The 115343-nt window shown below is 33.1% G+C and carries 112 protein-coding genes and 2 riboswitches (1 of these 114 running past the window's edge); of the genes, 63 read left to right on the top strand and 49 right to left on the bottom strand.

The window, feature by feature from the left end:
- The first annotated feature begins 380 nt into the window (after positions 1 to 380).
- The gene (locus tag H277_RS0103000) at positions 381 to 1736 is read left to right on the top strand and encodes a hypothetical protein (RefSeq protein ID WP_019974094.1); all 1356 of its coding nucleotides are present in this window, start codon (positions 381 to 383) and stop codon (positions 1734 to 1736) included.
- 19 nt (positions 1737 to 1755) lie between these two features.
- Here the strand turns inward: H277_RS0103000 and H277_RS0102995 are convergent, their stop codons facing one another.
- Both H277_RS0102995 and H277_RS0102990 read right to left on the bottom strand, forming a co-directional pair.
- On the bottom strand, positions 1756 to 2232 hold the full coding sequence (locus tag H277_RS0102995) for a hypothetical protein (RefSeq protein ID WP_146810322.1): 477 nt from the start codon (positions 2230 to 2232) through the stop codon (positions 1756 to 1758).
- 39 nt (positions 2233 to 2271) lie between these two features.
- Positions 2272 to 3225, bottom strand: coding sequence for an IS1595 family transposase (locus tag H277_RS0102990; protein WP_019974092.1), 954 nt, complete (start codon positions 3223 to 3225; stop codon positions 2272 to 2274).
- A gap of 614 nt (positions 3226 to 3839) precedes the next feature.
- Here H277_RS0102990 and H277_RS0102980 point away from each other — a divergent pair.
- Positions 3840 to 5249: a KAP family P-loop NTPase fold protein gene (locus H277_RS0102980; protein WP_019974090.1), complete on the top strand. Its 1410-nt coding sequence runs from the start codon at positions 3840 to 3842 to the stop codon at positions 5247 to 5249.
- 113 nt (positions 5250 to 5362) lie between these two features.
- Positions 5363 to 5755, top strand: coding sequence for an HNH endonuclease (locus tag H277_RS18520; protein WP_019974089.1), 393 nt, complete (start codon positions 5363 to 5365; stop codon positions 5753 to 5755).
- A gap of 144 nt (positions 5756 to 5899) precedes the next feature.
- Here H277_RS18520 and metF read toward each other — a convergent pair whose 3' ends face one another.
- The 3 genes from metF to H277_RS0102960 form a co-directional block, all read right to left on the bottom strand.
- On the bottom strand, positions 5900 to 6856 hold the full coding sequence (gene metF / locus H277_RS0102970; RefSeq protein ID WP_019974088.1) for a methylenetetrahydrofolate reductase [NAD(P)H]: 957 nt from the start codon (positions 6854 to 6856) through the stop codon (positions 5900 to 5902).
- A 163-nt stretch (positions 6857 to 7019) separates the two neighbouring features.
- The gene (gene metH, locus H277_RS18515; RefSeq protein WP_019974087.1) at positions 7020 to 9683 is read right to left on the bottom strand and encodes a methionine synthase; all 2664 of its coding nucleotides are present in this window, start codon (positions 9681 to 9683) and stop codon (positions 7020 to 7022) included.
- A complete protein-coding gene (locus tag H277_RS0102960; RefSeq protein WP_033422499.1) occupies positions 9671 to 10669 on the bottom strand; it encodes a homocysteine S-methyltransferase family protein in 999 nt (332 codons plus the stop codon). Before H277_RS0102960 ends, metH begins: the two co-directional genes overlap by 13 nt.
- Before the next feature lie 43 nt (positions 10670 to 10712).
- Positions 10713 to 10812: riboswitch (SAM riboswitch) on the bottom strand.
- Between the two features lie 444 nt (positions 10813 to 11256).
- Positions 11257 to 11357, top strand: a riboswitch (SAM riboswitch).
- 132 nt (positions 11358 to 11489) lie between these two features.
- Here H277_RS0102960 and H277_RS0102955 point away from each other — a divergent pair.
- A complete protein-coding gene (locus tag H277_RS0102955) occupies positions 11490 to 12671 on the top strand; it encodes a homoserine dehydrogenase (RefSeq protein WP_019974085.1) in 1182 nt (393 codons plus the stop codon).
- 54 nt (positions 12672 to 12725) lie between these two features.
- Here the strand turns inward: H277_RS0102955 and H277_RS0102950 are convergent, their stop codons facing one another.
- Entirely contained in the window at positions 12726 to 13172 is a 447-nt protein-coding gene (locus H277_RS0102950) for a thioredoxin fold domain-containing protein (RefSeq protein WP_019974084.1), read from the bottom strand.
- Complete coding sequence (locus tag H277_RS0102945; protein WP_019974083.1) at positions 13172 to 15232, bottom strand: TonB-dependent receptor plug domain-containing protein; 2061 nt, start codon at positions 15230 to 15232, stop codon at positions 13172 to 13174. Before H277_RS0102945 ends, H277_RS0102950 begins: the two co-directional genes overlap by 1 nt.
- Before the next feature lie 104 nt (positions 15233 to 15336).
- Between H277_RS0102945 and H277_RS0102940 the strand changes: the two genes are divergently transcribed.
- Positions 15337 to 15993 (top strand): metal-dependent transcriptional regulator, encoded by a 657-nt coding sequence (locus H277_RS0102940; protein WP_019974082.1) that lies wholly within the window; start codon positions 15337 to 15339, stop codon positions 15991 to 15993.
- Between the two features lie 98 nt (positions 15994 to 16091).
- Here H277_RS0102940 and H277_RS0102935 read toward each other — a convergent pair whose 3' ends face one another.
- Positions 16092 to 16457, bottom strand: coding sequence for a DUF1573 domain-containing protein (locus H277_RS0102935; RefSeq protein WP_019974081.1), 366 nt, complete (start codon positions 16455 to 16457; stop codon positions 16092 to 16094).
- Positions 16458 to 16631: 174 nt separating this feature from the next.
- Here H277_RS0102935 and H277_RS0102930 point away from each other — a divergent pair, with 174 nt between their 5' ends.
- The 3 genes from H277_RS0102930 to H277_RS0102920 all read left to right on the top strand — a co-directional run bounded on the left by H277_RS0102930 (position 16632) and on the right by H277_RS0102920 (position 20808).
- Entirely contained in the window at positions 16632 to 19253 is a 2622-nt protein-coding gene (locus H277_RS0102930) for a valine--tRNA ligase (RefSeq protein WP_019974080.1), read from the top strand.
- A 98-nt stretch (positions 19254 to 19351) separates the two neighbouring features.
- Entirely contained in the window at positions 19352 to 20089 is a 738-nt protein-coding gene (locus H277_RS19590; protein WP_019974079.1) for an alpha/beta hydrolase, read from the top strand.
- Between the two features lie 77 nt (positions 20090 to 20166).
- Positions 20167 to 20808 (top strand): LysE family transporter, encoded by a 642-nt coding sequence (locus tag H277_RS0102920; protein WP_019974078.1) that lies wholly within the window; start codon positions 20167 to 20169, stop codon positions 20806 to 20808.
- A 4-nt stretch (positions 20809 to 20812) separates the two neighbouring features.
- Here the strand turns inward: H277_RS0102920 and H277_RS0102915 are convergent, their stop codons facing one another.
- Positions 20813 to 21247 (bottom strand): hypothetical protein, encoded by a 435-nt coding sequence (locus H277_RS0102915; RefSeq protein ID WP_019974077.1) that lies wholly within the window; start codon positions 21245 to 21247, stop codon positions 20813 to 20815.
- Positions 21248 to 21313: 66 nt separating this feature from the next.
- Between H277_RS0102915 and H277_RS0102910 the strand changes: the two genes are divergently transcribed.
- From H277_RS0102910 to H277_RS0102895, 4 genes are all read left to right on the top strand, one after another.
- Complete coding sequence (locus tag H277_RS0102910; protein ID WP_019974076.1) at positions 21314 to 22723, top strand: aldehyde dehydrogenase family protein; 1410 nt, start codon at positions 21314 to 21316, stop codon at positions 22721 to 22723.
- 78 nt (positions 22724 to 22801) lie between these two features.
- The gene (locus tag H277_RS0102905) at positions 22802 to 23209 is read left to right on the top strand and encodes an RrF2 family transcriptional regulator (protein ID WP_019974075.1); all 408 of its coding nucleotides are present in this window, start codon (positions 22802 to 22804) and stop codon (positions 23207 to 23209) included.
- A gap of 111 nt (positions 23210 to 23320) precedes the next feature.
- Positions 23321 to 24628 carry a tRNA lysidine(34) synthetase TilS gene (gene tilS / locus H277_RS0102900; protein WP_019974074.1) on the top strand — a complete coding sequence of 436 codons (1308 nt, stop codon included), beginning with the start codon at positions 23321 to 23323 and terminating at the stop codon, positions 24626 to 24628.
- On the top strand, positions 24622 to 26697 hold the full coding sequence (locus tag H277_RS0102895) for a protein-disulfide reductase DsbD family protein (RefSeq protein WP_019974073.1): 2076 nt from the start codon (positions 24622 to 24624) through the stop codon (positions 26695 to 26697). The genes tilS and H277_RS0102895 overlap by 7 nt, the downstream gene beginning before the upstream one ends.
- A gap of 79 nt (positions 26698 to 26776) precedes the next feature.
- Here H277_RS0102895 and H277_RS0102890 read toward each other — a convergent pair whose 3' ends face one another.
- The 6 genes from H277_RS0102890 to H277_RS0102865 all read right to left on the bottom strand — a co-directional run bounded on the left by H277_RS0102890 (position 26777) and on the right by H277_RS0102865 (position 32114).
- Positions 26777 to 27130, bottom strand: a complete 354-nt coding sequence (locus H277_RS0102890) for a hypothetical protein (RefSeq protein WP_019974072.1) — start codon at positions 27128 to 27130, stop codon at positions 26777 to 26779.
- Positions 27131 to 27151: 21 nt separating this feature from the next.
- Complete coding sequence (locus tag H277_RS0102885) at positions 27152 to 28834, bottom strand: RluA family pseudouridine synthase (protein WP_019974071.1); 1683 nt, start codon at positions 28832 to 28834, stop codon at positions 27152 to 27154.
- A gap of 182 nt (positions 28835 to 29016) precedes the next feature.
- Positions 29017 to 29847, bottom strand: coding sequence for a hypothetical protein (locus H277_RS0102880; protein WP_146810323.1), 831 nt, complete (start codon positions 29845 to 29847; stop codon positions 29017 to 29019).
- Positions 29848 to 29949: 102 nt separating this feature from the next.
- The gene (locus tag H277_RS0102875) at positions 29950 to 30714 is read right to left on the bottom strand and encodes a hypothetical protein (RefSeq protein ID WP_019974069.1); all 765 of its coding nucleotides are present in this window, start codon (positions 30712 to 30714) and stop codon (positions 29950 to 29952) included.
- Between the two features lie 7 nt (positions 30715 to 30721).
- A complete protein-coding gene (locus tag H277_RS0102870) occupies positions 30722 to 31609 on the bottom strand; it encodes a glycosyltransferase family 2 protein (RefSeq protein ID WP_019974068.1) in 888 nt (295 codons plus the stop codon).
- Positions 31569 to 32114 (bottom strand): class I SAM-dependent methyltransferase, encoded by a 546-nt coding sequence (locus H277_RS0102865; RefSeq protein ID WP_019974067.1) that lies wholly within the window; start codon positions 32112 to 32114, stop codon positions 31569 to 31571. Before H277_RS0102865 ends, H277_RS0102870 begins: the two co-directional genes overlap by 41 nt.
- A 77-nt stretch (positions 32115 to 32191) precedes the next feature.
- Here H277_RS0102865 and H277_RS0102860 point away from each other — a divergent pair, with 77 nt between their 5' ends.
- From H277_RS0102860 to H277_RS0102835, 6 genes are all read left to right on the top strand, one after another.
- Positions 32192 to 32590, top strand: a complete 399-nt coding sequence (locus H277_RS0102860) for a hypothetical protein (protein ID WP_019974066.1) — start codon at positions 32192 to 32194, stop codon at positions 32588 to 32590.
- 227 nt (positions 32591 to 32817) lie between these two features.
- On the top strand, positions 32818 to 34437 hold the full coding sequence (locus H277_RS0102855; protein WP_019974065.1) for a histidine kinase: 1620 nt from the start codon (positions 32818 to 32820) through the stop codon (positions 34435 to 34437).
- A 157-nt stretch (positions 34438 to 34594) separates the two neighbouring features.
- The gene (locus H277_RS0102850) at positions 34595 to 37117 is read left to right on the top strand and encodes a zinc-dependent metalloprotease (RefSeq protein ID WP_244874871.1); all 2523 of its coding nucleotides are present in this window, start codon (positions 34595 to 34597) and stop codon (positions 37115 to 37117) included.
- Positions 37118 to 37126: 9 nt separating this feature from the next.
- The gene (locus H277_RS0102845; protein ID WP_019974063.1) at positions 37127 to 40468 is read left to right on the top strand and encodes a SusC/RagA family TonB-linked outer membrane protein; all 3342 of its coding nucleotides are present in this window, start codon (positions 37127 to 37129) and stop codon (positions 40466 to 40468) included.
- A gap of 13 nt (positions 40469 to 40481) precedes the next feature.
- Entirely contained in the window at positions 40482 to 41801 is a 1320-nt protein-coding gene (locus tag H277_RS0102840) for a RagB/SusD family nutrient uptake outer membrane protein (RefSeq protein WP_019974062.1), read from the top strand.
- Positions 41802 to 41858: 57 nt separating this feature from the next.
- Entirely contained in the window at positions 41859 to 42620 is a 762-nt protein-coding gene (locus tag H277_RS0102835; RefSeq protein ID WP_019974061.1) for a LytR/AlgR family response regulator transcription factor, read from the top strand.
- A 31-nt stretch (positions 42621 to 42651) separates the two neighbouring features.
- On the opposite strand, the gene H277_RS0102830 is transcribed toward H277_RS0102835, so the two are convergent.
- The 3 genes from H277_RS0102830 to H277_RS0102820 all read right to left on the bottom strand — a co-directional run bounded on the left by H277_RS0102830 (position 42652) and on the right by H277_RS0102820 (position 44958).
- On the bottom strand, positions 42652 to 42915 hold the full coding sequence (locus H277_RS0102830; protein WP_019974060.1) for a hypothetical protein: 264 nt from the start codon (positions 42913 to 42915) through the stop codon (positions 42652 to 42654).
- Positions 42903 to 43997 carry a hypothetical protein gene (locus tag H277_RS0102825; RefSeq protein ID WP_019974059.1) on the bottom strand — a complete coding sequence of 365 codons (1095 nt, stop codon included), beginning with the start codon at positions 43995 to 43997 and terminating at the stop codon, positions 42903 to 42905. The genes H277_RS0102830 and H277_RS0102825 overlap by 13 nt, the downstream gene beginning before the upstream one ends.
- A 121-nt stretch (positions 43998 to 44118) precedes the next feature.
- Positions 44119 to 44958, bottom strand: a complete 840-nt coding sequence (locus H277_RS0102820) for an aldo/keto reductase (protein WP_019974058.1) — start codon at positions 44956 to 44958, stop codon at positions 44119 to 44121.
- A gap of 174 nt (positions 44959 to 45132) precedes the next feature.
- Here H277_RS0102820 and H277_RS0102815 point away from each other — a divergent pair, with 174 nt between their 5' ends.
- Positions 45133 to 45435, top strand: a complete 303-nt coding sequence (locus H277_RS0102815; protein ID WP_019974057.1) for a hypothetical protein — start codon at positions 45133 to 45135, stop codon at positions 45433 to 45435.
- 5 nt (positions 45436 to 45440) lie between these two features.
- Complete coding sequence (locus H277_RS0102810) at positions 45441 to 45926, top strand: hypothetical protein (protein ID WP_019974056.1); 486 nt, start codon at positions 45441 to 45443, stop codon at positions 45924 to 45926.
- On the opposite strand, the gene H277_RS0102805 is transcribed toward H277_RS0102810, so the two are convergent.
- Positions 45923 to 47074: an FAD-dependent monooxygenase gene (locus tag H277_RS0102805; protein ID WP_019974055.1), complete on the bottom strand. Its 1152-nt coding sequence runs from the start codon at positions 47072 to 47074 to the stop codon at positions 45923 to 45925. The genes H277_RS0102810 and H277_RS0102805 overlap by 4 nt on opposite strands.
- 96 nt (positions 47075 to 47170) lie before the next feature.
- Complete coding sequence (locus tag H277_RS0102800; protein ID WP_019974054.1) at positions 47171 to 48553, bottom strand: dipeptidase; 1383 nt, start codon at positions 48551 to 48553, stop codon at positions 47171 to 47173.
- Between the two features lie 110 nt (positions 48554 to 48663).
- On the opposite strand from H277_RS0102800, the gene H277_RS0102795 reads away from it, so the two are divergent.
- The 3 genes from H277_RS0102795 to H277_RS0102785 all read left to right on the top strand — a co-directional run bounded on the left by H277_RS0102795 (position 48664) and on the right by H277_RS0102785 (position 50140).
- Positions 48664 to 48978, top strand: a complete 315-nt coding sequence (locus tag H277_RS0102795) for a DUF4286 family protein (RefSeq protein WP_019974053.1) — start codon at positions 48664 to 48666, stop codon at positions 48976 to 48978.
- A 317-nt stretch (positions 48979 to 49295) separates the two neighbouring features.
- The gene (locus tag H277_RS0102790; RefSeq protein ID WP_019974052.1) at positions 49296 to 49733 is read left to right on the top strand and encodes a hypothetical protein; all 438 of its coding nucleotides are present in this window, start codon (positions 49296 to 49298) and stop codon (positions 49731 to 49733) included.
- The gene (locus H277_RS0102785; protein ID WP_019974051.1) at positions 49730 to 50140 is read left to right on the top strand and encodes a hypothetical protein; all 411 of its coding nucleotides are present in this window, start codon (positions 49730 to 49732) and stop codon (positions 50138 to 50140) included. Before H277_RS0102790 ends, H277_RS0102785 begins: the two co-directional genes overlap by 4 nt.
- Positions 50141 to 50180: 40 nt before the next feature.
- Here the strand turns inward: H277_RS0102785 and hemL are convergent, their stop codons facing one another.
- From hemL to H277_RS0102765, 4 genes are all read right to left on the bottom strand, one after another.
- Positions 50181 to 51464 (bottom strand): glutamate-1-semialdehyde 2,1-aminomutase, encoded by a 1284-nt coding sequence (gene hemL, locus H277_RS0102780; RefSeq protein ID WP_019974050.1) that lies wholly within the window; start codon positions 51462 to 51464, stop codon positions 50181 to 50183.
- Between the two features lie 64 nt (positions 51465 to 51528).
- Positions 51529 to 54975 carry an ATP-dependent helicase gene (locus tag H277_RS18505; RefSeq protein ID WP_019974049.1) on the bottom strand — a complete coding sequence of 1149 codons (3447 nt, stop codon included), beginning with the start codon at positions 54973 to 54975 and terminating at the stop codon, positions 51529 to 51531.
- Between the two features lie 51 nt (positions 54976 to 55026).
- The gene (locus H277_RS0102770; protein WP_221406890.1) at positions 55027 to 55743 is read right to left on the bottom strand and encodes a DUF4846 domain-containing protein; all 717 of its coding nucleotides are present in this window, start codon (positions 55741 to 55743) and stop codon (positions 55027 to 55029) included.
- 91 nt (positions 55744 to 55834) lie between these two features.
- Entirely contained in the window at positions 55835 to 56212 is a 378-nt protein-coding gene (locus tag H277_RS0102765) for a hypothetical protein (RefSeq protein ID WP_019974047.1), read from the bottom strand.
- Between the two features lie 329 nt (positions 56213 to 56541).
- Between H277_RS0102765 and H277_RS0102760 the strand changes: the two genes are divergently transcribed.
- Both H277_RS0102760 and H277_RS0102755 read left to right on the top strand, forming a co-directional pair.
- Positions 56542 to 57063, top strand: a complete 522-nt coding sequence (locus tag H277_RS0102760; protein ID WP_146810325.1) for a hypothetical protein — start codon at positions 56542 to 56544, stop codon at positions 57061 to 57063.
- A 35-nt stretch (positions 57064 to 57098) separates the two neighbouring features.
- Complete coding sequence (locus H277_RS0102755) at positions 57099 to 58064, top strand: D-2-hydroxyacid dehydrogenase family protein (RefSeq protein WP_019974045.1); 966 nt, start codon at positions 57099 to 57101, stop codon at positions 58062 to 58064.
- A 49-nt stretch (positions 58065 to 58113) separates the two neighbouring features.
- Here the strand turns inward: H277_RS0102755 and H277_RS0102750 are convergent, their stop codons facing one another.
- Positions 58114 to 58671 (bottom strand): hypothetical protein, encoded by a 558-nt coding sequence (locus tag H277_RS0102750; RefSeq protein ID WP_019974044.1) that lies wholly within the window; start codon positions 58669 to 58671, stop codon positions 58114 to 58116.
- Positions 58671 to 60665 (bottom strand): NAD-dependent DNA ligase LigA, encoded by a 1995-nt coding sequence (gene ligA, locus H277_RS0102745; protein ID WP_019974043.1) that lies wholly within the window; start codon positions 60663 to 60665, stop codon positions 58671 to 58673. Before ligA ends, H277_RS0102750 begins: the two co-directional genes overlap by 1 nt.
- 230 nt (positions 60666 to 60895) lie before the next feature.
- Between ligA and H277_RS0102740 the strand changes: the two genes are divergently transcribed.
- The 27 genes from H277_RS0102740 to H277_RS0102605 all read left to right on the top strand — a co-directional run bounded on the left by H277_RS0102740 (position 60896) and on the right by H277_RS0102605 (position 86248).
- The gene (locus H277_RS0102740; protein ID WP_146810327.1) at positions 60896 to 61150 is read left to right on the top strand and encodes a hypothetical protein; all 255 of its coding nucleotides are present in this window, start codon (positions 60896 to 60898) and stop codon (positions 61148 to 61150) included.
- 34 nt (positions 61151 to 61184) lie between these two features.
- The gene (locus H277_RS0102735; protein WP_019974041.1) at positions 61185 to 61550 is read left to right on the top strand and encodes a hypothetical protein; all 366 of its coding nucleotides are present in this window, start codon (positions 61185 to 61187) and stop codon (positions 61548 to 61550) included.
- Positions 61551 to 61922: 372 nt separating this feature from the next.
- Positions 61923 to 62627, top strand: coding sequence for a phosphoadenylyl-sulfate reductase (locus H277_RS0102730; protein WP_019974040.1), 705 nt, complete (start codon positions 61923 to 61925; stop codon positions 62625 to 62627).
- Positions 62628 to 62712: 85 nt separating this feature from the next.
- On the top strand, positions 62713 to 63273 hold the full coding sequence (locus H277_RS0102725; protein ID WP_019974039.1) for a Crp/Fnr family transcriptional regulator: 561 nt from the start codon (positions 62713 to 62715) through the stop codon (positions 63271 to 63273).
- 73 nt (positions 63274 to 63346) lie between these two features.
- Complete coding sequence (locus tag H277_RS0102720) at positions 63347 to 63673, top strand: DMT family transporter (RefSeq protein WP_019974038.1); 327 nt, start codon at positions 63347 to 63349, stop codon at positions 63671 to 63673.
- 111 nt (positions 63674 to 63784) lie between these two features.
- Positions 63785 to 64111: a DUF493 family protein gene (locus tag H277_RS0102715; RefSeq protein WP_019974037.1), complete on the top strand. Its 327-nt coding sequence runs from the start codon at positions 63785 to 63787 to the stop codon at positions 64109 to 64111.
- A 384-nt stretch (positions 64112 to 64495) separates the two neighbouring features.
- Positions 64496 to 65653, top strand: coding sequence for a homogentisate 1,2-dioxygenase (locus H277_RS0102705; RefSeq protein WP_019974035.1), 1158 nt, complete (start codon positions 64496 to 64498; stop codon positions 65651 to 65653).
- Positions 65654 to 65749: 96 nt separating this feature from the next.
- On the top strand, positions 65750 to 66880 hold the full coding sequence (gene hppD / locus H277_RS0102700; protein ID WP_026357374.1) for a 4-hydroxyphenylpyruvate dioxygenase: 1131 nt from the start codon (positions 65750 to 65752) through the stop codon (positions 66878 to 66880).
- A gap of 150 nt (positions 66881 to 67030) precedes the next feature.
- The gene (locus H277_RS0102695) at positions 67031 to 67834 is read left to right on the top strand and encodes a phosphatase PAP2 family protein (protein ID WP_146810329.1); all 804 of its coding nucleotides are present in this window, start codon (positions 67031 to 67033) and stop codon (positions 67832 to 67834) included.
- 134 nt (positions 67835 to 67968) lie between these two features.
- The gene (locus H277_RS0102690) at positions 67969 to 69228 is read left to right on the top strand and encodes a dihydrolipoamide acetyltransferase family protein (protein WP_019974032.1); all 1260 of its coding nucleotides are present in this window, start codon (positions 67969 to 67971) and stop codon (positions 69226 to 69228) included.
- Between the two features lie 5 nt (positions 69229 to 69233).
- Complete coding sequence (locus tag H277_RS0102685) at positions 69234 to 71288, top strand: alpha-ketoacid dehydrogenase subunit alpha/beta (RefSeq protein ID WP_019974031.1); 2055 nt, start codon at positions 69234 to 69236, stop codon at positions 71286 to 71288.
- 116 nt (positions 71289 to 71404) lie between these two features.
- A complete protein-coding gene (locus H277_RS0102680) occupies positions 71405 to 72742 on the top strand; it encodes a phenylacetate--CoA ligase family protein (protein ID WP_019974030.1) in 1338 nt (445 codons plus the stop codon).
- 6 nt (positions 72743 to 72748) lie between these two features.
- Positions 72749 to 73321, top strand: coding sequence for a TetR/AcrR family transcriptional regulator (locus H277_RS0102675; RefSeq protein ID WP_019974029.1), 573 nt, complete (start codon positions 72749 to 72751; stop codon positions 73319 to 73321).
- A 1-nt stretch (position 73322) separates the two neighbouring features.
- Positions 73323 to 74405, top strand: coding sequence for a 1,2-phenylacetyl-CoA epoxidase subunit PaaE (gene paaE / locus H277_RS0102670; RefSeq protein ID WP_019974028.1), 1083 nt, complete (start codon positions 73323 to 73325; stop codon positions 74403 to 74405).
- Positions 74406 to 74427: 22 nt separating this feature from the next.
- Positions 74428 to 75393 carry a 1,2-phenylacetyl-CoA epoxidase subunit PaaA gene (gene paaA / locus H277_RS0102665; RefSeq protein WP_019974027.1) on the top strand — a complete coding sequence of 322 codons (966 nt, stop codon included), beginning with the start codon at positions 74428 to 74430 and terminating at the stop codon, positions 75391 to 75393.
- 4 nt (positions 75394 to 75397) lie between these two features.
- Entirely contained in the window at positions 75398 to 75685 is a 288-nt protein-coding gene (gene paaB / locus H277_RS0102660) for a 1,2-phenylacetyl-CoA epoxidase subunit PaaB (RefSeq protein ID WP_019974026.1), read from the top strand.
- A gap of 3 nt (positions 75686 to 75688) precedes the next feature.
- Positions 75689 to 76465, top strand: a complete 777-nt coding sequence (gene paaC / locus H277_RS0102655) for a 1,2-phenylacetyl-CoA epoxidase subunit PaaC (RefSeq protein ID WP_019974025.1) — start codon at positions 75689 to 75691, stop codon at positions 76463 to 76465.
- Positions 76459 to 76947, top strand: a complete 489-nt coding sequence (gene paaD / locus H277_RS0102650; protein ID WP_019974024.1) for a 1,2-phenylacetyl-CoA epoxidase subunit PaaD — start codon at positions 76459 to 76461, stop codon at positions 76945 to 76947. The genes paaC and paaD overlap by 7 nt, the downstream gene beginning before the upstream one ends.
- Positions 76948 to 76953: 6 nt before the next feature.
- Entirely contained in the window at positions 76954 to 77739 is a 786-nt protein-coding gene (locus tag H277_RS0102645; RefSeq protein WP_019974023.1) for an enoyl-CoA hydratase-related protein, read from the top strand.
- A 3-nt stretch (positions 77740 to 77742) separates the two neighbouring features.
- Positions 77743 to 78900 carry a 3-hydroxyacyl-CoA dehydrogenase NAD-binding domain-containing protein gene (locus H277_RS0102640; protein ID WP_019974022.1) on the top strand — a complete coding sequence of 386 codons (1158 nt, stop codon included), beginning with the start codon at positions 77743 to 77745 and terminating at the stop codon, positions 78898 to 78900.
- Between the two features lie 15 nt (positions 78901 to 78915).
- Positions 78916 to 79332, top strand: coding sequence for a hydroxyphenylacetyl-CoA thioesterase PaaI (paaI, locus tag H277_RS0102635; RefSeq protein ID WP_019974021.1), 417 nt, complete (start codon positions 78916 to 78918; stop codon positions 79330 to 79332).
- Between the two features lie 63 nt (positions 79333 to 79395).
- Positions 79396 to 80601 carry a 3-oxoadipyl-CoA thiolase gene (pcaF, locus tag H277_RS0102630; protein WP_019974020.1) on the top strand — a complete coding sequence of 402 codons (1206 nt, stop codon included), beginning with the start codon at positions 79396 to 79398 and terminating at the stop codon, positions 80599 to 80601.
- An 81-nt stretch (positions 80602 to 80682) separates the two neighbouring features.
- Entirely contained in the window at positions 80683 to 81276 is a 594-nt protein-coding gene (locus H277_RS0102625; RefSeq protein WP_019974019.1) for an acyltransferase, read from the top strand.
- Positions 81277 to 81319: 43 nt separating this feature from the next.
- A complete protein-coding gene (paaZ, locus tag H277_RS0102620) occupies positions 81320 to 83374 on the top strand; it encodes a phenylacetic acid degradation bifunctional protein PaaZ (protein WP_026357371.1) in 2055 nt (684 codons plus the stop codon).
- Positions 83374 to 84129 (top strand): enoyl-CoA hydratase/isomerase family protein, encoded by a 756-nt coding sequence (locus H277_RS0102615; RefSeq protein ID WP_019974017.1) that lies wholly within the window; start codon positions 83374 to 83376, stop codon positions 84127 to 84129. The genes paaZ and H277_RS0102615 overlap by 1 nt, the downstream gene beginning before the upstream one ends.
- Positions 84130 to 84404: 275 nt before the next feature.
- On the top strand, positions 84405 to 85103 hold the full coding sequence (locus H277_RS0102610) for a DUF1826 domain-containing protein (protein WP_019974016.1): 699 nt from the start codon (positions 84405 to 84407) through the stop codon (positions 85101 to 85103).
- A gap of 146 nt (positions 85104 to 85249) precedes the next feature.
- On the top strand, positions 85250 to 86248 hold the full coding sequence (locus tag H277_RS0102605; protein ID WP_019974015.1) for an OmpA family protein: 999 nt from the start codon (positions 85250 to 85252) through the stop codon (positions 86246 to 86248).
- A 145-nt stretch (positions 86249 to 86393) separates the two neighbouring features.
- Here the strand turns inward: H277_RS0102605 and H277_RS0102600 are convergent, their stop codons facing one another.
- The 3 genes from H277_RS0102600 to H277_RS0102590 all read right to left on the bottom strand — a co-directional run bounded on the left by H277_RS0102600 (position 86394) and on the right by H277_RS0102590 (position 88898).
- Complete coding sequence (locus H277_RS0102600) at positions 86394 to 87362, bottom strand: hypothetical protein (RefSeq protein ID WP_019974014.1); 969 nt, start codon at positions 87360 to 87362, stop codon at positions 86394 to 86396.
- A gap of 60 nt (positions 87363 to 87422) precedes the next feature.
- Positions 87423 to 88250 carry a hypothetical protein gene (locus H277_RS0102595; protein ID WP_026357370.1) on the bottom strand — a complete coding sequence of 276 codons (828 nt, stop codon included), beginning with the start codon at positions 88248 to 88250 and terminating at the stop codon, positions 87423 to 87425.
- Positions 88251 to 88349: 99 nt separating this feature from the next.
- Positions 88350 to 88898, bottom strand: a complete 549-nt coding sequence (locus tag H277_RS0102590) for a GNAT family N-acetyltransferase (protein ID WP_019974012.1) — start codon at positions 88896 to 88898, stop codon at positions 88350 to 88352.
- 323 nt (positions 88899 to 89221) lie between these two features.
- Here H277_RS0102590 and H277_RS0102585 point away from each other — a divergent pair, with 323 nt between their 5' ends.
- Positions 89222 to 90628, top strand: a complete 1407-nt coding sequence (locus H277_RS0102585) for a gluzincin family metallopeptidase (protein WP_019974011.1) — start codon at positions 89222 to 89224, stop codon at positions 90626 to 90628.
- A 55-nt stretch (positions 90629 to 90683) separates the two neighbouring features.
- On the opposite strand, the gene H277_RS0102580 is transcribed toward H277_RS0102585, so the two are convergent.
- Positions 90684 to 91043 (bottom strand): winged helix-turn-helix transcriptional regulator, encoded by a 360-nt coding sequence (locus H277_RS0102580; RefSeq protein WP_019974010.1) that lies wholly within the window; start codon positions 91041 to 91043, stop codon positions 90684 to 90686.
- A 99-nt stretch (positions 91044 to 91142) separates the two neighbouring features.
- On the opposite strand from H277_RS0102580, the gene H277_RS0102575 reads away from it, so the two are divergent.
- The gene (locus H277_RS0102575) at positions 91143 to 92306 is read left to right on the top strand and encodes an MFS transporter (RefSeq protein WP_019974009.1); all 1164 of its coding nucleotides are present in this window, start codon (positions 91143 to 91145) and stop codon (positions 92304 to 92306) included.
- Positions 92307 to 92640: 334 nt separating this feature from the next.
- On the opposite strand, the gene msrB is transcribed toward H277_RS0102575, so the two are convergent.
- From msrB to H277_RS0102555, 4 genes are all read right to left on the bottom strand, one after another.
- Positions 92641 to 93675: a peptide-methionine (R)-S-oxide reductase MsrB gene (gene msrB / locus H277_RS0102570; RefSeq protein ID WP_019974008.1), complete on the bottom strand. Its 1035-nt coding sequence runs from the start codon at positions 93673 to 93675 to the stop codon at positions 92641 to 92643.
- A 97-nt stretch (positions 93676 to 93772) separates the two neighbouring features.
- The gene (locus H277_RS0102565) at positions 93773 to 94240 is read right to left on the bottom strand and encodes a DUF417 family protein (RefSeq protein WP_019974007.1); all 468 of its coding nucleotides are present in this window, start codon (positions 94238 to 94240) and stop codon (positions 93773 to 93775) included.
- A gap of 59 nt (positions 94241 to 94299) precedes the next feature.
- The gene (locus tag H277_RS18500; protein WP_019974006.1) at positions 94300 to 94593 is read right to left on the bottom strand and encodes a zf-HC2 domain-containing protein; all 294 of its coding nucleotides are present in this window, start codon (positions 94591 to 94593) and stop codon (positions 94300 to 94302) included.
- Positions 94590 to 95114 (bottom strand): RNA polymerase sigma factor, encoded by a 525-nt coding sequence (locus H277_RS0102555; protein WP_033422542.1) that lies wholly within the window; start codon positions 95112 to 95114, stop codon positions 94590 to 94592. Before H277_RS0102555 ends, H277_RS18500 begins: the two co-directional genes overlap by 4 nt.
- Positions 95115 to 95449: 335 nt before the next feature.
- Between H277_RS0102555 and H277_RS0102545 the strand changes: the two genes are divergently transcribed.
- Positions 95450 to 95761: a hypothetical protein gene (locus tag H277_RS0102545; protein WP_019974003.1), complete on the top strand. Its 312-nt coding sequence runs from the start codon at positions 95450 to 95452 to the stop codon at positions 95759 to 95761.
- Positions 95762 to 95995: 234 nt separating this feature from the next.
- A complete protein-coding gene (locus H277_RS0102540) occupies positions 95996 to 96385 on the top strand; it encodes a SpoIIAA family protein (RefSeq protein ID WP_026357368.1) in 390 nt (129 codons plus the stop codon).
- A 102-nt stretch (positions 96386 to 96487) separates the two neighbouring features.
- On the opposite strand, the gene H277_RS19455 is transcribed toward H277_RS0102540, so the two are convergent.
- From H277_RS19455 to H277_RS0102510, 7 genes are all read right to left on the bottom strand, one after another.
- Complete coding sequence (locus tag H277_RS19455; RefSeq protein ID WP_307723991.1) at positions 96488 to 96727, bottom strand: DUF4180 domain-containing protein; 240 nt, start codon at positions 96725 to 96727, stop codon at positions 96488 to 96490.
- Complete coding sequence (locus H277_RS20595) at positions 96678 to 96851, bottom strand: DUF4180 domain-containing protein (RefSeq protein WP_338107158.1); 174 nt, start codon at positions 96849 to 96851, stop codon at positions 96678 to 96680. The genes H277_RS19455 and H277_RS20595 overlap by 50 nt, the downstream gene beginning before the upstream one ends.
- Before the next feature lie 217 nt (positions 96852 to 97068).
- Positions 97069 to 97506 (bottom strand): hypothetical protein, encoded by a 438-nt coding sequence (locus tag H277_RS0102530; protein ID WP_019974000.1) that lies wholly within the window; start codon positions 97504 to 97506, stop codon positions 97069 to 97071.
- A 130-nt stretch (positions 97507 to 97636) separates the two neighbouring features.
- Complete coding sequence (locus tag H277_RS0102525) at positions 97637 to 98212, bottom strand: hypothetical protein (protein ID WP_033422497.1); 576 nt, start codon at positions 98210 to 98212, stop codon at positions 97637 to 97639.
- A gap of 1 nt (position 98213) precedes the next feature.
- A complete protein-coding gene (locus tag H277_RS0102520) occupies positions 98214 to 98798 on the bottom strand; it encodes a hypothetical protein (RefSeq protein ID WP_019973998.1) in 585 nt (194 codons plus the stop codon).
- Positions 98799 to 98954: 156 nt separating this feature from the next.
- The gene (locus tag H277_RS0102515; protein ID WP_019973997.1) at positions 98955 to 99446 is read right to left on the bottom strand and encodes a hypothetical protein; all 492 of its coding nucleotides are present in this window, start codon (positions 99444 to 99446) and stop codon (positions 98955 to 98957) included.
- Positions 99447 to 99576: 130 nt separating this feature from the next.
- Positions 99577 to 99999, bottom strand: coding sequence for a hypothetical protein (locus H277_RS0102510; RefSeq protein WP_019973996.1), 423 nt, complete (start codon positions 99997 to 99999; stop codon positions 99577 to 99579).
- Positions 100000 to 100453: 454 nt separating this feature from the next.
- On the opposite strand from H277_RS0102510, the gene H277_RS0102505 reads away from it, so the two are divergent.
- The 7 genes from H277_RS0102505 to H277_RS0102475 all read left to right on the top strand — a co-directional run bounded on the left by H277_RS0102505 (position 100454) and on the right by H277_RS0102475 (position 109181).
- Complete coding sequence (locus H277_RS0102505) at positions 100454 to 102826, top strand: outer membrane beta-barrel protein (RefSeq protein ID WP_019973995.1); 2373 nt, start codon at positions 100454 to 100456, stop codon at positions 102824 to 102826.
- A gap of 82 nt (positions 102827 to 102908) precedes the next feature.
- Positions 102909 to 103079 (top strand): hypothetical protein, encoded by a 171-nt coding sequence (locus tag H277_RS0102500; protein ID WP_154652437.1) that lies wholly within the window; start codon positions 102909 to 102911, stop codon positions 103077 to 103079.
- Between the two features lie 70 nt (positions 103080 to 103149).
- Complete coding sequence (locus tag H277_RS0102495; protein ID WP_019973993.1) at positions 103150 to 104451, top strand: radical SAM/SPASM domain-containing protein; 1302 nt, start codon at positions 103150 to 103152, stop codon at positions 104449 to 104451.
- Entirely contained in the window at positions 104452 to 106650 is a 2199-nt protein-coding gene (locus tag H277_RS0102490; protein WP_019973992.1) for a peptidase domain-containing ABC transporter, read from the top strand.
- A gap of 30 nt (positions 106651 to 106680) precedes the next feature.
- Positions 106681 to 107034: a hypothetical protein gene (locus H277_RS0102485; protein ID WP_019973991.1), complete on the top strand. Its 354-nt coding sequence runs from the start codon at positions 106681 to 106683 to the stop codon at positions 107032 to 107034.
- A gap of 165 nt (positions 107035 to 107199) precedes the next feature.
- The gene (locus tag H277_RS0102480; RefSeq protein ID WP_019973990.1) at positions 107200 to 108459 is read left to right on the top strand and encodes an aminotransferase class I/II-fold pyridoxal phosphate-dependent enzyme; all 1260 of its coding nucleotides are present in this window, start codon (positions 107200 to 107202) and stop codon (positions 108457 to 108459) included.
- 23 nt (positions 108460 to 108482) lie between these two features.
- Positions 108483 to 109181, top strand: a complete 699-nt coding sequence (locus H277_RS0102475; protein WP_019973989.1) for a TetR/AcrR family transcriptional regulator — start codon at positions 108483 to 108485, stop codon at positions 109179 to 109181.
- Between the two features lie 103 nt (positions 109182 to 109284).
- Here the strand turns inward: H277_RS0102475 and H277_RS0102470 are convergent, their stop codons facing one another.
- The 8 genes from H277_RS0102470 to H277_RS0102430 all read right to left on the bottom strand — a co-directional run.
- Positions 109285 to 109743: a hypothetical protein gene (locus H277_RS0102470; RefSeq protein WP_146810332.1), complete on the bottom strand. Its 459-nt coding sequence runs from the start codon at positions 109741 to 109743 to the stop codon at positions 109285 to 109287.
- Positions 109744 to 109909: 166 nt separating this feature from the next.
- Positions 109910 to 110443 carry a hypothetical protein gene (locus H277_RS0102465; RefSeq protein WP_019973987.1) on the bottom strand — a complete coding sequence of 178 codons (534 nt, stop codon included), beginning with the start codon at positions 110441 to 110443 and terminating at the stop codon, positions 109910 to 109912.
- A 222-nt stretch (positions 110444 to 110665) separates the two neighbouring features.
- On the bottom strand, positions 110666 to 111910 hold the full coding sequence (locus H277_RS0102460; RefSeq protein ID WP_019973986.1) for a hypothetical protein: 1245 nt from the start codon (positions 111908 to 111910) through the stop codon (positions 110666 to 110668).
- A 244-nt stretch (positions 111911 to 112154) separates the two neighbouring features.
- The gene (locus tag H277_RS0102450; protein WP_019973984.1) at positions 112155 to 112691 is read right to left on the bottom strand and encodes a hypothetical protein; all 537 of its coding nucleotides are present in this window, start codon (positions 112689 to 112691) and stop codon (positions 112155 to 112157) included.
- Positions 112692 to 112809: 118 nt separating this feature from the next.
- On the bottom strand, positions 112810 to 113595 hold the full coding sequence (locus H277_RS0102445) for an alpha/beta fold hydrolase (RefSeq protein ID WP_019973983.1): 786 nt from the start codon (positions 113593 to 113595) through the stop codon (positions 112810 to 112812).
- A 144-nt stretch (positions 113596 to 113739) separates the two neighbouring features.
- Positions 113740 to 114165 carry an SRPBCC domain-containing protein gene (locus tag H277_RS0102440; RefSeq protein ID WP_019973982.1) on the bottom strand — a complete coding sequence of 142 codons (426 nt, stop codon included), beginning with the start codon at positions 114163 to 114165 and terminating at the stop codon, positions 113740 to 113742.
- A 55-nt stretch (positions 114166 to 114220) separates the two neighbouring features.
- The gene (locus tag H277_RS0102435; RefSeq protein WP_019973981.1) at positions 114221 to 114799 is read right to left on the bottom strand and encodes a Crp/Fnr family transcriptional regulator; all 579 of its coding nucleotides are present in this window, start codon (positions 114797 to 114799) and stop codon (positions 114221 to 114223) included.
- 204 nt (positions 114800 to 115003) lie between these two features.
- Positions 115004 to 115343, bottom strand: the 3' portion of a protein-coding gene (locus H277_RS0102430; protein ID WP_019973980.1) for a hypothetical protein. 263 nt of this gene lie beyond the right edge of the window; only the last 340 of its 603 coding nucleotides appear in the window; the start codon falls outside the window, past its right edge — the gene reads right to left on this strand; its stop codon occupies positions 115004 to 115006.

Here is a 115343-nt window from a genome sequence, read left to right as displayed (position 1 = left end):
ATACAGTACATATATAAGAAGTTAAACTACGAGGTTATGCTTTGAAAAGTTTTGAGAAAACACTTTGTATCAACTTGTATGTCAAACCTTTAATTATTTTTATTCTTCAAAAATTTTTATTATATTTGTATTTATAAAATAGAGTTTATTGTTCATTTAAGAACATAAAATATTCGTGCTTAATAGCATTATTGTCAAACCCGAATTACCACACGGAGAATAATCTTCATCAGAAAAGGCAAATAATGTATATGAGGTATGCCGTTATTGGCGTGGCTTGTATCCATTGCTTTTTTAGGGTGTGGTAATCCTGAGGTTTGACGTGGTGCAATGTCCACGCTATTTTTATTTTTTAATAATCAAATTTCAAATTACCACACATGAAAATTAAATCATTTAGTATCATTTCTATAATGATTCTATGTCCTCGTATTTTTGCTCAAAATACAATTTCACTTCAATCCTCAGATTTTGAAAATCTTAATTTAGAAAGTTACACTATTTACAAAGTAGATAAAAAATCTATACACTTCTATCCATATGTAGAGGGACTTGTAAATACTAAATCTTATGAATTATTTTTGAATCAAAAAGAAGAAGCAAAAACTATTTATGATGCAGATTTATTAGAAAAGAAGAAAAAGTCAGATATTTTAGATAAAAAGAATTTAATAATATCAAACATTCAAACTTACAAGAAAACAAAAGATATTGCTCTTCTTGAAGAATCATCAAAGCTAGCAGGAGAATTAAATGTTTTATTTTTTGAAGTAGGTAATGATATTATATATCTTCGATACAATGGTAAATATGCTTCTAAACGAATGCTTGATAGGTATATTGAATTGTTAGAGTTGAATAAACAAGGTATTACTTATGTTAGCTCAAGATATCAAACTAAAGCTATAGAAGTGACTGATAGAAACCCTTATTTTAGACGTAAAAAAGGATATCTTGAATTAGTTGAAGAAGAAAAATCTTTTACTGATAAAGAAAAATTTGAAACAGGTTTAGTTCGTAGTAAATTTTTAGAATCAAGAACAGCATATATTGCCAATAAAGATTCTATAATAAAGGCTTTGAATGGTAATTTTCAAGAATTATCAAGTAAGGTAATGATTGCATATTCTGATTATCAAGACAAATTATTGAAAAATGAAGTATCAGAAGAAGTCAAGAAATATTCATCTTATGGAAATTCAAACTATTCATTTGTAAAAAATACAGATAATAATGAATTATATGTTTTCTCAGCAGGATTATTTAGGGAATTATCATCAAATAAAATTCAAGCAAAATTAAATCATCTACTTATAAAACTTAACTATAAACCATATCAATATGATGGCTATGACCAATGGTATGTTAACACTAAATACTATAAAATTGAAGTTTATCCATTCTTTTATGGCGAATTGAATGCTGATAATTCATATTTAAAGAAACTTGATGAAAAATATCTTAAAATTCAAGAATTAAGAAATAAAGGATTCAGCTATAATAAGTCACTTGATAATTATATAAGAATATATAGATTAAAAAGAAATAATATGTCGATGTCTGATATAAAAGCTTGGACTCAAATAACTAAAGAAGCTAATTTGATTCATAAAAAGATTTTTGATTTAGAAAATTCTATGCAAGTTAGTGTTATACCTCTTGATGATAAATACTATTCAAAATATCAGGAGTTTTTGAGCTATATAACTGCTTCTTCTAATGTTCTAGGGTTGTAGGAGATGTGAAACGAACTTACTATGTAAGTTCGTTTTTTGTACTTTTTACTAACCTCATATTTTCTGAAAATAAATCTTTCTCTGGAATATCATGAAGTTCATAGTATAAATCAAGAATTTCATCTTCTTTACTTTTGTCATTTAGTAAAAATGAAGTATTTTCAGACGATGACTTAATATACAATTCAAAATCAATAATTTTATGGTCTTTAGTTTCATATTCAATTAAGTAACAAATACTACATGATTTAGATTTGTAATCAAAATACTGAATTTGAGGTAAATGATGTTCTTTAATTTTAAAATCTTGATGTTGGTTAATAAAATGAATAATTATATTGCCAAATCTTTTCAAAATATCTTCTTCTGTATATTGCATATTTTTTATGTTAGGTATAAAGCTACCTAAAAAATTAATAATATAGTATTTAGCAACAATAAATTTTTTTATTAATGATATTTTTAATCTTGTAAGAAGTGATTTGATTTTCGACATATTGATTTTCTTTATAAGAAATATAACAACATCGAAACTCTAAGCTATCAGTTCATCGTAAGTTAGCCTATCAGTTGCATTAAGTAATGCAATATTAAATCTATCTCCATCACTAAGATTTCTCGTATTATATCTATATGAAAACTCATCACAATACTTTTGTAAATGTTTAGGACTTGTAGAATGATAAATACCTAAGATACCTCGTTTTAAAAGACTCCAGAAACCTTCAATTGCATTTGTATGAAATTCTCCTTCTACAAATTGACCTTTATTATGCGGAATTCTTTTATGTATATAATCTTTACTTAATCCAGAATAACCTACCCAACCATCTGATACAATTATTGAACCTTCTTTTACCATATCTTTAATAACAGCTTTCAAAGTTTTACCTTTTGTATTTGGAATAATTTCGGTAGTAACAATGCCATTACTTAATAAACCAAAAACAACGGTCTTTGTTTTGGTGCTTCTACCTTGAGTATTTTTAACTCTACGTTCCTTTGGCTTTTTCATGTTTTTACCTCCTATAAATGTTTCATCAACTTGTGTAACATCATTAAATTTCATCATAGTTTTTGCTCTAAATGAATATCTAATTCTACTTAACATGAACCATGCAGTTTTTTGAGTTACTCCTAAATCTCTATGTAATTGTGAACTACTTATACCTTTTTTATGAGCAGAAAATAGATAAATAGCCATAAACCACTTTTTTAATTTAATATGAGAGCCTTCAAACATAGTCCCAACAGTAACAGTGAATCGATTTCTACAATCTTTACATTTATACAACCCTTTATGAACACCTTTAAAATTTAATTTATAATGATTTTTGTTTACACTTCCACAATGTGGGCAAACAGGTTCATCATTCCATCGTAATTTTTCTAAATACTTTCTACATTTTTCTTCTGTATCAAGAACTTCTACCATTTGAATTAAAGAAGAAAACGCTTTATTATCTTTTGATTTTAAACTATTTAGCATTATTGTTTTATTAAATTTATTAAATAATGGTGAGGCTGAACAATGCAGCAAAATAAATTTTAAGCTTATTCAAAAAAATATTTTACTGCTTGAAATCAGCATGTTACAAACTTGAAGTTGGTTTAATTAATTACAATTTTCAATTAATACTAAATAGGATGAACATTAGTATTTTCTTTAAAGTTGAAATGATAGGTACATTGATAAGAAAAATAAAAAAAGCTATTACACCTTCAGATTTAGTCATGAAATCTATAGAATTGTTAAAAAAATTTCTAGCCTTTTCTTTAAGTGATAAACTTTCAATTTTAATGTTTTTTGAAGTTGATTCATTTTTGTAAGAAATTCTTCTTCTCGTAAAAGTTGAATTTCTGTTGTAACGAAAATTTGTTTCCATATTGTAAAATTTTCGAAATGAAACAACATTGCTCAACGTTAAGAGTCAACTTTATCAAGTTGCAAAAAAGCCAGCTAATTAGCTGGCTTTTGTTGTTTGTATATCAAGTTGTTATGTTTTTAATAGCGAAAACTGTAAATAGATTTTGGTCTTATAATAATTAAAAAGAATTAAATTTGTTTCAATAATAAACACTATTGTAATTAATATTATAGATATGAAAATCAGGAATGAAGAAGTAATTATTGATATAGATGAACCATTTAAGAATTGTAAATTAAAACGAGAAAAGTATGCTGATGTTTTAACTAGTTTAGTTGAAAACTATAAAGATGGATTTGTTTTAGCTATTAATAATAAATGGGGTGCAGGTAAAACGACATTTGTTAAAATGTGGGAACAGAAAATTAAAAATAAAAATTATAATACCATATATTTTAATGCTTGGGAAAATGATTTTGAAGATAATCCATTAACAGCTCTGATAGGTGAATTGAATATAATTAACAAATCAGATAAAACATTTAATAAAGTTGTAGAGAGTGCTTCCAAATTAGCTAAGAATATATTACCAGCAATCACTAAAGGTATACTTAATAAATATATTGATTCTCAACTTATAATTGATGTAATAGCTGAGTCAACAAAAACAGCAACAGAAATTTTTGAAGCAGATGTTAATGAATATGCTAAAAGGAAAGAATCTATCAAAGATTTTAGGAAAAATTTAGGAGAGTTTGTAGCAAATAATTTTAATGGTCAACCATTGATTTTTATTATTGATGAATTAGATAGATGTAGACCAAATTATTCTGTTTCTTTACTTGAACAAGTAAAGCATTTTTTTAATGTACCAAATATAATTTTTGTATTATCTATTGATAAAGAACAATTAAGACATGCAATTTGTGGAGTTTATGGATCTGAAAAAATCGATACTGAACAATATTTAAAAAGATTTATAGATATAGAATATACTATACCACAACCAGAAACTGAAAATTATTTTGAGTATTTGTATGACTATTATGATTTTGATTCTTTCTTAAATTCAAAGAAAAGGCAGGATTATTCTTTGTTTAATAATGACATTGAAAAATTTAAAAAGATTTTGAAAGGCTTAATTGGTAATTTGACACTAAGAGAGCAAGAAAAAATAATGTCATATACTAGAGTTATATTTAAAACATTGGAATGTAATAATCACATTGTACCTATATTTTTCTCTTTCCTAGTATATTGTAAATTTAAAGAAACTGAATATTATTATAAGTTATTAAATTTTGAAGCTTCTATAGAAGATGCTCAAGAAATGATGTACAATATCTTAAATAAACCTATTTTTCTAGATGTTTTTAAATTCGGTATTAGTATAGAAGCACAACTACTCTTATCATATAGCTTATATTTAAAAGCTAATCATATAGAATATTTAACAATTTTAAATTTTGATAACATGTCACGTGAATATTCCTTAAATTATAAATCAAAATTTAATGATGGTGACTTACTTAACTACTTAGTATCTATTCAGAATGATTATTATAATAATTATTTAAATGAATTGTCATTAAATTACTTTTTTGATATTTTAGAATTATCATCTAGAACTTTAAAAAGTAGTTGATTTATTTTTATTTGGTACATTCAAGTATATAGTTATCTAAAATTAAATTATAGGAGAAGCATTTTACGGGAAAACGTAAAATTAACTATTTGCTTAATGCTATATTGCAATCTATGGATATAGAAACGAAAGAACTATTAATAAGAATTTATAGATGGAGTTCTGAGCAAATTGACCTTGCTTTACGTGCAAAATGTAAATGCGAATATTGTGATAAAGATATGTTTGAATCAGCAGATAATTATAAATTATGGGAAGTAGATCATATTATTCCCAAATCTTCTCAAATTGAAGGGTTTGACTATAATAGTTTTGATAATTTAGCTATTGCATGTAAGCAATGTAATTCTTCTTTTAAGTCAAAATATAATCCGGTTGAATCCATTGGATCGAATAAAAGTAGAGAAGAATATATTCAAGATATTAGAAATTATATTCAAGAGTTTAGAAGTGATAAAGAAGAAGAATTATTGGAAATAAAACAACTGTTTAGTGAATATTTATAAGGTGTAGATATTTTATAAAAAACGCATCATTTGATGCGTTTTTTATATTTATTACCATATTTTTCAGAAAAACTATTTAATGTAAGACTTATCTATCATTTAAAATAGAAATTATGGCAAAGGAATAATAATTTCGTTTCTTTCTTAAAATATAGCTTCCGCTACAGTTTTGGTATTATTAGAATTGCTCATGGTATAAAAATGTAAACCGGGAACGCCAAATTCAATTAACTCTTTGCATTGATGAATGCTCCATTCAAGGCCGATTTGCTTCACAGCTTCCTTATCTTTTGCTTTCAAAACTTCCATCGACAAAGGCTCCGGCAAATCAATATAAAAATTCTGCGGAATCGAAGTCAAATGACTGAATGTTGTCAAAGGTTTTATTCCCGGAATAATCGGAATATGGATATCCATTTCGCGGCATTTATTCACAAAGTCAAAATATTTTTGATTGTCAAAAAACATTTGAGTCACAATATAATCTGCACCCAATTCAACTTTCTTTTTCAAATAATGCAGGTCCATCGCAAGATTTGGTGATTCGAAATGTTTCTCCGGATAGCCGGCTACACCAATGCAAAAATCCATCGGGTGCGATTCCTGCAGTTCATCATCCAAATAACTCCCGGTATTTAAACCAGTAATTTGTCCGATCAAGTCAGATGCATGTGCATGCCCGCCCATTTCAGGAACAAATGATTTCTCCGATTTAATTGGGTCTCCACGCAGAACCAACACATTATCTATTCCAAGGAAATTCAAATCGATCAACGCATCCTCTGTGTCTTCTTTTGTAAAACCACCACAAATCAAATGCGGAATCGCATCAACTTTATAATGATTCTGAATGGCTGCACAAATGGCAACTGTTCCGGGTCGCTTCCTCACTTGGTAACGTTTCAATAATCCATTTTCTTTCTGTTTATAAATGTACTCTTGACGATGATAGGTGACATCGATAAAAGCAGGATTTAATTCCACTAAAGGATCCAAAGTTTTGAACGTCGCATTTACATCTTGTCCTTTTAAAGGAGGTAAAATTTCAACAGAAAACAACGGTTTTCCATTTGCGCGTTCTATATGTTGTGTTACTTTCATTGTTTTTAATCGTGTTGCAAAATTCGTATGACGAATCTGTAATAATTTATGTTGTAAGTGTCTAAGTGCTAATGTTTCATTTGGGCGTTCCCTTCGGGCGGGCTTTTCGCTGCAATCTTTGCTATTCATCAAAGGATTTTCACTTCAATCCCTGACGCAGTTTTTACGCCAAGTTTGGACTCAACCAACGTTCAGCTTTTGCCAATTCGATATTCTTACGTTGAGCAAAGTCTTCTACCTGATCCATTTTAATTTTTCCTACACCAAAATATTTCGCTTCCGGACTCCCGAAATAATAACCGGAGACCGATGAAACAGGATACATCGCCAAAGAACTCGTTAACTCGATACCGGCATTTTTTTCAACATCTAAAATTTTGAAAATAGTTTCTTTTTCTAAATGATCAGGACAAGCCGGATAACCGGGAGCAGGGCGTATTCCTTTGTATTTTTCAGAAATTAATTCTTCATTCGATAACGTTTCATCTTTTGCATACCCCCAAACTTCTGTTCGGATGTATTTATGCAAATATTCCGCATACGCTTCTGCTAAACGATCTGCAAGTGCTTTTACCATAATCGAATTATAATCGTCTAAATTCGTTTCGTATTGTTTTGCTACTTCTTCAATTTCTTGTCCTGCCGTTACAGCAAATGCGCCGATATAATCTTCGATACCCGAATCTTTTGGTGCAATAAAATCTGAAATTGAAATATTCGGTTGTCCTTTCGATTTTTTAGCTTGCTGGCGAAGTGTATAGAATTCTTCAATTTTCTGATCATGTTCATCAAATAATTCTATTGTATCGTCATCTATTGTATTGGCTTTAAATAAGCCATAAACCGCTTTTGGCTTTGCTAGATTTTCTGCTTCAATTTTGTTTAACATCGCCAAGGCATCCACATACAATTCTTTTGCATTTGTTCCGACAATTTCATCATCCAAGATTGCGGGAAATTTTCCGTGCAAATCCCAGGTTTTAAAGAATGGTGTCCAATCGATAAAATCTTTCAAATCAGTAATACTCACTTGGTGTGTAAATACACCTAATTGAGCTGGCTTGAAAGGTTTGTGCTCGTTGAAGTTAACGCTTAATTTATTTTTACGCGCCTCTTCAATTGTCAAATATTCTTTTGCTACAGCACGGTTCAGAAAACCTTCTCTAATTTTAGTGTAATCTGTAACTGTTTCAGAAAATAACTCATCTTGTTGTGTACCTACCAATTTTGTACACACAGTTACTGAGCGGGAAGCATCTAAAACATGAATTGCTTTATCATATTCAGGAGCAATTTTCACTGCAGTGTGTGCTTTGGAAGTTGTAGCTCCGCCAATCATCAATGGAATATCAAGGTTAAGGCGTTTCATTTCTTTGGCAACATGAACCATTTCGTCCAATGATGGTGTAATTAATCCTGAAAGTCCGATAACATCCACATTATTTTTCTGAGCTTCCTCTAAAATAGTTTCTGAAGAAACCATCACACCTAAATCTATGATCTCAAAACCATTGCAGCTCAAAACAACTGACACAATATTTTTTCCAATGTCGTGAACATCACCTTTTACAGTAGCCATCAATATTTTTGAAGGTTCTTTGTCTGTTTTATTTCTAAGTTTTTCTTCTTCTAAAAAGGGAGTAAGGTAAGCGACAGATTTTTTCATGACGCGAGCCGACTTCACCACTTGCGGCAAAAACATTTTTCCACTTCCAAACAAATCACCGACAACATTCATTCCGTCCATTAATGGACCTTCGATCACACGAAGAGGTGAACCGATTTTATCTAACGCTTCAGCTGTATCTTGATCGATAAACTCTGTAATTCCTTTAACCAAGGCAATTTCTATGCGTTTTTCTAACGGTAATTCGCGCCAGGAATCATCTTTCTTTTTCTCTTTTGTAACACCTTTCAAGTGTTCAGCAAAATCGATTAATCGTTCTGTTGCATCATCTCGTCTATCCAATAAAACATCTTCAACATGTTCCAGTAAATCGGTTGGAATATCATCATAAATCTCAATCATTTCAGGATTTACAATTCCCATATCCATTCCATGTTTGATGGCGTGATACAGAAATGCAGTATGCATGGCTTCACGGACGGCATTATTTCCACGAAATGAAAACGAAACATTCGAAACACCGCCTGATACTAAGGCATGGGGAAGGTTTTCTTTGATCCATTTTGTTGCGTCGAAAAAATCAATCGCATTGCGTCGATGTTCTTCCATTCCTGTGGCAACAGGAAAAATATTGACATCGAAAATAATATCTCTTGGATTAAATTTAACTTGATTCACCAAAATATCATACGAACGTTTGACGATTTCGAGGCGACGTTCATAATTGTCTGCTTGTCCTTTTTCATCAAATGCCATGACAACTGTTGCCGCACCATAGCGTTTGATTTTCTTGGCATGTTCAATGAATAATTCTTCCCCTTCTTTTAACGAAATTGAGTTGACAATTGCTTTTCCTTGTACATTTTTTAACCCTGCTTCAATAATTTCCCATTTTGAAGAATCGATCATGATCGGAACTTTTGAAATATCAGGTTCAGAAGCAATCAATCGTAAATATTTTACCATAGAAGCCACGCCGTCAATCATTCCTTCGTCCATATTAATGTCGATGACCTGAGCACCTCCATCTACCTGATCACGTGCAACCTGCAATGCTTCTTCAAATTTTTCTTCTTTGATTAATCGCAAGAATTTTTTGGAACCTGTGACATTTGTTCGTTCGCCAACGTTTACAAAATTCGAATTTTCACGTACAATCAAAGGTTCTAATCCGGAAAGTTGAATTTTTATACCTGGCATTCTTCGCTGATTTTTCGAGGTTCGTAATCTTTTGCTAATTCTGCCATTAGTTTGATATGTTCCGGTGTAGTTCCGCAGCATCCTCCTAAAATATTAACCAATTTTTTCTCTAAGAATGGTTTCACAAAATCACGCATCATTTCCGGTGTTTCATCATAGCCTCCAAATGCATTTGGTAAACCGGCATTGGGATAAGCGCTTACATAAAATGGAGCTTTTTCTGCTAAAACTTCTAAATAAGGAATCAAATCTGTTGCGCCTAAAGCACAGTTTAATCCAACAGAAAGTAAATCAATGTGCTCTAATGATATAAGGAATGCCTCTGTTGTTTGTCCTGAGAGTGTACGCCCGGATTTATCTGTTATAGTTCCGGAAGCCATTAACGGAACATCAATTCCGGTTTTGTCAATTGCATCTTGAATTCCAAAAAATGCTGCTTTTGCATTAAGAGTATCAAAAATCGTTTCAACTAATAAAATGTCCGCGCCAGCTTCTAACATGGTTTTGGCTTGGCGGTAATAAACATTTGCCAGTGTATCAAAATCAATGTCGCGGTAACTCGGATCGTTTACCTGAGGAGAAATCGAAGCTGTTTTATTGGTAGGTCCTAATGAACCGACTACAAAACGAGGTTTATCGGGTGTAGAAAATTCTTCGCAAGCTTCTTTGGCTAAACGAACAGCTTCGGCATTTAATTCATCAACCAAATCAACCATATCATAATCAATCATCGAGATAATATTGGCATTGAATGTATTTGTTTCAATTAAATCTGCTCCTGCTGCCAAATATTCGCGGTGAATATCCTTGATAATATGAGGTTGAGTTAAAACTAATAAATCGTTATTTCCTTTTAAAGAAGTATGAAAATCTTTGAATCGTTCTCCGCGATAATGTTCTTCCTGTAAATTGTGCTTTTGGATCATTGTTCCCATTGCACCGTCTAAAATCACAATACGTTTTTTTAGTATATCGTTTAATTTCATTCTAATTTTTTTAAAAACCTTATGGGAAGAGTGGTGAAGTAATTCCTTATCTTTCTCTGTTTTGAGTAGGATGTAGCACCCAACTTTACTTTGGGTTGCCAAGATATCTACGGGCCTAATCCCTCCATCTTTCTTCATAAGGTACCTGCAAAATTATCTATTTCGCTTAAAATAAAAAAATGACAAGCATAAAAAAGATTGTTTGAGAAAGATGAAATAAAATAAGTTAATCATTGCGGATTCTTTAAAGATGATTTTATGTTTAAAATTTATTATTTTAGAAAATAATTCTATTAAAATAAATATTGTAGGAAATAATATTTTAAAACTATTTTTATGTATGGTATTTTAGAATATATTTTAGAATTATGATTTTTTTTTAGAAAAAGAATATGATTTGTTTTTTCTTTTATTTAAATTTTTAAGAATATTTTTTTTAAATATGCGAATAAATAGAATAATATTCTTAAAAAAACCTTTTATTTCGATTTGTATAGAAAATAATAAATGTTTCGATGTAAAAAATTTTGGAAAAGTAAAATAATTTCATCTAAATTTGCTGTCAGAAATAGTTCATTAAAGTTTAGATTTTATCAAGAAAAGTGGAGGGAAATGGCCCAAAGAAACTTTAGCAACCTGATTCATTGATCAAGGTGCTAAATCCATCCTGATTAAGGGAAGATGAATAAAAATTAGTTAAAACCAATCATTCAATAATATTCGTTATTAAAATTGGTTCAATTGTTTTTATTTGCAATTGAACCAATTTTTTTTCTTCACTTTTTCTAATAAAATCAATTCATAAAAAAGAAAGAAATACATGAAAAAAATAAATATCGGCTTATTCGGATTTGGAGTTGTTGGAGAAGGAATATATAAGGTTTTAGAAGAAAAACCTCAGCTGAATGCTACAATTAAGAGAATAGTCATCAAAGATTCTTCAAAAACCAGAAACGCTCCTTCTGCATTATTTTCGACGAATGCAGATGATATCTTAAATGATGATGAAATAAATGTGGTGTTAGAGTTAATCTCTGACGCGGATGCGGCTCATGATATTATTAAAAAGGCATTTAATAAGAGGAAACATGTTGTGAGTGCAAATAAAAAATTAATTGCAGCACATCACAAGGAGTTGTTGGATTTGCAAGAACAGAACAAGGTTTCTTTTTTATATGAAGCGTCTGTTTGTGGTTCGGTTCCAATTATACGAAATTTAGAAGAGTATTTTGATAATGATTTATTGAATTATGTTTCTGGAATTGTAAATGGAACGACAAATTACATTTTAACGAAGATGGCAAATGAAAACGAATCGTATCAAGATGCATTGAAGGCTGCACAAGAAAATGGTTTTGCAGAAGTTGATCCAACAGCAGATGTAGAAGGTTACGATGCGGCAAGTAAATTGGCAATTATTACATTACATGCTTTTGGGAAAAAGATTGAGGTACAAGATGTTATTCGAAAGGGAATTACGTCTTTAAAGATGGAGGATTTTAAATATGCAAAGGAGAAGGATTATACCATAAAACTTATTGCAAATTCTAAAATTAATCATCAAACAGGAGAAATAACTTCTACAGTTTTGCCGACTTTTGTAGAACTTAATAAAACAATTGCACTTGTGAACAATGAATATAACGGAGTTTTGATTGGCAGTTCACTTTCGGATGAACAATTTCTATATGGAAAAGGAGCAGGACGTTTCCCTACATCTTCAGCTGTTTTGAGTGATATTTCTGCGTTGAAATACGATTACAAGTATTCGATTAGAAAGTATGAAAACGAGAAAAAAGGCGTGTTCAACGAAACCGGAAAACGACGTGTTTACATTGGGTTTGAGAGCCAGGCTGATGATGTTTCATCTTTTTTTGAGGAAATTGAAGAACGTTACCAAAGTAAAAATTATAACCATATTGTTGGTGTGATTGACATAGAAAAACTGAAACAAAAAGAGATTATTGAGAATACAAATCTTTCAATAATTGCTTTTGAGTAATTTTTGTGATTAAAAAGCCTCAAGATTTCTTGAGGCTTTTCTTAAATCTAAAAATTAGGGCTTTTGAAAATACTTTTCCAATAGTAATTTAAGTGGTTTATTTTTAATCAGTCCGGAATAGGTCATTTCTATTTTAAGGTCTTTGGATAGTAAAACCCAATATGGATAACTTACCTGTTCTTCTGATGAAACAAATTCTTCTAGGAATGAGTTCCTTTTCTTTTTTGAATCAAAATGATATTGTTGATTTAAAAACATAATTTTTTCGATTGATTCGGCATTCAACTCCAAATAATAAATGTTTTCATTTAAAATGTGGAGTAAACTTTTATCTTTTTCGATTTGTTTTTTTTGAATCATGCAATAGCTGCACCATGAGGTAGAGAAATACAATAGAATGGGTTTAGGTTTTTCCTGAAAAACCGAATTGAATTTTTCTAACGAAATTTGTGCGTGAACGTTGAATGATAGTAAAAAGAATGCTAAATACCAGTTTTTCATTATCGTAAATTGTATCGAATACCAATAAAACCTCTTGTTCCCTGCATAGGCGTGTAACTGTAATCATTTGGTTCAAAAATAACATCGTTTCTTCCTTTGGGCGGAGTAACACCATTACCTGGTTCTCCAAAAGGATCCCACCAACGGGCAATGACATCTCCTTTTGGCAAGACATTGAAAATATTTTTAACTCCTCCGTATAACTCAATATTGTTTTTGAATGATTTAGTTAACTGAAGATTTGCAATAAAAGTAGGTTTTGAATAAGCCGGACGATAGTCGTTTTCTACTCTAGGTAACTTCATTTTGTCATTGTAATTTGCAGTCAAATCAACTGTGAAACCTTTCTTGAAAGTATAACTTGCCAAGAAATTACCAGACCATTTTGGAGCATGGTATTGGACTTCTTTTATGTCGTTTTCTTTTTTGTAAACATCCATATAAGTAGCTCCAAGCATAAATTTTAACGGAAAATCAAATGTAGCATCTATGTTTAATGAAACACCTTGTGAAATGGCATGTCCATCTAAATTATCGTAAAGTATTTTTGTTTCATCTGTGTCCGTATCAGCAATAATCTTGTTAGTGAAATAAGAGTAAAATGTTGTTAAATCAAAATTTAATGCAGCAAAAGAGGTGGGTAATTTGAAAACATAATTAATATTCCCGTTATAAGATTTTTCAGGTTTTAATTCATTTTCAAAAACAACTTGTCTTGCACCTGTTAATGCACGATGATCTTCAGTGAAAACATTTACAACACGAAAGCCTGTCCCAAAACTAGCTCTTAGAGTGTGATGAGCAGAAGGTGAGAATTTATAAGCAATTCTCGGAGAATGTATTCCTTTGTGTGTTTTGTCATAGTCGAAACGGTAACCAATTAAAAGTTTGTTAACTGCATTTAAAGACCATTCATCTTGGAGGAAAATACCGGGAATAGGCGTATTCATCGGGTTATTTTTAATGAGCTTTCCTGATCCGTCATATTCTCCGGTTCCTCTGGTGTCGTCATCATAATACGTGTATTTGAAAGAAGATCCTAAAAGTAAACTGTGTTTTCCTATTATCTTATCCCAATAAGCTTGTGCAAAGACAACCTGTTGTTTTCCCTGGTATGATTCTGGTCCGTAAAAAGAGTTTTGTTGATGGAAATTATACGAAAATTGAGTCATAATTTTTTCTTTAACAGGTAATTGATACATCCCTATTGCTTCGAAACGATTTGTCATAATGCTTTCTGCATAGATTTCTTCACTTCCTCTGTGTAATTTTCGTTTCCAGTTGGTTTCACCTCCCCAACGGTCTTCATATAAATACCGTAAAGCAAGAGAAGCCGTTCTGTTTTCTTTGCGTTCGAAAGCGAATTTATTAAAAAGAGTAATACGATCTTGCAATGTAACATCTGTGAAACCGTCTTTATTTTTATCTTTTTTATGGCTATAATTAAAATAATTGAAACCAAATAAACTGTTCACTTTTTGTCCTAATTTGTATTTATAGCCTCCATCAAGATTGGTTTCCAACCATGATGTTGTAAAAGCATCTAAAGCTAATTTTGGAGCAGATTTGGGAGATTTAGTAATGACATTGATTATTCCACCCATTGCTTCTGTACCATAAAGAGAAGATGCCGGACCTTTTACAACTTCTATGCGGTCGACTAAGGAATTAGGGATTCCGCTTAATCCATAAACTGTTGATAAGGAAGAAACAATTGGCATGCCGTCAATTAAAATCATCGTATAGGGTCCTTCCATTCCGTTAATGTGGATGTCTCCGGTATTGCAGACATTGCAATTTAATTGTGGCTGGACACCATTTATTAATTGGACAGCATCAAAAAGAGAAGGGGTTGGGTTTTTTTGGAAAAACTTTGGCGTATAGATTTCTATCGGAACCGGACTGTCTGATTTTTTTACTGCTTTCATTGTGCCCGTAACTACAATTTCATCTAAATCACTAATTGAATCTTTTTTGATATGTATACTATCTTTTTGCTCAATTTGCGCATATGAAATGAGCGGAGCTAAGGCGAGAATAAAGTAAATTTTCTTTTTCATATTATTTTCTTTTCTTTTTGAAATTTAAAAGTTAGACAAATCTAACAAAAATATTATAATAATAGTTTTTGTTTTGAAATAAATGTTTCAATTATATTTGTTAAATGAATTCATTGGTCGAAGAAAATTACCTCAAAGCACTGTTTCATCTTTCAGGAAATGGAGGAGGAGAAGTAAATGTGAAAGATTTGAGTAAGCATTTGGAAATAAAAATGCCTACTGTAAATAGCATGATGAAGAAATTAGCCGAAAAAGATTTGGTTATTTACGAATCGTATAAACCTCTTCGATTGTCTGAGAAAGGTATATTAAAAGCCTCTTTGATTGTAAGGAAACATCGTTTAACTGAAATGTTTTTGGTCGAAAAAATGGGATTTGGTTGGGAACAGGTTCATGAAATAGCAGAACAAATAGAGCACATTCAAAGTCCGCTTTTTTTTGATAAAATGGATGAACTGCTAAATTATCCAAAATTGGATCCGCATGGTTCTCCAATTCCGGATAAATATGGAAATGTAGAGATGATTAATTATAAAAAGCTGTCTGAATTTCAAGAAGGTGATGTGGTAGAAATTTGTGCTGTAACTGGATCTTCTGATGAATTTTTGAAATATCTGAATTCAAAAAACATCCAATTAAACGACAAAATAAAAATAATTACGATAGAAGATTTTGATGGAACAATGACTGTAGAATTTATTGAGAATAAGTATGTTGAAACATTTAGTAGTCATGTAACATCAAGGTTGCTAGGAAAATAATAGATTGTTCAATTTATGTTAATAAAACAGACGAAAAGAAATCCATTATTTTTTAATGAAAGAACAAAAAAAGCAAGTTATTTAACTTGCTTTTACTATTATTGAGCTTTTCCTTTTACTCTGAAAATTTTTCTTGAAGAAGCCGGGTCATTTGATGTAATGGTTACCGATTTATTAAAATCTCCTGCAACTGCACCACTTGAATACTTAATTGTAATATCAGCCGATGCTCCTGGAGCAATAGGTGTTTTAGGATACTCAGGAGCAGTACAGCCACAAGACCCAACAACACTTTTTAAAATTAAAGGTTTGTCACCTGTATTCGTTACTTTAATTTTAGAAGTTACATCCGTATTCAGTTTTATATTTCCAAATTGAATTTCTTCTTTTTCTAAACTAAGTGTTTGAGCAAATAAACTTGAAAAGCCTAACGCAAAAGCACCTACAAACATTAATTTTTTCATGACGTAATAATTAATTTATAATCAAATGTACAAAAAGTATTTTTACAAAATAATAATTGTAATAAGTTTTAATACAAATAGTATTCCAAAATTTGGAGATAATTTTTAATAAACTAGGCAATTTAAGGCAGATTGTTTAAATTTGCTCAAATTTGTTTTTAAGTTATAAAAAGAATGGAAATCGCATCAAAATATACACCTAAAGAGGTTGAAGGGAAATGGTATGAATACTGGATGGAGAAAAAATATTTTAAATCTACTCCAGATGAGAGAAAAGCTTATACAATTGTAATACCACCCCCAAACGTCACAGGAGTCTTACATATGGGACATATGTTGAACAATACAATTCAAGATGTATTGATTCGTCGTGCCCGTATGCGAGGATTTAATGCCTGTTGGGTTCCTGGAACAGACCATGCTTCAATTGCAACTGAAGCCAAAGTTGTTGCGAAATTGAAAGAAGAAGGTGTATCTAAATTTGATATCGGTCGCGAAAAATTCTTAGAACATGCTTGGGATTGGACACACAAACATGGTGGAATCATCTTAGACCAATTGAAAAAATTAGGTGCTTCTTGTGATTGGGATCGTACAAAGTTTACAATGGATGCCGATTTATCTGAGTCTGTTCAACGTGTTTTTATTGATTTATATAACAAAGGATTAATTTACCGTGGATACCGTATGGTAAACTGGGATCCGGAAGCAAAAACAAATATTTCGGACGAAGAAGTTATCTACAAAGAAAAAAACGGAAAATTATTCTATTTGAAATACCAAGTTGTTGGTTCAGATAAGTACATTGTTGTAGCGACAACTCGTCCGGAAACAATTTTTGGTGATACAGCAGTTTGTATTAATCCTAACGATGAACGTTACAAATGGTTGAAAGGGCAAAAAGTAATAGTTCCTATTGTTGGTCGCGAAGTAAATATTATCGAAGATGAATATGTCGATTTAGAATTCGGAACAGGATGTCTTAAAGTGACACCTGCTCACGATACGAATGATTACGAGTTAGGGAAAAAACATGACTTAGAGTTCATCGATATTTTTACAGATGAAGCAAAATTAAATGATTACGGAATGCATTATGCAGGAATGGATCGTTTTAAAGTTCGTAAAGAAATTGAGAAAGAATTAGAAGAAAAAGGTTTACTTGAAAAAGTAGAAGATTATAAAAATAATGTAGGGACATCTGAAAGAACGGGAGTTGTAATTGAACCAAAAATCTCAAATCAATGGTTCTTGAAAATGACAGATTTAGCAAAGCCTGCATTGGATAATGTCATGAACGATACGATTAAATTTCACCCGGCGAAATTTAAAAATACGTACCGTAATTGGATGGAAAATGTAACAGATTGGAACATTTCTCGTCAATTGTGGTGGGGACACCAAATTCCTGCATTTTTCTATGGAGATGGTAACGAAGATTTTGTAGTTGCATTAACAAAAGAAGAGGCTTTACCTTTAGCACAGGAAAAGACAGGAAATACAGCATTAACTCTTGAAAATTTACGTCAAGATGAAGATGCGTTAGACACTTGGTTTTCTTCTTGGTTATGGCCAATTTCAGTATTCAATGGAATTAATGAACCTGAAAATGAAGAAATTAATTATTATTATCCAACGCAAGATTTGGTAACGGGGCCAGATATTATTTTCTTCTGGGTGGCGCGTATGATTGTGGCCGGGTATGAATATCGTGACCAATTGCCTTTTGAAAATGTATATTTCACCGGTATTGTTCGTGATAAACAAGGCCGTAAAATGTCTAAATCTTTAGGAAACTCACCTGATCCAGTCGAATTGATGAATGAATATGGTGCTGATGCGACACGTATGGGAATGTTATTAACCGCTCCTGCGGGAAATGATTTACCTTTTGATGTTGAGCTATGTTTACAAGGTCGTAACTTTGCCAACAAAATTTGGAATGCTTTCCGTTTAATTAAAGGTTGGGAAATAAAGGAAGATGCGGAACAGTCTACAGCTCAAGCAAAAGCAGTAAATTGGTTCGAAAATAAATTTCAACAAACATTAGCAGATATTGAACACAATTATGATCAATACCGTTTGTCAGATTCGTTAATGGCCATCTATAAATTGATTTGGGACGATTTCTGTTCTTGGTATTTAGAAGCGATAAAACCAGTATTCGGTGAACCAATTGATCGTAAAACATACGATGCAACCATTGTTTATTTAGAAAATGTTTTAAAAGTTTTACATCCATTCATGCCTTTCTTAACAGAAGAAATTTGGCATTTAATTGCTGATAGAACAGAAGAGGAGGCTTTAATTATCGCAAAATATCCGGAAGTATCCTCTTTTGATGAAACGATTATTAAAAGCTTCGAAAATACAAAAGAAGCAACAACAGCAATTCGTGGTCTTCGTTCAGAAAAAGGAATGTCACCAAAAGAAGCATTAGAGGTGTTTGCAGATGGACAGGCTGCAAATGAAATTTATGTGGATGTTTTCTCTAAATTAGGAAATGTTTCTAATTTTAATACAGGAGATAAACCGGAAAAAGGTTTTGCTTTCCGCGTTGGTACATTAGAGTTTATGGTACCCATGTCAGACAATATTGATGTGGAAGCTGAACGCGAAAAATTACAGAAAGAATTGGAATACAATCAAGGCTTCTTAAATTCTGTTCGTAAAAAATTATCGAACGAAAAATTTGTTGCCGGAGCTCCGGAACAAGTTATTGCAAATGAACGAAAAAAAGAAGCGGATGCTTTAGAAAAAATTACTCAAATCGAGGAGCAATTAGCAGCATTGTAATAAAATAGATAGACTTTATATAAAAAAACCACTTCGTTTGAAGTGGTTTTTTTGATAAATTTTTACCTTAAATTTAAGGGAAACTTTAATACGATTGAATGTCAGAGGAATTAAACTATAAATTCGAGAAAGTATTTTCTAAACTTTTAAATCAAGAAAGAAATATTTTTATTTGGATTCCAGAAAATTATAATGATGCAGACCTACCTGTTTTGTATTTGTTAGATGGAGGAATGAATGAGCGATTTATGTATGTTATTCAATTGGTGGATGAGCTGATTAAATCAAATCGTATCAACCCTTTGATTGTTGTGGGAATTGAAAACATTAACCGTAATTTTGATTTTACAAGAAATACAAACGTAGCAAAAGATAAAAAATGGGTTACAGAATTTGGGAATGCAGAGAATTTTGAAAAATTTTTAGCACTAGAATTAATTTATTTTATTAAAAATTGCTACAATACAAATGGTATAAAAGCGATTGTAGGAGAATCTTTAGGCGGGTTGTTGGTCATGGATTTGTTATATTCCTTTCCGGGTTATTTTGATTACTATATTGCGATTGATCCTTCACTTTGGTGGAATAATCACGAGCTATTGGATTATTATTTGGTAGATTTTGATTATACTATCTTGCAAAATAAAAAATTATGGATATCAAGCTCTAAAACTGTCTCCATTTCAAAGTTTACAGATCAATTGGATGAAAAATTGAAACAAATGCATAATCTGAAAACGAATTGGAATTATATGCATGATGTTTCACAAAATCATTTTACAATTTTCAAATCTTCAATAGAAAATGCATTGATATGGACTTTCAAAAACGAATGATTGGGATGATTAATATTACTTCAATAGGTTTCTACCGCAAGTTTATTTAACTTTGCAGACCTTTTTACAAAGAATTAATGCAGTATTTAGAACTTATTTTTATCGGAATTTTTACAGCAATTATAGGATCTTCTATTCCTGGATTATTAAATATGACTGTTGTAAAAATTGGAAAACAAGAAGGAACTAAAAGTGCATATTCTTTTATGTCTGGTACTGCGGTAACTATTGCCATACAGGTTTTTTTGGCAATTTTTTTGGCAAAATTTATTGATTTTAATGAAGAAGTGACAAAGGTTTTTAGAGAAGTTGGATTAGCTGTTTTTATTATAATTACAATTTATTTTCTCTTTTTCGCAAAAAAACAAGATCAAAAAAAGAAAAAGAAGAAATTAAATCAAAACGGTAATGTGAAACAGAAAAACAAATTTATTTATGGTTTACTGTTGTCAGCAGTTAATATTTTTCCTATTCCATTCTATGTTTTTCTCAGTGCTACTTTAGTTTCGTATAATATTACTGTTTTCGGACAACCAAATAGTTCTGTTTTTGCCTTAGGAGTTGTGGTTGGCTCGATGATTATTTTTGGATTATACCTTAAATTTTTTAATTCAAAATCAGAAGAAAATTCTTTTATTCTTAAGAACATTAATTATGTAATTGGAGGTGTCACTAGTGTCGTTTCTCTTCTCACAGTTTATCAACTTTTTCAATCATAATTATTTAATTCAATTTTGATTTCGGATGAGCATATTTCACCAAATATTCCATCACTTCATCACATTCTTTTCCTTCTAAAATATAGCTTAAAATATCTTCTGTCAATTCATCAATAATTTGAGGATTAAATTCAAATTTTTTTGCTAAATCAATGCAAATAATCTTTTCATTTTGGTGAATCTTTAAGTCAACAACCATCAATAAAACGGTGTCGTAAAGTAGTGCGAGACGATCTGAAAAAGAAGAAGGAAGTGAAAATTCAAATTTTGTATTTTCATTCAAAATATAACTCACATCTTTGGCTGAGAGCTGGTGATGTTTTGCAACATCAGAAATAACCTGGATTTCTTTTTCATTCAAGTTTCCATCACTTTTGCCTAAAATAAATAAATTCTTGATGTGATTTAGCTTATCGATTAATGTCAAATTATTTTTCATGCGCTATTTTCTAGTTCTTAAAAGCTGAATAAAATTGATTAAATTAACTATTCTAAAATTTAAACCGTGTCAGATTTTAAAACGACAATAAATGAGATTTATGATTTACAATTTAAAAATAAATTGAACATTCGCAATCTCTCTGTTCATCAACGTAAAGAATATCTATTAAGATTAGAAAAATCAATTTTGAAGCATCGGAGTGAGATTGAACAAGCATTATTTCTAGATTTAAGAAAATCTAAGGTTGAGGCTGATTCCACTGAAATTTTTCCGGTTTTATCGGAGATTAGATTATTTCGAAGAAAACTAAATCGCTGGTCGAAAACAAAATCAGTTTCCAATAATTTGATCTTCTTTGGATCGAAGGCTCAAATTCAGCCGGAATCTTTAGGAAATTGCTTGATTATTTCACCATGGAATTATCCGTTTCAATTGTGTTTGTTGCATCTGGTAGCATGTATTTCTGCCGGAAATACAGCGATTTTAAAACCATCAGAATTTACTCCGGCTACTTCTGAAATTCTCAGTAAAATTATTGGGGAAGTTTTCGAGCGAGATCATGTGGCAATTGTGGAAGGAGAAGTGGAGCAAACGACTTATTTATTATCCAAAAAGTTTGACCATATTCATTTTACAGGCTCACCAAAAGTTGGAAAAATTGTGATGGAAGCAGGAGCAAAAAATTTATCTTCTGTTACATTAGAACTGGGAGGGAAATCTCCTTTGATAATTGATGAAACAATTCCAATACAGGAAGTAGTTGAAAAAGCGATTTGGGGCAAGTTGATTAATTTTGGACAAACATGTATTGCACCAGATTATATTTTAATCAAAGAAGAATTTAAAGATCAATTTGTAACAGCTTTTATCCAACACTTGGAAAAAATAGTTGGAAAAGATCCTTCCCAATCTAAGGATTTGGCTCGGATTGTTAACCTTCAAAACTATAAACGATTAAAAATTATAATAGAAGATGCCATAGAAAAAGGTGCAAAATGTCCATTTGGAAATGAATATAGGGAAGATGAATTGTATATAAAACCAACTTTATTGACTGATATTTCTAAGGATGCTGTCATTGAAAATGAAGAAATTTTCGGTCCGGTTTTTCCTATTTATACATTTAAAGAAGTAAATGAAGTAATTGAATTTATTAGATTAAAAGAGAAACCTTTAGCGATTTATATTTTTTCTTCAAACAAAAGTTTTAGAAATAAAATAGAACGGCAGACTTCCTCAGGTTCAGTTGTTGTGAATGAAACGTTGGTTCATATTTTACACCCGAATTTACCTTTCGGAGGCGTTAACTATTCAGGAATTGGAGCTTCAACCGGTTACGCAGGTTTTGTAGATTTTTCACACCTAAAACCAATTTTGAACGTTAATCGTATATTTTCTCCATCTAAGTTCCTCAATTATCCTTATAATTCTACTACTCAAAAGATAATTGATTATTTGATGAAATATTTTTAAACCCACTTCAAACGTTTTAGGATTATATTTGTTTTATACAATAATCAATATTATTTTTGTAGTTAAACTCTTATAAAATTGTTATCAAAAAAGACAAAATACGGATTGAAAGCCATGGCTCATTTAGCCAGACAAGAAAGTAATAAACCAGTTTTAATTGGACAAATTTCTGATACAGAGGTGATTCCAAAAAAATTCTTGGAGGCAATTTTGTTAGATTTAAAAAAACTAGGTTTTGTAAATTCTAAACAGGGTAAAGGAGGAGGATATTATTTGGCAAGAGAGCCTAAAGATATCAGCCTAGCTTCTCTAATTCGTGTATTAGAAGGCCCAATTGCACTTTTACCTTGTGTTAGTAAAAATTATTACGAGAAATGTGATGATTGTCCAAACGAAGGGATTTGCACTTTAAATAAAGTGATGGTTGAACTGAGAGACTCAACATTGGAAATTCTGGAAAATAAATCATTAGAAAGTTTAAAATAAATAAAAGCCTGAATTTATTCGGGCTTTTTTATTGGAAATTTTATAAAGAAACAGGTAAAAAGTATAATTTCTTCTCAAGGATTCTTTCTAATTTCGAACATTTATAATTTCATGAAAAATAAATCTATTCAACAAGAGTTTAAACAACTTCTAGCACTTCATTCATTTGCTACGCATCGTTATTTATTAGCGATAAGCGGAGGAATTGACAGTATGATTTTGTTGGATTTATTTCGTCAAACTTCTGCTAATTTTCAGGTTGCGCATTGCAATTTTCAATTACGTGGAGAAGAGTCAAATGGAGATGAGATGTTTGTAAGAGAATATTGCGGAAAATATAATATTCCATTTCACTCGGTTCGATTTGATGTTGCAGTTTATCAAAGAACAGGAAACTATTCGGTAGAAATGGCTTGCCGGAATTTACGCTATGATTGGTTTGAAGAAATTCAGCAACAAAATCAGTTGGATGTTTTGGTAACAGCTCATCATTTGGATGATAATATTGAAACATTTCTCATTAATTTATCGCGTGGAACAGGTTTGAAAGGGTTGATAGGAATGCAAATTTATAACGGGAAAATTTTTCGCCCACTTTTGAATTTTACAAAAAATGATTTGTTGGCATATGCACAATCTAATGAAATTAACTGGCGAGAAGATGCTACCAATGCAACGGATGATTACACCAGAAATAAGATTCGTCATCATATTACTCCTGTTCTAAAACAGCTTCATCCACAATTTGATGAAAACTTTCTGACGAGTTTAAATCATATCCATGGGAATTATCAAATAATACAACAACAAATTGAAGAAATCAGAACTAATTTGTTTTCAGGAGATAATCCCATTCAAATTGAAATTAGTCAACTGAAAAAACTTCAGCCTCTGGAAACTTATTTGCATTATTTGTTTGAAAAATACGGATTTTATTCAAGTAAAGAAATTTTGAAATTTTTGGATGCTGAAACGGGAAGTGAAATAAAATCAGCAACTTATCGGTTAATTAAAAATCGGGAGAATCTGTTGTTGCAAACAAGAGAAGAAGAAAATGAAGAGGAAATAACGATTTTTAATGATTTAATTGAAATCAATTCGTTAAATTTGAAGTTCGTGAAATCGATAAATCCACACGAAAACGCTACTGAAATAGTAGACTTTACGTCAATTTTGTTTCCGCTTAAACTTAGAAAAGTGAAAGAGGGAGATTATTTTTTTCCAATTGGAATGAAAGGTCAAAAAAAGTTGATGAGTAAGTTTATGAAAGATTTAAAACTTTCTAAATTAGAAAAAGAGAAGGTATGGTTGCTTTGTGACCAAAAAGATCAGATTATTTGGGTCGTCAATTATCGTTTGGATGAACGTTTCAAAACAACAAAAACAAGTAAAAACTTTTTAAACATTACAGTATGTTAAAGAAACTTTGGATACTTTTTTTGTTTCCAATTTTAGTCAACGCACAATTATTTAGTCCTGCAAAATGGTCGAGTTCGGTGAAGGAGGTTGGACAAAATGAGTTTGAAATCGAGGTAACAGGAAAAATTGATAAAGGTTGGCACCTTTATTCAATGAAACATCCTGATGGAGGAATTGGAATTCCCGCAAGTGCATCATTTAAACCAGCTTCAAATGCAAAATTAGTTGGTGGTGCCCGAGAAGTTGGAAAACGTATCGATAAATACAGCCAAATTTTTGAACAAGATGAAAAATATTACGAAAATCAAGTAAAATTTGTTCAAAAAGTAAAAGTTTCGGGTGATAAACCTGTAAATGTGTCGTACACAATTGAATTTCAGATGTGTGATGCCGAACGTTGTTTGCCTCCGGATGAAACAAGTGGAACTGTAAAATTGACTCCAACTGTAACAGACAAAGAAGAAGTAAAATTAGATGAGAAAGTAGAAGAAGACTCCAAAATTGCTGTAGATTCTGCTACAGTAACGACAATATCTCATGATACTATTTCGCATGACACTATTGGTACGTCTGTTTCTTCTACTCACGATACAATTAAGAAGGTTGATGATTCGTTATTAGCAGATAACGAAAAGAAAGACAATGGTTTATTAAAAATATTTTCTTTAGGATTTTTAGGCGGATTAGCAGCATTATTAATGCCTTGTATTTTCCCAATGATTCCATTAACAGTGAGTATGTTCACAAAACAAAGTAAATCGAAAGGAGAAGGAGTTGGAAAAGCTTTTATTTACGGTTTATCAATTATTGTAATTTATGTGGCTTTAGGTTTATTGGCGACAGTTATTTTTGGACCATCTGTTCTAAATGAAATGTCGACAAATCCGTGGGTCAATTTAGCTTTCTTTGCTATTTTTATCGTATTTGCAATTTCATTCTTCGGAGCTTTCGAATTGACTTTGCCTAGTAAATGGGTAAATGCAGCTGATAAAGGTGCTGATAAAGGCGGATTAATAGGAATCTTCTTTATGGCATTCACATTAGCATTAGTTTCATTCTCTTGTACAGGACCAATTATTGGTTCGTTACTAGTACAAGCAACACAAGGAGGTAACTATTATTCTTTAATTGTAGGAATGTTTGGTTTTTCATTGGCATTAGCCATTCCATTTACATTGTTTGCAATGTTCCCGGGTTGGTTAAATTCGATGCCAAAATCTGGAGGATGGTTAAATACAATTAAAGTTTCTTTAGGATTTATTGAATTGGCATTTGCCTTGAAATTCTTATCGAATGCTGATTTAGTTTGGCAAATGAATTGGTTACCAAGAGAAATTTTCTTAGCATTTTGGATTGCAATTTTCTTCTTCTTGGGATTGTACCTTTTAGGCAAATTTAGACTGGAACTAGATTCTCCAGTGCAAACAATTGGTGTTCCGAGAATGTTATTTGCATTAGTTTCAATAACATTTGCAGTTTATATGATTCCAGGTTTATGGGGCGGACCATTAAAACTATTAAGTGGCTTAACACCTCCAATGACTTATTCTGAAGCGCCACGTGGTTTCCACGAAGGTGTAGGAGGAGGGCAGGCTGCGGCAAAGTTTGATGATCCAAATATGGTTGCCGGGCCTCATGGAATTCCGGCATTCAAAGATTTTGATCAAGCTGTGGTTTATGCAACGAAAGTTGGAAAACCAATGTTGTTAGATTTTACGGGACATGCCTGTGCAAATTGCCGTAAAGTTGAAGAACGTGTATGGAGTGATGAACGTGTAAAGAAAGTTTTGGCTGAAGATGTTGTTTTAGTTTCATTGTATGTAGATGAAGCAAAAGAATTGCCAGAAGATCAAAAAGTATTTTCGAAAGCTTTAGATCGTAATTTAAAAACAGTTGGCAATAAGTGGACAGCATTCGAGATTGAACATTTTAATGCCAATGCACAACCGTATTATATTTTGGTTGACAAAGATTTAAATCGTTTTTCAAAACCATTGGAAGCTGAACTTGATGTAGAAGTTTATTTGAAATGGTTACAAGATGGAATCACAAAATATAAGACGAAATAATTATATTTTAACATAAAAAAACCTCAACATTGTTGAGGTTTTTTTATAATATTTATTAATGCATTTCTCTTTATTGAAATTATTCAGCTTTCAATATGGTTTCAAAAAATTCTTGAGAGTCGCTATCAAAAGTTGGTTTCTGAAGTAATAATTGAGAAATTTTTACAATTTTATCAAAATCCTCTTGTTTAAAATATTCTCCAAAATGGTCATTACAAAAATCACCAATATTACCCAATACGATATTTACTTCCTCTTCATTCAGTTCCCCTTTTTGTTTCCAACGTTCACGAAATAAACTTGCTGCTAAGTATGAAGAAATATCAATCAAATCATTCATAGAAATATTAGATCCATTGCGTAATTTTGCCATAATCAATGTATCCATGTCACGGTAAATTACATCTCGTATTGTCAATTCTTTATTTTCCATTCTGTATATTCTCCCGCAAAATTATAGATTAAAATTTGGATCTGCCTGAAATTTTATAATTTCTTTTGTTCTGGGATGTGTAAATTCCAATGATTCTGCATGTAAGTGCAAACGATGGGATTTTGTTCCGTATAAATCATCACCAATTATTGGAGTATTAAGTCCTAAGCGATGTGATGCATGCACTCTTAATTGATGTGTACGACCTGTTATTGGATAAAAGTAGATAAGTGTTTTCTCATCTTTTCGTTTGATGACTTCATATTTTGTTTGAGCAGTTTTACCATATTCGTAGCAAACCATTTGTCTTGGACGGTCTTCCAAATCCACTCGTAAAGGTAAATCTATAATTCCTTCGTTATCTTTCACATTCCCATCTAAAAGTGCAATGTATCGTTTTTTTACTTTTCGTTTAATGAATTGTTGTTGAAGGATTTTATGACTATCTTTATTCAAAGCTAAAACTAAGATGCCTGAAGTGGACATATCCAAACGATGGACAATAACCGGACCTGTAGCCATTGGAAATTGTTGTTTTATTCTCAAATAAACAGAATCCTTGATCTCAATTCCCGGAACAGAAAGAAATTCTTCCGGCTTATTGATGACAACGAGGTCTACATCCTGGTATAGAATTTCTAATTTTTCGACATTGGAATTTTGTTTTAAAAGAAGATTTTCATTTAGTTCAATACCTTCTAACATGTGTCCCAAAATAGGTTCGCATTTTCCGGTACAGGCAGGATAATAATGTTGATGTTTTCTTACTTCCGATTTCGGAGAGTCTCCCCACCAAAATTCAGCCATACAAATTGGTTCAAGTTCATTCAGGAAAGCGTGTTGAAGTAGTTTGGGTGCTGCACATTCTCCTGCAGCAGCAGGCGGTTGTTGAAAAGCTGTTTTTTCAAAAATGGCTAACAATCCCTTTTTTTGCTTAAACTTATTAATGAATTGGTACTGGTCAAATAATTGATTTTGAAGAGAATTAGATTTTATTTTCCGTTCTTCTTTCAAAGCGTTTATCTCATCTTCAAAATTATTTATTTTGGATAAGAATTGTTTTCTTTCTGCCTCAATTTCTTCGTTGAGTTTTCTAAATTCATACTTATCGCGCAAACTTTGTTTGATCAAATCTTCCTCAAAGGATGGTGCATCTTGTTGCGATAAAGTATGTAAAATTGTTTCTCGTTGTGTTTTACGATCCTTCTTATTTACTTTGAGAATCTGTTTGCTTTGTTCAATTTTTAGTTTCGAATCAATTTCAAATTGGTGAAAATTTGCTTTAAGTTGTATATAATTTTGATCAGTTTCTATCTTTTTCAGTATTCTATTGATTTCATTCAAGCGTTCTTCTTGTTCTAAGAAAAAACCGTTTTTATTTAGCATATCAAAAACAGGAGGAACAAAAACTTTGTGTTGATTTGTATTAGCTAACTTCCCTGAAACAGCTGCTAAATAGCCGATCTCTCCCATTTTATTCCGAACAACAAGCACACCGAACATTTTACCAATAGGTGTGGTGGAATAATCATCTTTTAAGCCAAAATTATGGTCGAAATCTGTTTGATTTTCTAAATATTCCTGCACTTCTTGACAAGCCAATTTAGCAATAGGACTTGGCTCATAATAAAAAGGATAATCAAACTTTAATGGAAGTTTATACGCTGCAATAGAGTGTTTAAAATATTGGAAATAGTTAGACATTTTAATTTTTAAAAATCGTAGCAAAGGTACATGATAACCGATGAATTTCGAAATTAAAAATTGGTCTTATCAAATTGTTTTACGAGATTTGATGTTATTATTCTGTTACAGAACTGACGAAAGATCTGGTAAAGCTAATTTTAAACATTAAAAAAGAGCTTGAAAATCAAGCTCTTTTCCATCTAGTTGTCAATGGTATCTTTATGTTGCTGAACTTTTGTATTATTGGGAATTACCCCGTATAGAAAATCCAGATATATTTTACTGTAAGAATTAAAAAGTTGTAATAATTTAAAGTAATTCACATCATTCAATTCGATTGTAGAACCTGTATTTGTTAATGCATTCTCAATAAAATCTCTAATTTTAAACTTTGGGATATTCAAATCTTTCGTAAAATAGTCTTCTCCGAAATAATTCTTAATTTTGGTTATTTTATCGTATTTATCTTCATAATCAAGTAATGCTTTTCGTTGTTTTGCTTTACCGGAAAAAACATCATACAAGCGGCCAACATCCAGACGTGTTAAAGTAATGTCACCACTAAATAAACCCGCTTTTAAAGAAGACGTATCTTTTATAGGTTTAATATCAGGATTTACACCAAGGCTTTTATACAACTTTGTTATAACATCCGTTTTTTTACCGTTTTTGACATCCTTCTCCAAAATACCAGTCAATTTTTGACCAATGAAAGCGGTGTTTAGCTGGATAGTTTGTACGGCTAAGTGAACCACAATTGTTTGCTTATTAAACAAATTTGGTCGTAAGATAATTAACCTGTTTTCGTACCAGTCTGATTGAATTTTCAATGTATCATTTACTTTTGCTTGAATTAAAAAAGTACCTGTAAAATTGGAAATTGTTGTATGATTTGTTCTCAAATTGGTTACATAAACGCCTTCTGCTGTATCATCAGAATCATCAATAATAATATTTCCCTGTACCCATTTTTCTTGTGCAAAAATGAACGATGAAAACAACAAAATTAGAATGGTAAATAGTGATTTCAATTGTTTATTATTACTTTTAATTATTGCACGAATATAAGTCTTAAAAAATTATAAGTTGTTTTGTTAACGTTTATTGGCTAAATTTTAAAACGCTGTTAAGAATTATTGATTTTTATTTTGATTTAATTCTTTTAAATAATCTTTTGCATAGGTCTCTAAATCAACCATAATTGTTCCGAATTGTCTGCTTAAAACTTTTTCTTGAAGCGGATAACGAGCATTCACATAATATAGGAATTCTTCTATTTTATATTCCGGAATTTCTAACTCTTTTGTATAAAATTCGGTTGGATAGTAATGTTTGACTTCCTGAATTAGAGAAAATTTTGTTTCATAATTACGCACTCGACGTTGTTCACGATAGAATCCATTCATATGACCAATCAACCGTACCGGATTTAGAACATCCAGAGGTTTAAACTTTGCAATGTCTCTTTTGGGCTCTAAATCACGCAAGCGTTGATCAAGCCCCATTTTATCATATAAATCGGTCTTGTTGTCACGGTGATATTTTGGTTGCAATGGTCCTTTTCCAATTGTAGCACCACTCAATTCAATTGTTTCGATATCCAAATGGGCTTGTAAAAAACCTTTGTTGTAAATGTTCTGATTAATCACTATTTTTCGAGGAATAAGAAAGTCAGCTTCGAACAAAATCGTATCTCCAACATTTGCTTGGATAGAATAATACCCGGAAGAACTAGTGTAGGTTTTACTTTCAGATTTCAAGTTCTCGACACGAGCTCCCGAAACGGTAGAAAAATATTCATTTCCTTCGTCTACAACCACAGAACCTGTAATCAGCTTGCTTTGCGCGAAACTGAAAAGAGGAAAAAAGATAAGAATATATGTTAACCAGTTATGCATTTTAAATTTAACCTTTTATTTTTTGTTTCATTTTCGACCATCGATAATTTCGTATAAATTTCTCTTGATCTCGGTTGACCATTTTTTTTGTGCCATTTTTTTGCGCTTCAAAAAAACCTTTCAAATAATATAAAATGTAAGAAGGTTTCTTTTTACGTAGAGCTAATTTTGTGCCAGCAATTAATGTAATCAAAAAACCGTAACCTAATGCATAATAAGCTGCACCTTGTTTATAAAGAGCAGATTTGTTGTAGCTTGCACCAGTGGGTTTTAAATGTTTGATGTGCAAAGATTCGTCTGTTATAACTTTCCAACCATAATATTTGCACAAAAGTTCGTCAACAGTATCCCAACCCATATGCGGACGAAGCCCGCCAATTTTTTCATAACACCTTTTTCGATAAGCTTTAAAAGCACCTCGTATATGATCTTTATCGGTCAGATTTTCTAATCGCCATTGTTTATCTTTTTCAATATACGCAAAACCTCCGACCATTGCAATTTCTTCATCTTGATTAAAATGATGTAAAATTGTTTCAAAATAATCAGAAGGAAGGTCTAAGTCTGCATCCAACTTTACAAGAACTTCATAAGTGGGATCAATTATTTCATAGCCTTTCAAAAAAGCTTGAATAACCTTACTTCCCGGTTGATGTTCGCTTTTAGAAAGTATATTTCTCAATTTAATAAAGGGATATTCAGCTGTAAATTCTTCTACAATTTGTTGCGTTTTATCTGTCGAGTGATCATTTACAACAATTACTTCGTGTGGTAAAACAGTTTGATTCACGACAGAATTTAATGTTATTGCAATAAAATCTTCTTCGTTATGAGCAGGTATAACAATTGAATATTTAGTAAGAAAAGTCTTTTTTTCGCTCTGCGTAGATAGCATAATATCTTGGTGTAATTCTTCTTAATAAGGGTCTTATACCCAATTTGTTTGATGGGTGAGTCCATTGATGACGATGTTTCACTTCCCATCCTGCTTTTTCCATTAGCATATCAAACTGCCAATCCTCGAATTCGTGATAATGTACATCTCTAGGATCATTTTGGTTGCGATAGGCTGGTGAAAACCAGAGGCGCATCGGGATAGTTGCTAATAATTTATCTCCCGGTAAATTTCTTAACACTTCCATCGGATTGACCAAATGTTCTAAAATTTCTAAAGCTGTGACAAAGTTAGCATCATAATTTTGTAAATCCTTATAATAGTAATCTAAATCATCACCATTCGTATTTTTTACATCAAAACCATTTTCCAACATTACATCTGTAAAAGGATTTTTTATTCCCAAATCGAGAATTTTATCTGTAGGCTTCGCAAATTGTTTTAGTAAAGCTAACGTTTCATTATATCTTTTTTGTGGATATACTTTGTACATTTTATCTGTCATTTTCAGACGATAAATTTAATCATCTATTTTAATATTGTTCGTTTCTATTTTAAAATTTTTTATTGCACATTTGCCTGATGGAAACGATAGGATATTATCGATTACGTAATCAAAATAAAATTGAAGGTTTTGCAAAAGAAATGGAGAATGTAACTTACTTTAAAGGTTACAACGAATTTTCCTGGCATACAACTCCTTTAGAATTTGATACCATAGATATTGGAATTGAAATATTAGATAAACGAAACCGAAGATTGTTTACCAATGATATTGTGTTGTATAAAGTCTCAACAAAACCATTTATACGCACAGGTTTTGTAGCGTATGAACCCATTAGAAGAGAATTCGGAATTATAGATCAGCACAGTTTTCATTTTACACCCTTTTTTATTGACGGATTAAGTTTATTTGAGAAAGATAAATTAGAAGTCGTTTCACACTTATTTACGAGGAAAGAAATTTCGAAGGATTTATAAAATGATTTTGAGATATCTACTTGTTATGATTTTTTAATCAGTATAAAACTGTATTCTCTATACAATTTTTCTTTATTACTTTTCGAGTAATTATTCGAATCAATGGATTTTCATTCATATCAGGTAATAAGTTTTGAATATTTAGCGACGTTGTGTCAACAGGTTGAGCATAATCTATTTATGATATATGTTTTCTTATTTTTTTGATTAAGTTACTTGACTTAATTTTGGAAAAAAATATTTTGTCCACTCGCTTTCTTGTAAGTTTATCCAACAAATCAATTTATGTTATCGCACTAATTGTTAGTATTATTGCTGTGATAGCACTTGTTGTATTGAGTTTTTTAATCAACAATGAAAGCCAGAAAAGTAATGATGATTTTGTTGTAAAAGGATTTCTAAGAAAATATGAAGCAATAGAATTTGAATTTAAAAATATAGAAGAATACCAAGAAGTACTTAAAAAAGTAGTTCAAAAAAGTAATGAAAAAAATTATGTTGATCATTTTATTGTTTTAAATGAATTAAACTCGAATCGTAAATTAATTCGCAACGATTGGTTTGCTATTCTTCAATCAGGAAAAGATAAACTAACAGATACCGAGACTCTTGCGAAGATCGTTAATCAACCAAATTTCAAACAATATAAAGCTGTTTATAGAACGAAAGACCAAGAGATTAATAATTTTTTGATGAATTATAAGGATTCATTGTATTGGGTGAATTATGATTCTATCAACTTATCTAAAGGAAAAACAATGTATTATGGTTCGACAATTAATTTGTACGATTTATATAACTTTTTTACAACTGTTGATGTTACTTCTACCAATTATGTATATGTTTTTAATAAAGCAGGGATTTGTATTACACATCCAAATGAAAAATTTATTGGGAAAAATATTTTTGATTTTACTGACATCAAAGCAAATGACACAATAACAAGTACAATCAAATCTAATTTTCCGCAGGATCGTTATACATTGAATGATGCTTCGTCAGAATTTATAAAGAATACCGAAATTAAACGGTTTATAAAACCATTGAATACAAAAAATTTTGAGGGTTATATTGTCGTGAATCATCTTAGCTATATGATAGATGAAAAAGTAGAACGTACAAAATTTTATGTGGGATTTATTTTTCTGGGGACAGTTTTTTTGATTATTGTTATCTTTTTGTTATTCAATAAAATAACGTCTAAAACCTATCAAGAAAAGGCCGCAATTATTGAAGAAAAGAATAGATTGCTGATTGAGAATGAAAAAATTAAAAATGCAAATACACTTACACAGTTACAACAGTTAAAAAATCAAATTAATCCACATTTTTTATTCAATTCCCTTAATTCATTGTATATGTTAATTGGACTGAATCAGGAAAATGCTCAAAAATTCACGATGAACCTTTCTAAAATTTACCGTTATTTGATTGTTCCTCCAAAAGAGAATGTTGTTGTCATAAAACAAGAGTTGGCTTTTATAGAACAGTATATGGATTTGCAAAAAAGCAGGTTTTCGGAAGAATTAATTTTTAACTTGAAAATTGAAGATTCTAAAAGCCTGGAGAAAAATATTCCGTATTTGGCATTACAGATTGTAGTGGAAAATGCAATTAAACATAATATCGCGACAATTGATCAGCCGTTAACGATTGAAATTTTAGTCAAATCAAATTTGATTATTGTTAAAAATACATTTCAAAAAAAAGAAATCGTTTTAGAAAATGAAAAATTTGGATTGAAATATTTGCAAAAAATATATAATTTTTATCGAATAAATAATTTCAAAACAATAGTAGAAGGCGGCGAATTCATTTGCTATTTGCCCTATATCAATCCAAATTAACCACTCACTCCCAAAAACAAACCATTCACTCCCAAAAACTATTATTATCCCAAAACTGCTATTAAGTTTATGCCATAATTAATGATAATTTAACGTTTGAATGAGCCAGAATAAGGAAAGAAAGAATTATAAATTAGCACTATACTTAGGTTTAGCAATGTCTTCGGCAGTTGTTTATGGACAAAAAAAAGAAGATAAAAAAACTGAAAAGGAGAAAACGGAGAAAAAAGATTCGATAGTAACGAAAGTTAAAAAAATCGATGAATTAGTAAAGAAAGGAACGTATAAAAAAGGTTTATTCAATACGATTCAAGTTAAAACAGATATCTACTTCGAAATTCCTGATAGTTTATTTGGACGTCAATTTTTAGTTGTCAATAAATTATCACAAGTTCCAATGCAAGTCAATGAAGCAGGCTTGAACAAAGGAATGAATTATGAAAATAAAGTAATTTCTTTCTATCATGATAAAGTAGCGAAGAAAGTGTGGGTGAAAACAGTCGTTCCACAAGTTTCTTCACCTAAAGATGATGCAATCACAGCTTCTGTAAAAGATAATTTTTCAGAGTCAATTATAGAAGTTTTTGATATAGAAGCTCAAAATAGCGATTCTACAGCAGTAGCTATTAAAGTGAATAAGATTTTTGATGGAAATCAAAAAAGTTTTAATGACGTATTAACAAATGTAGGTTTAGGAGGGTCGGTAAAGGCAAATCTATCGTATGTAGAAAACGTAAAAACTTTCCCGGAAAACATTGTCGTGAAGTCTCAATTGACAACAAGTGTAAATGAAGGAGGGGTAGATTTAGCCGTTACCTTAGGTGTTACAAGTAACATTGTTTTGTTATCAAAAACACCTATGCAACCTCGTTTTGCAGATAACCGAGTAGGATATTTCACAGAAAAACATTGGTTTTTTAATGATGCTCAACATAAAATGGAGGATCAACGCTTTATTACGAAATGGCGTTTAGAACCAAAAGAAGAGGACAAAGAAAAATATTTGAGAGGTGAATTAGTAGAACCTAAGAAGCCAATCATTTATTACATCGATCCATCGACTCCAAAACAATGGAGACAGAAGATTATTGCCGGAGTGCACGATTGGCAAATAGCTTTTGAACAGGCTGGTTTCAAAAATGCAATTATTGCAAAAGAACCAACTGAAAGCGATAAAGATTTTGATATTGACGATGTTCGCTACTCTGTCATTACGTATGCGGCATCTCCAAAATCAAATGCGATGGGGCCTTCTGTTGTGGATCCTCGTAGTGGAGAAATCTTGGAAGCTGATATTATTTGGTGGCATAATGTAATGACGTCCTTACATGATTGGATGCGTATTCAGACTGGGCCGATTGATCCAAAAGCAAGAGGTAATAAATTCAGTGACGAACATATGGGGGAAGCAATCCGATTTGTTTCATCACACGAAGTGGGACATACATTTGGATTGAAACATAATATGGGAGCTTCTTTTTCTTATCCTGTAGAATCTTTACGTTCGAAAGAGTTTACAGCTAAAATGGGAGGGACGGCACCTTCTATTATGGATTATGCTCGTTATAATTATGTTGCACAGCCGGAAGATGGCGTAACAGCTATCACACCAAAAATTGGTGTTTATGATAAATACGCAATTGAATGGGGATACCGCTGGTTTCCGGATCAAGCAACAGAAAAAACATCACTTCGTAAAATGATTGAAAAACACGAAGATGATCCAATGTATTTCTACGGAGAACAACAAAGTTATTTAAATACAATAGATCCTCGCTCTCAATCAGAAGATCTAGGAGATGATGCAGTTTTAGCAAGTGAATACGGAATGAAAAATCTGAAACGTGTTTCAGAGAATATTTTAAAATGGACGTATGAAGATGGTAAAAGTTATATCAATACCGGAAAACTATATTACCAAACAATAGGGCAATGGGATTTGTATTCAAATCATGTGTTAGCAAATGTTGGAGGAATCTATTTAAACAATACTTATTTTGGTATTGATAAAAAAGCGTATCAACCAGTTTCTGCTGAAATGCAGCGTAAAGCAGTAGATTATTTAAATGAAAATGTAATCAATTTGCCTAAATGGTTATTTTTTAATGACATTTTAGATAAAACTTATGCGATTAAAAATTCACCAATGGGACCATATGAGCAAACGCCATATACATTGGCAAGAGAAATGCAATATGGATTGATCTATAATTTATTTACAGATGATCGATTGTTGCGCATGCTAGAAAATGAATTAAATCACCAGGAATTAAAATCCAACGATAAAATCTATACAGTTGAAAATTTATTTGATCAAGTAAGAAAAGTAGCTTTCGATAAGAAATCAAGTTTAACGATTCTTGAACGAATGACTCAAAAAAATTATGTTGATGCTTTGATTGTTTCAACAAATAAATTGTTTGAGAAAACGACTGTAACAGGACTTACAATTAACCAAAATCTACAAGTACCAACTATCTGTAATTATTTAGACGAAGAAAAAATGGCACGTAATATCAACTATTCTTCGATGAAAAGGGTTTCAGAAGTGACAACCTATAAAAGAGCAGAGTTACAACGCGTGTTAGCTTTATTAAACAAGAAAAAGAATAACGGAGATGAGGCGACAAAAGCCCATTACGCAGATTTAATTATTCGTATTAAAGAAGCTTTAAAGTAAGATATAGACATGAAAAAGACACTCATTCTTTTGCCTCTTTTTGCGGCAAGTATAGCGTTTTCTCAAGAAAAGAGAGTGATTACAGGTTCGGTTCAAGATGAAAAATCACTGGTTGGAATTGCTGGTGCGTCTGTTAAAATTGAAGCACAATCGATTTCTACTAAGACAGATCAGAAAGGAATCATAGAAAGTGTAACTGTGGGTACTGTTACTGATGAAGATGGTTTTTTTTCATTGGAAGTTCCGGCAAATACAAAATCTGTTTTAATTAGTTATTTAGGTTACGATTCGAAATTGATTGAACTTTCAACTGATTTGACGACGTATCATGTAAGTTTAAAATTAACTTCAAGTCAGGCTATTCCAGAAAATAATGATTTGAAAGAAGTTATTGTAACAGGTTATCAAAAAATAGAAAAACGGAAGTTAACATCAGCAATATCAACTGTGAAAATGGATGATATTCAACAAGCCGGTGTAGCAAGTGTTGATCAATTATTAAGTGGACAAATTGCTGGTGTAGCTGTTGCAACAGAAACTGGTGCACCAGGTTCTCCAAGTAAAATTAGAATTCGTGGTACGGCTTCTCTTTCGGGGCCTCAAGATCCATTATGGGTAATTGATGGTTTACCTTTAGAAGGAAATGATGTGCCAAATTTTAGCGATAAAGATAATATTGATCAATTACAAAACTTTTCTATCGCTGGATTAAATCCAAACGATATCGAAGATATTACGATTCTTAAAGATGCAGCTGCAACTGCTATTTATGGTGCAAGAGCGGCGAATGGTGTAATTTCGATTACAACAAAACGTGGGAAAAAAGGTGCAATGACAGTGAATTTTTCTGCGAATACATTTGTAACTGCTCGTCCGGATTTTGATCGATTGAATTTACTGAATGCTTCTCAAAAAGTTGATCTTGAATTAATGCTTGCAGGTCGTTCAGATTTAACCTATCGTACAGATAAAGGTGAAGTGATGCGAATTTTGAAAAAGAATGGTCAAGTAGATGCTTTACGAAACGGAGGTTTTAGTTCTTTGGATCTTACAACACAAAATCAAATTAATTCTTTACGAAATCATACAACAGATTGGGGTAAATTATTGTATCGTAATGCAATTAACACACAATATGGTTTGAGTATTTCCGGAGGAAATGACCGTTCTGATTATTACTTCTCTTTAGGATACTATGATGAGCAAGGGACAACAATTGGAACAGGCTTTGAGCGTTACAATCTTACGTTAAAAAACAATTATAAATTAAACGATAAATTCGATGTAGGGATTTCTATTTTTGCAACTTCTAGTGACAAAGAATCTTTTGTTACTGATGCCGATGCGGCCATCAATCCGATTAATTATTCTAGAAATGCCAATCCGTATTTATCTCCATTTAATGCTGATGGTTCTTATCGATATGACCAAGATATTGATGGATATGAGGATCGCTCGATTCCGTTTAATTTTATTGAAGAGAGAGAGAACACAAATTATACATTAAAAAACCGTTCGATAAAAGGGATCATTGATCTTAATTATCAATTGGCAAAAGGTTTGAAATTAACATCGCAGCTAGGGATTCAGTACGATAACAATAAAACAGAAAAATTCGCTGAGAAGGAGACTTATTTTACGCGTAAAATGAAAGAAGGAACGCGTTATTATAAATCTGGTCAGTATTTGTACTTTTTACCTGATGGAGGAATAAAACAAAATTGGGATAACGAATATTTTCAATACAATTGGAAACTTCAGGGAACGTACAGTACAACCATCAATAACCGCCATGAGATTGATTTGATGGCCGGAACGGAAATTCGTCATACACAAAATGAAACAACATTAACACGTGCTTTTGGTTACAATAAAATAACAAAAACCGGAACACCAATCGTTTTTCCTAATTCGAATTTTGCTTCAGACAAACGTTACGAAACGTATAAAGATATGCCGACAGAAGAAAATGCGTATGTTTCTACGTTTGCGACAGCTTCGTATACATTAGACAAAAAGTATACGCTTTTTGGAAGTGTTCGCTACGATGGGACAAATTTATTTGGTGTAAATAAAAAATACAAATATTTACCAATTTGGGCGATTTCAGCATCTTGGTTGGTTTCGAGAGAAGCGTTTATGGAAAATGTAGATTTTATTTCTAACCTTCGTCTACGTGCTTCTTATGGTTTACAAGGAAACATTGATCGTAATACGTCGCCTTTCTTTATCGGTGAATACAGTGATGTGACGATTTTACCCGGAGGGAATGAAGATATTATCAATGCGATAAACTTGCCGAATGATTTGTTACGTTGGGAAAAAACAACAAATACAAATTTAGGTTTAGATTTAGGGCTTTTCAAAAACCGTATTAATCTTGCAGTAGATGTATATCACCGTAAAGGGACTGACATGATTAGTATGCGGGAAACTCCTTTAGAAGCAGGTTTTGAATATACAATGGTGAATTGGGGTGAATTGACAAACAAAGGTTTTGAGATTGCGCTTACAACCCGTAATATTGATACTCAAAATTTCAAATGGTCGACAACAATTAACTTCGCTCATAATAAAAGTAAAGTCTTAAAAGAACAACAGCGCGAGAATAGCTTGGTGCCATCGCGAGAAGGATTGCCTGTTAATGCAATCTTTGCATTAAAGACTGCCGGATTTGATGAATATGGAAATCCAATGTTTTGGAAAGGGGATGAAAAAGTTTCTGCAAAAGAGTTCTTTGCATTATTTGATTTATACGAAGACTTTTTACCGGGAGAGTTTGTTGATTCTAAATTGACAAGTGAAGAAAAACGTAATTTATTTACATACATCGGTGATCGTGATCCTAAATTTACCGGAGGAATCATCAATAATTTCAAAATTCACAATTTTGATTTAACAATTTCAGCTGCATTCAATCTTAAACAGACAGTGATGAGATCACCTTCTTATAGAGGAATGGAATTAGATCCCGGACGTAATTATACACAAGATATTTTTCAGGCAGGGACAACACTTCCGGGAATTACAAGTCCTATTATGGGAGATAATGACAGTTGGATGGCGAACAAATGGTTTGCAGGGAATAACGCAAATGCGTATAATTTGTTAGACATCTGGGCCAAAGAAATTAGCTATTTACGTATTAGTAGTATTCGTGTGGGGTATACATTGCCAAAGAAATATTCTGAAGTTATCGGATTTAAAAGTGCTCGTTTTAGCTTAGAAGGTCGTAATTTATTTGTATTCAGCAATGGATACGATGGATATTTTGATCCGGAAACATATGGGAATATCTATGCACAGCCAATTGCAAAATCAGTAACAGCAGGAGTGAACCTTTCTTTCTAAATTTTAAAATCAAATGAAAAAAATATTTTTTTTATTAAGCATAGTTGCAGTTAGTTTTACAGCGGTTAGTTGCGACAATTATTTGGATATTGAACCAGACGGAAAAATAATACCCAAAACAGTGGAAGATTACCGCATGGTATTAACGAATGCCTATTCAAAATATCCTACCCATAAGTCTTTAACGGCTTTGCGTACTGATGAGGTTACGTTAAATGAAAATACAAGTGATTTTATTTCGTACCGAGAAATTGCGATGTGGAAAGATACAAATCCAGATCAGATGTCAATTCAATTTCCTTGGGTTGGTTTTTATACCGTGATTTTTTATACCAATCAAATCATCAATGAGGGACAAAAAACAATGGAAAATTCTGTTGAAAAAGATCAATTACTGGCAGAAGCATATGCTTTGCGAGCTTATGCTTATTTTGATTTATTGAATTTATATGGTCAACCATACAACTTGTCTACAGCAAATACAGACAGAGGAGTTCCTTTAAATCTAAAAGTTGATCTGGAAGCAACGTTGAAACCTTCTTCGGTACAAGAAGTATACAATCATATTCAGTCAGATGTAGAAGAAGCTTCTAAATTGATGAAAATGAACCAACAACTTGCCGGATTAAATTACAGATTTTCAAAAGTAGCATTAGATGCTTTCGAAGCAAGAATAGCGCTGTACAAAAACGAATGGCAGAAAGCAATTGATTTCTCTGACCAAGCATTGAAAATCAAAGGTGAATTAGTGAATTTGAATACGACAAAATTAGTTCCAAATCATTATACATCTGCTGAATCTATTTTAGCTTTGGACAACACATTGAATAATGCTGTTCAGTATATGTCGTATGCTTCAACAGATTTGCTGGAGAGTTATGATATGGAAAATGATTTGCGTTTTCCTCTTTATTTTGAGAAAGATGATTCAAAATATAAAATCATCAAAGGAGGAAATTCAGAATTTAAAACATCTTTTCGTGTTGCAGAATTGTATTTTATCAAAGCTGAATCTTATTTGAAATTGAATAAACTAACTGAAGCAAAGGCGACTTTGAGCTCAGTTCTACAGAATAGATATACACCAGATGGATTTGCAAAAGTACAAACTGAACTTTCGAAAATGAATTCTGATCAATTCATGAAATTTATTTTAGAAGAACGTTTCAGAGAGTTTGCATTAGAAGGTCAGCGTTGGTATGATTTACGTCGTGCAGATCAAAAAGAAATTAAACATCAGGTTGCGGGTAAAGAATATATATTACAGCAAAATGATGTCCGTTATACAATAGAAATTCCACAAACAGCTAAGCTCAATAATCCTCATTTATAACATTTTTTAAACCGTCTTTATCTCCATTTAGACGGTTTTTTTATTACTTTTACATTCATGAAAGTGGCAATTGTAGAAGATGAATTATTAGCGGTAACCTATCTGAAAAATTTAGTAGAAGAACAGTCTATTATCCCTATTTCATCTATTACAATTTTACGCTCTACAAAACAAGCGATAGCTTTTTTTGAGGAAAATGTTGTAGATCTTATTTTTATGGATATCCACCTTGGAGATGGAAAAAGTTTTGAAATCTTTCAAAAAGTTGAAATTTTTACTCCAATTATTTTTATTACGGCTTATGATGAATATGCAATGAAGGTTTTTAAACATTTCACGATTGATTATATTTTAAAACCTTTTGAAATAGAGGAGCTAAATCTGGCTTTGCAAAAATTCAATTCAATTCGAACAAGTTTTGATATTGTTCCAACTTTAAAATCAATCACAGTTTTAGAGAATTCTTCTTCAGAAATAACGCATCGTTTTCTCGTAAACAATGGGAATAAACTGCGTTCAATAGAAGAACAAGAAATTGCTTATTTCTTTGCTTCCGGTAAACATCTTTTTATGAAAACAAAAGATGCTCAAACTTATATCTATGATGATACAATAAAGGATATTATTAATAAATTAGATTCAACAATATTCTTCAAAATCAATCGGAAATTTATTGTTCACATTGATTCAATATCAGAAATTATAAAACATTCTAGTCAAAAAATTGAAATTTACCTTCAACCAAAACCAGAGACAGAACAGCCAATATTTATTAGTAAAACGCAGATAAATAATTGGATAGACTGGATGAATAACTAAAAAAATCTCCCAAAAAGAGGAGATTTTAAGTTTATAAATTTTCTAACATCAAAATGATTTCACTTTCTATACGCTGCATCATTTCGGAAGAAATTTCGAGTTGTTGTTTTATATTTTCAATTGTATGATAGGTGAATTCTCCGGTTTTCAGGTTTAAATTGTATTCAATTTGTCCTTCCCATGAATTACTCGATTCGTAAAATGAAACCATTTCAAAAGGTAATCTTGGTAACAATTCATCAAAATGTTCTTCTAATTTGATTAGATTTTCTTGATTAAGGTTTAATTTTTCCATCCTTTTACAATCATTGCATTTGCAGAAGTTTCATAGAAAATAATTGCTAAAAGTTGTAAAAATTCGGCATGATTCAATTTTCCTTCAACTACTTCATCTAAATTTATTTCGTAATATTCTTCAATTGTTTTTGAAATCAAAGCTTTAAAATTATCCAGTGGAATATTCTGATCTTTTAATTCCTTCATCAAATAATTGTCCGAATTTAAGAAATCAGGACGGGTTGCAAAAATTGGAGATTTACGAATGTTCAATGCATTGTGTAATGTTTGAGAAATTAATACACCACGTTCCAATTCTTCAAATTCCCATCCGTTACGAACTCTTCTTGGATTGTTTTCGTAAAAAATATGGTTGTGAAATGCATGAATATGCTTCGCAATATCTGTGTTTGTATGTAAATAAAGAAATTGTAAAATTGAACTAAACAAATGATTTGCATTCAAATTTGCCGGATAATAAGTGTACAACAATGGATAATGAAACAACGTTGTATACAAAGGAGAAAAACTATCAATGATGTTTAAATTTAAAAGATTTATTCCTTCAAAATCGAACTGTTGATTCATTTGATAATAATTGATTCCAGCCAAATAAATATCCTGATAACTCAATTCGAATTGATTGAGATACGCACCAATTTGTTTAAAAAAAGAAGTATTTAATTGATGATTTGTAATTAATTTATATGGTCTTCCTTCAAATTCTTGAAGAAAATCTAACTTAAACTCTGACTTTAAATTTTCATCTATAACCTTCTCAAAATCAAATGATTTATGTCGTATTTTATTAACATAAATTTCATTATAAGTATACATCAGCTGTTTGATCGGTTCAGTGTTTAATTCTTCAAGAGGATTAAAACCTGAATTTGAAGAAGCATATAAAGTCAATAAGCGTTTGAATTCTTGTTGAAGTTTTTCTTCTTCTACAAACATATTCATCAATTGATTGGTGTTTGCAGCAATTATACTTTCACCTAAAAAAAATAAAATTCCAGTTTTTAAATCTTCATCAAAACCACATCTTTCAAGGGTTTGATCAAAATAAGTTTTGAATGGATTTTCAGGATTCTGGCTCATATAGAATAATTTTTCTTGAATTTTAAAAAGTAAAAGTATTGATTTTTTTATGATTTGATACGAAAAAACCTCTGTATAGCAGAGGTTTTGTACATTAAGTTTTTAAAATTGAGATAACTCATTAAAATTCAACAGTTGAAGGGTTCAATCCGGAAAAACCATCAGCAGGCATTTCATCAATTGCTTTTATATCTTCTGCGTTTAACTTAAAATCAGTTGAAGTTAAATTAGCTTCAATGTTTTTTTCTGAAGAAGAGCGGGGAAGTGGTACTACCTCTTTCGCTAAACAATAGTTAATACAGATTTGTCCAACCGAAACTTTGTATTTATGCGCTAATGACACAATTAGCTCATTTTCTAAAATTCTTCCCGATCCAAGTGGACTCCATGCTTGTACCAAGATATCGTGTTGCTTACAGAAATTGACCAGTTCAGGTTGAGAATGCCCCGGATGAAATTCTATTTGGTTGACCATGGGTTTTATTTCAGCAGTCTCAGCTAATGCTTCCAAATGATTGATATTAAAATTACTTACACCAATTGCTTTTGCTTTTCCTGATTTGTAAATTTCCTCAAAAGCACGCCAAGTAGCTGCGTTCAACTCTTTCCAAGTATCAGGAAATTGTGTTTCATTAGCAGGCCAGTGAATTAGGTACAAATCCAAATAATCTGTTTGCAAATCGGCTAAAGTTTGTTCAAAAGCAGCCAATGCTTTTTCGTAACCACGTTCTGAATTCCAGCATTTAGAAGTAATAAACAATTGACTACGGTCTACATTTTCTGATTTTAAAACTGCGCCAATCTCTTTTTCATTTTTGTAAACTGCTGCTGTATCAATATGTGTATACCCTTTTGCTAAAGCTATTTTTAAAGGTTCTGTTACTTTTTCGCCTTCTAATAACCATGTTCCAAATCCAATAGCAGGAATCTCAATTCCATTTGATATTTTAAAATTTTCCATTTTTCTATTTTAATTAGATGTACCTCAAATTTATTTTAATTCAACCGATTTCAATAAATAGATGACGTTAATTCTTATGTTAAAACTCATTGATAGAATTCTTAAATTTAATTGTTTCTATTCAAAATAGTTCTATATTTATTCTCTAAAATTGAGAGGAAAAAATAGATAAGAATGACACAATTTACAGGAACAATAGAGGATTTTATGAATACCCATGAAGCGTTTATTAATGTTTTAATCCTAAAAAAAATTAATCAACAAATTGTATTAGATAAGAAAGATGCAGAAGATATTCAGCAAAACGAATTTATTCAACAAAAATTAGAAGATTTGAAAGAATATTTAACTGATCTATTTGAAAACGAGTTTGGAGATTGGGAAATTACAATGGATTTGGAATCTTTTGAACAAGAATTTGACAAACATTTTCAAATTTCAAAGCAAGAATTAGAAGATAATGTGCTGTTGAAGTAGAAACTGTGGAAGAAAAACAGGTTTTGTATGTAGATTTTGCAAGTTTAAGAAAATCCCATACAGAAATCAAGCAATTTATAGAAAAATCATCTTATGAAAAGGTTGATAATTCTGATATCCTGATTGAACAAGATTTAGGATTTTGCGGTGATGATACTTATTTTATAATGGAAGAGTTTGTTGAAAAATATAATTTGGATTTTTCTAAATTTAATTTTTCAGAACATTTTCTAAATGATTTAGAATTATTTAACAGCTTTCAAGTTGTCTTAAATATAGTTTTTCTTCCATTATATTTTCTGTTGTGGTTGGTCAAAGAATTTACTTTTGATTTGATTAACCTAAATAAATATTTGATTAAGATTGTGAAATTATTTTCAACTAATCAAAGAGAAACTCTTGATATGAGTTTTGGAGATTTGTTAACTTCTTATACCAACAAGAAATATACGTTAAGAAGTTCTACAAAATTTGTATTGAGAAATTTCTAAACCTTCATAAAATCTTCCTCCAATAAATCGTCCAATGGGCTTTGAGAGAAGGATTGAGGTAAGTTTCTGAAAGCAAAATTTCGAAGACCCATCAAAAATCTATTTTCAACCTGTGCCACTTTCCCGGCTAAACGAGATGTATCGATGATATAATGAGTTCGTTTCAATCGACGTAAATTATAATGTTCAAAAGCCAATAAAATATCTGTCTCTTTTTTGATTAATTCATCATACAATACACAAACATCTTCCACTGCCATACAAGCTCCTTGTCCCATGTTTGGTGTTGTTGCATGAGCGGCATCTCCAATTAACAAAACACGGTTAAATGCATAGTTATTAATTGGTTTAATGTCCATAATAGGTGTAGTAATAATACTATCGGGGGTTGTTTTTTGTAAGGTATTTCGAATTTGTCCCGAATAATCTTTGAACTGATTTTTAATATCACTTAAAGTATAGTTGTAAACTTCAGAATTTAGTTTTGTATTGACACAAGCATACCAATAAATTTGATGATTGATAAGAGGTGTCAAACCAAAACGCCCATTTGGACCCCATGTTTCGATGCTCTTTTTTGAATTGTACGATTTATCCTCTACAATAGCACGCCAACAAATATAACCCGCGTAACGAGGAATTGATTTTCTCAGTAATTGTTGTCGGATTGTTGAATTTATTCCGTCAGCCGCAATTAGAAAGTCTCCTTCGGTAGTTGTGCCATCTTCGAAATGAAGTACAACTTTTTCAAAACTTTGCTCAAATAATTTGACTTTCTTTGATGTTTTAATTTTGGTTGAATCAATTTTCGAAACCAAAAAATGATGCAAATCGGCACGATGAATTGCAAAATTCTCGTTGTTATAATTTTTTCTTAATCGTTCTGTATCCGCTTTCAGAATCGTTTTTTCTTTCCAATCCTGAATTTCGAAATCCTCCAGCATGTGTCCCAAAGGCGCAACTTCTTCCGCTAAACCAAGAATTTCGAACGCTTTCATTGCATTTGACGCTAAACCAAAACCGGCACCAATTCCACGAACTTCAGGCGAAGCTTCGAAAACTTCATAATCATAATTTAAATCTTGCAAAACTTTGGCTAAAGTTAAACCTGCAATTCCTGCACCGGCGATTAAGAATTTTTTACTCATAGATAAAAATAAAGTTCAAAATTAATCATTCTACTATAAACCAAAAAGAAAAGCGAATCAATTTGATTCGCTTTTCAGAAGTTATTTTGTCGAAAATTATTGTTCGTTAAAATAGTGGTAGAAATATGGAATAGTTTCGATTCCTTTGTAGAAATTGAATAAACCATAATGTTCGTTAGGAGAGTGTATAACGTCAGAGTTTAATCCGAATCCCATTAAAACAGATTTTGTTCCTAATTCTTCTTCGAATAAAGCAACGATTGGAATAGATCCACCAGCTCTTTCAGCTAAAGCTTCTTTCTCAAAAGTTTCTGCTAATGCTTTTTTAGCTGCGATAAAACCTGGATGATTGGTTGGTAAAATATAAGGTTTACCTCCGTGATGCGGTTTTACTTTAACGTCAACTGATGATGGTGCTAAAGTTGGGAAATAATCAGCGAACTGTTGTGTCACCACTTCTGGATCTTGTCCCGGAACCAAACGCATTGAGATTTTCGCATACGCATGAGAAGGAATAACCGTTTTAGCTCCTTCACCGATGTATCCTCCCCAAATTCCGTTCACATCTAAAGTAGGACGAATAGATGCTCTCTCAATTGTAGAAAAACCTTCTTCTCCTTGAATATCAGCAATACCAATTGATTTTTTATATTCCTCAACATCAAATGGAATTCTTGCTAAATCAGCTCTTTCATCTTCTGTCAATTCTGTAATTGTATCGTAAAAACCAGGAATTGTAATATGTCCTTTTTCATCGATTAATTTACCAATCATTGTCGCTAAAACATTGATCGGATTTGGAACAGCTCCACCATAAACACCAGAGTGCATATCGCGGTTCGCACCTTTTACTTCAACTTCTACATACGATAATCCACGTAAACCAACAGAAATAGATGGTTGTTCATTAGAAATCATAGAAGTATCAGAAATTAAAATAACATCATTTTTTAATTTCTCTTTATTATTTTTAACGAAATTTACCAACGAAGGTGAGCCAACTTCTTCTTCTCCTTCAATCATAAATTTAACGTTACACGGTAGTTCGTTGGTTTTATTTAAAGCTTCAAAAGCTTTAACATGCATAAACATCTGTCCCTTATCATCAGCAGAACCACGAGCGAAGATTGCTCCATCCGGATGAATTTCTGTTTTTTTGATAACTGGTTCATACGGACCAGATTCCCATAATTCTAAAGGATCAGCTGGTTGAACATCATAATGTCCATATACTAAAACTGTTGGTTTAGACGCATCAATAATTTTTTCTCCGTAGACAACAGGAAAACCTTCTGTCTCGCATACTTCTACATTGTCTGCACCTGCTTCTCTTAAGTACTTTGCAACCATTTCAGCTGCATCATTTACATCTTGTGTGTAGGCTGGATCAGCACTAACTGAAGGAATTTTAAGCAATTCGATTAATTCATCAAGGAAACGTTGTTTGTTTTCTTGTATAAATTGTTGTGTATTGTTCATTTTTGTTTGTTATGAATAATAGGTAAATTTAACAATAAAATTCTAGAGTGAACTTCTTTTCATAAAAAATATAATGCTAAAACCTTTGTATATTTGCAAAAAAATAGAAGATGATACTATATAATACAACTTTTGTTGTGGAAGAAAAAATACATGATGAATGGTTTGAATGGTTGAAAGAAGAACATATCAATGATTATCTGAAATCTAATTGTTTTATTGGCGCACGATTAGGAAAGATCACTTCTCATATAGAACCGGGAGCTGTTTCATATTCGTTACAATTCTTTTCCAATAATGAATTGACATTAGATCAGTTTAAAAATAATTTTTTAGCAGAAATCCAGCAGAAAAGTTTACAAAAATACGGTACTCAAGTATTGGCTTTTACAAGTGAAATGGATCATATAGGTGATTTTAGTTGATAAAAAACTGTCTAAATTGACAGTTTTTTATCAATAATCATATTCTGCTTCTCTCTTTAACTTCTTTCTAAATTCAAGATACTTCTATCTGAACTCTCCTCTTTGTAAGAAATATTGAGCATATTCAATCTAAATATTTTTTCTGTAATTTTTTTTAAATGTTTAGAACAAATTTCTATTCTATCTTCATGGTACAATCAATAGAATAAGTTGATAAAACCAATGAGAAAAGATGAAAATACTACATTTGAGGTATTTTATTTCATTTGAAATTGAAAGAAATTTACTTCAAATAAACTGGTTATAAATATTTTGTTATGAAAAAAATAATTATACTATTTGTATTCGTTTTAGGAGTTGGAAGTGCGAAAGCACAGGAGTTAAGCTTAGAAGAGAAGATTAAAATTTTGACTGAAAATAATTGGCGGCTTATTCGGTTAGAAGATCAAAATGGTAAAATGTACAGTTTGCCTGATGATTTGAGAAATAAAACCCTGGTTTTAAACCCTCAGAATAAAACCGCTTTTTTTTATCTTCCAAATTCGAACGAAGAGGTCTATATCTATGATGGTTATAAAATTACAGATGATAAAATCTATATTGGAAAGGATTTTGTTTTGCAATATAAACTTGACAATTTGATCGGTGTTAAAATAAGAATTTGGGATCCGGACTATGAAGCTGATTGGGTTTGGATGGATATTCCGAAAGAAACAGATGCAGCATATTTAAAAAGTATAAATTATATCAAATGAAAAATTTATTGATATTAATTCTTCTGTTCTTCAATTTTGTATGGGTAAATGCTCAAACAGAGGAACAAACACTCGAATGGTTGAATACAAAAAAAGCGGAAGTTTATGATGTTAGTTCTATCACTGTTCAGGAAGGAGCAAGGAGATTAGAAATTAACGGTGATATACTTCATGCTTATTCCGACAATGGAGCATATACGAAAATTAATTGGAGTGGAATAAAAGATGTATCCAAAACGGATACAAAAAACCAAATTGTTATTATTTCAAATACAATGTATAACGGACTGAATACCTGTATATTTTTCAAAATAGATAATCCGGAATTAATAGAAAAATACATCAAAGCACTTCGTCATATGGCGACCTTAAAAGGAGCTAAAATGATCGATGATGATTTATTTTAATTAAAAATGCAGTAGAGAATCTACTGCATTTTTAATGTTTTTATGCCTCAAAGCTTTTTACCGCATCTAAAGTTTTATTTATTTCGGCATCTTTTATAGCATCGGAAATAAACCAGGTTTCGTATCCGGATGGAGCGATGTAAACCTCATTTGTCAATAAATGATGAAAGAATTTATTGAATCTTTCGTGGTTACATTTTGTAACAGCCGTAAAATTATTAATTTCAGTTTGTTCTGTAAAAAAGACAGACATCATTGAACCTAGACGATTAATATGAGCCGGAATTCCTTTTTCTTCAAATATTTTAGCGATTTCGATATCTAAAGTCTCTGTCACTTGATCGATTCTATTGAATAGTGCTCTATCGTTATTGATAATATTCAATGTTGTAAATCCGGCACGCATAGCAATAGGATTTCCTGATAATGTTCCTGCTTGGTAAACAGGACCAAGAGGAGCCAGGTGACTCATGATTTCTCGACGTGCAGCAAATGCACCTACAGGAAAACCACCACCAATTACTTTTCCAAAAGTTACAATATCCGCATTGATATTTAGACGTTCTTGTGTACCTCCCATAGCCTGGCGGAAACCAGTCATTACTTCATCAAAAATTAACAAAGCGCCATTTTCATTACAAATTTGTCTCAATCCTTCTAAGAAACCTTCTTGCGGAACAATACATCCCATATTACCGGCAATTGGTTCTACAATAATGGCTGCAATTTCATCTTTATTTTGTTCGAATAACGTTTTTACATCTTCCAAGTTATTGTATTCTGCTAACAAAGTATCTTTTGCTGTTCCTTGTGTAACACCCGGAGAATTTGGATTTCCAAAAGTAGCTGCACCCGAACCGGCTTTAATCAAAAATGAATCAGAATGCCCGTGGTAACAACCTTCAAACTTTATAATTTTGTCACGATTTGTATAACCTCTGGCCAAACGAATGGCAGACATACACGCTTCTGTACCGGAATTAACCATACGAACCATGTCAATATTCGGAACAACAGAAGTGATTAATTTTGCAATTTCAGTTTCTAATTCAGTAGGTGTACCAAAAGAAAAACCGTTTTTCATTTGTTCAACAGTTGCATTTAAAACTCTAGGATCTGTATGACCAATAATCATTGGTCCCCACGAGTTAATGTAATCTACATAAGCACGTCCGTCTTCATCATAAATATAAGCTCCTTCTGCTTTTTGAATGAAAATAGGTGTTCCGCCTACAGATTTGAATGCTCGAACAGGAGAATTTACACCTCCCGGAATATATTCTTGTGCGTCTTTAAATAATGCGCTACTTCTTTGATACAACATAATATTTTACAAAAATAGTTGCACAAATTTACAGAATCTTAAATGAATTAAGAAGTGATTTTGATTAGATTATTGTTTGATAAGGGGATTTCTTTTCCAGGTAATCGATTAATATGTTGATGAGTTGATTCTCTTTCAAAATCGTTTGATTCCCAATTAAAAATAATTGTTCTTTGGCACGCGTTAAAGCGACATTAAGCTTTCTATCTACATTTCCCTGGTCATTCATATTGACCAAGGCATTCAATTGCGAATGATACGTCACCGCAAAACTGTACAAAATAATATCCCGCTGACTTCCTTGATAACGTTCTACCGTATCGACTGTAATTTGTTCGTGATTAGGAATATTGGCTAATTCTAATTTTTGTTTAATCAATGCAATTTGATTTCGAAATGGAGCAATAATTCCAATGGTTTTTTTCGCATCAAAAGGTTTTTGATTGATGTTATATAAATGAATTATTTCTTCAACCAACTCAACAATTAAATCGGCTTCCTGAATATTTGTAGAAGGCAAATAAGGATTTTCATCAACATTGATAAATGCAAAACGGTGATTGGCAATAAAATGTTGTAAATGATTGGATTCATCACAATTTTCAAAATCTAAATCAGCGCGTTGACGATTTAAACTTTGTTTGATTTCTTTGTTCAAATTCGGAATATCATACGCAACATTTAATTTTCCGTCATAAAAATAATTGTTCGGAAAATCAGCAATTTCAGCATGCATTCTTCCTTGATAAGTCAATTGATCAAATGAATAATCAAGTTGGTTTTGTTCACAAAACTGATACAATCGTTCAAAAATTGAATTTTTACGGTTGATCAAACCAATATTTTCCAATAACTCATTATTTGTTTTGGCTAATTCAGGATTTTGTAAAACAATAGCAGGTAATTGTTTGTGATCACCTATCATAATAAAACGTTCGGCTTTTGGTAAAATTCCAACAATTTGAGGTTCTAAAATCTGAGAAGCTTCATCGATAATAATTGTGTCAAATTTCTTTAATTTAAGAATATCGTTTTTACTTGAAATTGAAGCAACGGTGGAAACAAAAATTCGTTGTTTTCGAATAATATCTTGAATGGTTTTTCTTGAAAACTTTTGCCCTTTTTGTTCTAAATCAGCATCACTTTGCTCAATTATCTTGTTCAATAAATTTTGATGAAATTCCGGTGAAGTGGATAATTCATTTCCAATTCGGATGAATTTTTGTTCAATTTGATCGGAAATAGCTGAATTGATCGATTCGCATAATTCATCAACTGCACGATTCGTATATGCTAAAAGCAAAATATTACAGTCTTGCTTTTCATACATTTCTTTCACCAATTCTTTGATAATGATAGATGTTTTTCCCGTTCCAGGAGGTCCGTTCAATAAAAAATAGTCTTTCGTAGAAAGTGCTTTTTTCAAAATGCGATTTTGTTCATCGGAGAGGTTTGGATTGAAATAGGCATAATCCATCTGATTTTTGGGAAGTGATTGTGTCAAAATCAATTCTTTTTTCATTTTTGATGAATGAATGAATCCATACAGATTCCGGTACATGGACACAAAAGAAGAATCCATGAAATCCCGTTCTAAAGCCCATTTTCCTGATTGATCAAACGAATCAAAAAAACGAGTGTTGGGTTGTTGGTAACGAAAACGTAAAACGATAAATTCTCTCGAAATACTTTTGATGGTACACTTAAAAACCTGGTTCGTTAAAACCGAATCTTTAAAATTGTTTCTAGGATATAAAATACAAATGTCTCCTTCCCGAATCGAAATAAAATCGTTAGCAGGGTTGGTTCTTTTTAATTTGATTTCACGTTGTTGTTCAGAGATTTTATTGTCAACAATTTCCAAATCATAAATAATTTCAAAATTATTGTTTTTTTCTTCGAAAGTATTCAGCCACAAACTTGCCAAACCATTGTTAGAAGTTGATTGTCCCAAACCAAGTTTCGCCATATATTGCTCTTTCGCAATAAAGTTTGTAAATGAATAAAAGTATGCTTTTTCTAAGGGGGAACTGTTTTTTATCGGATAGATAAATTTATCCAATTGCTCTTCCAAGATTTCTTTGAAACGAGGATTAACTTTTCGCTTGATGAAATTTGCAGGTTTAATTGAATAGAGAATCGATTCTATTTCTGTTAACGAATGATTTGCTAGACGATTTTCGTTGATGATAATTCGGTTTCGTAAATCAAAAATTCGTTGAACTCGAGCCAATGAAGGAAGATCAAAACGTAAATTTCCTTGGTAAACTTTTGAATAGAAAATAAACCCTTCTGTATTTTTAGTGACATCTTTAAATTCTAAATCATACAAAACACCAATAATTTGATAATATAAAAATAACTGTGTGGCATGATTTGGTTTGACACTTTTTCCGTCATCAGGAAAAGGAGCTCCACCGGATTTTAGTTCAATGATTTTATTTTTACCTTCAGGATTGATATCCAATAAATCAAGACGCCCTTGAATACCATATTGTTCACATAAAAAAGACGGTTCTAATAAAGCTCGATCCAAAGAAATATCATAAGTTGGAAAATCTTTGGTCAGCACTTTTTGAATTCGATCAAAATGACCTTTTGCTTCCTGGTAATAATCTTTCAAATCTTGCGGATTTGTCAAATCTTTACAAGCGGTATATTCTAAAGGATAATTTTTGAAATCATTTTTGAAGATTTCATTAAAATCCGTGTTTTCAATATTTTCAGTAGAAAAATGGTCAACAACAGCATTGGCAAAATTTCCTAAACGAATGTGTTTGCTGTTTGGTGCTTCTTCAAACTTTTTTTGCACATAATGTAATTCAGAAGTTCCATAATCTTGAAAACATTCCGCAATCGCAGAAATATCAACCAGATAATCGGGTTCAAGAATAATAAAGCGTGGATGATAAATTCCTTCCTCATCAATGGTCGAATTGACCAAATTTAATTGTGCACCAATCCAAAAATCTTCAACTGAAGTAAAATTCTCATTAACTCCATCTTCATCAATTTGAACCGTAATATACTCATCTGTCTCGTTTTCTTCGTGATCACAGATTAAACAATCGCGCTTAATTTCAATAATTTGGACACGTAGTTTTTTGATTCTGTTTCGTGTAAGAATTTTGTTGGTATAGAATTCTTTTTCAGGAAAGTAATAAATGATTTCTGCCGGAATCATGACTTCATAAATCGAAGAAATGAATTTTGCAACATATTTGTAATGGGTAAAAAATTCGTGATCCGAAGGTGCGTACTTTTCGCTTAAAATTCGCTGTGCAGTTTTACGAAACGAATGAATTTTAGTTGAAACCTGGTATTGATTACAAATGAAAGAGAGTTTCGAGAAAAAGTTAGAAAACTGTAAAGCTTCATTTTTTGTCAATTCAAAAGCAATATTCTCAACCAAACGTTTTAAATCTAAATATTTAGAATTGATTGGTTTATTCGCAAGTTGAATTTGTAAAATTTCGTTTAACAGTTGATTTCCGGTTTCTTCTCGGTTCATGGCGATTAGTTTTTACAAAATTAAGGCATATTCTTCATTTAATAAAGAACCTTAATCCCAGGTTTTCCACTCCTCACTTGTAAATAACCATTCCGGTGTTTTTATTTTTCCTTGTTCTACTTTATACCAAGGATTTAGTTTCTGATCTGTTGGATTATTTAAAATCTGGATTTCTTGTGCAGGCATATAGCTTTGTGCAAGAAGAACTATTTTTTCACCTTTTTCATTTTCTGCTAAATCAACAACCATTACTGCATGTCCATAAGGATTACCTTGTTGAAGAAGAATATCTCCAATTTTGATAGTGTGATAGTCAATACTCCTTAATTGATTTTTTAAAGAAGCCGTGTTGGCAGAACTAAAAACATATTCCAAATACTTCCAATAGTTTTCTTGAGAGAAGTCACCTTTTGCAAAAGCTGTAAAAGAACGCGGTTTACCATCAGATAAAAAATGGAACGAAATTTTATCATAACGTTTGTGCTGGTAGAGATAATCTGCTCTTAATCGCATGGGCAAATCTTTATTTCCAATGGGCAAGTCTATTACAGCATTATAAATGTTATTTACAGGTTTTTGTTTTCCATTGTAGTAGCTGACGAGAGTTCCGTAATATTTCAATTTTAAATGTTGGAGAAAATAGCCAAAATCTGATTCGGTATAATGCATTCTATGATAATTATTTGGAACTGAAAACCGATTCAAGATTAAAGTTTCTTTTTGATTGATATGGTTTTCTGTTGCTTCTTCGGACAGTGTGTTAAGCACAGAGTTTTCTATTTTCTCAGTAGAATCAGGTTCTACTTTTTTGCAGTTAAAAATCAGAAATAGGAGGAAAAGACAGGTGTAATTTCTCAACTTATTTTATTCTCAAAGATGAAACAATTACAACAAAACCATCAGGATCAAGAAAAGAAATTCCGTTTATATTCCAATACGGATTTTTAGCTTGTATTGGTTCAATCCGGTAAAATTCTAGATTTTTTATAACGGCCTCATATTCTTCTTGTGTTTCAGGATAGAATACAAGACAATCATCCTCATCAAATTGATGGTTGACGTCATCTGATGAGGTGGTAAATTCTAAATGCCAATCGGTATTTGCTTTTCCAATGAAAAGACCACCGTAACCATTATGATTTTTAAAATCGCCAAGAATGTCTAAGTTCAAAATCTTCGTATAAAAAGTTTCGATTTCTTTTATTCGATTTGTATGACGTGCACTTCTAAATTGCATAAAATTCACTATTCTTATTGATTGTAAATTACTATATTTTATTGAATTTTATTGAAAATATTTAATGATGCTCAAACAAAATCGCTATACAAAACTTTTCATCTGTTCACTATGTTTTTTTATTTTAGGAATATTTTCATTTGGATATGGATACAATTTAGACTACTATAAAAATGATAATGGAATATATTTCTTACTTACAGGAATATTTTTACTTATTGTAGGTTTTTCAGTGGGTATATTTAGTTTAGTAAAAGGATTTATAAAAATATATAAAAAATAATTATCCTTCTTTTATGATAGCGGTTTTACATGAAATATTGATTTAAATGAAAAAAATATTGTTCCTATTTATGCTGATTATGCTTGCTCCAATGATTTCTTTTGCACAGAAAAATGAAAGAATTATAACGGAAGAGATTAAAAATAAAATTAACCCAATAAAAACGAATTTTGAACGAATCAATTCCATTGATAAATGGACTAAAATTAAAACGATTGAAACAGATGATTCTGCAGAAGGCGGGTATGTCAATTACTATTATTTAAATGAAAAATTAGAAAAAGTTGTGGTGCAAAAGTTTGGAGAATCTGGTAAGTTTTTGGCTGAATATTACGTGTTGAATAGTACATTATCTTTCGTTTTTGAGAGGAATATAACATATAACGTACCGCTGTATTGGGGAGAATTTGATCATAAAAAATCAAAAATAAAAGAGAAGCGCTATTATTTTGAGAAGAAGCAATTGATACATTTTGTTGGTAAATCGATGAATTTGAATGAAGAAAGCAAGGGAGTGATAGATGATTTTGAAGCATTAATTAAAGCTGAGAAAAACACTGAAAATTAAATCAAAAAGAGGTACATTTAGTAAAAATAAAAATCATGAATATCGCAATTTTAGACGATTATCAGCATGCTGTACCTCAATTGAATTGTTTTGAATTATTGAAAGATTTCAATGTTAAAATATTAGATAAAACCTATCAAAATCCGAAAGATTTGGCAAAAGAAATACAAGATACCGAAATTTTAGTACTAATCAGAGAACGCACCAAAATTGATGATGAGTTATTGTCTCTTTTACCTAATTTGAAATTAATTAGTCAAACAGGAAAAATTTCCAATCATTTAGATTTAGCTGCTTGTACAAAGTATGGTGTTGCCGTAGCAGAAGGAATCGGTTCTCCAATTGCACCTGCTGAATTGACTTGGGCATTGATTATGAATGCAACGCGCAAGATTCCGCAAGCGATAGAAGCGATGAAAAAAGGAGAATGGCAAACAAATATTGGTTCTGCTATTCATGGAAAAACAATTGGGATTTGGGGGTATGGAAAAATAGGGCAGAAGATTGCACAATACGCAAAGGTGTTTGGAGCGGAGGTTCTGGTTTGGGGAAGTGAAAATTCCCGTCAAAAAGCAAAGGAAGATGGTTATCAAGCAGCTAATTCCCGTGAAGAATTTTTCTCAATAAGTGATGTTATTTCACTTCATATTCGATTGAATGAACAAACAAAAGGAAGTGTGAAATTTGAAGATTTAAAGTTAATGAAACGAGAGGCGGTTATTGTGAATACTTCTCGTGCTGAATTGATTGAAGAAAATGCTTTAAGTAAAGCTTTAAGTCAAAATACACCGACTTATGCTGCTTTAGATGTTTATGAAATCGAGCCTATTTATGATCAGACGAATGAATTTCTAAAAAACCCGAATGTCATTTGTACACCTCATCTGGGGTATGTGGAAGAAAATAGTTACGAATTGTATTTTTCAAAAGCTTTTGAAAATGCGATCAATTTTATTGCAGCTAATCCTACCAATATTGCGAATTCCGAAGTCTTAAAATAAGCTAATTTAAGAACAAAAAAATCCGCCAATTTTGACGGATTTTTTTGTTTTAATAAATTTCTTCTTTTTTAAAGAAAACGGTATCATTGTCTTTTCTGAATTTTAATTCCGAGTAATGAACGGTATAATTATCAATCATTCCATAGGTTTCGAGAATAAAATTAGTTTTGAAACGATAATTTCTATTCATTTTATTTCTAGCATTTGCTCCTAGCTCATCTTTTAGATTCAACAATTTTGGAGAAACCTCGAAACGCGAATCTGATTCTATTCGTTTGATAATTTTATTGATATCTACAGTATCCATTATCAAAACTGTTTCTTGTTTTAAATGTTTAATACCCGAAATTTCAGTCGAAACCATTTTTATTGGTCCTTTGTAACCAATTCCTGCCTGGTGTAAATCTGTTTTTAAATCTTCGCTCGAATACATTTGACTTCTATACCCATATTTGACCATGGGAATAAGAACGATAAAAAAGATAGCAGCAGAAATAATCATGGCAGCTTTATGATAGCCGGCCATTCTCAATCCATAATAAATAAACGGAACCAAAATAATTAAAACGATTCCGAATATGACGACAGCAATTAATCCTGATTCCATTAGCCGTTTATCATAATTAAAAATTCGTCTTCCGTAAGAATAGAGACAGTTCCTATTTCTTCTGCTTTTTTCAATTTACTACCCGCTTTATCACCCGCAACTAAGAAATTGAGATTTTTGGAAACTGCCGAAATATTTTTCCCACCATGGTCTTCCACCATTTTTTGCGCTTCATTACGGGTAAATTTTGTCAATGTTCCGGTAAACAGAAAGGTTTTCCCTTCTAAAGAATCCGAGATAGGTTTGGCTTCTTCACCAATTTCAAAGTTTAAACCATAATCACGTAAACGTTGAATGATGATTTGATGTTGTTCCTCCTTAAAATATTCTTTAATAGAAATGGCAATTTTTTCTCCAACATCTGTTACAGAAACCAATTCTTCCATTGTAGCATGCATCAAACGGTCGATGTGTTGAAAATGTTTCACCAATTTCTTTGCAACTGTTTCACCAACATGTCTAATTCCGATGGCATACAAGACTCTTTCGAAAGGTTGTTCTTTTGATTTTTCGACTGAATTAATGATATTTTGAGCGGACTTTTCAGCCATTCTTTCCAAAGGCAGAATATCTTCTTTTTGTAAAGTATAAAAATCTGCAATGTTATTCAACAAATTTGCTTTGTGTAATAAGACAGCAGTTTCCCCACCAATACTTTCAATATCCATTGCTTTTCTAGAAACAAAGTGTTCTAATCTTCCAATAATCTGAGGTTCACAACCATTTTCATTTGGACAATAATGCTGTGCCTCTCCTTCTTTTCGAATTAAGGCTGTTCCACATGAAGGACAATTTTTAATAAATTCAATTTCGGCTGTTTCGGGTTGGCGAACATCTGTATTAACACCTACGATCTTCGGAATAATTTCTCCTCCTTTTTCTACATAAACGATATCGCCAATTCGAATATCTAATTTTTTGATGATATCTTCATTGTGAACAGATGCACGTTTCACAATTGTTCCGGCTAATGAAACCGGAGCAAGATTCGCAACGGGTGTAATTGCTCCTGTACGTCCAACTTGATAATCGATACTCAACAATTCTGTTTCAGCAGCTTCAGCTTTAAATTTATACGCCATTGCCCAACGAGGAGATTTTGCAGTATATCCCAATTCATCTTGTTGCGAAAATGAATTCACTTTGATGACAATTCCGTCCGTTTCATAAGGCAAGTTTTTACGTTCATTATCCCAATAATCTACAAAGGCTAAAACTTCTTCTAAAGAAGTACATAATTTTGAAGTGTGCGGAATTTTGAAACCTAGCTCATCCGCAGCTTGTAACATTTCCCATTGTGTTGTATAAGGTAAATTATTTCCAATAAAATAATAAGGAAAACATTGTAAACCACGTTTTGCCACTTCGGTATTGTCTTGTAATTTTAGAGAGCCCGAAGCTGTATTTCGAGGGTTTGCATACAATTCTAAACCATTATTGGCGCGTTCTTTATTAATAGAAGCAAATGTATTCAACGGAATTGTAATTTCGCCGCGCATGTAAAATCGTTCAGGATAATTTCCTTTTAATTTTAATGGAATAGATTGAATGGTTCTGATATTATTTGTAATCTCGTCTCCCTGAGTGCCATCTCCGCGTGTAACGGCTTGGGTCAGCTGCCCATTTTCATAAAGAATAGAGATTGAAGCGCCGTCGTATTTTAGTTCGCAAACAAATTCTACTTTTTCACCTAATGCTTTTTCGATGCGTTTTTCCCACTCTTGTAAATCTTCGACAGAATATGAGTTGTCCAGTGAATACATTCTAAATTCGTGCACAATTGTTGGGAAGTTTTTAGTAACCATTCCTCCAACACGTTGAGTAGGAGAATTTACATCGAAGAAAATAGGATTTTCGTCTTCCAGACGTTTCAATTCTTTCAATTTCAAATCAAATTCGAAATCAGAAATTGTCGGATTATCTAAAACGTAATAATTGTAATTATGTTGGGTAAGCTCTTCTCTTAAAGCTAAAATCTTATCTTGAATTTCCATTGTTTAAAATCTTATAAAAAAGACGGCAGGTCATAATTAAATTTGTTTCAACACCTCATCAAATCAAAGATGAAAAACTGAACTAAATTTAGTTTGACCATGTTGATACTATAAGAATAGTAATGAGCAAAGATAAAGACTTGAATTTATTCGAACAATTTTTAAAATAAATAGGATTGATTTATATTTAGGAATATTTATTGCAAGGTTTATTGAAAAAAGAATCAACTATGAATAATTTATTGGAAGTTTTAGATACAAAATCAAAAGGATTTGAAAATACAGTTTCTATTGTTACAACAGGTGCCGCTGCGGGAATTGCGATTTCAAAAGCGATTAATAAAAACGAAAAGGTTGGAGCTGTTGTCGGAATTGGAGTGGGGTTGTTGGTTTATGCGATGTTTAGTCCTGAGAACAAATTGAAAAAAGAGAATAAAAAGCTTGAGAAACAAATTGAACAAATTGAAGCTAAATTTGAAAAATAAGTTGTTTTTATGCCTAAGTATTCTAGCTTTTTTGATGAGTTTACTATTGCCTGTACATATAGTAGAAGGGGATAATTATAAAATTTTTGAACTTTATGGTTATGTATATGCATATGTGGGTTGGATGACATTTCCATATTTAGATTTCTTTTGTTGGTTGGGAAATTTCACATTGCTATTTGCTTGGATTTTTTACCGAAAAAAAATAAGTTTTTATTTCAGTATATTAACTGCAATTTTAATGTCTTTGTATGGACTAAATCATCTAACAAGATTGAATATTTTAGGAGTCCATGAATATAATCTACCTCTTTTTGGATATTGGATTTGGTTACTTTCACCAATTTTTATGATTATTCATCATTTCAAACAAAATAGATTAAAAAGTCAAGCTATATAAGGTTTGACTTTTTTTGTTTTATGAATATGATAATTTTTTCTCGGGCACTATTAGATACAATTTAATAACCTGTCTATCTATTTTTTATTTATGCAATATTGATATTGTTTTTTGAGTATTTTTGATAAATAAACTGATAAGAATGTCTTTATTTGAACATATTTTACTCGATTTTCAATCAATATTATGAATGTGATAATTTTGTTTCGAAAATAGTTAGACGATTCATAATTTTTTCTAAAATAATATATTGAATTAATACGTAAATAGCAAGACAAATAAGTGGAGAATAGTTTTGTTGTGAATTTAAGAATGAATACATTTGCTAGAATTAATTCTCTATAACAACTATAGGGATTGTGTATTATAAAAATGAATCATCTTAAACATATATTAGATCAAGTTTTAGAGCAACCGAGTTTAGAAGAAAAATTAAAATTCTTGAATAATTATGTTCAGGTTAAACTTGTTTTTTCAACGAGTTTTGGATTTGAAGATCAAGTTATTTCTCATGCTATTTTAAGTCAAAAATTGAAAAATATTGAAGTTTTTACTTTAGACACAGGACGTGTTTTTCAAGAAACGTATAATACTTGGAACAAAACAGAATTGAAGTACCAATCGAAGATAAAACCTTATTATCCGCCAACAGAAGAGTTAGAATCTTTTGTAGCTGAAAATGGGATTAATCCTTTTTATGATTCTGTAGAATTGAGAAAACAATGTTGTTATATCAGAAAAGTTATTCCCCTTAATCGAGCTTTAAAAGAAGCTTCTGTTTGGATTACAGGTTTGCGTGCTGAGCAATCGAATAATCGTCATGATATGCATGAAATAGAATTTGATGAAGAAAGGCAATTATTTAAATTCAATCCATTAATTGATTTTACAACAGAAGATTGTTTTAATTATTTAAAAGAAAATGGTGTTCCGTACAATTCATTACATGAGCAAGGTTTTATAAGCATTGGTTGTGCACCTTGTACACGTGCTATAAGAGAAGGAGAAGATTTCCGTGCCGGACGTTGGTGGTGGGAAGACAATAGTAAAAAAGAATGTGGCCTGCACACAAAGTAGGTTTCATGTGTTAATTTAATTTCAAGAACTCAATCTGAATTTTTAGATTGAGTTTTTTGTTTATTTTTACTTGACAAGTTTACATATGGAAATAAAGCAGATTTTAAACCAAATTTCCTTCCTTTCTTTTTCTTCTATGCAGCAAATGATTGATAAAATAGAATTAATTGAGTTAGTAAAAGGTACTGCTGTTCTGAGTACAGATAAAGTCGAGAAGAAGATTTATTTTATCAAGAAAGGAATGGTTCGAGCCTATACAGTTGATGACGGAAAAGAAATTACGTTTTGGTTTGGAAAAGAAGGTGATTTGATTGTATCGATGAGAAGTTACGTTGAAAATAAAACAGGTTATGAAACAATTGAACTGATGGAGGATTGTGAATTGTATGAGATTAAAATGTCTGATTTACATGAATTATATTCAACTAATTTAGAAATTGCAAACTGGGGAAGGAAATTAGCTGAAATCGAACTGATAAAAACAGAAGAGCGTTTTATTTCGAGACAATTGGGAACCGCTATTGACAGGTATAAGAAATTGTTGAATGAAGACCCTGGTTTGATTAACCGGGTACAATTAAGTTACATCGCTTCTTATTTAGGAATTTCTCAAGTTACATTGAGTAGAATTCGCGCCGAAATATAAATGAATAATTTTTTAACATTTGTAAAAAAATAGTTTTTTTTTCTACTTCATCTTTGTAAAAAATATAACAAAAATGAATTGGATTTTATTGATTTTAGGCGGTTTATTCGAAGTTGGATTTACCTCTTCATTAGGAAAAGCCAAAGAAACTACAGGAACAGAAATGTATATGTGGTATGGAACTTTCGCTGTTTGCCTGGTTGTAAGTATGGTGTTATTAATTAAGGCGACACAAACTTTACCATTGGGAACAGCATATGCAATTTGGACAGGAATTGGCGCAGTTGGAACAGTATTAATCGGAATATTTGTTTTCAAAGAACCAGCTAACTTTTGGAGAGTATTTTTTATTTTTACGTTGATAAGTTCAATTGTGGGATTAAAATTTGTTTCAAATTAAATATAGCCTACTGTCTATAAAAGTTGATATGACAAAATGTCTTAATAATTGAAGTGTTTTTCAATAATGTGATGTGGTACTATTTTTGACATAATACAACTAAAATATAGTATGAACAATAACAGAGATTACACATTCGAAGAAATTCCAGATAGCTCTCATAATGAGCAGGATTTTTATGCAAAATTTAGAGAAAGATTGGATGATGTTCAAAAGTTTCCTGCAGATTATTTATTCAAGTTCATTTATCCTTCAAGTGAAGAGACAATGAAAAAGATTAAAGAGGTATTTGCTGATACAAATGCTGAGTATGAATACAAAGCATCAAAAAATAGAAAATACACTTCGATTTCTATAAAATTATACGTAATAGATGCGGATACCGTAATCAACTATTATAAAGAAGTATCCAAGATAGAAGGAGTTATTATGTTATAAAAAGGTTGCTACAGCAACCTTTTTTTATTTGAAAAAAGTAGGTATATTTTATACTTTCTATTTAAGAAGTTACCTAATAATCGGATATTTATTAAATAAGACCAATTTCCTTTTTCTTATTTTTGAGGAGTAACATTAATGCCAAATAAAATAATGGTGTATTTGTTACAATCAAAAAAAGTTTCTATCTTTGGTATAACCACAGAAAAGAAATGCAAGCAATTAAAGAAAATATAAAACCTTTATTTGTTGGAATGAATAAGCAAACTTCTGCTTTACTTTCCAAAATTGTATTTGCTCAATATTCACATTAGAATATTGTAGACTCCTTGTTGACGAATTTCGTCATCTACCTTTTCATCAAAACAACAAACAAAATACGATATGCCACTTTATCATCATTTGGGAGAATTCCCACAAAAGCGACATACGGTATTCCGAAAACCAAATGGAGAATTATATGCAGAAGAGCTGGTTTCTACGCATGGATTTTCGAGTACGTATTCTAATGTTTATCATTGTTATCCACCAACTTTGGTAAAAGAAATTAATGAACCTTATTCGGTTGAACCTAAAATAGCTCGCGCAAAGCATTTGAAGCACACGTCTTTAAAAGGGTTTAAAGTAAAACCAACAAAAGATTATTTAGAATCACGTGTTCCTGTTTTAGTGAATAATGATTTGCACATCTCGTTGGCTGCTCCTCAACAGTCGATGACCGATTATTTTTACAAAAATTCTCAAGCGGATGAAGTGATTTTTATTCATGAAGGTTCTGGGGTTTTGAAAACAGGTTATGGACAAATCGAGTTTGAATATGGAGATTATTTAGTCATTCCACGTGGAATAATTTATCAACTTCATTTCAATGACGAGAATAATCGTTTGTTCATCACAGAGTCATTTAGTCCGGTAGAAACACCTCGTCGTTACCGTAATCATTTTGGTCAATTAATGGAACATTCTCCATTTTGTGAACGAGATATAAAGCGTCCGCAAAATCTTGAAACCCATGATGAACATGGAGATTTTAAGATTATGATTAAAAAAGAAGGCTTAATATATCCCTATGTCTACGGGACTCATCCTTTCGATTTTGTTGGATGGGATGGTTATCATTATCCTTGGGCCTTTTCAATTCATAATTTCGAGCCGATAACAGGGCGTATTCATCAACCACCACCGGTTCATCAGACATTTGAAGGTGCAGGATTTGTTATTTGTAGTTTCGTTCCTCGTTTGTTCGACTATCATCCAAATGCTATTCCGGCTCCTTATAATCATAGTAATGTAGATTCTGACGAAATTTTATATTATGTCGATGGCGATTTTATGTCAAGAAAATCAGTTGAAAAAGGTCAAATTACATTACATCCGGCGGGTATTCCGCATGGTCCGCATCCGGGAACGGTAGAAAAGTCGATTGGAGCAAAAGAAACACATGAGTTGGCTGTGATGATTGATCCTTTCAGACCTTTAATGTTAACAGAACAAGCTTTAGAAATAGAAGATCCGGATTATTATAAATCTTGGCTTTATTAATGATCATCGTCAGATGATCAAACTAGATGACAGGGATAAAAAATAAATTTCGAATATCAAATCGAAATAATGATACATAAAAATAAACACAAGAAAATGAGTACACAAACATTTGCAGAGAAAATAGCTTTAGCGCAAGACTTTCTTCCAATTAATGGAACAGATTATATCGAGTTTTATGTAGGAAATGCAAAACAATCTGCACATTATTACAAAACAGCATTCGGTTTTCAAGAAGTTGCCTATGCAGGTCCAGAAACCGGAGTAAGAGATAGAGCATCTTATGTTTTACAACAAGGTAAAATTCGTTTAGTTTTAACATCAGGGTTAAAATCAGATTCACCAATATGTCAGCATGCGATGAAGCATGGAGACGGAGTGAAGATTTTGGCGCTTTGGGTTGATGATGCGTACGATGCTTTTGAGCAAACAACAAAACGTGGTGGAAAACCTTATATGGAGCCAACTACAATTACAGATGAATTTGGAGAAGTAAAAATGTCTGGAATTTATACGTATGGAGAAACAATTCATATGTTTATTGAACGTAAAAATTACAATGGACCTTTTATGCCGGGGTATGTGAAATCAGAATCAGCTTATCAACCTACTGATTGTGGTTTGTTATATGTTGATCATTGTGTAGGAAATGTTGGTTGGAATCGTATGAATGATTGCGTACAATGGTACCAGGATGTGATGGGGTTTGTAAATATTTTGTCCTTTGATGATAAACAAATCAATACAGAATATTCAGCATTAATGTCAAAAGTAATGAGTAATGGAAATGGTTATTCGAAATTTCCAATTAATGAACCTGCAGAAGGAAAGAAAAAATCGCAAGTAGAAGAATACTTAGATTTTTATGAAGGAGAAGGGGTTCAGCATATTGCAGTGGCCACAAAAGATATTGTTAAAACTGTTACTGAGCTTAAATCTCGTGGAGTCGAATTTTTATCTGCACCGCCGGAAGCTTATTATGACATGATTCCGGAGCGTGTAGGAGAAATTGATGAAGATATTAAAAAGCTGCAAAGTCTTGGTATTTTAGTGGATTGTGATGAAGAAGGTTATTTATTGCAAATCTTTACAAAACCTGTTGAAGACAGACCAACATTATTTTACGAAATTATTGAACGTCACGGAGCTCAATCGTTTGGAGCAGGAAACTTCAAAGCTTTATTCGAAGCTTTGGAAAGAGAACAAGAACGTAGAGGGAATTTATAATTTTTTTGAACTTTTCTTAATAAATTGACAATAACTAAATCATATTTAAAGCCGAATAAATAAAGTATTTCTTCGGCTTTTTCTTAATCAAATCTTAAGTTTGGAATAATGAGGTTTCAAATACATTTGTTTAACAAAATGTATAATGAAATGAACCAAACAAAATCGAAAATGACATTAATTAATTGTGTCCTACTTACCATTTTTTCGATGACAGTAAATACACAAGATACAATTCAAAAAGCAGAAGTTGATCCTATTCCACAACAAACATTCAATTCAGAAGATAAAGTTTATCATTTTAATGCAAAAAAACTGATTGTTCCTGCGAGTTTAATTACTTACGGAAGTCTTAGTTTAGCAATTCCTGCTTTAGATAATTTGAATAAATCAACTCAAAACGAACTATTAGAAGACAATACAAAAGGAAATCGATTTGATAATTATACACAATACTTACCTGCAGTTGCAGTTTATGGATTGAATCTAGCTGGTATTCAAGGAAAACATAATTTTAAAGATCGAACAATTATTTTCGCCACTTCACAAATTATCAATACAGGTTTGGTTATGGGATTGAAACATACGGTGAATGAAGAAAGACCGGATGGAACGAATCATCTTTCTTTTCCTTCCGGACATACAGCAAATGCTTTTTCTACAGCACAATTTATGTTTCGTGAATATCAGGATACTAATATCTGGTTGAGTTTGGCAGGATATCCTTTAGCAGCTTTTACAGGTGTTTATCGTGTCATAAATAATCGCCATTGGGTAGGAGATGTAGTTGCAGGAGCAGGAATTGGGATTTTGTCTACAGAGTTAGCTTACTGGTTGTTTCCAACAATTAACAATTGGTTTTCTCCTAAAAATAAAGAATCTAAGGTATCAACTATAATTTTTCCTGCATTTCAAAATAATCAGGCAGGAATTGGTTTAGTGATGAGGTTTTAGAGTATAAATCGATTGAAATTTAAATGTACCATATACACTATAAAAAGGGGAAAGTTTCAATTAAATTTAACTAACATTCATTAGTTTTTATAAAAAATCATTATCTTCAACGCATAAAACTGCAAAAAAATAAAATGAAGAATATAGAACTAACGATCCCGAAACTGGGAGAGAGTGTAGAGTCTGTACAGCTTGTTCGTTTCACAAAGAATATTGGTGATTTCATTCAAGAGGATGAGGTAATAGCCGAAGTTTCTACGGATAAAGTAGATTCTGATGTGCCTTCAACAAAAGCTGGGAAAATTATAGAGTTTAGATTTAATGAAGGAGATGAGATTAAAATAGGGGAAGTTTTTGCAATTATTGAAACTTCAGAAGACCAGAATCAATCATTACAAAAAAACGAAAGAATAGAAGAGAAAACGATTGAAACTATTTCCACTTCGCAAACCATACATTCAAATGATACGAATCAATTTTTATCGCCTTTGGTAAAAAGTATTATTCAGAAAGAGAATCTTCAAACAAATGATGTTTTGCAAATAAAAGGCTCTGGGCGTGATGGAAGAATTTCAAAAAATGATGTTTTGAATTATATTCAAAATAAACCTTTTAAAGCTAATAATTCAAGTGATACTTTAAGTGAAAACAATGTGATTTTAAGTTCTTCTTTTGGTGCTAAAGATGAAATTATTGAGATGGATAAAATGCGTCAGATGATTTCGAAGCACATGAAGAAAAGTAAACAAACTTCACCTCATGTGACAGCTTATGTAGAACCTGATGTGACAAATTTTGTAAAATGGCGCGAAGAAAATAAAGTTGCTTTTGAAGCAAAGTACAAACAGAAATTAACGTTTACACCTTTGATTGTAGACTGTGTTGTTCGTGCAATCAAAGATTTTCCGATGATGAATGTTTCAGTAGACGAAACAGAAACAAAAATTATAAAACACAACGAAATCAATATTGGAATTGCAACAGCTTTACCTAACAATAATTTGATTGTTCCTGTGATCCATCAAGCAAATGAATTGAATTTGGAAGGATTAGCGAAAAATGTTAATTCAATTGTAGACAAAGCTCGTAGAAATAAGCTTTTACCTGACGATGTGAAAGGAGGAACATTTACAATAAGTAATGTTGGAACTTTTGGAAACCTGATGGGAACACCAATTATCAATCAGCCTGAAGTTGCAATTCTTGCGACTGGTGTAATCAAGAAAAAACCGGCTGTTTTAGAGACTGAATTTGGAGATATTATTGTTGCAAGACAATTTATGTATTTATCGCTTTCGTTTGATCATCGCGTGATAGATGGGTCGTTGGGAGGAGTATTCTTGAAACGAATTTCAGATTATATGGAGAATTGGGATGTTAATACACAAATTTAATCAGAATGGAAACTATTATATCAACTACAACTTTACTTAAACAAGCATATAAATTACTGGTTACAGCAAAGGCTTTGACCGAATTATACGAAGAAAACAAAGCGATAACAAACAAATATGTTCACGCAACTTCACGCGGACATGAAGCAATCCAAATAGCGACAGGTTTACAATTATTGCCTCAGGATTATTTGAGTGCTTATTATCGGGATGATGCCATGTTATTATCAATTGGTGTGACGCCTTATGAATTGATGTTACAATTATTAGCGAAACGCGATGATATTTTTTCAGGAGGAAGAACCTATTATTCTCATCCGAGTTTACGTCGTGAAAATATGCCTAAAATTCCACATCAAAGTAGTGCAACAGGAATGCAGGCTATTCCGACAACAGGAATTGCGATGGGAATGCAGTACAAAGAATTAGAGGGATTGTGTCAAGAAGAAATTAAACCAATAGCGGTTTGTTCTTTGGGAGATGCGTCTTGTACAGAAGGAGAAGTGGCAGAAGCTTTTCAGATGGCAGCTTTGAAACAATTGCCAATTTTATATCTGGTTCAAGATAATGAATGGGATATTTCTGCTTCGGCTGATGAAATACGTGCACAGGATATTGCACATTATGCTAAAGGTTTCAATGGTTTAGAGGTATTTCAGGTAGATGGTACAGACTTCTTAGCTTCTTATGAAACAATTCAGCAAGCAATAGAAATTATTAGAACAGAGCGTCGCCCAATTTTAGTGCATGCCAAAGTTCCTTTATTAAACCATCATACATCTGGAGTTCGTAAAGAATGGTACCGTGATGATTTGGAAGAGGCGCAAACAAGAGATCCTTACGATAAATTAAAACTTACATTGTTACATGAAGGATTCAATGAAAATGAGTTGATCGAAATTGAAAATAATATAAAAGAACAAGTTCAGACTGAATATCAAGAAGCGTTAAAAGCTGAAGACCCTCGACCGGAAGATTTGTATACGCATGTTTTTGCTCCAACACCAATTACAGAGGAAAGAGGTAATCGCTCGCCGGAAGGTAAAGAAAAAACGGTAATGGTAGATTCAGCGCTTTTCGCTATTCGCGAACTGATGGCAGAACATCCGGAAGCTTTATTGTATGGGCAAGATGTTGGATTGCGTTTAGGAGGCGTTTTTAGAGAAGCAGCAACTTTAGCCAAACAGTATGGAAAAAACCGTGTATTCAATACACCAATTCAAGAAGCTTTTATCATTGGTTCTACGGTTGGGATGTCAGCTGTTGGTTTAAAGCCTATTGTTGAGGTACAGTTTGCTGATTATATTTGGCCTGGTCTTAACCAGCTTTTTACTGAAGTTGCACGTTCCAATTATTTATCAAATGGTAAATGGCCGGTTTCAATGATTTTGCGTGTGCCAATTGGTGCGTATGGAAGCGGAGGTCCTTATCATTCGAGTTCGGTAGAAAGTGTTTTAACTAATATCAAAGGTATTAAAATTGCTTATCCATCTACAGGAGCAGATTTGAAAGGGTTGATGAAAGCGGCTTATTATGATCCCAATCCAGTGGTCATGTTAGAACACAAAGGGTTGTATTGGAGTAAAATAAAAGGAACAGAAGAAGCGGCAACAGTAGAGCCGGATGAAGATTATGTATTACCTTTTGGGAAAGCACGTGAAGTTTTAATGACTGAATCCTCTCAAAGTCATAATACTGTAACGATAATTACCTATGGCATGGGTGTTTATTGGGCCAAACAAGCAGCAAAAGACTTTCCGAATCAAGTCGAAATTATTGATTTGAGAACATTGGTGCCATTAGATGAAGAAACTATTTTTAATAGTGTAAAAAAACACAATCGATGTATTGTATTGACTGAAGAAGCAAAGCAAAACTCTTTTGCACAAAGTGTTGCAGGTTTAATTAATGAAGAGTGTTTTGAATTTTTAGATGCTCCGGTTCGTGTATTGGGTGCACAAGATATGCCGGCAATACCATTAAATTCAATTTTAGAAACAGAAATGTTACCTAATCCAAAAAAGTTAAGCACTTTGATTAATAGTATTTTAAGTTATTAAATGTTATGTTGTTATAAACAATTGTACTTTTTACACTAAAAAAACTAACAAACGTTAGTTTTTTTAGTTTTTTTGATTAAATTTGTTAGTATCAAAAATCAAAATCTGCAAAAATTATGATATTTAATCCTGATATAGAACAAATGCCAATTGAAAAATTGCGTGTTCTTCAGAATGAGAGACTTCAAAAGATGTTAAAAAAAGTGTACGAAAAAGTACCTTTTTATAAAGAAGCTTTTGATAAAGCTGGTGTAAAACTAGAAGATATTAAAGGTGTTGAAGATTTACACAAACTACCCTTTACGAAGAAAAACCATTTAAGAGAAAATTATCCTTTTGGATTATTTGCTGAACCTAAGACGAATGTTATACGATTACATTGTTCAAGCGGAACAACAGGAAAACCAACTGTAGTAGGGTACACGAATAATGATATCGAGTTGTTCTCGGAAGTGGTTGCCAGGTCTTTAGCCGCATCAGGATGTAAGCCGGGAATGACATTACAAAATGCCTATGGCTATGGTTTATTTACGGGAGGTTTGGGACTGCATTATGGTGCTGAAAAATTAGGGATGACTGTGGTTCCTATTTCCGGAGGTAATACAGAAAAACAGATTATGTTACTAAAAGATTTTCAGGCCGATGCAATTTGTGCAACGCCTTCGTATGCTTTGACAGTTGCTGAAGAAATTAAAAAAAGAGGCGAATCCTTAGAAAATTTTAATCTGAAGTTTGCTATTTTAGGTTCTGAACCATGGTCAGAAGCCCTTCGTCAAGAAGTAGAAGGTAGTTTACATATCAAAGCATCTAACATTTACGGGTTAAGTGAGATTATAGGTCCTGGAGTCTCAAATGAAGATTATGAAGAACAAGGAACGGGTTCTTATATTTGGGAAGATCATTTTTTTCCTGAAATCGTTGATGAGAAAACAGGTGAACCTGTTCCATATGGTCAACCGGGAGTGTTGGTGATTACAACTCTTACAAAAGAAGCACTACCTTTGGTACGTTATTGGACAGGGGATATTACAACATTGACATATGAACATTCTAAGAAAAGAACCCATATTAAAATGGGACCAATTATTGGTCGCGCAGATGATATGATGATAATTCGTGGAGTTAATTTCTTTCACACTCAAATCGCTGATTTTATTCCTGATTTTCCACAATTATCTCCAAATTATCAAGTGGTTTTAACGAAACCAAAAAATATGGATGTTGTAGAAGTTGGATTTGAAGTAAATCCTGACTATTTTGCAACAAATGGTTTAGCTTGCGAAAATTTGAACGAAGAATCTAATGCTGAATGTTACAAATTAATCTCGAATATTCATAAAAAAATAAGAGATAATATCGGATTAGGAATGAATGTCAAATTATTTCAAGCGAATGAACTTCCAAAAAGTGAAGGAGGAAAATTAAACCGCATTATCGATAATAGACATTTATAAATACATATGCCTAAACAAAGTAAAAGAGAACTGATTATTCAAGAAGCTGCATTAATCTTCAAACAAAAAGGTTATTCAGCAACATCGATGCGAGAATTAGCAGAGAAAGTAGGGATGGAAGCGGCAAGTTTGTACAATCACATCCGTTCGAAAGATGAAATCTTGGAAGAAATTTGTTTTAAAGTTGCCAATCAATATGTGTCGCACATTAGTTCGATTGAAGATACAAGCGAATCAAATGTTCAAAAGCTAAGAGATCTCATTCAACTTCATGTTAGAATGATTATTGACGAACCAAATGAAGTTTCTGTTGCGAATAACGATTGGAAAAATTTATCGGAAACCAAAAAAGAATTGTACAAAACAATACGAAAAGGTTATGAAAAACGAATCGCAAATTTAATCAAAGCAGGAATTGCATCAGGAGAATTTAAAAATCTTAATGTATCAGTCGCTCTATTTACTTTATTATCATCATTGCGTTGGATAGAGTTATGGTACAAACCAGGGCGGGACATCACGCCAGAACAATTAGAAAACGATTTGATGACATTATTAATTAACGGATTTCAAAAATAATATGGCAATAAATTTTCATAAACTACGCGTTAAAAAAGTAAAAAAGGAAACACCAACTTGTGTTTCGGTTACTTTTGAAGTGCCGGAAGATTTAAATCAAGAATTTAAATATAAACATGGGCAATATTTAACGTTCAAGAATCTTTATAATAATGAAGAAATCAGACGTTCATATTCAATTTGCTCTAGTCCATTGGACAATGAATTGAGAGTTGCTGTAAAGAAAATTGAAGATGGTATTTTTTCAACTTTTATGAACGAGCACGTCAAAGTTGGCGATGTTCTTGATGTGATGATACCACAAGGAAATTTCTTTACAGAATTACACGAGGATAATAAAAAATTATATGTCGGAATTGTTGCAGGATCTGGAATTACACCAGTACTTTCAATCATCAAAACAGTTCTAAGAACAGAACCTAATAGCCAATTTGTGCTATTGTACGGAAACAGAAACAAAGGGTCTATCATTTTTAAAGAAGAAATTGAAGCATTAAAAAATAAATACATGGAACGCATGAGCGTTTACAATATTTTAAGCCGTGAAACGGCTGATGCGGAAATTCTGAGTGGGCGAATTGATAAAGAAAAGATAGAATATTTCTTACAACATATTATCAATCCCAAAGATGTAAGCGAAGTCTTCCTTTGTGGTCCTGAAGAAATGATTTTAAGTGGGCGCGATGCATTTGTAGAAGCTGGTGTAGATGCTAAACATTTGCATTTTGAATTATTTTATAGTGCCTCTGCGGAAGCTAAAAAGATTGAGCGTCAAAAAGCGGTAAAACAGTCAGACGATACCATGAGTAAAGTAACCATCAAATTAGATGCGACAGCTTTACAAATAGATTTGGGGTACAATGGCGATACAATCTTAGATGCGGCTTTACAAAATGGTGCCGATTTACCTTACGCTTGTAAAGGAGGTGTTTGTGCCACTTGTAAATGTAAAGTAGAGAAGGGTGAGGTAGAAATGGACATCAACTACTCACTTGAGCCAGATGAATTAGAAAGAGGTTTTGTATTAGCTTGTCAAGCTCATCCTCGTTCTGCTGAAGTCGTGGTAGATTTTGATGCCAAATAATCAACTTTAAAAACATTTAAAAATGAGTGCAAAAGAAATTGATTTTCAAGAAATCTTTGACAATAAGATTGAAAATGAAGTTCGTATCGAACCAAAAGATTGGATGCCAGATGCATACCGCAAAACATTAATTAGACAAATCTCTCAACATGCTCATTCAGAAATTGTTGGAATGTTACCGGAAGCAAACTGGATTACGAGAGCTCCTTCGTTAAACAGAAAGAAAATTTTGTTAGCGAAAGTACAAGATGAGGCTGGACATGGGCTATATTTATATTGTGCAGCAGAAACACTTGGCACAACCCGTATTCAAACATTAAATGATTTACATTCAGGTAAAGCGAAATATTCGTCAATTTTCAATTATCCAACACTTACGTGGGCAGATATAGGAATGATTGGTTGGCTGGTTGACGGAGCAGCAATTCTAAACCAAGTCCCGTTATGTAGAACTTCTTACGGTCCCTATGCTCGTGCAATGGTGCGAGTATGTAAGGAAGAATCTTTCCATCAAAGACAAGGTTACGAAGCATTAGTTGTGTTATCAAAAGGAACACTGGAACAAAAAGCAATGTTGCAAGATGCAATGAATCGTTGGTGGTGGCCTACATTAATGATGTTTGGACCAAAAGATGAAGAATCTTCTAATTCAGAATTGTCAATGAAATGGAGAATTAAACGTTTCTCGAATGATGAATTACGTCAACGTTTTGTCGATATTTCTGTTCCACAGGCAGAATATTTGGGGTTAACGATTCCAGATCCGGATCTTAGATTTAATGAAGAAACCGGGCATTACGAGTTCGGAGAAATCGATTGGGAAGAATTTTGGAATGTGGTAAAAGGGAATGGAAAGTGTAACAAACAACGTTTAGATGCACGCCGAAATGCTCATAATGAAGGAGCTTGGGTGCGTGATGCCGCTACTGCTTACCACGAAAAAAGAAAACAAAGAGAATTAGAACAAGAACAACGCAAAAACGCATAAAAAGATGGAAAATAGAGATTGGCCTTTATGGGAAGTATTTATTAGAAGTAAACAAGGATTAGATCACAAACACGTAGGTAGTTTACACGCAGCAGACGCAACAATGGCGTTAGAAAATGCACGAGATGTTTACACACGTCGTTTGGAAGGTGTAAGTATTTGGGTTGTCGAATCGGTTAATATCCATGCATCGAATCCTGATGAAGCAGAACAATTTTTCGATCCGGCTGAGGATAAAGTTTACCGTCACCCAACTTTTTATGATGTTCCGGAAGAAATCAAAAACATGTAATTTATGACAAGTACAGTTTATCAAAACAATCAAAATTACATTGATTTTATTTTACATTTAGCAGATACGAATCTTATTTTGGCTCAGCGGCTTTGCGAATGGTGTGGTCACGGACCTATTTTGGAACAAGATATTGCAATGTCTAATATGGCATTGGATTTATTAGGACAAACATCAAACTATTACAATTATGCAGCAGAAATGATTGGGAATGGAGCTACAGAAGATACATTAGCGATGTTACGTGAAGAACGTGATTATAAAAACTTATTGTTAGTCGAATTACCAAACGGACATTTCGGAAACACAGTTGCACGTCAATTTTTTTATGATAGCTACCATGTGTTGTTATTAGAGCAATTCTTGAAAGTAAAAGATCTTAAATTACAATCTATCGCTGAGAAATCGTTGAAAGAAGTGAAGTATCATTTAAAATGGTCATCGGAATGGATGATTCGTTTGGGAGATGGAACACAAGAATCTCACGATAAAATTCAACAAGCTGTTAATGATATTTTACCTTATGTAAAAGAAGCATTCATTTTATCTGATTATCAAAAAGCTTTAATAAAAGAAGGATTGATTGATAATCCGGAAGATTTTAAAGCTGTTTGGTTAGCAAAAGTAAATGAAATTTTAACTGAAGCGACAATTGTTGCCGATGTAGAAAATGCGTTTGTTCAAAAAGGAGGTAAAGAAGGTGTTCATACTGAACATTTAGGATTTATCTTAACAGATTTGCAATATTTACAACGAACTTATCCAAATTCGCAATGGTAACAGAAAAAGAAATTTGGCAATGGTTGGAGGAAGTTCCAGATCCTGAAATACCGGTTATCAGTGTTTTAGATTTGGGAGTAGTGCGTAAAGTAGAAATTACAAAAGATGGAAAAGTCAATGTAACAATTACGCCAACATACTCAGGATGTCCTGCAATGAGTGCAATTTCTATTTCTATCCGATTAAAGTTAATCGAAAAAGGATTAAAAAATATCAATGTCATCAATCAGTTAAGTCCATCTTGGACGACTGATTGGATGACAGAAGAAGGAAAACAAAAAATGAAAGCGTATGGAATTGCGCCGCCAACAAAAAATCCTTCGAGCGATGAGCTCTTTTCTGATGAGCAAAATATCGAATGTCCGCAATGTGGATCCCACGATACGCGTCTTATCAGCCAATTTGGTTCTACGGCCTGCAAAGCTATGTATCAATGTAATAGTTGTCACGAACCATTTGATTATTTCAAATGTCATCACTAAAAAATTATGGAAAATTCAACATCAATCCTATACACACAAGAGGGAGGAATTGCTACGATTACGTTGAATCGTCCTTCTGTATTTAACAGTTTTAATCAAGAAATGATTAAAACTCTTCAACATCATTTAGATGTAGCAGCACAAGACGTTTCTGTTCGTGCAGTTGTTTTAACAGCTACAGGAAAAGCATTTTGTGCTGGCCAAGATTTAGGCGAAGTATTAGAAGAAAAAGAAATCGATTTCAATAAAATCGTAACAGAAAATTACAATCCATTGGTTCTAAAAATTAGAAACATGGACAAGCCGGTTGTTGCTGCTGTAAATGGTGTTGCAGCCGGTGCAGGAGCAAATTTAGCTTTAGCATGTGATATTGTTGTCGCAAAAGAATCTGCAAATTTTATTCAAGCTTTTTCTAAAATTGGTTTAATCCCGGATTGTGGTGGAACTTATTTTTTACCTCGTTTAATTGGACTTCAAAAGGCAACTGCTTTAATGATGCTTGCTGATAAAGTTTCTGCTACTCAAGCAAAAGAAATCGGAATGATTTACGATTATTTTGCAGACGATGCATTTGAATCTGAAGTTGCTAAACTAGCAAATAAACTAGCAAGTTTACCAACGAAAGGTTTGGCTTATACAAAGAAGTTATTAAATCAAACGTTTCAAAATTCAATGGAAGATCAATTAAAACAAGAAGGATTCTTTCAAGATAAAGCAGGTAATACAGCCGATTATAAAGAAGGTGTAGATGCTTTTTTAGAGAAAAGAAATCCAATCTTTAAAGGGGAGTAAGAGATGAAAAAAATAGGAATTATTGGTGGTGGAGCAATGGGATCTGGTATTGCGCAAGTTTTTGCTCAAACCGGAAACACTGTTGTTTTATATGACACAAATCAAGAGGCATTAGACCGCTCAAAACAAAATTTAGCAAAGACTTTTGAAAAATTAGTTGCGAAAGAAAAATATACTGCTGAAAAAGCACAAGAAATTCAAAATTCAATCGAGTATGTAGGAAGTTTAGAAGCTTTTGCAGATATCGATTTGATGATTGAAGCTATTATCGAAAATTTAGAAATTAAAAAATCTGTTTTCAAACAAGTAGAAGAAATCGTTTCTGAAACATGTATCTTAGCTTCAAACACTTCTTCATTATCAATCGCTTCAATTGCCTCGGCTTGTTCAAAACCCGAACGAGTAATTGGAATTCATTTCTTCAATCCTGCACCATTAATGGCTTTGGTAGAAGTTATTCCTGCTGTACAAACGCGTGATGGTTTAGCTGAAGAAATAAGAACATTGATCCAATCGGTTGGTAAATTACCGGTTATTACAAAAGATACACCCGGATTTATTGTAAATCGAGTAGCACGTCCATTTTATGGTGAAGCAATCCGTATTTTGGAAGAGGGTATGGCTAATGTTGAAACAATTGATTTTGCAATGACTTCTTTGGGTGGATTTCGAATGGGACCTTTCGAGTTGATGGATTTTATCGGACATGATGTCAATTATCGTGTGACAGAATCAGTTTTTGAATCATTTTTTTATGATCCAAAATTTAAACCTTCATTCTCTCAAAAACGTTTATTCGAAGCAGGATTCTACGGAAGAAAATCCGGCCGTGGATTTTACAATTATGCAGAAGGAGCTGAGAGAAAATCGCCGTCGCAAAACCAAGTTTTATTAGAGAAAATCTACAAACGTATTTTAGTTATGTTGATTAATGAAGCTGCAGACGCTTTATTCCTGAATATTGCTAATCGCGAAGATTTGGATACAGCGATGACGAAAGGTGTAAATTATCCTAAAGGATTATTGAAATGGGCAGATGAATATGGAATCGAGAATGTGAAGAATGATTTGGATGAATTGTATCATTATTATCACGAAGATCGTTACCGTTTGAGTCCAATTATCCGTAACATGATCAAAGAAAATAAAACATTTTACTAACATTTATCAAAGAAGATGGAACCACAAAAGTTATTGAATAGAATGCTTGACCACGATAAATTTAGTGAATGGTTAGGTTTAGAAGTAATTGAAGCGAAAGAAGGTTATGCAAAATTACAAGCAAGAATTCGTTCGGAAATGATGAATGGAGTAGGTTCTGTTCATGGTGGTGTGACGTTTGCAATGGCAGATTCTGCATTCGCTTTTTCATGTAATATGTACAATAATATTTCGGTTGCTTTGGATGTTCATATTTCGTTTACGAAAGCTGGGAGAGATGGAGATATTTTTACAATTGAATCTCGAGAGATTTCTTCAACCAAAAGAACGGGTATTTACGATATTAAAGTAACGAATCAAAATAATGAGTTAATTGCTTTATTTAAAGGAACTTGTTTTAGAACAGGTAAACCTTTAATTCAAGAAGATTAATGATTTACGGTTTTCGCTTAACGTGTTGTTTAGCTTTAACCGCTAACCTTTAAATGATAAAAAATGAACCAAACATATATTATAGATGGAGTTAGAACTCCAATTGGTAAATTAAAAGGTGGATTATCTGCTGTTCGTCCGGATGATATGGGCGCAATGGTAATTGCCGAATTATTAAAAAGAAATCCATCAATTGATCCCGCTGCATTTTACGATGTGATTTTAGGAAATGCAAACCAAGCAGGAGAAGATAACCGTAACATTGCTCGTATGTCGGCTTTATTATCAGGTTTGCCTTATACAGTTCCGGGAGAAACGGTTAACCGTTTATGTGCTTCGGGATTATCGGCAGCAATTTCTGCTTCAAGAGCAATTCAAGTTGGTGATGCACAACTAATGATTTCTGGTGGAGTAGAATCGATGACACGTGCGCCTTTAGTGGTTTCTAAATCAGCTTCTCCATTTGGAGGAGATGCACAAATTTATGATTCTACTTTTGGATGGCGTTTCATTAATCCTAAAATGAAAGAAATGTGGGGTGTTGATGGAATGGGAAATACAGCGGAAAACTTAGCCGAACGTGATAATATTTCTCGTGAAGATCAAGATAAATTCGCTGTTTGGTCACAACAAAAAACGGCAGAAGCTCAAGCAAATGGCCGTTTAGCAAAAGAAATTATGCCGGTTCTAATTCCTCAACGTAAAGGGGAGTCGGTTATTTTTAATACAGATGAATTTCCAAAGAATAATACAACAATGGAAATTCTTTCTAAATTACGTCCTGCTTTTAAAGCAGATGGAACAGTAACTGCGGGTAATGCTTCCGGTTTAAACGATGGTGCAGCCGCAAATATTTTAGCTTCTGAACAAGCAATCAAAGATTTTGGTTTGACGCCAATGGCGCGTATTGTAAGTTCAGGTGTGGCTGGTGTTGAACCTCGCATCATGGGAATCGGACCTGTTAATGCTTCTAAAATAGCGCTAAAAAATGCCGGATTAACAATTGATGATATTGACATTATCGAATTAAATGAAGCGTTTGCTGCACAATCTTTGGCATGTACACGTGAGTTTGGATTATCTGATAATGATTCTCGTATCAACCCAAATGGAGGGGCTATTGCTTTAGGACATCCGCTTGGAATGTCAGGAGCTCGTATCTTAAATTCTGCTGCTTATGAATTGCAGGCAACAAGTAAACGTTATGCATTAGTGACAATGTGTATTGGATTGGGGCAAGGTTTTGCAGTGGTGATTGAAAGAGCATAAAATAGTTATTAGAAATTCGAAGTTAGCTTTTCAACTAATACTAACTTCAAATTTCGTTAAACGAAAAACTATATTAGAATAATGATTTACGAATTCAAAGGATATAAACCGGTTGTTCACCCAACAGCTTTTATTCATCCACAAGCTGTGGTTACGGGAAATGTAATTATTGGGAAAGATGTTTACATTGGTCCTGGTTGTGCATTACGTGGAGATTGGGGACAAATTATTATTGAAGATAATTGCAATGTGCAAGAAAATTGTACCATTCATATGTTTCCGGGAACAACGGTTCGGTTAAAAGAAAAAGCTCATATTGGTCACGGTGCAATTATTCATGGTGCAACCATTGGAAAAAATTGCATGGTAGGTATGAACGCAGTGGTAATGGATCATGTCATTGTTGAAGATGAGTGTATTATTGGTGCTTTAACTTTTATAAAAGCAGATACACATATTCCGACAAGAAGTGTAGTGGTAGGAAACCCGGCAAAAATTGTAAAACAGGTTTCGGATCAAATGATTGAATGGAAAGATCAAGGAACGCAACAATATATGCAGTTGCCAAAGGATTGTCATGAAAGTTTAAAACCTTGTGAACCATTGACAGAAGTTCCTGATTATTACTATGATTCGATGGCTTCGAATTATAAAACATGGAACGAGACAAAGTAAGATTTTACTTCAAATCATTAATCAAATCAAACAAAATATAAAAATGGCTAATCAATTAGAAAATTATGCTTTAGGACAATGGACAAAAGGTTCGTCTGAAGGGCAAATGTTATATAATGCAATTACAGGAGATGAGATTGCTACGGCGTCATCGGCTGGATTAGATTTCGGAGCGATGATGGATTATGCACGTAAGGTAGGCGCTCCTAAATTACGTAAAATGACTTTCCAGGAAAGAGGTTTAATGCTGAAAAAATTAGCATTATACCTAATGGAAAGAAAAGAAGAATTCTACACTGTTTCTTGGGCAACCGGAGCAACTCGTGCAGACAGTTGGGTTGATATAGAAGGAGGAATTGGAAATTTATTTGCAAATGCTTCTTTACGTCGTCAATTTGGGGATCAACCTTTTTATGTAGAAGGAGAAACACATAAATTATCAAAGAATGGGACTTTTGTGGGAACTCATATTTTAACGCCTAAACGAGGGGTTGCCATTCATATCAATGCATTCAATTTCCCGGTTTGGGGAATGCTAGAAAAAATTGCAGTTAACTTTTTAGCAGGGGTTCCTGCAATTGTTAAACCTGCAACAATCACCTCTTTCTTAACAGAAACGGTTGTTCGTGCCATTATTGAATCAAATATTTTACCAGAAGGAGCTTTACAATTAATCACAGGTTCGGCAAATGGAATTTTAGACTTCGTAGAATCAGAAGATGTGGTTACGTTTACAGGTTCAGCTTCAACAGGACAAATGTTAAAAGCACATCCAAGAATTACGTCAGAAGGAGTTCCTTTTAACTTGGAAGCAGATTCTCTAAATGCTTGTGTATTGGGAGAAGATGTAAAACCGGGTTCTCCTGAATTTGATATTTTCATCAAAGAAGTTACACGGGAGATGACGACGAAAGCCGGACAAAAATGTACAGCAGTTCGCCGCGCATTGGTTCCGACACATTTAGTAGAAGATGTTCAAATAGCCTTAGGTAAACGTTTGGCGACTACTACTATTGGCGATCCAAATGTAGAGGGAGTTCGCATGGGAGCTTTAGCCGGTGCTGCACAAGTGAAAGAAGTTCGTGAGAAAGTAGAAGAATTAGCAAAATCACAAGAAATTGTTTTTGGTAATTTAGATAACTTTGAAGTGAAAGGAGCAGACAAAAGCAAAGGATCTTTTATCTCTCCAATCTTATTCTTAAACAATGATCCATTCAACAAAACAGATGTTCATAATATTGAAGCTTTCGGACCGGTTTCTACAATTATTCCTTACAACGGAATTGAAGAAGCGATAGAATTGGTTCGTATGGGGAAAGGGTCATTAGTTTGTTCTATTGTGACTGCTGATAATGATATCGCTACTGAATTTGTTTTAAATGCAGGTTCTTTACATGGACGTATTGTGATTTTAGATGCTGAATGTATCAAAGAATCTACCGGACACGGTTCACCACTTCCATTGTTAGTTCATGGAGGACCGGGACGTGCAGGAGGTGGAGAAGAAATGGGAGGAAAACGAGGAGTTCTACATTATATGCAACGTACTGCAATTCAAGGATCACCGAACAAATTGACAGCTGTCACACAACAATATCAGTACGGTGCAGATTATATCGAAGAAGATAAACATCCTTTCGCAAAATATTTTGAAGAAGTAGAAGTTGGCGATACATTAATCACAGCCAAACATACGATTCAACAATCAGATATCAATGCATTTGCAGCGTTATCAGGTGATAACTTTTATGCTCATGTTGATGCAACATCATTAGAAGGTACTATATTTGAACAAAATGTTGCCCACGGATATTATATTTTATCGAAAGCGGCTGGTTTATTCGTTTTAGCGAAAAAAGGACCGGTTTTATTAAATTATGGTTTAGATGAGTGTCGTTTCGTAAAACCGGTTTACCCAGGTTCTACCATTGGCGTTCGCTTCACTTGTAAAGAGAAAATTTCGCAAGAGAAAAAAGATGAAAATGATGTGGCAAAAGGAATTGTTCGCTGGTTAGTAGACGTTTATGATGAAACAGGAGAAACGGTGGCAATTGCAACAATTTTAACAATGGTTAAAAAAATAAATCAAGAAGATTAATGGAAGCATACGTAAAATCAGAAATACAAAACGGAATTGGTACAATTGAATTCTTTCACCCGCAAAGTAATTCGATGCCAGGAAGTCAGTTAAGAAATTTAGCAGCTGAAATTGAAAAATTAGGAAACGATACAGAAGTAAAAGTAATTGTTCTGAAAAGTGCCGGAGACAGAACTTTCTGTGCCGGAGCTTCTTTTGATGAATTAATTTCAATCAAAGATCGCGAAACTGGTTTAGAATTCTTTTCAGGATTTGCACATGTCATCAATGCAATTCGTAAAGCACCAAAATTTGTTTTAGCACGTATTCAGGGGAAAGCTGTTGGAGGTGGAGTAGGTATTGCTTCGGCTGCCGATTATACATTTGCAACAGAGTTTGCTTCGGTTAAATTATCAGAATTAGCAGTAGGTATCGGACCATTTGTTGTTGGACCAGCTGTAGAACGTAAAGTAGGAAATTCAGCTTTTACGCAAATGGCAATTAATGCAACAGAATTTCAATCAGCTGAATGGGCAAAAGAGAAAGGATTATATGCAGAAGTTTATGCAAGTGCTGCTGAAATGGATGAAGGAATTCAGATTTTAGCTAAAAGATTAGCTAATTCTAATCCGGATGCGATGAGACACCTAAAGCGTGTTTCGTGGGAAGGAACAGAAAATTGGAATAAATTATTGATTGAACGTGCTAAGATTTCAGGTGAATTAGTGCTTTCTGAATTTACGATTAATGCGATTAATCAATTCAAATCGAAATAATACCTTTAAAAAATTAAACAAAAAAAGTATTTTATACTACCCCAAAAAATTGTGATTCATTTTTTGGGGTATTTTTATGGAAAGCAAAGTAAATGTGATGTACTATTTAAACTAAATCATTTAAAACGATCCTATTGATTGAAAATAATTTTTAATCTATTTCTGTTTTATGAATTCTTTTATTTAAAATAAGGATAAGAAAATAGGATACCATAAATCACATAAATTATTTATTTTTAGAGCATCCTATTATAATTAAAAAACTTCTTCAAAATATGGACAATAGATTTTCTAAGCATCAACAAGTTAGAACCGTTTCAACTTTTTCTGAGCTTGTTAAAACTAATTTCTATGGGAAAGTGAATGCGATTTGCTGGCAAAGAGAGTTGGAAGGAAATTTTGAAGAAATTGTTTCACAACTTCAGCTAAAAGAAAATATCACAGAAATTACAATTGATGATCTTAAGGCTTTAAATTTATCAGAAGAAGGAAATAATGCGAGGGAAATTATTCTAAATGATATGAAGAATTTAATAGATTTTGGAGCATTACCTTCGTTAAATTTATTAAAGTCATACGAACGTGATAATGAGTTTGATTTTATCTCTACTGATGTTTATTCTTTTCATATAGATCGTTCACCAATAGGCACAGATACTTATTTATGTACCTATTATGGAGCTTCGAGTGATATTATTCCAAATGATAAAGTTGAACAAAAAATCTTGGTTCCGGCAATTAGAGAAAAACTGAGAGAGCTTCACGACGGAGCAGAAGATGAATTTGAAACTTTTCTTCAAGAAAACTATTTTGATTTACATTATCAACCAAAACCAAATGCAAAATCCATTAATTTGGGTGTAGGAAATCTTTGGCGATTGGCTGTAGATCATCCGGAACAGCAAGTCTTACCTTGTGTACACAGAGCCCCCAAAGAAAATGATAATGAATATCGATTACTTTTGATTTGTTAAAATTTATATTTACTAAATATCATTTAAATGATTATATAAGATGTTTAATCAATAAAGATATAGTGGAATAATTATCAATCAATTATAATTGTTTTATCTAGTTTTTTATTCGATCTTTAAAGTAGATTTTCTAAAATTAATTTTCAATGAAAAAAATTACACTTTTATTCATTACAGGACTTGTAATGTTTGCATGTAAACAACCAATGAATGAAAATAAAGATTCAGTTGGAGCAACAGAAGCCAATTCCAGTAACGATTCGGTGAAAAGTAGCTCTACAATTGATTTTAACATCGAAAATGTTCCTTATTCTGAAGCAGATCTAGGAGACTTTCCATATTTTACTTTACCAAAAGGACTGAAACCATTAAATAAACCTTTGCAAAAAAATTTCGATGTGTGTTTTTTTCCTGTTAATGGGAAAATGACCCCTTTTGAAGGAAAGTTGTATAAAATAAATGTAACAGCAGAAGAAGGAGAGCAATTCTCGAAACGTTATTTTGAGAAAAGTTTGGAAGATTACCTGAACTCTATAGGGGCTGTAAAAGTGTTTGATGGATCAATAGATAGAGAAGAGTATGAACGTTACAGTAAGCAGGACCCGAATAAAGGAGATGAAGGCGATATGGGATATGCCGATGAAAATATTAATTTTTATGTTATCCGAAGTAAAGAAGAAGGTACCATTTATGTGCAGTTTTCAGCTGGAAATGCAGGAGGAAAGCTAAATATATTGCAAGAAAAAGCGATGGAACAAACGATTAAAAAAGTAACTGCAGATGACATTGTAAAAGATCTTTCGGAAAAAGGAAAGTCTATTGTATACATCAATTTTGATGTTGATCAATCGACTATAAAACCGGAAGGAAATGAGGTCATTAAACAAATTTCGGAAGCGTTAAAGAAAGATACAGGTTTAAAAATTTCCATTGAAGGTCACACTGATAATTCGGGAGAGGCTCTCCATAACAAGAAACTTTCTTCAGAACGAGCAAATGCTGTTATGATTACGTTGATTAATCAAAATATAGATAAAACTCGTTTAGAAGCTAAAGGATATGGTGCAGATCGACCATTGGTAGCAAATGATTCGGAAGAAAACAAAGCCAAAAACCGCCGGGTTGAATTAGTAAAAACCAATTAGTATACAAAACTCTTCTTTAAAGAAGAGTTTTTTTATAAGGTATGAGATGTTGATCTGAATGTTTAATCGAAAAATCCAGAAACGCTGTTATATTCTTATTCATCGACTATTTTAAGCATTTCTAAGAAAGTTATTTTACAGATTTTTATAGGACATTTGAGTATTGACCCTCATTCTCAAGTGTAATTTTTAGAGCGTTTAGTAAACGTTCCTCAAAATCTTGTATAATATTCTTAGCCCAAAAATGTGCATAAAAATTCATTTTAGATTCAATCTTATAGTCGCAATTCAACGTGACTTTCGTTTTATTTTCGGAAAGCTCTACTAAGGTGTAATTTATATTTTCAAAATTGAAATAATTACTTTTTAGCAAATGTTTATCTGTCGGAGTATTTCGTAATTGCGATTTTGAAAGGTCTATTTTGAAGTTTACAAATTCATCAGTTTTCATTTCGGAAACATATTCGTATAGTTTCAAATGGTCTGTAAAATTTCCGATGCGATACAATTGATTTTCATGTGTAAACATTTCAGAACTTATTGGTCGGGGAATTCCGATTTTCTGATAAAAACCATTTGTATAATCGCTTTCTGAAATTGCCGGAACGTCTAACAAGTTTGGAAATATGTCTTCTTTACTTTTGTTGATAATGATTTCAGATGAAACATGATAACTTTCGATTTTATTTGGGACTAAATTTTCAACCGGATTTAGCAACAGAGGAATTAAAAGGATTGAATATAGTTTCTTGTTTTTTACTTTATTTTTCACAAAAGCACCGAGTAAAAGCCCAATAATTCCGGCGATAATTAAAAAAGGTAAACCAATAATTAAAAGACAAACCAAATCTTCCATTCTGGTAATTAAGGCAATTATGAAAAAAAGAATGACGGTAATGATAGGATAAAAGAATAGTTTAATTTTCGATTTGTATATTTCGTTTGATGAAAATAAAATAGGAAACAACCCAATTATAATTGGTGTTATCCACAAAAAACTAATACTGTAAATATTGTAAAAATCTTCAAGGTTTTCCTGATCGCCTAAAATTCGGATTAGCAATCCATAAATTGCTCCAAGAGCAATTCCTAAATATTGTGTTTTTTGTTTCATGTACAACTCGGGCTAAAATTACTATTTCTGTTTTATGCGTCAACTCTTAACTGTCATTCTCTAATCATAATATTCCTGAAGTTGTATTTGCTTTTCAAGAAAGTGCTTGATTAAAGACCGGTGTTTGAATCCGACCAACAAAAGTATCTTTTTGTCTGGATGCTGTTTACGGTACTTTAAAACATTTTTTGCAATGCCTTCATTTCGTATTTTACCTTCAAAGTGTGCCCATTTCGTGTAATAGTCTTTGTAGGACAGGCTGTCTCCATTGCTGCCTTTGATTTTTTTATGGGTAAATTCGCTGTGCTGATTGATAATAGTGCCTACTTTGTGGTATTGAAACTGCATTAAATGACTGATGATACTATCTGATTTTGTAGCATTAATACTTTTTAAATCTTGTTTACTTACGTGCGTTGCTGAATCCCAATAGTTGTCAAAATCGGTACTAATGGCCTTTTCGGCATCAGATAATTTTCCTTCTTCTTTAATTCTGTCCACTTCTGAAAAAACAAACCCGGCTTCGGCATAAATTCCCAGTTGTTCCCGTATTTTATTTCGGTTTTCCAACTCAGCGGGTTTAATTTCAACAGCAGGATTTTCTTTTTGATATTTTATAATACCTTGAAATTCATTGCTGTCCATTCCGTCAAATGTGCTTTTAAAGGTGTTTTCTTTTTCAAAAATAGTCGCTTCGGCTTCCACAAGAATGATATCCGGTTTAAAACGGTTAAGAATCGTATAGATTGAATCGGCATTTATTTTAGCTGTGGGTACATGAATGGTTCCTACTATAACGGTAGGGGCATTTGTATTTTTAATTTCCTTTTGTGATGTGACGCAAGACAGGAACATGCAAAGTGCAAGGTATAAAAATGGTTTTTTCATAAACTCTTTTTAGTTAAAGACAACGTATTTGACAGTTGGTTACATTTGGTTGTCAGGTTTTTACAGAAAACAACAACTTATAAAAAAAACTATAAAGTGTTAGCGGTTCAGCTTTTTAGTTTCCCAGGTTGCTTTTTTTAATTCAAACCAGTCGGTCGGGTCGCCTTCATAATCAAACGTTTCCTGAAAGTCAAACCCCAGTTTTGTCAGCACTTTTTTCGAGTTTATATTTTCAGGGTCGGTTATGGCATATATTTTATCTGTATCCAGGTTTTTAAAGCCGTAATCCAATACGGCTGCTGAAGATTCGGTAGCAAAACCTTTTCCCCAGTGTTTTTTCTTAAACCTGTATCCAAGTTCATAAAAATGGTGGTGATTATTTAACGGCTGGTTAAAATATTTTAGTCCGCACCAGCCTACACATTCGTTTGTTGTTTTGTCAACTACTGCCCAGCGTGCAATGCCATTTTCCTTGTATTGTTTTTTAAGCATTTCAATGGCTTTTGTTATTTCGCCGATTGATTTTACCGGGTTGTTTTCGATATACAAATGAACTTCCGGATCAGCGTCCATTTCAAACAAGTCGTTTTGGTCTGTGTAGTCTACTTCTCTTAAAATAAGCCGTTCTGTTTCTGCCCATATTTTCATGCTTAAAAGTGTTTTGGTTATGGTTTCGTAAAGTAAAGCGTTTTACGAATATACTTTATTTTTCTTATACCACATACGTAACCCACGGTTTAAACGGTGGATTAAAGGGGAAAGGTGCGTGAGGGATAGCAGCGGCATCCTTTTGCGCAACGCAGCGAAGCAAAAGATATAGCATATAGCCCGACCCGTAGGGGCACGCCCAAAAATTTAAAATTCATTATAAAAATGGTCGTCAGGGGGATACATTTCAATTAAAATAATTACATTTAAACGTAATCTTAAGCGATGGTTTTAAGGTTGCTGACACGATAATAAACACTGATATGAAAAACACTTTTTTAGTACTGGCGGCAATGCTGGTATCGCTGTCGCTTTATGCTCAGGAAAAACAGCCGCTTCTTACGGGAACGGTTACTATTTCGATAAAAAACGGGACGTTTGACAGTGATCTGACGTTGCATGATATTCCGCCTTTGAAAAATTATTTTATCCGGCTGAATTCCGGAATGAATCTGCTTTATTTCAAAAGTAAGAAACCGGGTGATTTCCTGATTAATTATGACAAATCGCTGGAAGATTCGACGTCAACGGGGGAATCGTCGGCTTATTATTTTGCTGATAATACCCGGAAAGGGACGTTTTTGCCAGAATCGCTACAGCTAAAGTATGTGGGCAAATTTCCGGTTGTGAAGGATACGATTGCGGATTACAGTGCGCAGGACTGGAAAGGAAATATTGCGTTTAATCATAATTCGGTACGGGCAGACGGTGCGCAGTCGGCCTGGTATCCTGTGTTGTACGATAGGGATAAAGATAAGGCGTTTGAAAAGGTGAGGTACGATATTGAGGTTATTTGTGCGGATTGCAGTACGTTGTATGTTAACGGGAATTTACCGGTAAAAGGGAAATCGGCGCGTTTTAAAAGCGAGGTGCCGCAGGAACTGGCTATTTTTTGCGGGAATTACGACTATTCGAATACGGGGGGTACATATATTTTAAATCCTGATTTAGACAAAAAGCAGGTGGAGGAGTTTAGTGCGTTGATAAATACGTTTAAAAAATACTATGAAGCTCAGCTTCGTATTCCGTTTGAGCAGGCTACTGTATTTATCAGCACTACGCCGACTTCGAGGAAAAACGGCTGGCTTTTTGTGTCTTATCCGTCTATTTTTAGTATTGGCTGGGGCGACAACGGTTTAAAGAGTTTGTTTAACCCTAAGATACAAAACTGGTACCGTCCGTTTATTGCGCATGAACTGGGGCATTATTATTTCGGAAATTACAAGGTGTTTAATGCGGAACTGGGCGATATGATGAGTGAGGGTTTTGCAGAGTATTTGGCACTTCAACTGACGAAAAATGTGATTGGAAAAGAGGTGTATACGAAAAAAATACAGGAGAAAATTGACGATTTACAAGAGTTTAAACCACATGTTGTGCCGTTTGGCCACATAAAATCGGCAACAGAATATGCAGACCGCGAGTTGTATGTGTATTATTATGCACCTGTTATTTTTTCTGCCATAGAAAAAGAGATTGGTGAAAAACTGATGTGGCAGTGGCTGGCTAAAATTCTGAAAACGGAAACGACGTATACCAATTATGCTTTTTTATGTTCGACGCTGCAGGAAACGCTTCAAAACGAGCCGTTATTTGAGAAGATTAAAAAAACATATTTTGAAAGCGAGGCTTCTGTTGACAATGCAGCAGCACGTCTTTTGCACAACTAAAAACTGTTATTCATACATATAAAAGTAGGGCGGAGCGGCGGATGGAAACATACTGTTATTCCGCCACACTTTTTTTGTGTTTTACCGCCCAGTCTTCAAGCTGGCGCCATACCGGAATCAGCTCTTTTGAAATATCCGTTAATTCATAATCGACCCGTGGTGGGACTTCTGCGTATACGGTACGTTTTACCAAACCGTCTTTTTCCAGTTCGCGCAATTGCAGGGCAAGCATGCGCTCGGTAATCTGCGGGATAATCCGTTTTATTTCGCTGAAACGCAATTTTCCGTTTTCCAGTTTGCATAAAATCAGTAGTTTCCAGCGTCCGCCGATTTTACAAACGGCATAGAGTAACTCGCATTCCATTAATGTCTTTTCATTCAGCATATTGGTTGAATTTTCCTTTCTTTTTCCCATGGCTTACAAATTTGTTAGTACCTCACATTTGGCTGTATACCCTACAAAAATAGTGATTGCACACTAATTTTGACGCTCATTTTAAACGAATTTATAACAATGAAAAAATATGCGTATATCGGCAGCCTCGGCTTTGTCGGGGTTATTACCACAGAATTTGGTGTCATCGGAATTTTACCGCAAATAGCGGCACATTACGGCATTAGTATTGACAAAGCAGGTTATTTATTAAGTGCTTTTGCATTGGTTATTGCATTGACGGGTCCGTTTATGACGCTTTTGGTTTCGGGGTTCGACCGTAAAAAAATAATGTTTGCGGCCCTTTCTGTTTTTGTGGTCACCGGTGTGGTTTCTTTCTTTTCGCCGCCGTTCTGGCTCTTGCTTCTGGTGCGGATCCTGCCTGCTTTTTTGCAGCCGGTTTATATTGCAACAGCCTTATCCGTAGCGGTTTCTCAGGCTGATAAACAGAATGAAAATGAATTGATGAGTATTGTATTTGGCGGTGTGGCAGTGGCTATGGTGACCACGGTTCCGTTTGCCACCTGGCTGGCGAGTATGTGGTCGTGGGAATATTCGTTTATGGTACAGGCGATTGTGAGTGTGGCGGCGCTGGCGGGTATTTATTTTGTACTGCCGCCGATGCCTATAAATGAAAAGAAATCATACGGCAGTCAGCTGAAAATCCTGGCAAAACCTGTTTTTATTGTGAGTACGGCTATGAATTTCTTTATGATTGCTGCCTGGTTTTCGACGTATAGTTATTTTACCGAATACCTGAACAGAGCTAAAGCAATGGAGACTACCATGGTGAGTTATATGATGCTGGTATTTGGTGTTATCGGTGTTTTTTCGATGAAAGTGGCCGGGAAAATGCTGAACCGGAATATTACTGTAACTACAGCTTTTTTTCTTTCGGGAACTATCCTTGTGCCAATACTGCTGCATTTTTCGGGAGGAAATACCCAGGCAACGGTTGTTGTTATTGGTATTTGGGGGTTCCTGTATTCTCCCAGCTTTCTGAATGCTTCTACCTATATGATTTCGTCCGTTCCGGACAGTCTCGAATTTGCCAATAGTTTATCGACATCGTTCGGAAATTTAGGTATTACTTTAGGCACAACCGCAGGCGGATGGATAATCGTGACAAAAGGTGTGGCGTATACGCCCTGGATGGGTTTTGTATTTGGTATGTTAGCTTTTGTGATGATAGCACTTCGGCTGTTTCTCGAAAGGAGGGAAGTGCCTGTAAAGTGTACCGCATAAAAAATTAAAGCCGGAAATTCCGGCTTTATTTTCAATGTAGTTTTATGGATATCTTTAAGTTTATAAAAGATTAGTTAAAAAAATAGTAGAGATAACAAAAAGTTAAGTAGCTTTGAAAAGTTGGCAATTTAGATTTAAGGAGTTTTAATTGCTACGAGACGTTCGCAAGGGAATAATTCATATTAGTTGTTAATTTATGTTTCTAATTCCCTTGCTTTTTTATTGTTGCTATAGCCTTGTTCGTTGCGAGGTTATAAATAGATCACATAAAAAATCACGACTTAACTGCCGTGATTTTTTATTATATCTAAAATGGAACGTTTACTGTCGCTTTTTATTTAGCGTTTTTTTTCGGCGTAAGCAACGAAATGTATTTGCCGTACCCTTGTTTTTCCATTTCCTCTTTCGGAATAAATTTCAACGATGCACTGTTAATGCAATAACGGAGTCCGCCTTTGTCTTTAGGACCGTCGTTAAAAACGTGGCCAAGATGCGCATCTCCCGTTTTACTGCGGACTTCTGTGCGCTGCATGCCGTAAGAACGGTCGTTTTTCTCTTCTATCAGCGAGGTATCAATCGGTTTCGAAAAGCTCGGCCAGCCACAGCCCGATTCAAATTTATCGGTCGATATAAAAAGCGGTTCGCCTGTGGTAATGTCCACATAAATGCCCTCACGGAACTCGTCCCAGTACACATTGTCAAACGCCCGTTCCGTTGCGTTGTGCTGCGTTACGTCATATTGCTCTTTTGTCAGCTCGGCACGCAGTGTTTTGTCGTCTTTTTTGGTATAGGTTGTCGGGGCATTTGCTTCTTTTGCAAGGTCAAACAAGGCAGGGTTAATATGGCAGTAACCGCCCGGATTTTTATCCAGGTAATCCTGGTGATAATCCTCTGCCGCATAAAAGTTTTGCAACGGTTCTATCTCAATCACAACAGGTTTATTATATGCTTTCGATAACCGGTCAACCGCCTTTTGAATAACAGGCAGTGCGCTTTTATCCGTAAAATAAATGCCGGTGCGATAACGTGTACCGCGGTCGTTTCCCTGTTGGTTCAGGCTCGTCGGGTCAACTGTTTTAAAAAACAAATCCAGCAGCAATTCCAGGTTGACTACTTCCGGGTTGTACGTGACTTTTACCGTTTCGGCAAAACCGGTTTTGTCTGTCGACACCTCTTCATACCCCGGATTCGCTGTTTTTCCGTTCGCATAACCCGCACTGGTTTCGAGTACGCCGTTTATTTGTTTAAAAAAATGTTCTGTTCCCCAGAAACAACCGCCTGCAAAATAAATTTCTGCGGTATTTCCGTTTTGTACATGATTTGGTGTTGCCATAGCTGTTTGTGTTTTAGAGTTGTTATTTTTAGCCATACATCCCAGGGTCAGGAAACCGCTTATTACGGTTCCCAGCAGGGTTAGCCATACGGTGATGTTACGTTTATTTTTCATGACGTTTGTTTTTAATTGATTAACGATGTATGTTCACAGCAGGAAAAGACACAATCATCAGTCCAAACCCGAGACAAACCACATCTTTTAGAATAAAAAAATCGGTTACCGGTACGCCGTCTACCATTTTCCAGCTTCCCGTGGTAAAAAGAAAGCTCAGTGTAATGACAAATGTGGCCAGAATACCCACTGCTGCCGCATAACGGAAGATCCGCTGAAACGGAGAAAGCAGAATGCAAAGTGCCGTGAGCAGTTCAATAACGCCAATCAGGTTCGAAACCGCCTGCACGCTCAAAACACTGTACAGCCAGCTCATCAGCGGGTGCGAATTCACCAGAGGCTGTATGGCTGCTGCTTCGGTAGGCGTAAATTTAAAAATTCCTATCCATATTAAAACAAGGGCAATGCCGAAAAGCGAGCTGTAATACCCTATGGTAAAAAGTTGACGGTCGAGTGGCGTTGTAGCCGGGTTGCTGTAATCTTTCATAATTTGCTGTATGTATTGTTTCTATACCTATGGTCGCAGCAAACCCGGAATCCTGACAGTTAAGACAATTTATTTTTTAATTTTTTTTCAATGCCCGCTGTTAACTTTTGGGTATCAAGCGGTTTATCCGTTTGTTTTTCACTGTCCGAGCTGATTATTTTTTGTAGTGCTTCCTGCAGCAAATGACTTTTCCGGTTGTACGACCGGCACCATTTGCACACTGCCAAATGACTTTTCAGGCGGATAATCTGTCCGAAAGTAAGTTCTCCGTTCAGCTTTTTTTCCAGCAGAAGTGTGGCCTCCGCACATGAAAGAATAAAAAAATGTGTTATTTTCGATAGATTGTTTCTCATGGCTGAATGTTGTGTTGTTCAATACATGCGCGCAATTGCAACCTGCTTCGCTGCAGAATCTTCCAGTAATTGGTCTTTGAAATTTGTGTTTCCTGACAGATTTCGGCATATTTTTTTTCCTGCAGGTAGGTCAGTTTTACGAGAATCAGCCAGCGGGGCGGCAGTTTTTCAAGGCAGCGTTCCAAATACTCCTCCAGTGTTTCATCGTCCGATTTTTCAAAAGCACTCCAGTCCGCCAGTACCGCATCAGGATTTTTCCAGAAATCGTTCTCGTCAAAAAAAGCATCAACGGCCACCTGCGGCTCGTGTTTGTATTTCCGTCGGTAATGATCGGCCACCTTATGATGAAGAATCCCCATCAGCCACGTAAGCGGTGCACTCTCGCTTCTGAACCTGTCCATTTTTTCAAAAGCAGCCACAAAAACATCCTGCACCACATCCTCGGCATCCGCCTGGTCCGACAGGAGGTAGAATGCCCGGTTGTACAGTTTTTGCGCATAGGCAGCAACCCATTGCGCCATGATTGTCTTTTCGTTGTCCACAGTTCGTTTATCGTCTTACAAATATAACGGTTTATGATTTTGATGCGGAAAGATTATAAAAAACATCTAGCCCATGGTTTAAACCATGGGCTGGATGGTTAAACATCGGGTAAAAATTGTTTTTTTCCGGGCGTGCCCCTTTGCCTTTTAATCCCACGGTTTAAACCGGAGGCTAAAACGCAAAGGGTCGGGCTATTCGCTACAAGTCCTCGCTCGTTCCTCGCTGTGGGCTTTACACTGCTATCCCTCACGCAAATGCCGGTAATAATTTATTTGACCCGGATACCCCAAACGCCATCAACATAAAAGAAGTAGTGGTAGAACAGAAAATAAAAGGCGTTTATCAGGTCACCCAAACAGGGGATGCGAATGTTACACGTCAAGGAGGGCTTACTCTTTATGATAAACAACAGGCAACGGCAGATGCTTTTTATATAAACCACAGAGTTATACTTCCTGATGATTATGTTATTTATGTTGATTTACACGCGCAAAAAGGAACCGGAATGTATGAATGGTATATAGACAAAGCATGGCTGCAGGAAGAGTTGGTTTATGAAGGAACCGTTGCACAAGAAGGTTATTATTCCGGTGGTTTAAAGCTTGAAATGGTCAAAGAAGAATGATATTATAAAGTATTTGCTTTTGCCAACCGCATAAAGAAAAAAACAAGCATCCTTTTCTTGAACCATCGATAAAAAGGACGAACATCCTGGTCTTTGTTCGTTTGCAAAATTTTAGATATTGAGTTTTATTTTGGTGTTCTAAAAGCACTCCTAAACAACAAACCGGTTGATTTATTTTTTAACTTTGTTAGGCAACAGACAGAACATTTACAAACTTTACAAACAAGTCCAATCATGATAAATCAAATCAAAAAATTCAAAGAGAATGCAATTGCATTGGAGTTGCTGGGGGTATTTACAGAAGATGATGCATTGTTAATAGAGCAACTTTTCGGGGAAAAGCTGAAGGAGGGATATCAGCACGTAAATATCCTTATCAAAGTGAAAGATATGTCGGCGATAAAAGAAATGAAGCTAAAAGGCTTTTTTGAGGGCGAACTATGGGGTATTAAACACTTCGGAAAAATAGGCCGTTGTGCCGTTGTATCTCATTCAGGCTTTATGAAGTCGGTCGTTAATTTAGAGAATAAGATACTTCATTTGTTCAACCCTGCTTTGGAAGAACGATATTTTGATGAAACAGCATTGGGCGAGGCGTTAAAATTCATAGCTCCTGATGAATAGCTAAGCTATGGCATCCTAAAAAGGGAAACAGGGCGACCAAAAGCCATCCGATAACGTTTTACATAAATCGTTTATGACAGGACTTAAAATGTTAGCATTTACCTAATTTGATAATACTTTTATGGCTTCCAATTGAGACGCCATAAAGTTAACTTGTCTGCCTTTGTTGCTTTCATACATAAAGTCGTTGATACTTTTGCCGGTGTATTTTGAAAAGTCGCCAACGATTACCAACCGAACACGATAGTTAGAAAATTTTTGAAGTATTTCGCCTGCTATTCCATTTTTTAAGTCAAAAAAAATCAGGTGTAATATTCTTTTCGTGAATAATGATTTTGTCAAAGCCTTGATAATATAAATTTCCTAGCAAGTTCAAGCCGTCCGAAGCAGTGTTTATGATGATAGTATCTTCTGAAATTACTTCGGCTATTTTGATGTCGTTTATACTGATAGTTTCTATTTTCATTTTTGTAAACGCTGTATAAATTTTGGAAGCTGACAGCATTAGCAGTCCGAAACAAAAATACAAAAAACCTAAAGTGCTCTATACAAAACAGCAGTGCTAGTTTAGCCAAACACTGCCACAATCGCATAGCCACGCTATAGCACTATAAATTCATGCCCGGCATTAAATTATACATAATCCTGGCCCAATGGTTTTCAGACCAGGTATTGTAGAGGTGTTACATCAATTTAGATGTAAGAAACGCTATCAAGGGGTCATAATATTTCGGCTTTTTAGTTACACCGTTATCATCATTGAAAACCCCGCTGTTATTCACTTTTACAGTGCGGATTTTTTGTTTCAGATTGGCTTGTATATATATTCGTGCTCCTTTACCTGAGTTGTCGCGTATCAGTAGGTTGTATTCGAGAATAGCTACTTCCAATTTTGTAAATACTTTACTGTCGTCCAGAACAATTTTACATTGTATAAGTCCTGAATCTTTATCCGCCGAGAGGACAAAATAGTCGCTCGTAAGAAGGAGTTGCAGGACATTATCAAAGGCAGCATCCTGATTAGCCGATGGCAGGTCTACGAAGTAGCTTTTGTCTGTTTGGGCATGGGCTGCTCCCAATCCAATAAAAAAGATAAATAGTAATGATTTGAATGTTTTCATGTTTTAGGGTTTTAAATTTAATTTGTCCCATTATATCGGGGAAGTGAAATAGTACAATACGAAGCTATGAGTTTATCACAAGTTCATGGTAACTAAAGCAAAACGCATTAACTGGTTATAGTTAATCCGGTTAAAATCGCATCTCAAGAGAGGCGCCTGCTAAAAAGGCATCGGGTTCAAAATTCATGGGTAGATAGGATTTCACATTTGCCCCGATAAACAGGTTATCGACAAGTTGGTATTTCAGGGCAATGTTGCCGTATAAACCGACATTGAATGTTTCGGCCTGGTTGGAAAAGCTGATACCGTTTAACTGGTTACCGTTTGTTTGAATTTCCGGCACCATGGCACGTTCAAAGATAAGAGCACCTCCTAACGACGGGGTTAAAACAAATTTATCGGATAACTTCCAGTCTTTGCTGAAATTGGGAGCTATTATGGTATTCGTATAGGTTGTTTTGTTGTTTAAAAATAAGGGCGATGCTTCAAATGTTCCTTTTGCCGTGATTTTAAGCAGGTCAATGTTCAGCCAGAAATCGTTGTTGATCTTATAGCCGAACGATCCGGATAAATAACTGCCTCCTTCAGAAGCGGGTTGAAAAGAGCTGTTAAAATAGCCGTATTCAATGCCCATGCGAACGTTTTTATCCTGCGCATAAGAAAGTAGAGGTAAGGCGGTTAGTATTAGTGTTACATAGTGTTTCATATTAAAATGTTTTTGAAAGAATTAAATTGACAGAACGGTAATTGTCCTGTCCGAAATAGGCGTCATTACTTTTTATGGGTGACAATAGTTTGGCATCTAATCCAAATCCGAATGTGTGGACATAAAATAAATATTTTAATCCGATTGATTTTGACAATGCGGTTTGCGATTCGACCTGCGCCTGGTAGATAAAACCATTCTGCTCTACTGGTAGGTTCGCGCTATCTGCCGTATCAATAAACATGACGCCAATGCCTCCATAGAACGAAAAATAATGTTTTGGTTCTCTTATAAATACAATATTCAGCAGGGGCGTAATGCCGTATACGTTACTTTTGGTATACCAGTAATTTTTGTCGGTATACGCTAAAAAATTATAGTTGGAAGGGTAATTAGAAGTTCTTGCATACGAAAAGTTGACTTCTGCATCTAAATACCGGTTGAGCTTCCGGTTATAAGACAGCGATACTTCAACGCCATCAGTATCATCAAAATGGGCAAAGCCTCCTTTAAGGTAAATGCTTTCTTCTTGTCCGGCGCAAAAATTCATAAACAGAAATGCCGGCACTGTATAAAATGTTTTCATAGTAAATAGTAAGACATTTAAATCTACACAAATTTCTCCATATAGAGAAATTTGTGTAGATATTCGTGTATAATTTAGAATTGAACAGGAGTAAAAAGCCCGTATTAGTCAAAGATTTTTTGAAATAATAAAAAATCCAGAGAAAACGATGGAACTTTAATTTGTCTTTTCTCTATAGCTTTTTTCAAAATCTTTAAAAAGAATATCATATGTTTTTATTAACTGAGACTCTTCATCCGGAGATATTGTGGAATAATCATAAGGAATTTTAATTCTTGAAATAGATTCTTTTAAATACAAAACTTTTTTCTCTTCCAAGTCTATAAGCCGTAATATCACATGATACTCTCTTGTTTTATTTTGTTCGTATGTTGTTACAGAGGAGAAATTTTTTAATGATGCGGGAGCCGGTTTCAGAATCGTTTGAATGAGCAATAGGTAATTACTTTCTGTATCATCTTTTATTCTGTCCAGCAGGTCTTCATTCAGCTGGCTTATATATTTTGTATTGTCATAATCATTTAAATACGGGTCAATTGAAATAGTCGTAATCATTTTAGAGAAATCGGCATCTATTTTTCTTGAAAAATCCTGAAAACCAGGGGGTAAATTGTTTTTTAATAAAATAAATTTATCGGTTGTTTTCACTGAAAAATCAGTGAGATTTTTTAATGTAAAAAAATGATATTCTGGCGTAATGACACAGGAGTAGAATAAAAACACCGTAAGTATAAAGAGCTTGTTCATTTTGGAATTATAATAATTTTTTAAACCTTTTTTATAGGATAATTTTATAAACAGCCTTTTCTTTTTTAGCTTCAACAGGGTAGAAGGCTATTGTATCTATTGTATAGCCCTTACAATCTTTTACACTTGACGAAGAAATATCAAAATTAAATTTTGAAGATGTAGTTGTGATAAATACATATTTTTTGGTCCCGTTAAAACGACTAATCTCAGGATTGATGATTAAATAATTATTTTCAATTCTATTTTTAGAAATACCTAGTTTCGTGTTTTCATCAACTTCTTCATAGATAAAAATATCGGAAAGTGTAAGGGTACCGTTTGCTATGAGGTTTTCATTTTTGCTATTTAACAATTCAAATGTAATTTGCTCAGGTTCTGAATAGCAATCATCGTCATTGCAAGAAGTGGATAGTACTGCTAAAAAGCAGAAAACAGGGAATAAAAATTTCATATGTTTTCTTTATTTAACGGAAAGTAAGGTGATTTATTTTATAATAAATCTCTTTTTAGAGAGATAATTACATGAAATGTTTTGTTTCATTTCTTAAGAAGGCTAATTTTTCTTTCGCTGATTTAAATTTCTAACTCGAGCTTTTTAATATTATTTATTTATAGTTGTTCTAGTACTTATTTAGGACGTTTGCGTGAGGGATAGCAGCGGCATCCTTTTGCGCAGCGTAGCGAAGGAAAAGATATAGCATATAGCCCGACCCGAAGGGGCACGCCCCAAAAACATTAAAAAATGTTGTTTTCTTAAATATATACTATAATCATAACATATAATTAGCTGTTATGTAATTATTTATAATAAATCTAAATTTCATAACGGTGATATGATAAATGAAAAATAATTATGATATTGTAATTGTATTTCTCTGATTAAGGAAAAAAATAATATTTTATTTATGACCAGAACACCTGTAATATCATTCCTTCCTGTATTGTGTTTAGTATTGTTAAACGGTAATGTTTTTGCACAAGAAAGCTTTAACCTGAAAGGTAAAGTTGTAAATAACAGCAACCATTCCATGGAATTTGTACAGGTCAGTTTAATAAAAAATGACAGCATTACAGTAAGCCAGACAATTACAGATAGTCTAGGTGTATTTTCTCTTAATGGAGAAAAAGGTTCTTATGTTTTGCTTATGGAACAGTTCGGGGCAGAACTGTTTGCGGAACCTGTAGCGCTTTTCCAGGATATTGATCTTGCGGTAATACAAATAGATGAGTTTCAGCAACTGGAAGAAGTGGTAATAGAAGGTAAAAGAAAAATAATAGAAAAAGTAGGCGATAAGCTCTATTTCAATGTTGAAAATAGCCTGCTTGCCACAGGAAATAGTGGTCTTGATATACTTCAAAAAAGTCCTAAATTAAGTACAACCAGTGATGGTGTACTTTTAAGAAATAAAAGTGTATCCATTTTAGTAAACGGCAGAAAACTCAATTTGTCAGGGGGAGATCTTACTGCTTATTTATCCTCACTTAGCTCGGAAGATATAAAAAGAATCGAAATTCAGGATGTAGCCTCTGCAGATCAAGACGGTTCTGCCGACGGAGGGGTAGTAAATATTGTTTTAAAAAAATCGGAAAAAGGAATAAGGGGTATCGTCAAAACGTATTTTCATCATAGAAAAGAAAATTATAATGCTTACAATGGTGCGCTGAACTTAAACTACGGAACAGAGAAGTGGAATATTTATTCTGATATTTCGTATTCCGATAGCAAAGATTTCGGACGTACTGAAAGCGCTTTCAATTACTTTAACGGAAGACGGAATTATGAAAAAGGACAGTTTGATCAAAACAATGACAATTTGGGAATAAGAATCGGAAGTACGTTTTATCCCAACTCAAAAAACGAGCTTGGTTTTGAAGGGTATTACAATAAAAATACAACTACATTCGATAATTCAGGAATAATGAATATAACCGATAACGGTTCGCCATTATTAAGTAGTACGAACACATCTCTGTCAAATACAAAAAATGATTTTTGGTATTTAACCTTTAACTATTCTTACCTACTGGATGATGAAGGAAGTTATCTGAAATTTATAGGTGATATCGGGCAAAATAAATCAAATCCATCAAACAACGTACTGATTGAATATCCGGAGAATTCCGATTTAAACAATCACTATCTGTTTGATACCCGTGCTAATTCCAGGTATGCGACCTCTCAATTGGACTGGGTACAGAAACTAGAGAATAAATGGGATATCAATGCCGGTCTTAAGTTTATGTATGTGAAAAGAGATAATTTGTTAGATGTACAGTTTAACCGGGATAATGTCTGGTTTCCTGATCTGAATCAGAACCAGGATTTTAACAATAAAGAGCAGATTTTTGCCGGTTATGTTTCTTTCAGCAAAACCTTTGAAAAACAATATATAAAGTTCGGATTAAGAGCTGAGAATACCAATATTAAAGGAATCAACAATGTAACGAATAGTGAGGTCAGACAGGATTATACGCAGCTTTTTCCTTCATTATATTACCGGTATAATATAGATGAAAGCAATAAAAGTATAGCACTGAACTACAGACGAAGTATTGCAAGACCGTCATTTTCTGATTTGAATCCGTTTGTTATCAAAATCAATGATTACTTATATCAGATCGGAAATCCGGATTTAAAGCCTTTGTATATGAATAGAATGGATATCACTTTTGATGTGAAAAAGCATTCTTTTTCTTTGTTCGGAAAACTAACTGATAAAACCATTCAGGGGGTATACTTTACCGATGAGCAAAATGTCAATTATTACCAGCCTCAAAATTTCGGTAAATACAAAGAAGCTGGTCTCGACCACTCTTTCAGCGGTAATATTACCAAATGGTTTTATGCAGATATATCAACCGGTGTTTTTTACAATTCTTTCCGGTCAAATGACGGGCTTACGAATCAGGGTCCCTCTTTTTATAACAATACTTATTTACAATTTAAACCGGCAGAATCCTATATCATAGAAGTTTTCAGCAATTACCAGCATCGTTACAAAAGCCGGAACCTGGAAAACCGATACAAGTATAAGTTCGATATATCATTGGGGAAATCTTTTCTGAATAATACTATCACAACGCGGTTGATAGTGTACGATGTGTTTAATACCAGATTCGATGAAAACACATCGTATTATCAGGATTTCAACTTTAACTTCTATCAAAAACGATTAACAAGAGGTGTATTGTTATATGTACAGTACACATTTGGAAATAAACATAAAGTGAGTTCAAAAACAGTGAAATCTGACAATGAAAGCAGAGGAAGACTTTAAAGGAGGCTGCTGAAAATCCTGTAAAGAGTAAGCACAACCATAAATACGCGATTAGATTATGAAAAACAAGAATCTAAATCAGTTGGGGAAAACCCTGAAACCTTTAACGCAGTCTGAGAAAGGGCAGTTAAAAGGTGGTTTTTCAGCATTTGGAGCATCAGTTGCACCAGATGTGGCCAAAAACGTAAACGTGGACGTAGCAGGTCATACTTGTGCATGTTCATGCGATTCAGGAACTGTTGTAATAAAATAGTTTACTGTAATCAAATGTTTAACCAAGGGCTGTTTTAATTCTAAAATAGCCCTTAAATTCCAAACCTATTATGAAACTAAGTAAATTTAATACAGCAGTGAATTATGATGAAGGTATTATTTATCATAACTCCTTTACTAATCGTTTTTTACTTCTCGATCCCTTTTTATACGATTTGATTAAAAGCATTCGTGAAAAACAGGATTTCGATACATTGAAAGAGGTACACGAGGATTTTTATAATGCACTTACTGAGTTTGGCTTTATACTTGAAGATGAAGTTGATGAGCTTCAGAAAATGCGGGATCTTATTGACACCATAGATAATCAGGACCAATACTACCACCTGATCATTAACCCGACCATGAATTGTAATTTCAGTTGTTGGTACTGTTATGAAAAACATGAAAAGAAATCGCAGATTTCAGATGAAACCATAGATAAAATCTTACGGATGATTGAAAATATCTTTATTGCCAATCCGCAAATGAAAGCAATTGTATTGTCCTTTTTTGGAGGCGAACCTCTTTTGTTCTACAATAAAATGAGTATACTGATGGCGAAAGCCAAACAGATAACAGACCGGTATAACAAAAGACTGGAAATTGCTATTACATCGAACGGTCTTTTGATAAACGACGATATGATTGCCGATTTGAAGCAATATAACGTTGCCGGGTTTCAAATAACATTAGACGGTAATAAGTCGAAGCACGACCTGGTGCGATTCGTTTCAAAGTCCAGAGGTTCCTATGATGCTATTATTGATAATATAAAAAAATTAGCAAGAAATCAGCTTGTTGTAACTTTACGTATCAACTATACGAAAGAAAATCTGGTTGATCTCGAAGAGGTAATTGATGATCTTGATGAGTTGAGCATGGATGATAAAAGATGGATATCACTGTCTATGCAGAAGGTTTTCCAGGAAACCAACAGCAAAGATCTTGCGGATATGGTGGTCAATTTCAGAGAATATGCTACCTCAAAAGGAATCATTCACAGAAGTTCGGTATTAGCAGATACGGTTAGGAACTCTTGCTATGCCGATAAAGTTCATCAGTCTGTTATAAATTATAATGCAGATGTTTACAAGTGTAATGCACGCGATTTTAACCAAGCCAATAAAGAAGGAGTTCTGAATGAGAAAGGTGAAATAATCTGGAACGAGCAGCACAACAAAAGATTAATTCCCAAAATGACAAACAAACCTTGCTTGGAATGCAGCATACTTCCTATATGTGGCGGCGGATGTAGTCAAATGATTGTTGAAAATGTAGGACGGGATTATTGTGTGCATAATTTTGACGAAGAAAGTAAAAAAGAGGTAATATTGAATATGTTTATTGACGAACAAACTAAAGCGGTTTAAATGATTTTTGTACCCCAAAAAGACCAAATGGATTGCGGTCCGGCATGTTTATCCATGATTTGTTCCTATCATGGCAAAACTGTTAGTGTCGAATTTTTGAGGGAAAAATGTTTTTTAACACGAGAAGGAGTATCCTTGCTTGGAATATCAGAAGCAGCAGAGTCAATCGGATTCAGAACACTTGCTTCCAAAATAACCATCGAAGATATAGATAAAGACTTTCTTCCGTGTATACTGCACTGGAATCAGAATCATTTTGTGGTACTCAAAAGAATAAGTAAAAACCGGTTAACCGGCAAGCGTACTTATACCATTTACGATCCCGGGCATGGCCGCATTAAATTATCGAAAAAGAAATTTGAAGAATACTGGAAGTCTGACGACCAATCCGGAATCATATTATTTTTAGAAGCAACTGAAAAGTTCCTTGAATTTGAATTTGAAAAAGAAAAATCGCTTTCATTAAAATACCTTTCCGGTTATTTGGTACCCCACAAAAGACAAATCACAAAACTATTTGGTCTTTTGTTGTTTGGAACACTTATCACGCTGGCTTTTCCTATTCTGACCCAGATGCTGGTAGATGACGGAATTTCAAAAAATAACCTCAATATGGTGGTGCTTGTTTTGCTTGCACAACTGGCGTTTTTTATCGGGACCATCGTCATAAATGTTTTCAGAAACTGGATTACTCTTGCCGTAGGAACTAAAGTGAATATTGAGATTATCTCTAACTTTCTTAAACGATTGCTTAAGCTTCCTATAAAGTTTTTTGACACCAAACTGATGGGAGATTTTAACCAGAGAATTCAGGATCATGAAAGGATTGAGAGTTTTTTAACCTCACAAAGCTTGCTTACATTATTTTCAATACTAACTTTTTCCGTTTTTTTTATTGTCCTTTGGCATTATGACTACCGAATTTTAATGGTGTATATTGTGTTGACGGTTATTTCTGTTCTATGGTCATTGTTCTGGCTCGAAAGGCGTAAAATATTAGATTATTTTAAATTCCAGCAACGAAGTGAAAATCAGGAATCTATATATGAGATTATTAATGGCGTTTCAGAAATGAAATTAAATCAGTTTGAAGACTTCAAACGCAAGGAATGGGAAAATATACAGCTGCGACTGTTTGCGACCAATTCACGCATTCTGAAAATCGATCAAATACAGCTGGCAGGTTTTGAGTTTCTGAATCAGCTTAAAAATATCATTGTTACTTTCCTGGCAGCTTACTTTGTAATTAACGGAAGCATGACACTCGGTGCTCTGTTAAGTGTATCTTATATCATCGGACAGCTGAATTCTCCTATTAATCAACTAATTTCTTTTTTCCGCTCACTACAAGATGCCAAACTCAGTTTATCAAGACTAGATGAAGTACAAAATCACCCGGAAGAAGAAGCCCGACAGCTGCTTCCTTTAAATTTAAACGTATCAGGCTTGAGTAATGACCAGAGAGGTATTGGTATAAACAAAGTAACTTTTCATTATGATGGTCCGCAGTCACCAGCTGTTTTACGAAATATAAACTTTTTCATTCCGGAAGGAAAAACAACAGCAATTGTAGGCGCCAGCGGAAGCGGAAAAACGACCTTGTTAAAATTGCTTCTGAAATTTTATGAACCTTCCGAAGGAACAATAACTTTTAACGGAGATAATATAATGCATCTCTCACCAAATAGTATACGAAAAAACTGTGGTGTGGTTATGCAGGATGGTTATATCTTTTCCGATACCATAGAACGTAATATTGCAACAGGAGATGAAGAGATTGATTATGATAAATTGGACCATGCGGTAAAAGTGGCAAACATTCAATCCTTTGTCAATAGCCTGCCTTTAGGCTACAATACCAAAATAGGAGCAGCGGGAAACGGGATTTCAGGAGGACAAAAGCAACGGATACTTATTGCCAGGGCTGTTTATAAAAATCCGCATTATATCTTCTTTGATGAAGCTACTTCAGCTCTGGATGCGGAAAATGAAAAAATTATTTATGACAACCTGCAATCCTTTTTCAAAGGTAAAACTGTAGTTGTTGTAGCTCATCGTCTATCCACTGTAAAAAATGCAGATCAGATACTTGTACTGAAACACGGTCAGTTAATTGAGCGGGGTAACCATGAATCCTTAGTGGATATCAGGCGTGAGTATTTTAATCTGATCAAAAATCAATTAGAATTAGGAGCATAAAATCAGTATAAATTTATAAAAAAACATGTTATGGAAAAGACTTTTTTAAAAACAGTAGTAATCTTAAATATGCTATTCTTTTCAATTTGTGCATTTGCACAAAGTAGCTCGAGCAATGTACCAAATCACCATGCAGTTTCTGATTCAACGTCTAATTACATGGTAGTAGTAGATAATAGTCTAAATTATAAAAAAGGTTCTGAAGGATATAATATAAATTATGACTTTACAGAAGATGAAGTAGTGGTAACAACTCAATCCAGAAATAGAACGAAATACGATAATAATTCAACTTCTAAATCGATTCAAATAGTTGAAACCGGAACTAAAAAACCTGAAATTATAGTAATAGATACATCGGCTATTAAAGATGAATCCAAATAGCATATTTCTCTTTTTAAAGATAAAAAATGTGGTATTTATTTAATAAATACCACATTTTTTATCTATTTAAAACTGATTTTCTATAAATATAGATGTTTTTGTATTTCTCTTTTCAGAGAATATTTTATAAATTTAACTATATTCCATTTATAAAATACACTACATATGAAAACAGACTTTACTACTGCAAGTTTTAAAGATTTTGAAAATATTCCGAATCTTAATATTTACGAAAGAGCAAAAGCCCATGAAGGCTACCTGAATTATCTGAGTGAAAATGAATTTATGAACTACCGTTTACTGGCCACCTCGGGCTGTGGCCCGGAGATAGGACTGGCAGAAGACGGTTATATAAAAAAAGGAAACTACATCAGCTTTGTATGTAATGATTACTTAGGGTTTACTCAGCACCCGGAGGTTAAAAAAGCTGTTATTGCAGGAATAGAAAAGTATGGAACAGGTGCCGGGGCATCACCGCTTATAGGTGGCTATTTCGATTATCACCAGGAACTTGAAGATAAAATTTCAGTATTTTTTAAACGCGCCAAAGGTTCTTCTATTGTCTACACCACAGGATATACTTCCAATAGTGCGTCATTACTTTGTTTATTAAAGAAAGAAGACATAGCTATTGTAGATATGGCAGTTCATGCAAGTGTCTACGAAGGAATTACAGGAACTACTGTTAAACGTTTTTTACATAATAATATAGAGGCACTGGAACGTATTCTCGCCTCGTCAAAAGATACATACAGAACCAAAATGGTGATTATTGACGGTGTGTATTCGCAGGATGGCGACATAGCAAAATTGAAAGAAATTTTAGATATAACACATAAATATGATGGTGTATTACTAGTAGACGATGCACATGGCATCGGCGTCATTGGTGAAACAGGCAGAGGAGCTATGGAATATTTTGATGTATTGGATAAAGTCGATATCATAACCGGTACCTTCAGCAAAACCTTTGGAAATGTTGGCGGTTACCTTGTTGCCAATAATCCTGAGCTGATTTCGTATCTGCAGTTTCAGTCGCGTCAGTATGCTTTTTCAGCTGCAGTAACACCAGCTATTGCCGGTGTAACCAAAGCCATTGAATTGATAGATGAAGAGCCACAGTGGCAAAAGCAATTATGGGAAAATATTACGTATTATAAAAAAGGACTTTTGGATATTGGTCTGGAAATCGGTGATACCAAATCGGCTATTATCCCTGTAAAGATTGGTGATGTTTATAAAAATAGTCTTGCTGGAAAAATGCTGCTGGAAAATGGCATTTATACTAATCCTATCATGTATCCGGCTGTATCTTTAAAAGATTCACGTATCAGAATGAGTCTTATGGCTACACACACAAAAGAACACCTGGATAAAGCCTTAAATGTATTTGAAAATGTCAGTAAAAAATTGCAAATTGCATAGGCATTGCAAAAGCCGCCATAAAAATGGGAAGAAAGAAAAAAACCGAAACAGAAGATACAGCGCAACCTGTTCCTAAAGTAAGAAAAGCGACATCAGGGCCTTTACGGGACAAGTCGCGTACAATGGCCAGAATGATAGCCGCCGTTGGCAAGGTGATTCAAAAGAAAGGATACCCGGGGCTTACGGCTCCCAATATTGCACTGGCCGCCGGAGTGGATAAAAAGCTGGTCTGGACGTACTTCGGAGGGGTAGACAACCTGATTGAGGAATATATCCGGCAGAAAGATTTTTGGAAATCGACCTCGAAAAGTTTTATTGACGATTTGCTGAAACACCCTGAAACTATTGGTAAAAAGGAAATTGAAACGATATTGCAAAACCAGTTTGATACGTTATACAAAGACAAAGCGCTGCAAAAAATTATCCATTGGGAATTGGGAGAGAAAAATAAAGTGCTGCGGGAGCTGGCCGATAAAAGGGAAGAAATGGGCGAGCAGTTGTTTTCTGCGATACTGCCTGATTTTACCAACACAACGGTTGACCTGAGAGCACGACTGGCACTGCTTGTCGGGGGCATTTATTATATCACATTGCATGCGAAATCGAACGGAAGTTTGTTTTGCGGTATCGACATTAACGAAGAAGAGGGGAGAGAACGGATAAAAGCGGAAATTCATCAGCTTATTTCTGAAACATTTGGTAAAGCAGCAGTTAAAAAATAAACTTTCATGCAAACATTTAGCCCATGGTTTAAACCGTGGGCGAAATTGTAAATGTTTTTACTTGTGCCACACGTACTATTTTCATTGTACACAGAACGTTGTTTCAATTATTTGTTGATTCGTAATTGTATAACGTTACGACACTGTCATCTTTGCCATCTTCATCATAATCATAAATAAATTCGACAGATAAAACTTTTTTAGGGGCAGTAAATATTCTAACAAATCCTTCCCGGCTTAGTACACCAACTTTTACGATGATTTTATTTTCTTTGGCATTTATAACATAAGTACCATTTTCAACTTCTTCTTTACAATCAAAAATATCTACGTATTTATAAGTCAAATCTTTGTTGAACTGTAAATAGTCAAAACCACAACTTTCGTGGTCGTCGTACTTTGTACTATTATTGTTTACTTTTACTTCATAAGGAATCCATTTTCCTATAATATCATTTTCAATAGTATCAGATTGATTTTTAATAGAGCTGTTATCATCATTATTACACGATGAAAACATGAAACAACAAGATAATAAGCTTAGTTTAATAAAATTCTTCATATTTTTTTGGTTTAAAAAATTATTTTAATCAAATGTTTAGTGTAAGTGTTTGTCTAACGGTATTATACAATCAATATTCGATAACTCAAAAAATAATGAATTATGAATGATTTTACCTTACGGAAGTCCGTAATACATTGTTTTTATTGAAATATAATTGCATTTTTTATAATGTATAACCAAATGCAAATCCCAAAGTAGGATAAATTTTATTGTTGTAATAATCTAAATCGCTCGCATTTCCAATTCCTAAATGATATCTGAAAATGAAATGATTGCTAAGAGGTAATTGCTGTCCGAATTGTAACTCATTTAACCAATATTTCCCAATATTATATGCTTCTATGCCTTTGAAGTAGTACTTGGTTTGCAAAGCAATAAAAGTTCCCGCATTGTTTTTTAAAGAATGTCCTTTTTTCAATCTACGTTCTCTGTTAAAATAATACCTGATCTGACCTCTTATGAAGAGGCTGTTAGACTTTTGAGACCATTCGTAAGAAACTCCGGATTCAGAGAAATCATTAATACCTCCCCAACCTAAATTAATATCAGATAGAAAGACATTGTTAATTGGAATTTCTGTTCCGATAGAAATGCCCTGAAGCCCTAATTCAACTTTATATTTATTTTCTAAAGAGGTTTGAGCTAATGTGAATTTAGTTGAAAGAATGAATAAAGTAAAGAGTAGTGTTTTTTTCATGTGTTAATTTTTTGTTTCATAGTGCTTCACAAACATATTGTATTTTTCACGTTATAGAGAATTAATTCTGTTAAATTTAATGGTTGCATTGCATTTAATATTGATTTAAATTACAGTAATGCGCATCCTCATTGGTTTTAAAAGGCAGTATTTGGTTACTGAATCTCTTTGAAAACAAAAAAACAGGATTAGTATATCCTGTTTTTATAATTAAGGTAATTGTTATTCTTCGTCCTTTAAAAGTTCGGTTGTGTAATAGTCAGGCAATGTATGCATGGCTAAAAGTAGTTTTTCCTCATTGGTCTTTTTTAGCTCTTCTTCCTGAATATAATGGTTGTAATTCCTGAACAGGAAATAAAACAGCAGTCTGTTATAGTCGTCTAATTTCTTGTCCGAAACCGCAGATAAAATGGCTTCCTCTATTTCATTTCGGTTTTTTGTTTCCGCCAGTGCCCGGCCAATTCTGCTTATGTTGCCATAATAGTGATTGGTTGCAGCATTCTCTACACGCAGCGAAATTCCCAGTATTAAATCAAGAACATTTATGTCTAAAGTTTCTAATTCTTTAATGTAGGTATTTCTTTCGCCCCATGCATAACTTCCATCAGAAACTCTTTCAAATCTGTCGTTCATAATATCCAGATGCGCTTTTAGGAAAACACTCCAATTATACGTTTCTGCAGACAGTAAAGCGATATTTACAGCGTGGTCTCTCGGGCTGCTGTCCTGACTGCATCCGCCAATCACCCTGGTGCTTCTCATTTGGTCTAAAAGTTTTGATTTTTTCTTTTTGGAAAAATTCTGCCAGTTTTTAGGAAGTTCAACCCAGCCATCTTTTAACTTGTCTTTGAATTTTGTTGCAGTTGTATCAATTAAGCAATCAGAATAGCCAATCATTACAGCATATTTATTGGGGATTTCGTTTGATTGAAAATTTTCAGGAAAATAAAACGCCTCTATTGATTCTTCCGAGTAATCTGTTTTTTTGTGGTATCTAAATAGCCAGGTGTTTTTTAATTCCTTATTATATAACTTTAAGTCTTCTGATTCAATACGTAATCCGTAATCACTTTTTAAATCGAATTCTTCAAATTCGACAACTTCTTTGTCCTCGTAATTCCTGTACTTTCGCTTAATGATCAGTTTGTTTTTTCCGACTTCTGCCTGGGGATATTTCCTTATAAATTCATCCAATGGAATTTTATTTTCGAGATCTTGTTTTGCCTGTTTAATATTTCCGGACTCAAGTGAAACAACGTAACCAATGGTTTGATTTTTAGCATAAAATTTTTTGTTGACATCACACGTTTTGAATTTCAGATTTAAAGAGTCAACAACGCGCCCAAGTTTACTGATAGCCTCTTCACTGTAAATTAATCCGTTTTTGTAGGTTTTAAATTCACTTTCCTGTCCGAAGACATTAAAATTAAAGATAAGTACTGTAACAAATGTGAGTAATTGTTTCATACGCTTGGTTTAAAATGGTGCATAACGGACTTAGACTTGACGAGTTTTTCCTTTCACCCACGGTTAAAACCGTGGGCCAGATGTTTCAACCATGGGCGAAAGGGGAAAGGCATGAGCCACAGTTTTTATTGTTTACTAAACTTACGAAAAAAAACAAATACGGAACCGCATAGACGACAAAAAAAGGAGAAACTCTAATTTCTCCTTTAAATTGTTATTTTGATAATATGATGTGGCGTTTTTCTTATGATATAAATTGTTCAATTTTTTGTTTAATTAAATGTTCGTCTTGTTTGTCAATTTTCATTATTTGCTTTTTAAGTTTGGTAAGTTCTTTAAAGTATTCTTCTTCAAATTCTTGTTCACAATGAAAACATTCGTGAAATATTCTGTCAAAAATATTCCACGTAAAATCAAGGATTTCACCATTATAATATTCGTTTGAGATTGCAATATTCAGGTTTTTGATAAATTGTAAAAAATATGTTGCGAAAAACTTAGATTGTGACTCATCAAATCCATCTTCGAGTAAAAATATTGGATAATAATCACTTATTTCTACACTTTTATTTAAAAAGTCATTTTCAAGGTTTTTAAAGTAAGATTCAGTTATTTCAATTTTGTTTTCTAAATATTTTTGATGAATGTTCTTATTGAAGTTACTGAACAATAATGAATTTTTATTTAGTTGAAATTCTTTTGAATATTCTTCTCGATATTTTTTTTCAATTTCTTTGAAATCATTTTCTACTAAAAATTCTTTGTAGACGTTGTTTTTCATAAAATGTCACATAATGGGTTGTGGCTTGGCGATAGTGAAGGGTTTGGAAGCCAAAACATTCCATTTCTCTTTTAAATTGTTATTTTGGTAAACTGCTGTAGCCGATGTTTTTACTTTTTTATACACTCAGCTCATTGATTATTTCATTTAATAATGTATTAAACGCATCAGGTTTTTCAAGCATTGGATAATGTCCTGTTTCTGTTATTATTTTAGAATCATAGTTGCTAAAATACTTTTTATTGTTTTCAATGCTTGTAGGTGAAGCATCAGAATTAATGGCTCTTACAGGCACATCCACTTGTTTTGCGATTTTACGAATGTCCATTTCGTATAACGGACGAAGAACATTTATCGCTAAATCAGATTCGTTTTGCAGAAATTCTGATTGAAGCTGTCTTTTTATATTTTCAGGCGTTTTTTCAACAAAAAGATAGTGTGGAAGAAGATTTTCAACGGCAGATTTAAAGTCTTTTCGATAATGGCTGAACATAAACTCTTCAGCTTGTTCAGGAGTAAAATCCTCGTCTAAGTCTTTTAAAGTGTCAACTAAAACAATTGCTTTAACTTGAGGCAAATCGATACTGGCTTCCACAACATATGCGCCTGACATGGAATGTCCGATAAGAATAATTTCCGAAGAATTAAGTTCATTAACAACTGCTTTTATGTCATTTGCGTATTGCGCCGCCGTCCAATTTTGTCTTGATTTATCCGATTTTCCGTGACCCGCTAAATCTATTTCTACAATATTGTATTTTTCCCTGAAATATATTTCCTGGTTGTGCCACCAATTGGTATTGCCAAGCCATCCGTGGACAAAAACTAAAGTGATTGTATTATTTTGTGATGCTGTTGTATAATGAATTTTGCTTGCATCGGAAGATTTTACATAATTGTCCATCGAATTTATAATTTTTTAATTTTCAATTTTTGCGTTGTGTATTGCTAAAATCAGCTACGTTTTGATGTTTAGCTACACGGTAAGCAAAAGCCGGTTATATTTACTAATTTACCAAAAAAGGAAGTATAAGTTGTACACTGTTTTTTATTTTTCACATCTTTTTTTGAGTTCATTGTTCATTTTTTCAAATCCTTTTTTTGTATTGTCCAAATTAAAGAACCGAACTAAAATACCATCAAACACTTCACTTTGCTTAAAATTTGTCGTTCCGTTTTTGTTGTCAATAAGTTCAAAAATATGTGTTCCATCAAAAAGCCCATCAATTAAAAATTTTCCTTTCCATTTTAGTATTTTATAACTTTCATACGCTAAAACGATTGGTTTAAATGTCATTTTTGAGGAATTTTCGGGTTGGATAATTACTTTTAGTCTTTCACCAACTTTTAATTTTCCTTCAAGCTTCTTAATAAACGGATTCCAGTTTGTGTATTCTTTTTGATTGATTAAAATTTCCCAAACTTTTTCAGGATTTACATTTATCGTGATTTCTGTTTTTATTTCCTTTGTCATGATTTAAACTTTTTACAAAGGTCGATTGTTTCTCTTTTCAAGCTCTTGACAAAAATCAAGAATTTTCAGCTTTTCGTTTTCTTATGCGACTAAAAGTTTCCGCTGACATTCCTAAAATGGAAGCAATATATTGTAACGGAACCAGGTTGAAAAGTTCTCTGTTTTGCTCAAAGTATACGTTATACCTTTCTTCGGCACTCATTGATAAATGCGAAAAAACTCTGTCTTCGAGAACTGCGAAACACTTGGCGATAAACTGCGTTTCTATTTCTTTCCATTTGGGTAATTTTTTGTTTAATTCCGAATAGCTTTGTTTGTCAATGGTCAGCAATTCCACATTGGTTAAAGCCTGAATGGATAATCGACTGGGCTGGTCAAAAAAGAAGCTTGAAATTTCAGTGACAAAGTAGTTTGGTGTTGAAATCCACTGCGTAATCTCCTTTCCGTCAGAAAGCCTGTAGATGCGTAAAAGTCCGGATTTTACTAAACTTAGTTTATTACAATATTTGTCAGTTTGGGCAAAGAATTCGTTTTTGGTTAGTTCTTCTTCATAAAAAAATGACTGAAGAATTTCGATTTCTTCGTTTGTTAATGCTCCAAAATTTTCTTTTATGTGTTCTTTAAATTCTTTCACTTCAGTTTTTTCAACATTACTGCCAACGGTTTAGGGCTTTCGCCCATGGTTGAAACCATGGGTTAAAGTAAAGGGCAACAGCTTTATATTGTTTTTAAATGTATAAAAAAAGTCGATGTGAACCGCATAGACGACAAAAAAGGAAAAACATTTCATTTCTCCTTTAAATTGTTGTTTTGGTAATGTGATGTTGTACATTGTTTTTTATTTTATCCCGAATTGCTGAATCATCCAATGATTTGAATGATTTCTAACTAAGTCTTGCTTTATTTGATCGTTTTTTGTGTCTAAATATTTGTAGACTTTTAAAGGAACTGAATTGGGGAATGTTTTTAAACTTGAATCAATTAGTTCTGCTGATTCTTTTGTTTGCCCGTTTGAATTTAATGCTTCAGCTTTATATATTAAAATTATTACAGGAACTTCATTATAAACATTTTTGATTTCTTGTTCTAAATCATTTATTAAATCTACTTGAAATTTTGAATTAGGTTGCTTTCCAACTGCAGCAGTTTCACTAATATGATTTTGATAAGCTAAAAAC

This window comes from Empedobacter brevis NBRC 14943 = ATCC 43319 (assembly GCF_000382425.1).
GTDB lineage: Bacteria > Bacteroidota > Bacteroidia > Flavobacteriales > Weeksellaceae > Empedobacter > Empedobacter brevis.
This window is presented reverse-complemented; position numbering and strand designations above follow the sequence as displayed.

Coding starts and splice junctions, on each gene's coding strand:
- H277_RS0102790 (WP_019974052.1), top strand. CDS start 49,296: ATGAAAAAAATAATTATACTATTTGTATTCGTTTTAGGAGTTGGAAGT.
- H277_RS0102685 (WP_019974031.1), top strand. CDS start 69,234: ATGGAAACTATTATATCAACTACAACTTTACTTAAACAAGCATATAAA.
- H277_RS0103000 (WP_019974094.1), top strand. CDS start 381: ATGAAAATTAAATCATTTAGTATCATTTCTATAATGATTCTATGTCCT.
- H277_RS0102610 (WP_019974016.1), top strand. CDS start 84,405: ATGGACAATAGATTTTCTAAGCATCAACAAGTTAGAACCGTTTCAACT.
- H277_RS0102675 (WP_019974029.1), top strand. CDS start 72,749: ATGCCTAAACAAAGTAAAAGAGAACTGATTATTCAAGAAGCTGCATTA.
- H277_RS0102860 (WP_019974066.1), top strand. CDS start 32,192: ATGGAAACGATAGGATATTATCGATTACGTAATCAAAATAAAATTGAA.
- H277_RS0102980 (WP_019974090.1), top strand. CDS start 3,840: ATGAAAATCAGGAATGAAGAAGTAATTATTGATATAGATGAACCATTT.
- H277_RS0102530 (WP_019974000.1), bottom strand. CDS start 97,506: ATGAAAACATTCAAATCATTACTATTTATCTTTTTTATTGGATTGGGA.
- H277_RS0102445 (WP_019973983.1), bottom strand. CDS start 113,595: ATGGACAATTATGTAAAATCTTCCGATGCAAGCAAAATTCATTATACA.
- H277_RS0102785 (WP_019974051.1), top strand. CDS start 49,730: ATGAAAAATTTATTGATATTAATTCTTCTGTTCTTCAATTTTGTATGG.
- H277_RS0102625 (WP_019974019.1), top strand. CDS start 80,683: ATGATTTACGAATTCAAAGGATATAAACCGGTTGTTCACCCAACAGCT.
- H277_RS0102565 (WP_019974007.1), bottom strand. CDS start 94,240: ATGAAAGATTACAGCAACCCGGCTACAACGCCACTCGACCGTCAACTT.
- H277_RS0102460 (WP_019973986.1), bottom strand. CDS start 111,910: ATGAAACAATTACTCACATTTGTTACAGTACTTATCTTTAATTTTAAT.
- H277_RS0102890 (WP_019974072.1), bottom strand. CDS start 27,130: ATGGAAAATAAAGAATTGACAATACGAGATGTAATTTACCGTGACATG.
- H277_RS0102605 (WP_019974015.1), top strand. CDS start 85,250: ATGAAAAAAATTACACTTTTATTCATTACAGGACTTGTAATGTTTGCA.
- H277_RS0102505 (WP_019973995.1), top strand. CDS start 100,454: ATGACCAGAACACCTGTAATATCATTCCTTCCTGTATTGTGTTTAGTA.
- msrB (WP_019974008.1), bottom strand. CDS start 93,675: ATGGCTAAAAATAACAACTCTAAAACACAAACAGCTATGGCAACACCA.
- H277_RS0102590 (WP_019974012.1), bottom strand. CDS start 88,898: ATGAAAATATGGGCAGAAACAGAACGGCTTATTTTAAGAGAAGTAGAC.
- H277_RS18505 (WP_019974049.1), bottom strand. CDS start 54,975: ATGAACCGAGAAGAAACCGGAAATCAACTGTTAAACGAAATTTTACAA.
- H277_RS0102945 (WP_019974083.1), bottom strand. CDS start 15,232: ATGAAAAAGAAAATTTACTTTATTCTCGCCTTAGCTCCGCTCATTTCA.
- H277_RS0102720 (WP_019974038.1), top strand. CDS start 63,347: ATGAATTGGATTTTATTGATTTTAGGCGGTTTATTCGAAGTTGGATTT.
- H277_RS0102870 (WP_019974068.1), bottom strand. CDS start 31,609: ATGCTATCTACGCAGAGCGAAAAAAAGACTTTTCTTACTAAATATTCA.
- H277_RS0102525 (WP_033422497.1), bottom strand. CDS start 98,212: ATGAAACACTATGTAACACTAATACTAACCGCCTTACCTCTACTTTCT.
- H277_RS0102680 (WP_019974030.1), top strand. CDS start 71,405: ATGATATTTAATCCTGATATAGAACAAATGCCAATTGAAAAATTGCGT.
- H277_RS0102510 (WP_019973996.1), bottom strand. CDS start 99,999: ATGAAATTTTTATTCCCTGTTTTCTGCTTTTTAGCAGTACTATCCACT.
- H277_RS0102750 (WP_019974044.1), bottom strand. CDS start 58,671: ATGGAATCAGGATTAATTGCTGTCGTCATATTCGGAATCGTTTTAATT.
- hemL (WP_019974050.1), bottom strand. CDS start 51,464: ATGTTGTATCAAAGAAGTAGCGCATTATTTAAAGACGCACAAGAATAT.
- paaI (WP_019974021.1), top strand. CDS start 78,916: ATGGAACCACAAAAGTTATTGAATAGAATGCTTGACCACGATAAATTT.
- paaD (WP_019974024.1), top strand. CDS start 76,459: ATGGTAACAGAAAAAGAAATTTGGCAATGGTTGGAGGAAGTTCCAGAT.
- H277_RS0102805 (WP_019974055.1), bottom strand. CDS start 47,074: ATGAGTAAAAAATTCTTAATCGCCGGTGCAGGAATTGCAGGTTTAACT.
- H277_RS0102730 (WP_019974040.1), top strand. CDS start 61,923: ATGAATCATCTTAAACATATATTAGATCAAGTTTTAGAGCAACCGAGT.
- H277_RS0102695 (WP_146810329.1), top strand. CDS start 67,031: ATGAACCAAACAAAATCGAAAATGACATTAATTAATTGTGTCCTACTT.
- H277_RS0102715 (WP_019974037.1), top strand. CDS start 63,785: ATGAACAATAACAGAGATTACACATTCGAAGAAATTCCAGATAGCTCT.
- H277_RS20595 (WP_338107158.1), bottom strand. CDS start 96,851: ATGAAAATAGAAACTATCAGTATAAACGACATCAAAATAGCCGAAGTA.
- H277_RS0102990 (WP_019974092.1), bottom strand. CDS start 3,225: ATGCTAAATAGTTTAAAATCAAAAGATAATAAAGCGTTTTCTTCTTTA.
- H277_RS0102580 (WP_019974010.1), bottom strand. CDS start 91,043: ATGGGAAAAAGAAAGGAAAATTCAACCAATATGCTGAATGAAAAGACA.
- H277_RS0102735 (WP_019974041.1), top strand. CDS start 61,185: ATGAGTTTACTATTGCCTGTACATATAGTAGAAGGGGATAATTATAAA.
- H277_RS0102485 (WP_019973991.1), top strand. CDS start 106,681: ATGGAAAAGACTTTTTTAAAAACAGTAGTAATCTTAAATATGCTATTC.
- H277_RS0102495 (WP_019973993.1), top strand. CDS start 103,150: ATGAAACTAAGTAAATTTAATACAGCAGTGAATTATGATGAAGGTATT.
- H277_RS0102480 (WP_019973990.1), top strand. CDS start 107,200: ATGAAAACAGACTTTACTACTGCAAGTTTTAAAGATTTTGAAAATATT.
- H277_RS0102820 (WP_019974058.1), bottom strand. CDS start 44,958: ATGGAAAATTTTAAAATATCAAATGGAATTGAGATTCCTGCTATTGGA.
- ligA (WP_019974043.1), bottom strand. CDS start 60,665: ATGGAAATTCAAGATAAGATTTTAGCTTTAAGAGAAGAGCTTACCCAA.
- H277_RS0102835 (WP_019974061.1), top strand. CDS start 41,859: ATGAAAGTGGCAATTGTAGAAGATGAATTATTAGCGGTAACCTATCTG.
- H277_RS0102930 (WP_019974080.1), top strand. CDS start 16,632: ATGGAAATCGCATCAAAATATACACCTAAAGAGGTTGAAGGGAAATGG.
- H277_RS0102955 (WP_019974085.1), top strand. CDS start 11,490: ATGAAAAAAATAAATATCGGCTTATTCGGATTTGGAGTTGTTGGAGAA.
- H277_RS0102915 (WP_019974077.1), bottom strand. CDS start 21,247: ATGAAAAATAATTTGACATTAATCGATAAGCTAAATCACATCAAGAAT.
- H277_RS0102690 (WP_019974032.1), top strand. CDS start 67,969: ATGAAGAATATAGAACTAACGATCCCGAAACTGGGAGAGAGTGTAGAG.
- metH (WP_019974087.1), bottom strand. CDS start 9,683: ATGCCAGGTATAAAAATTCAACTTTCCGGATTAGAACCTTTGATTGTA.
- H277_RS0102490 (WP_019973992.1), top strand. CDS start 104,452: ATGATTTTTGTACCCCAAAAAGACCAAATGGATTGCGGTCCGGCATGT.
- H277_RS0102825 (WP_019974059.1), bottom strand. CDS start 43,997: ATGAGCCAGAATCCTGAAAATCCATTCAAAACTTATTTTGATCAAACC.
- H277_RS0102575 (WP_019974009.1), top strand. CDS start 91,143: ATGAAAAAATATGCGTATATCGGCAGCCTCGGCTTTGTCGGGGTTATT.
- H277_RS19590 (WP_019974079.1), top strand. CDS start 19,352: ATGTCAGAGGAATTAAACTATAAATTCGAGAAAGTATTTTCTAAACTT.
- H277_RS0102895 (WP_019974073.1), top strand. CDS start 24,622: ATGTTAAAGAAACTTTGGATACTTTTTTTGTTTCCAATTTTAGTCAAC.
- H277_RS18500 (WP_019974006.1), bottom strand. CDS start 94,593: ATGAGAAACAATCTATCGAAAATAACACATTTTTTTATTCTTTCATGT.
- H277_RS0102440 (WP_019973982.1), bottom strand. CDS start 114,165: ATGACAAAGGAAATAAAAACAGAAATCACGATAAATGTAAATCCTGAA.
- paaC (WP_019974025.1), top strand. CDS start 75,689: ATGACAAGTACAGTTTATCAAAACAATCAAAATTACATTGATTTTATT.
- H277_RS0102585 (WP_019974011.1), top strand. CDS start 89,222: ATGAAAAACACTTTTTTAGTACTGGCGGCAATGCTGGTATCGCTGTCG.
- H277_RS0102450 (WP_019973984.1), bottom strand. CDS start 112,691: ATGAAAAACAACGTCTACAAAGAATTTTTAGTAGAAAATGATTTCAAA.
- H277_RS0102850 (WP_244874871.1), top strand. CDS start 34,595: ATGTCTTCGGCAGTTGTTTATGGACAAAAAAAAGAAGATAAAAAAACT.
- paaE (WP_019974028.1), top strand. CDS start 73,323: ATGGCAATAAATTTTCATAAACTACGCGTTAAAAAAGTAAAAAAGGAA.
- paaB (WP_019974026.1), top strand. CDS start 75,398: ATGGAAAATAGAGATTGGCCTTTATGGGAAGTATTTATTAGAAGTAAA.
- H277_RS0102540 (WP_026357368.1), top strand. CDS start 95,996: ATGATAAATCAAATCAAAAAATTCAAAGAGAATGCAATTGCATTGGAG.
- H277_RS0102995 (WP_146810322.1), bottom strand. CDS start 2,232: ATGTCGAAAATCAAATCACTTCTTACAAGATTAAAAATATCATTAATA.
- H277_RS0102800 (WP_019974054.1), bottom strand. CDS start 48,553: ATGAACAATACACAACAATTTATACAAGAAAACAAACAACGTTTCCTT.
- hppD (WP_026357374.1), top strand. CDS start 65,750: ATGAGTACACAAACATTTGCAGAGAAAATAGCTTTAGCGCAAGACTTT.
- pcaF (WP_019974020.1), top strand. CDS start 79,396: ATGAACCAAACATATATTATAGATGGAGTTAGAACTCCAATTGGTAAA.
- H277_RS0102595 (WP_026357370.1), bottom strand. CDS start 88,250: ATGAAAAAACCATTTTTATACCTTGCACTTTGCATGTTCCTGTCTTGC.
- H277_RS0102760 (WP_146810325.1), top strand. CDS start 56,542: ATGAAAAAAATATTGTTCCTATTTATGCTGATTATGCTTGCTCCAATG.
- H277_RS0102740 (WP_146810327.1), top strand. CDS start 60,896: ATGAATAATTTATTGGAAGTTTTAGATACAAAATCAAAAGGATTTGAA.
- H277_RS0102470 (WP_146810332.1), bottom strand. CDS start 109,743: ATGAAGAATTTTATTAAACTAAGCTTATTATCTTGTTGTTTCATGTTT.
- H277_RS0102885 (WP_019974071.1), bottom strand. CDS start 28,834: ATGTCTAACTATTTCCAATATTTTAAACACTCTATTGCAGCGTATAAA.
- H277_RS0102815 (WP_019974057.1), top strand. CDS start 45,133: ATGACACAATTTACAGGAACAATAGAGGATTTTATGAATACCCATGAA.
- H277_RS0102940 (WP_019974082.1), top strand. CDS start 15,337: ATGAATTCATTGGTCGAAGAAAATTACCTCAAAGCACTGTTTCATCTT.
- metF (WP_019974088.1), bottom strand. CDS start 6,856: ATGAAAGTAACACAACATATAGAACGCGCAAATGGAAAACCGTTGTTT.
- H277_RS0102830 (WP_019974060.1), bottom strand. CDS start 42,915: ATGGAAAAATTAAACCTTAATCAAGAAAATCTAATCAAATTAGAAGAA.
- H277_RS0102465 (WP_019973987.1), bottom strand. CDS start 110,443: ATGAAAAAAACACTACTCTTTACTTTATTCATTCTTTCAACTAAATTC.
- H277_RS18520 (WP_019974089.1), top strand. CDS start 5,363: ATGGATATAGAAACGAAAGAACTATTAATAAGAATTTATAGATGGAGT.
- paaA (WP_019974027.1), top strand. CDS start 74,428: ATGAGTGCAAAAGAAATTGATTTTCAAGAAATCTTTGACAATAAGATT.
- H277_RS0102705 (WP_019974035.1), top strand. CDS start 64,496: ATGCCACTTTATCATCATTTGGGAGAATTCCCACAAAAGCGACATACG.
- paaZ (WP_026357371.1), top strand. CDS start 81,320: ATGGCTAATCAATTAGAAAATTATGCTTTAGGACAATGGACAAAAGGT.
- H277_RS0102755 (WP_019974045.1), top strand. CDS start 57,099: ATGAATATCGCAATTTTAGACGATTATCAGCATGCTGTACCTCAATTG.
- H277_RS0102875 (WP_019974069.1), bottom strand. CDS start 30,714: ATGCATAACTGGTTAACATATATTCTTATCTTTTTTCCTCTTTTCAGT.
- H277_RS0102950 (WP_019974084.1), bottom strand. CDS start 13,172: ATGAAAAACTGGTATTTAGCATTCTTTTTACTATCATTCAACGTTCAC.
- H277_RS0102600 (WP_019974014.1), bottom strand. CDS start 87,362: ATGAAACAAAAAACACAATATTTAGGAATTGCTCTTGGAGCAATTTAT.
- H277_RS0102920 (WP_019974078.1), top strand. CDS start 20,167: ATGCAGTATTTAGAACTTATTTTTATCGGAATTTTTACAGCAATTATA.
- tilS (WP_019974074.1), top strand. CDS start 23,321: ATGAAAAATAAATCTATTCAACAAGAGTTTAAACAACTTCTAGCACTT.
- H277_RS0102765 (WP_019974047.1), bottom strand. CDS start 56,212: ATGCAATTTAGAAGTGCACGTCATACAAATCGAATAAAAGAAATCGAA.
- H277_RS0102645 (WP_019974023.1), top strand. CDS start 76,954: ATGGAAAATTCAACATCAATCCTATACACACAAGAGGGAGGAATTGCT.
- H277_RS0102795 (WP_019974053.1), top strand. CDS start 48,664: ATGATACTATATAATACAACTTTTGTTGTGGAAGAAAAAATACATGAT.
- H277_RS0102935 (WP_019974081.1), bottom strand. CDS start 16,457: ATGAAAAAATTAATGTTTGTAGGTGCTTTTGCGTTAGGCTTTTCAAGT.
- H277_RS0102555 (WP_033422542.1), bottom strand. CDS start 95,114: ATGGCGCAATGGGTTGCTGCCTATGCGCAAAAACTGTACAACCGGGCA.
- H277_RS0102960 (WP_033422499.1), bottom strand. CDS start 10,669: ATGAAATTAAACGATATACTAAAAAAACGTATTGTGATTTTAGACGGT.
- H277_RS0102615 (WP_019974017.1), top strand. CDS start 83,374: ATGGAAGCATACGTAAAATCAGAAATACAAAACGGAATTGGTACAATT.
- H277_RS0102640 (WP_019974022.1), top strand. CDS start 77,743: ATGAAAAAAATAGGAATTATTGGTGGTGGAGCAATGGGATCTGGTATT.
- H277_RS0102725 (WP_019974039.1), top strand. CDS start 62,713: ATGGAAATAAAGCAGATTTTAAACCAAATTTCCTTCCTTTCTTTTTCT.
- H277_RS0102840 (WP_019974062.1), top strand. CDS start 40,482: ATGAAAAAAATATTTTTTTTATTAAGCATAGTTGCAGTTAGTTTTACA.
- H277_RS0102865 (WP_019974067.1), bottom strand. CDS start 32,114: ATGACAGATAAAATGTACAAAGTATATCCACAAAAAAGATATAATGAA.
- H277_RS0102520 (WP_019973998.1), bottom strand. CDS start 98,798: ATGAAAACATTTTATACAGTGCCGGCATTTCTGTTTATGAATTTTTGC.
- H277_RS0102475 (WP_019973989.1), top strand. CDS start 108,483: ATGGGAAGAAAGAAAAAAACCGAAACAGAAGATACAGCGCAACCTGTT.
- H277_RS0102845 (WP_019974063.1), top strand. CDS start 37,127: ATGAAAAAGACACTCATTCTTTTGCCTCTTTTTGCGGCAAGTATAGCG.